A 113278-nucleotide genomic window follows, 5' to 3' on the forward strand; every position below is an offset into this window, starting at 1 on the left:
CGGAGTGACGACCGCCGCCTCGTGCTCGCGATCGAGGGAGGCAGCAGCCGCGGTACGTATTCGAGTGGCATGGTCCTCGCCCTCGACGAGCTGGGCGCGACGCCCGTGTTCGACGCCGTGTACGGCTCGTCGGCCGGCGCGCTGAACGCCGCGTGGCTGCTGTGCGGACGGTCCCAGACGGGCGTGCGCACGTGGTGGAACCCCGCCGTGATGCGCCGGATCATCAACCCGCTGCACACGCTGCGGGGCAGGGCCGTCATCGATCTGGACTACCTCGTGCACCAGGTGTACTCGGTCCTCGAGCCCATGGACTTCCCGGCGATCCTCGCCAACCCGGTGTCGTTCCACCCGCTGGCGACCGACGCGGACACCGGCGAATCCACCGACCTGCACCCGTTCATCTCGGAGGTCGCCGACATCAAGACGGCCCTGGCGGCCTCCTCGTGCATGCCCGTGCTCGCCGGTCCGCCCATCGCGATGGGCGGGCGTCGTTTTGTCGACGCGGGCGTCGCGGAGCCGCTGCCCTTTCGGACCGCCCTGGCCCAAGGCGCGACCGACGTCCTCGTGCTGCGCACCCGCCGCGCGGACGAACTGCCGGCCCCGCCCCCGCGCGTGCAGGACGTGGTCGTGCCCCGCTTCTTGCGCCGCCACGCCCCGGGCACGATCAACGCCTGGCGCGACCAGTACACCCACGACCTCGACGACGAACGCCTCCTGCGCGAGGACCCGCGCCTGGCGAGCGTCCGGCCGCCCGCGGGTTCCCCGGACGTGACCGCGCTGGAACGCGACCCCGTGGTGCTCCGCCGCGCGGTGGAACTGGGCCGCGCGGCGGTGCACTCGGCGTTGGAAACGCTGCGGGAAGTCTCCTAGATCGCGACCAGCTCCCCGACGACGTGCGCGGTGCGAGTCGGCTGCTGCGATTCATGTTCAGGTCCGGCGGCGCCCCGAATCCCGGCTGGCCGATCGGCTCGACCAGGGCTCAGCCCCGCCGCGACTTCCGCACCCGCTCGATGCGGGCATCGGCGGCTTCCGGCGTGGTCATCCCCTTCCGGGCCCGACGCTTGAGGCGGTGCACGAGGTCCTTCTCCTGCGGGCTCTTGCGGGCCACAGCGTCACACAGCCACGACGTGGTTCGCCCTCGACTGCACCACAAGTCGTTGCGCCCCAAGGGACACCGCGAGGTACAGGAGGATCGAAGCACTCCCCAGCCCCTTCACCGGGCTGTTGGCGTCGATCACGAAGTCGAGTCCGATGTGGATGGCGATGGCGACGATCCACAGCACGACGGTGAGCCAGGTGCCCTGCCGCCAGAGCTGGTCGTCGGCGCGCCACAGGCGGACGGTGTAGGCGCGCACGAGCCCGAAGAGCCCCGCGACGACCAGGCTGCCGACGAGCAGCAGCACGGCGGGCGTGCCGGGGGTGCCGCCCTTGAAGAAGGACGCCAGGGAGACCACGCCGAGCACGGCGAGGATGAGCAGGACGGTCGGTTTGCGATCTTCGCGCACGAGGCGTTTCTGCGTCTGTCGCCAACACAGCCAGGCCAGGACGACGAGCCCGATGAGGATGTTGACGGTGTTGCTCACAGTGGTCCCCTCCGCGGAAGAACTCAGGTGAGCACCAGCTTCGCGGTCCGGCCATCCCCACGCGTCAAACCCAGGGTTGATCCGGGGTCGGTTTCACCCGCCCGGGCAGCACGAACCGGTCAGAGCGACGGTTTCCGCGCCACCCCACCGATCACCCGCGACTCCGAGGGCGTCTTCGCGAACACGGTGTCGCGGTCCGGGTGCCACGCCGGCGCGTAGACCAGGCCGGGCTCGAGCAGCGGCCAGCCGCCGAAGAAGCGTTCGAACTCGGCCAGGGTGCGCAGCACGCCGGGGTTGGTGGTGGACTCGTAGTACTCCAGCAGGTCGGCCAGGGCCTGGCGTTCGTCGTCGTCCACGGGGTTCTCGTTGGTCATCTGCGAGAGCACCAGCAACGAACCCGGGGCGACGCGGTCGCGGTAGAAGGACAGGATGCCGTCGGGGTCCTGGTCGTCCTTGATGAAGTGCAGCACCGCGTTCACGATCAGCGCGACGGGTTCACGAACGTCGATCACGTCCGAGTCCATCACGCGCTCCCACAGCTCCTCGGGCTGCAGCAGGTCGGCGGCGACGGCCTCGTGGCGGTCCGGGTCCGCGGTCTTGTCGAGCAGGATCTGCGAGTGCGCGAGGGCGACGGGCTCGTTGTCGATGTAGAGCACGTTGACGTCGTGCTCGGGGCGCTCGTCGTCGGCGACCTCGTGCACGTTGCCCGCCGTGGGCAGGCCCGAGCCGATGTCCACGAACTGGCGGATGCCGGCGCGCACGCACTGCCGCACCGCGCGGCCCAGGAACTGCCGGCTCGTCAGGCAGTAGTCGCCCATGAGCGGCAGCCGCTCGCGCACTTTCTCCGCGAAGATGCGGTCGACGGCGTAGTTCGTGTGACCGCCGATGAAGTAGTCGTAGATCCGCGCCGCGGACGGCCGGTCGATGGTGCCTTCGACATCGCGCAGGGCTTCGTGATCTTCGATCATGGCCGTCCTCACCGCTCGGATTTCGCCCATGCTAGCCACGCCGGGCGCCGGGCGGATCAAGCCGTGGTGATGGCGTCCCGATAGGCGTTCACGGACTCCGTCAAGTGGTCCATCGAGTCGCGCAGGCGGGTGATGGTCTCGACGTCGAAGCCCAGGGAACGGCCGATGTGCGGCGGAATGCGCTCGGCCAGCTCCCTCAGGTGGTGGCCCTTCTCGGTGAGCGTGATGCGCACGGAGCGCTCGTCGTCGGCCTGGCGCTCGCGCGAGACGAGCCCGGCCTTCTCCAGCCGCTTCAACAGCGGCGACAACGTGCCCGAGTCGAGGTTCAGCGCGGTGCCCAGCTCCTTCACCTGCTGGGCGTCGCGCTCCCATAGCGCCAGCATCACGAGGTACTGCGGGTACGTGAGGTCGAGCGGCTCCAGCAGTGTCCGGTAGAGCGACGTGAGCGCCCGCGACGCCGAGTAGAGCCCGAAGCAGAGCTGCTCGTCGAGCAGGAGCGAGCCCGTCTCGCCGGGGTCCAAGGTGAACATGGGTACCTCCTTCGTCAGGGGTAACAGTCAATGATCCTCAGGTGTGCCCGGTGGGGCAACTCAAGTGCCACAGATCTCATTGTACTCGCTTAAGTTGCGCACAACTTGAATCGTAGGACCGTGTCCCCTGCGCTAAAACCGCAGCTGACAGCCCTGCGAGCGGCGCACTTGATCTTGTGACGGCGCTCACCTCATCACAACGGGAGCGGCTCGCCAAACGTTTCTTGTACAGGGGTTTTGGGGCAGCGGGTCGTCGGGACACGCGCCGGCGGAGGGGAGTCCCGTGCACCTGAGCAGCATCCGGCTGGACTCGCCGGTCGAAGTGATCGTGATCGGCGTGCTGGCCGTGCTCTCCGTGGTGGCGGTGCCGTGGTTCTGGGAACGCTGGCGCAAGCGCAAGCAGCTCGGCCGCAGCGCCACCGTGCTCACGGCCGTGGTGCTGGTGGTGGTGAGCGTCGCGCTCGTGGGCAACCTGATCGGTGGCTTCTTCCCCACGCTCGGCTCCCTGCTCGGCACCGGCGTGTACGCGGCCGAGAGCGTCGACGCCGACGCCGGCGAAAACGGTGTGGACCTCGAGAAGGTGCGCGAGCTCGGCGTGCGCCACGCGGGCGAGGGCAAGGGGACCATGCTGCACATGACGGTGCGGGGCCGGCGCACCGGGCTCACCCGCGACGTCGACGTCTACCTGCCGTCGCAGTACTTCCAGCAGTCCTACCACGTGCTGAAGTTCCCGGCGATCGAGTGGATTCCCAACTACCCGTCGGGGCCGGAGGTCGCCGCGAGCTACGGCTTGCCGGCCCAGCTCGACGCCGCGATCGCCAAGCACGTGCTGGCGCCCACCGTCGTCGTGATCCCTGATCCGACGGGTGTCCCGAAGGTCGGCCACGACACCGAATGCGTCGACGAGGTCGGCGGCACCCCCAACGACACCTACCTCTCCGCCGACGTCCGCGAGTGGGCCGTCCAGCGCCTCAACCTGAACCCGGACCGCGGTGCGTGGGCCATCGCCGGCTGGTCCTCGGGCGGCTACTGCGCCCTGAACCTCGTGACGCGTCACCCCCAGTGGTTCGCCACGGCCGCCAGCGTCAGCGGCTACGACCGCGCGCAGGTCGACGCCGAGACCGAGAACCTCTTCCACGGCCACCAGGACATCGACGACGCCAACAACGTCCGCGTGAACGTGCGACTCCACCCCTCGCCCGTCGACCTCCTCGCGATCTCCGGCGACAAGGAGAGCTACGAAAGCTTTGCCATCGGCCAGATCCGCGCCGCGGCGAAGGCCCCGGTCCGCTTCTCCTGGTGGACGATCCCGGACGCGGGGCACAACATGAACACGTTCAAGTCGCAGCTGCCCGACGTCCTGGCCTGGCTGGGCGCGCGCCTTCCCGGCCCGTGCGCGGCGGGCCGGGCGGTCGAGGTGAGTGGCGGGGTGCGGCCGTGGCCGTTGCCGAAGACGGGCGGGCGCGGTGCGCTGTCGGCGATGGAGGAGTGAGGTTCACTTGTCCAGCAGCGGTAGTAAGCGCTTCACCACTTTCGTGACCTGGTCCGAAGCGGTGTCGTAGTCGACGTCCTCGGGCTGTTCGGTCAGGACGGTCACGATGTAGCGGTCCTTGAACACCAGGCCGGACGTGTGGAGCATGCGGGTCGGGCGGCAGCAGGACCAGCCTTGTTTCACGGCGAAGTTGCCGGGGCCCAACGCATCGGGGATCCCGAAGTACTGGCGGAACCCGTCGGCGCCGAACTGGGTGGCCCCGCGCAGTCCGGTGAGGATGGTCGTGCGGGTCGGCTCCGGGGCTTTGTCCATCAGGTACTGGTAGATCTTCGTGATGTCGCCGGCCGTGATCTCCGTGTCGCCCCAGCGGCCGGCGCTCGCGGGCGGGCTGGTTCCCGTGAGCCCCATGGTGCGGATGGCGTCCGTGACGATCTCGGTTTCGCCGTTGGCGACCCACAGCGTGCTGGCGACGGTGTCGTCGCTGCGCGACAGCATTTCCTCGACGATTCCGGCCGGGCTGCCGTTCTTCAGCGCCGCCATGGCGATCAGCAGCTTCACCAGCGATGCCGAGGTGTACGTGCGGTTCGCGTTCAGCGAGAGCACGGTGGTGTTCTTGGTGCGGTCGTAGACGACGACGCTCACGTGCCCGCGCGGCACGAGGGTCTCCAGCACCGGCGCGTCCTGTCGATCGTCGGAATCGTTGGTGCTGTGCTTGCCCGAACCCGACCCGATCTTGCCGGACGACGTGGGCGACGGGCCGGCCGGCGACGACGTCGAGGCCGACGTCGACGAACTGCCGGCCGCGGCCACCGGGGCCGGGCCGAGAGCGGTCACGATGTGCCGCTCCGGCTTCGCCACCACGACCGCCAATGCGACGAGTGCCCCCAGGCACAGCCCCACGAGGAAGAGGATGTTCACTTTGCGCATGACCGGACTTGTCCGCTCACCCGTCCGGTGTTGCCGAAATCGGGGCTCTTTGTGGCATTGATCTCGAACAACACCGATTCCGGTGACGCTGCGGGGGGCTGCGGGCAAGCACCCGCGTTTCACTCCGGGTGAGGACGGGGTACTTCCTCCGCGTGAGTCAGCTCACCACGGGAAGGACTTCAGTCATGGTTCACGCGCACGGAGCCCGGATCCGGGTGGAAGGCCTGCAGCCCGCGCAGGTCCTGGCCGCCCTGGTGGGCGTCGCGTTCCTGGTGTTCGGCGTCGTCGGGTTCGCGAGGACCGGCGTCGGCGACTTCACCGGCCACCACGAGGCCGGCTTCTGGCGGTTCTCCGGCAATCCGATGAACAACCTGGTGCACGTGGTGACGGGTGTGCTCGGCCTGCTGCTCTCGTTCGGCTCCGGCCGGGCGCGCACGTTCGGCTGGCTGCTGTTCATCGGCTACGGCGTGCTGTTCGTGTGGGGCCTGATGATCACCGGGATGATCGCCGCCAACCCGTTCATCAACGCCGGCAACCCGCTCGACATCACGACCGCTGACAACTGGCTGCACCTCGGCATCGCCGTGCTGGGTCTGGTCATCGCGATGGCTCCGGCGCGCCGGCGCGTGCGACTGCCGGAGGAGGAGCCGGTTACGGCCGACCGGGCCGAGACCACCGTGATCGAACGCGTCGAGGACACCGATCGCCCCGAAGCCACGACGATTCAGGAGCAGCCCCGGAAGAAGCACGGCCCGGGGTTGGCGCACTGACTTTTCGAGTTCGCCGAAGGCCCGGTAACCCCCGCGGTTACCGGGCCTTCGGCGTGGGTGGGACCTGCCGCTCCTTCCGCCGCCCGCTGCCGGTTGTCCTGGCGCCGCGCTGTCGGGGCGTGGCGCCGGGTCTGAGGGGTCAGTAGCCGGACGCGTCGGCTGCCGCGCTGGTGGTGGGAGCGCTGGCTGTCGTTTTCGGCGCGGTCTTGGCGGCCGTCTTGCAGCCGTTCGGCTCGATCACGAACCATGTGCCCTTCACACCCATGCCGTTGGCCTCGCCGGGCGCGGTGTCCTTCGCGAAGCGGTACAGCGGCCAGCCGCCGAGCGTGACCTGCGTGGTGCCGTCGGCGCGTTTGACGTTGCCGAGCAGCTTGGTGTCGATGCCGTCGAGCTTGACGTCGCCGCTGGTGAGCACCGGGGGCCACTGCTTGGCGCAGTCACCGTCGCAAGTGGACTTCGAGGGCTTCTTGCTGTCCTTGGTGAACAGGTAGAGCGTGAAGCCGTCCTGGTCGACCACAGCCGGGCCGATGCCGTCGACCTCGCCGGCGCTGAGCGCCACACCGTCCGAAGTGGACTTGTTCGCTTTGCCGCCGGTCGGGGTGGCCGCGAACCAGGTGCCGTTCACGCCCTGGCCGGTGGCGTCGCCGGGCACGGAGTCCTTGGCGTAGGTGTAGAGCGGCCAGCCGTTCACGGTCACCTGCTCGGTGCCGTCGGCGCGGCTGACGGTGCCGACGAGGCTCTTGTCCACGCCGTCGAGCTGCACGTCGCCCTTCGACAGCAGCGGGGGCCACGCCTTGGCGCAGTCGCCTTCGCAGCTGGACTTCGGGGGTTTCGCGGTGTCCTTGTCGAAGCGGTAGAGGGTGTGGCCGTCGCCGTCGGTGAGGACTTTGCCCAGGTCGGCGACGTCGGTGGCGGCGAGCTTCATCGCGGTGTCGGTGGCCACGGCCTGTCCGCCCCCGGTCCCGCCGGCGGGCACCGGCGCGGGTGGTGCGGTCGTGCCCGAGCAGGCGCTCAGCAGCGTGAGCCCGGCGGCCGCCGAGACGAGGACGCCCGTGCGGAACGTGCGAAGCATCGAACTTCTCCTTGGGTACGTGGTCGCCACGCCAGGCGCGGCTGCCGGTACCCCCCGCGTTCCGCTTGGAACGCTTCCCACCTCCTACACGGAGGGTGGGGCGACGCGGTTCAGCAGAAGCCGGAACTACTTTCCGTCACCGTCGAGGGCGCGATCGACCAGCCGCGCGGCCGCGCCCGTGTACCGGGCGGGGTCGAGCAGGTCGTCGAGCTTCGCGGGGTCCAGCACGTGCTTGATCTCGGCGATCTCGCCGAGCACGGCACGCAACGGCCGGTTCTCCGCTACCGCCCGCTTCGACGCTTCGCCGAGCACGTCCTTCGCGTGCGCCTTGCCGAGCAACGGCGCCAACGCCGCCGAAAGCCGCTCCGACACGATCAGCCCGTGCGTGAGTCCGACGTCCTCGCGCATGCGTTCGGCGTCGACCCGCAGGCCGCGGGCCAGCTCGACGGCCGTGTGCGCCGCGCCGCCCGTGAGGCGCAGGCATTCGCGCAACAGCTGCCACTCGGCCTGCCAGACGCCGGCCGAGCGTTCGTCCTCGGCCAGCCCGGACTGCGTCACGCCCGCCGCCAGCACCGGCACCTGCAGCGCCGCCGACCGGATCAGCGCCGACAGCACGGGGTTGCGCTTGTGCGGCATCGCCGACGAGCCGCCGCCCGTGGGCTCGCTGACCTCGCCGATCTCGGTGCGCGTGAGCACCTGCACGTCGACCGCGAGCTTGCCCAGCGCCGTGGCTGCCTGCGCCAGCGCGGACACGAGATCGGCCACCGGCGTGCGGTTCGCGTGCCACGGCAAGGTGGTCGTGGTCAGGCCGGTCTCTTCCGCGAACGCTTCGGTGAGCCGCTCGGCGTAGTCCACGCTGCCGTCGCCGTACTCGACGTACGCGGCCAGCGTCCCCGCCGCACCGCCCAGCGACACGGGCAGCTCCAGCCTGCGTACTCGCTCGGCCGCGTCGAGCACGTACTGCCGCCACCCGGCCGCCTTCAGCCCGAACGTCGTCGGCACCGCGTGGGCCGTCAGCGTACGGCCGGGCATCACTGTGCCGCGGTGCTCGCGCGCGAGGTCCTTCAGCGCCTCGGCCGTCTCCTGCAGATCTTGTTCGAGGAGTTGGACGGCGTTCCGCGCGACGATCATCAACCCCGTGTCGATGATGTCCTGACTCGTCGACCCGCGGTGCACGTAGTCCGCGTACTCCGGCCCGACGGCCGCCGTGAGCTCCTTGACCAGCGCGACCACGGGGTTGGCCGTCGCGCGCGCCGCCTGTGCCAGCGCCGTCACGTCGATCCCGCGCGCCACCGCGGCGGCCGCGGTGGTGATCGCCGTCGCCGCTTCGGCCGGCACCGTGCCGAGCCGCGCCTGCGCCCTGGCCAACGCCGCCTCGGCCTCGGCCATGGCTCCCACCACGGCGCTGTCCCCGGTCACCCGCTCGACCGGCGTGCCCGCCCGCACGGGCGACAACAACCCGGAATCCGCATCGGCGCTCATGGCGCCCAGCATCGCACGCGGCGCTCCCGCTGACCGGCCCGTGTGCGAAGCCTCGCACCGGTGAATTACCCGCGCCACCGGCCCGGACCGGTCTGGCTGCGGCAGGATCGGCACCATGGTGGAGATCAGCTTCCTGACCGAATCCGACCGCGCCGAATGGGAAGCCCTGGCCCGCGGCAAAGACACCCACTTCCACGTCCACCGCACCGACGCCGACTACGACCGCACCTGGCGCCGCCTGCTGGACGACGAACGGATCCGCGGGGCTGTGGCCCGGCTGGACGGCGCGATGGTCGGCAACGCGCACTACCTGTTCCACGCCAGCATCTGGTACTCCGGCAAGTGCTACCTGGCCGACCTGTTCGTGGACCCGCTCGCGCGCCGCCAAGGCATCGCGACGGCGTTGCTCGAGTGGGTTGCCGCGGACGCCGCACGCAGCGGCTACCCCAGCCTGTACTGGAACACGCTGGAAGACGCCCCTGCCCGCGAGCTCTACGACCGGGTGGGCAAGCACAACGCGGGCCTCATCCACTACAGCTACCGCCGCGATGCGTCCTGACCTCAGTGGCCGACCACCCCATCCAGCGATTCCCGCAGGAGATCGGCGTGGCCGTTGTGACGCGCGTACTCCGCGATGAGGTGCACCAGCAACCACCGAAGCGTGAACGGCTCCCCAGTCACCAGCGACGTCCCCCGCTCCTCCAGCGACGCCGCCGCCACCACGATCTCACGCGAGCGGGCACACTCGGCTTCCCACAGCGCCATCGCGGCGCGCACGTCACCGTCGAGGGAGTCGAAGTCCTGGTCGGGGTCGTCGTCGGAGTAGTGGAGCAGAGGCACGTCGTCCCCGGCGAACTGTTGCTGGAACCACCACCGCTCGACGCCCGCGAGATGGCGCAGGATGCCGTGCAACGACAGCCCGGACGGGCGCACGGCCTTGGTCGACATGGCCTCCTGCCCCAGCCCGGCACATTTCAACGCAAACGTCGCCCGGTGCCAGTCGAGAAACGCGACCAACGTGTCACGCTCATCAGCAACCCGCGGGACAACCTCGCGCGCGCCTTCGGCCACCGGTGAGAAGTGCTGAGGAATCTCCATCCACCAACAGTCTCACCCACCACCGACAATTCCCCTCACGCGCCGCGAGGCGTCCCGCCGCGGGACCACCACGGCCCCGAACACGCGAGACCACCACCTGAACAACGCAACGGATCACTCCGTCCCAACGCGAGACACCACCCCGTCCCAGGGTGAGCGACCACCACCTCACCAACGCTACGGGCCGTACCAATGTAGGTCCGTATGAACCCAGGCCTTCTCCGGCACCCCGATCCGAAGCCTCCTTGCGGCCGCTCAGCGGCCGTCGACACGATCCAGCTTCGGGGTGCACGCCCAACGCAAGTCGCCCCGCGAGGCCAACAACACCGAAACAAACCGCAAGCCGCCCCGCGAGGCCAATACCACCGACCCACCCGAAGCCGCCCTGCGAGGACCAGAACGCAACACGATCACCCCCTGACTCCCTCCCTCAAAACCTTCCTCAAAACCTTCCCCGCCGCCGACCGAGGAATCACATCCACAAACTCCACCACCCTTACCTTCTTATACCCAGCCACCCTCCCCGCCACAAACTCCTTCACCCCACCCTCATTCAACTCCTCCCCCCGCCTGACGACAAAGGCCTTGGGCACCTCCCCAGCCTCAACATCCGGCACCCCGATAACCGCCGCATCAACAACCCCCGGATGCGTCAACAACACCGCCTCAATCTCCGCCGGCGCCACCTGAAACCCCTTGTACTTGATCAACTCCTTCAACCGATCGACAACCCGGAACACGCCAGCGGAATCAACCGTAACAACATCCCCAGTATGCAAATACCCAGAACCATCAACAGCCGCGGCAGTAGCAGCAGGGTTATTGAGATAACCCCGCATCACATTCGGCCCCCGCACCCACAACTCCCCCCGCGAAGCATCCTCCCCAGTCACCGGATCCACCACCCGAGCCTCGACACTCGGCATCAACACGCCGATCGACCCACGATCGACATCAGGCCGATCCACCGGAATCCCATGAGTGCACGGACTGGTCTCGGTAAGCCCATAACCCTGCAACACAACCACGCCGAGCCGCGCACCCACCTCCTCGGCCAACTCGGCATCAAGCGGCGCAGCAGCACTCATCACCACGTCTACACAACCAAGATCGTAATCCGCGACAAACGGCACCTTCGCCAACGCCAACGCGATCGGCGGCGCGATGAACAGATGATCCACCCGATACTCAACCACCACATCAAGAAACCCCTTGAGGTCGAACCGCGGCATCGTCACCACGGTCGCCCGGTTGAGCAGGCTCATGTTCATGATCCCGTTCATGCCGTAGATGTGGAACAACGGCAGCACGGCAATCGCTCGCTTGCCCGGCCGCAACTCGGTGAGCGGCTGCATCTGACTGAGATTCGCGACGACATTGCGGTGTGTGAGCAACACACCCTTCGGCAAACCGGTAGTCCCCGACGAATACGGCAGCACGGCGAGGTCATCGCCCGCCGGCTCCGGCGGCACCTCACCGGAACCGGCCAGCAACTCGTCAAGAGACGTCACACCATCAGCCGCGTCGATCACCACGATTTCTTCAACGCACACGCCCTCTTCAGCGACGGCGGCACGAGCCGTGGCAAGACCCTGCGCGGTGGTGAACAAGATCCGCGCCCCGGCGTCCCGCAACTGGTGAGCCAGCTCAGCCGGGGTGTTCAACGGGTTCGCGGGCGACACCGCGGCACCCGACCGCAGCACCCCGTGGAACACCACCGGGTACTCCGCGCAGTTCGGCGCGGCGAGCACCGCCACGTCACCCCGGCCGATGCCGCGCTCGGCCAGCGCGGCGGCCAGCCGTTCGACGGCTTTGGCGAGCGCGCCGTAGGTCAGGCGTCGCCCCGAACCCGCGTCGATCACGGCGGGCAGCGCGGCTTCCACGGCGGTGAGCGAGCCCAGCAGCACGCCGGGCAGGGAGCCGTCGGGGATCACGACATCGGGGTAGGTGCTGCGAATGGCCATCGCTCCTCCTGGGCGAGCCGCGGGTTCAGCGCACGGGCTTCGGCTCCTTGGGCAGGCCGAGCAGGAGGTCACCGACGATGCCGCGCTGGACCTGCGACGAGCCGGCGTAGATCGTGCCGGCGCGGGAGTTGAGGTAGACGCTGGTCCACGACGCGGTGGAGTTCGGCGCGCCGGGATCGTCGGTGTGATACCAGTTCGGCGACGGCCGGCCCGATGGCGTGAGCACGTCGAGGCCGAGCACGTCGAGCGCGAGCTCCGTGATGACGCGATGGTACTCGCTCCACAGCAGCTTGAAGGCCGCCGCGCGCGGCCCCGGCTCCTCGCCGGCGATCAGCTGCGCGGCCGTGCGCACGCCGTGGCAGCGCAGCTGTTCCACCTGCACGTGGCACCACGCGACGCGGCGGCGGATGTCCGGATCGGTGTCCAGACCGCGCTCGCGCACCAGCTCCACCAGCCGGTCGAGCTCGCCGCGGAAGCGGATCGGGGCGTGCAGCGCGGTTTCGCCGCGCTCGAATCCGAGCAACGTCATCGCGACGGCCCAGCCGTGGTCGACCTCGCCGACCACGAGCTCGCGATCGGTGGTGGCGTCGGTGAAAAAGACCTCGTTGAAGTCGGTGCCGCCGGTGATGTTGCGGATCGGCCGGATTTCCACCCCTGCCTGGTCGAGCGGCACCAGCAGCATGCTGGTCCCCTTGTGCGGCGCGGCTTCGCGGTTGGTGCGGGCGAGCACGAACATCCAGTTGGCCAGGTGCGCGCCCGAGGACCACAGCTTCTGGCCGTTGAGGCGCCACTGTTCGCCGTCGGGCTCGGCACGCAGGGCGAGCGACGCGAGGTCCGAACCGGCGCCGGGTTCTGAGAAGCCCTGGGCGAACACGTACTCTCCGCTCACGATGCGTGGCAGGAAGCGTTGGCACAGCTCGGGTTCAGCCCAGCGGAGCATGGTGTTGCCGAGCATGCCGATGCCGAACGCGTCGTTGTCCGAGCCGAACGGGATCCCGGCTGTGGACAGTTCTTCCACCAGCACCACGAGTTCGGCGGGGGTGAGTCCGGCGCCGCCGTACGCCACGGGCCACGCGGGCGCGACCCAGCCACGCTCGGCGAGGGCGGCGCGGGCGCGCGTGCGGAACTCGGCGTAGGCGTCGCCTTCGAGGCCGCCGATGCCGCGCCAGCCCGGGGGCACGAGGCCGGCGATGAACTCGCGAACCTGCTCGCGAAAGTTTTCCACGCGGCCTTCTCGCATCTTGACCTCAACAGTTGCGTAGATAGACCCGATAGTCAATGCTTCGATCCGGTGCTGAGGAGGAGCGATGACCGACGATCAGCATGAGCTCACCGACGCGGTCCGGCGCATGCTGGCCGACGCCGCGCGCACGGCGCCGCTGCCACCCGCGTGGGACGCGGTGGGCGCGGGCCTGGACCGCGGGCTCTGGCGGACGTTCGCCGGCGCCGGACTCCTCGGGCTGGGCGTGCCCGAGGAACGCGGTGGGTCCGGTGGTGGCGTGCGTGAGTTGTGTGCCGTGGCGGAAGAAGTCGGCGCCGCGCTGCCGCGGATTCCGTTCGCCGCGGCGGTTTCCGCGATCGGTGTGCTGAGTTCTGTGCACACTGTGGACAACCTTGTGGATGGTTCGGTCCTGGCGGTCGCGGCGTGGGAGACGTTCCCCGTTTTCCCCGGGCACCGTTCGCCGTTGCGGCTTGCCGGGTCCACTGTGGATGGTGTGTTGCGGGCCGTGCCCTTCGGTCTCGACGCCGACGTGCTCGTGGCCGCGGTCGAAGGCCGGTTCGTGCGCGTCGACCTGAGCGCCGCCGGTGTCCGGCGCGAGTCGGTGGGAGCGTTCGACGTGGTCGAGCCCGTGGCGATCGTCGAGCTTTCCGGGGTGCCGGTGGTCGAGCTGGGGGACGGCCTCGCGGCCCGCGTGCTGACCGTGCTCGCGGCGGAGCTGATCGGCACCGGCCGGCGCGCTCTCGACGGTGCGGTGGAGTACGCGAAGCAACGCCGTCAGTTCGGCCGCGCGATCGGCTCGTTCCAGGCGCTCAAACACCTGCTCGCCGACCGCTTCGTGCAGCTCGACGCCGCGCACCTCCTGGTCGACCACGCCGCCGCCACCCTCGACGACGCCGGCCCGGGCGGGCTGGCCGCGGCCCGCACCGCGGTGGCCGCCGCGACCTCCGCCGCCGACGCCGCCACCCGCGACGCCCTCCAGGCGCACGGCGGTATCGGTTTCACCTGGGAACACCCGTCGCACGTGTACCTCAAGCACGCCCGCGCCCGCCGCCAGCTGCTGGGCTCCGCGGCGCGCCAGCTGGATGCGGTGGCCGAGCACGTGTTCGGGTGAAAACCCGGGTGATCTCGTGATCCGGTTCGGGTAGTTTTCCGGTCCGGACCGAGGGGGAACATTTCATGCGGATCGTCGTGGTCGGTGCTGCGCTGCTGGTGGCGGTGTCGGCATTGTCGGCACTGTCGGCTTGCAGCTCCGAGGTGCCCGCGCCCGGACCCGAGGCGCTGGGTCCGGACGGTTTGCGCGGCCTCGCGCCCGGCGTCACCAAGGCGGCCGCGGGGGCAACGCTCGCGGCCGAGCCGATGTCGGGCTTCGACGGCTGTGAGTCGTACTCGTTCGCCGGCGCGCCGGCACCCGAGCCGGGTGCGCTCGAGGCCGAGCAGCAGGCCGTGGCGAAGGCCGACGACCTGAACCGCAAGGCCCAGGACGCCGACGCGCACGTGCTGGACCCGGGGATGCGCGGCACGGCGGCGGACTACGCGAAGTCGTCCGCCCAGTCGGCCGCGGCGGCCAAGCTGAGCGCCCAGGCCGCGATGGCCACCACCGCCGTCACCGAACTGCGTGAGGAGCGCGCGGCCGAACTCGCGGCGAGCGGCGGCGCCGTCTTCGCCGGGGGCAAGGTGCGGTCGGTCGTCGCTCCGCCGCAGGTCAAGACGCCGGAGGGCGTGGGCGCGGGGACGCCGCTCGTCGACCTGCACCGCCTGTACGACGCCAAGGGCCTCAAGCCGACGCCGGCGGGCCACTTCGCGGTGACGGTGCCGGGACACCCGACCTGGACGTACGACTTCACGGCCGAAGGCCCGAAGGTCACGTACGTCGCGCTGCTCGACGAGTCCGTGAAGTGCGGCTGACGGCCAGACCTGTCGGTACGCCAGGACACTCTGGGTGCTGGGCCGTCGACGCACCGGCGCCACGCGTGGTCTGATCGACTCCAGGAGTTCTTGCCGGAGGAGAGCGCGTGACCAAGTTCGAGTTTCCCGGGTCCCAGGGCACGCCGCTGGCGGCGCGGCTGGAGCTGCCGCAGGGCGGCGCGCCGAAGGCGTACGCGCTCTTCGCCCACTGTTTTACGTGCAACAAGGACGTGGTCTCGGCGACGCGGGTCGCGCGCGGTCTGACGTCGTTCGGCGTCGCTGTGCTGCGCTTCGACTTCACGGGTCTCGGCGGCTCGGAGGGCGAGTTCGCGAACACCGACTTCAGCTCGAACGTCGGCGACCTCGTCGCGGCCGCCAACCACCTGCGCGACCAGTACGAGGCACCGCAACTGCTGATCGGCCACTCGCTGGGCGGCGCGGCCGTGCTGGCGGCCCGCCACGCGGTGCCGGAGGTCCGCGCCGTGGCGACGATCGCCGCGCCCGCGGACCCCGAGCACGTGGCCCGGTTGCTGGGGGAGCAGCGCGCGGAGATCGAACAGCGCGGCGAGGCCGAGGTGCTGCTGGCGGGGCGGAAGTTCCGGATCCGCAAGCAGTTCCTGGACGACATCGCTGGTCAGCCCCAGGCCTCGCGGATCCGCGCGCTGAAGGCGGCGCTGCTGGTCATGCACTCGCCGGTGGACACCGAGGTGGGTGTGGAGAACGCCCGGCTCATCTTCGACACCGCCCGGCACCCGAAGTCGTTCGTGGCGCTGGATGGGGCGGATCACTTGCTCACGGACCGCGCGGATGCGGCTTGGGCGGCGGATATTTTGGCTACTTGGGCGAAGCGGTACCTGGTGTGAGGGGTGCTTTGCGGCGGTAGGGGCTCTGCGCCGGTCGGTTGAGGATTTCGCTGCTCGGGCGGTGCGTGGCGGGTTGCTCGGTCTTGTGCGTGCGGCGTGCTGGGGCGGCGTGCTGTGGCGGTGTGCTCTGGGTCGTGGGGTTGTTTCGCAGTCGTGAGGTCGAGAACGCCGGGTCGCTGCCGGATCGGTGTTTTCGGGGCGCCCGGTTGGTTTTCGGCAACGTCGAGTCGCTTCTGGTGTGCCTTTTTGGGGGCCTTGGGTGGTGCTTCGCACCTTCGGGACGCTCCTAAGGTGCCCTTTGGGGGCCCTGGGTGGTGTTTCGCCACTTCGGGTCGCTTCTGGTGGGCGTTTTTTTGGGGGCCTTGGGTGGGATTTCGCAGCTTCGAGTCGCTTCTGGGTGACGAGGTCTCCGAGCGGCGCTCCGCAACGTCAAATCGCTCTGAGTTGGTGAGTGCCGGGAGCGCCGGTCCGCTCCTTGACAATCACTCGTCCGGGTTGTGGACAAGTCGCCTTCGGCTGGCTCTCACCAGGGTTTTTGTCGGTGGGGGCCGATAGAATGGGTCCAGGGCCTGCCCCCTGGGAGGGCGGGGCTCTGCCCCGGGCCCGGTGAAGGTGACCCCAAAGGAGAAAGCCCCCACCACCCAGGCCAAGACAGGCCCGAGCAGCAGGGGCAAACCCACAGAACCTCAGCCCAGCACGTCACTCCACTTGTCCGCCAGCGAGCTCAAGAACGCCGGATCACTCGAAGCCACCTTCGGGAACGACCCCAGCCGCTCGAACGGACGGCACGCGTCCACGATCGCGCGGCTGTTGTACGCCGGTGAGCCGTCCACGTACAGCGGGTCCAGCTTGCTGCCCCACGTCTGCTTCATGATCTCGATGTCCTGAGACGGGTCGCTGCGCGTCGACATGGCCCAGATGACCTCGTCGGGGTCGGCGGGGTCCACGTCGTCGTCCACGACGACCACGTAGCGGTTCATGTAGGCCGCCGCGGGGCATTGGGCGGCGAGGTAGGCGACCTGGCGGGCGTGGCCCGGGTACTTCTGCTGCAGCGAGACCGCGATGAACAAGCGGCCGCCGCCGGATTCGTGGGCCCAGGCCTTCACCACGCCGGGCACGCCGGTGGCGGCGAGCTCGTCGTGGATCATCGCGGACTTCATCACGGTGCGCATGTACGAGTAGTCGTGCGGCGGCTTGCCGGGAGGCGCGCCGAGCAGGACCGGGTTGTCCCGGTAGTACATGCGCGTGATGTCGATGGCCAGGTTCGGCCGGCGCTTGCCCGAGTAGTAACCCGTCCACTCGCCGAACGGGCCCTCGTCGCGCTGGAGGTCCGGCCGCAGCCAGCCCTCGATCGCGATCTCGCTGCCCGCGGGGATCGGCAGGCCCGTGTCCGGACCGAGGACCACCGGCACGCGCGAACCCAGCACCGCGCCGGCGTACTCCAGCTCGGAAACCCCGCCCGGCACCTCCGTGCCGCCCAGCACGAGCAGCAGCGGGTCGTGCCCGAACGACACCGTGACCGGCGCCCGGCCCTCCTTCTCGAACCACGCGCGCACGTTCTGGTCGCCGTGCTTGCCCGGCACCATCGCGACGGTCACGCCGCGGCCGTCGTCCTGCACCTCCATCCGGTAGCAACCGCCGTTGTGGACGCCGGTCTCCGGGTTGGACGTGACGACGAAACAGCCGGTGCCGATGAAGCGCCCGCCGTCGTCGGCGTGCCAGCGCGGCACGGGGAAGTCGAGGAGGTTCACCGAAGCGCCCTCGACGGAGTTGGCCAGCAGCGGCGCGTCCGTGACCGGCAGCACCGGGAAGTCACGCGCCGTGGCGGCCCACACCCCGGGCTTGCCGCGCAGGGCGTCCACCACACCGACGTCGTCGAGGTCCTCGCCGAGCCGCAGCGTGCGGCCCAGCCGGCGCGGCGAACCCGTGCTGCCCGTGAGCACCCGCAGTCCGCTCGAATAACCCTTGATGTCGTCGAACAGCAACGCCGGCGGCGGGTCCATCCGGTAGCTCAGCTCGGCGATGCCGCCCAGCTCGAGGTCCCAGTCGGCGCCCTTGACGTCGCGCAGCTCGCCGTAACCGCTGATCGCGTCGATGTGCGAACGCAGGTTGAGCAGGGGTTCTTCGGTCACTTCGAACCACCGAAGAACGAAGCCAGCGCGGGCCACAGGTCCGGTCGCTCCAGCAGGCTCAGGTGCCGGGTCTTCTCCAGCACCTGCAACGACGCCCCGCTGATGCCGGCCGCCAGCTCCTCCGACATCGACGGCGGCGTGGCGTAGTCCTCCTCGCCGACGAGCACCCACGTCGGCGCCGTCACGTTGCCGAGCTGCGCCCGTGCGTCGAGCCCGCCCAGCGCGCGGCACGCCGCGGCGTGGGCCGCCGAGTCCGTCTTGAGGAAGATCTCGCAGACGCGCTCGACCTCGTCGGCGTGCTGCTCGAGGAACGGCGCGGCGAACCACCGGTCACGCTGGAAGTCCAGCTGCTTGTCGCGCGCCACCGTGGTCGCGCGTTCGGCCCGCTCGGCCCACACCGGCACCGCGTCGTCGCCGTAGTACGCGGTGCCGTCGGCCAGCACGAGCCGGTGCACGAGGTCCGGGCGCGTCGCCGCCAGGGTCAACGCCGTGCTCGCGCCCATCGACAGCCCAACGACGTCCGCGGGACCTTCACCCAGCGCCGAGATCACGGCCGCCGCGTCGGCCGCCATGTCCGCGACGCCGAAGTCGGTGCCGTCCCAAGTGGACTCACCGTGGCCACGCGCGTCGAGCGCCAGCACCTGCGCGCTGTCGGCGAAGAACCGCGCCACCGGGTCCCACACCGCACCGGAGAGCGCCAGCGGGTGCAGCAGCAGGAGCGGCCGTCCCGAGGTCCCCGTCCGGTGGACGTGCAGGGTGCCCTGCGAGGTTTCGACGTTCACGCGGTGGCCCTCTCGTTGCGGGCGGCCCGGCGCGAAGCCGCCGCCTTGATCGCGGCGTGGATCTCGGAGTAGGTGCCGCAGCGGCAGATGTTGCCCTCCAAGTGCTCCACGACCTCCTCGTCGGTCGGCTGCGGGTTCTCGCCCAGCAGTTCGTGCGCCATCATCACGAAGCCGGGGATGCAGTAACCGCACTGCATCGCGCGGTTCTCCACGAATTCCGCGACGACCTCGTCGTCCTTCGGCAGCCCGTCGGCGGTCGTGATCTCGGCGCCGTCGAAGCGCGCGGCGCGCGAAAGGCACGTCGACACGCTCTTGCCGCCCACGAGCGCCGTGCACGCACCGCACGCGCCGACGCCGCAGCCTTCGCGCACGCTCGTGGTGCCGAACTCGCGGCGCAGCACGTCGAGCAGCAGCTCGTCGTCGGCCACGCCCAGCTTGCGGCGCAGGCCGTTGACCTTCAGCTCGATCTCTTTCATGCCTGCTCCTCCAGCGCGGTCAGGATCCGTTCCGGCGTCAGGGGAAGCGTGGTGATGCGCACGCCGGTCGCGTCGCGCACGGCGTTGGCGATGGCCGGCGCGAGCGGGATGATGGTGGTCTCGCCGACGCCCTTGGCGCCGAACGGGCCCGTGCGGTGCGGGCTCTCGATGATGATCGGCGTGATCTTGTCCGGCATGTCCTTGATGGACGGCAGCTGGTAGTCCAGCAGCGTGCCGTTCACGATCTGCCCCTCGTCGAACACCATCTGGTCGAACAGCGCGTGCCCGATGCCCATGATCGCCGCGCCGGAGAGCTGCTGCTCCACCATCGCGGGGTTGATCGCCCGGCCCACGTCACCGGCCACGGCCAGGTGCTCGATGTGCACGCGCCCGGTTGCGGTGTCCACGGTGAGCTGCACCGCGGCCGCCCCGGCGAACCAGTGCTCGGTGACCTGCGGCGACTGGCCGGTCTCCTTGTCGTACGGCTGCCAAGACGTGGTGAAGTTGGCCTCGGCGGTCAGCGTCGTGCCGCGCGCGCCGAAGTGGCCGTGCAGCAGCTCCGAGATCGACACCGTCTCCTGCGTCTGCGCGCTGACGAGACCGTCGGACGTGAGCTTGATGTCCGTCTCCGCCACGCCGAAGCGCTCCGCGGCCAGCGCCACGAGCTTGTCGCGCATGTTCTCCGCGGCCAGGCGCACGGCGTTGCCGGTGTGGTAGGTCGAGCGGCTGCCGGCGGTGATCGTGTCGTAGGGCGTCACGTCGGTGTCGGCCTGGATCACGCGCACGCCACCTTCGTCGAGGCAGAGCACCTCGGCGGCGATCTGCGCCATGATCGTGTCGCTGCCCTGGCCCATGTCGATCGTGCTGATCAGCAGCGACGCCGAACCGTCCTGGTTGAGCTGCACCACGGCGTTGGAGATCGTCGGCGTCAGCACCGCCTTCACGCCGACCGCGATACCGCGGCCGCGCACGAGCCGGCCTTCCTGCTTCACGAACGGCGTGCCCCAGCCGATGGCCTCGGCCACGGCCTCCATGCTGCCCATGAAGTCGGCGCTGTGCATCGGCGTGCCGACGGGCGCGGTGTCGCCCTCGCGCAGCATGTTGCGGCGGCGGAACTCCACCGGGTCCTCACCGAGCTGACGAGCGAGCTCGTCGGCCAGCGACTCGTGCGCCCACGTCACCTGCGGCACCCCGAACCCGCGGAACGGGCCGGCCGAAGGCTTGTTCGTGTACACGCACCGCGACTTCACGGACACGTGCTCGACCTTGTACGGACCGGGCGCGACCATGCCGGACTTCGCCGTGATGCGCGGGCCGACGTCGGCGTAGGCGCCGGTGTCGTAGCGCACGTCCGAAGTGGAGGCGACGATCATGCCGTTCTCGTCGGCCGTCATGCTGCCCGCGACCGCGCAGCCGTGGCGCGTGGTCAGCAAGAACGCTTCTTCGCGAGTCGCCGTGATCTTCACCGGCAGCTTCAACGTCCACGCGAGCGCCGCGACCAGCGGTTCGAGCCGGTCGTACATCTTCGCGCCGAAGCTTCCACCCAGAGGCGCGGTACGCACGCGGACGCGGTTGAGCGGCAGGTCCAGCAGGTCGGCCAGCGACTGCCGCACGTACGACGGCGTCTGCGTGGTCGCCAGCAGTTCCAGCCGGTCGCCTTCGCACCACGCGGACGCGAACGGCAGCTCGATCGGCACGTGGTGGGTCGGCGGGCACCAGAAGTCGTACGACACCGTGGTGCCGGAGACGCTCGACGGGTCGCCGCGGCGCAGGTTGAACTCGTAGTTCACGTTCGTGTCGCGGATACCGCGCAGGTGCTTGAGGTCGCCGAACACGATCGAGGGCTTGAGCTCGTCGTGCACGTACGGCGCACCCTGCACGGCCTTGTCCACGTCGTGGATCGGCTCGAGCTCGTCGTAGGTGACCTCGATGAGCTCGGCCGCCTCGCGCGCTTGCTTGACGCTGTGCGCGACCACGGCGGCGATCGGCTCGCCGACGTAGCGCACCTTGCCGTGGGCCAGGCTCGGCTGGTCGGAGAACGCCGGGCCGGTCATCAGCCGGTCACCGAACTCCGCGTACAGGTCCTCGCCGGTCACCACGGCGACCACGCCCTCGGCCGCGAGCGCCTGGCTCGTGTCGATGGCGGTGATCTTCGCGTGCGGGCGGGTGCTGCGGTGCACGGCCACGTCGAGGCACGGCCGGATCGGCTGGTCGGCGGCGTAGCGGTACTCACCGCGGACCTTGGACCGCCCGTCGACACGGGACCAGCGCTCACCGACGGCGGCGCCGGCCGAAGAACGAGGTTCGACGGTCGTCATCGCTGCCCTCCTTCCAAGAGTTGCGAACGGCTTCTTCCACGGCCACGAGGCCGAGGCGCCGCTTGTAGTCGGAGCTCCCGCGCACGTCGGGAATGGGGTCGAGCAGCGGCGACGCGGCTTCCTTCGCCGCCTCGACGACGTCGTCGACCGAGGTGTCGGACGTGGTCTCGAACTGCAGGAACACCGGCACGTGACTGAGTGCGCCGAGGCCGAGGCGGACTTCGCGCTTGCCGCGCGAGCCGTCCACGACCAGCGCCGCGGTGGACGCCGCGGGCCAGTCGTTCGCCGCGAGGCTGGAAAGCTTCGCGAAGGCAGCGCCGGCCGATTCCGGCTGCTTCGGGATCTCGATCGCCGACACCAGTTCACCGTGCTCGAGCGCGGTCTGCTGGAAGTCGACGAAGAACTCGCGCGCGGGCACCTTGCGCGAGCCGCGGCGCGAGGTGAGCTCCACGGTCGCGTCGAGCACCATCAGTGCCGTCGGCGGGTCGAGCCGGTAGTCGCCGTGGGCGATGTTGCCGCCGACGCTCGCGGTGTTGCGCACGCGGGGGTTGGCCACCCGGCCGTAGACCTCGGCCGCGAGCGGTGCGACCCGGCGCACCACCGGGCTGGTCTCCATGCGCCGCAGCGTGACGAGCGGCCCGACCCGGAGGCCGTTCGCCGTCTCCTCGATCTGGTCGAGGCCCGTGACCCCGCCGATGTCGACCAGGTCCGTGGCGAACAGCACGCCCTGCTTGAGCAGGATCTGCACGGCCGTGCCGCCGCCGTAGACCATCGTGTCCTCACCGTCGTCGAGGAGCGCGCAGGTCTCCTCGAGCGTGGTGGCGTAGTGGTAGGTCGTCACTTTTTCCCACCGAACAGCTTGGCGAACAACCGGCGCCACCACGACTCGCGGGCGGGCGCGGCGTCGGAGGACCCGGCCGGAGAGGCGCCCGGCGCGGCCTTCTTCTTGGCCGGTGCCTCGCGCTTGGCGAGCACCGTCTTCAGGCCCGGGTTGTCGGGCCCGGGCGGGCCGGCGGCGCAGATCTCGGCGAACGCGGCCACGAACTCCCGCTCCACCTCCTGCGAGCGGCGGCGCACGATCGACTCGCCCATGCGGCCGATCTTGCCCCAGATCGCCACGTCGAGGCTGTACTCCACTTTGGACGACGAGTCGCCCTCGGGCTGCACGCCCAGGCGCGCGTCGATCTTGATGGAGCTGCCGAGCCGGTGGTCCTCGCCCTTCAGCAGGGCCTTGACCTCCTCGGGCTCGGTCAGTTCCGTGATCTCCGCGGAGAACCCGGCGCTGAACTTCACGTGCGCGATCTCGTTGACCAGCTTGCCGCGGTAGTGCGTCTCGTCCGTGCGGACGAGTTCGGCCGCGCCGGGGATCGAGACCCGCATCGTGTCGGGGTCGAGGAAATGGGCGAACACACGTTTGTGGTCCGCGGGGACGATAAAGGAGGATCCAAGCTTCATTTGACCACCATAGAGGACTTAGTGTCTGCTCTAGAGGACGTTAACACGGTTCTGGCGAGGCACAAAAGAGCTCGGCTACCGTGCGCTGGAGCAGAATGGCGAGGGGTGACGAAGTGAGCGACGTTCCTGCGGTGCTGAACGCGGTGCGGCTTCTGGAGCGGGTTGCCCGCGATTGGCCGGAACCGGTGTCGTCCGGCGTGCTGATCGACGAGCTGGGCCTCAATCGCAGCACCGCCTACAACATCCTCGGCACGCTGCAACGGGCCGGCTGGACGGCGACGCGCGGTGACCGCGGCGGCTGGACCCTCGGTCCTCGGTTGTTGTCGATGTCACGTGTTTCCGAGGACTGGATGACCGAGATCGTGCAGCAGGAGCTCGATGCGCTGAGCCAGCGCACGGGGTTCATCGTCTTCGCCGTGCAGCGCCACGGTCCGGCCGAGTACTCGGTGCTCGCGAAGGGCGACCGCGGCAAGGGTGTGCGGATCACGGTCGGCATCGGTGACACCTTTCCCTTCTCCGCGCCCGCGATCATGCGCGCGTTCTACGCCTGGGAGGACCCGGCGAACGTCGAGCGGCTCGCCGAGCGCTACGGACTGGAAGGGTTCACCCCCGAGACCGTGACCACCCGGGACCGGCTGCGTGACGAGCTGGAAGCCACGCGTAAGCGCGGGTACTCGGTGAGTGTCCGGGAGTTCGACCTCGGACAGTCGGGTGTGGCCGCGCCCGTGTTCGACGCGCAGGGTCGCGTGTCGATGGTGGTCTGCACGCTCGCGTTCTCCTCGGAGCTGAACGAGTCCACTGTGGATCAACACGGATCGTTTATCCGCGAATGCGGACTCAGGATCACCGAACGCACCGGAGGTGCGGAGAAAATCGGCGAATAGTTCCGCATTTGCGGAGCTATCGCGATCTTGCCGGTCGACGCGATTCTTGACCGTTGTCGACCGGCTCGCTTAATGTGCCGCATGCGGGACTCGATGTCCTGGATAGAGGACATCCTGTCCCGTACTCAAGTCCCGATCCGGCCCAAGGCGGCCCGGAAGGAGATGGCCGTGAGCGACACCGCCGTCAAACCCGCGAGCTGGACGCGGGCCCTCACCCGAACCCAGTGGCGGTCGCTCATCGCGGCCAACCTCGGCTGGCTGTTCGACGGGTTCGAGACGTACGCGCTGATCCTCACCGCGGCCGTCGTGCTCAAGCGGCTCGACCCGGGCGCCCCCGCGAGCCAGGTCGCCTTCCTGACCGGCGCCACCATCGCCGTGACCCTGCTGGGCTGGGGTTTCGGCGGCATCCTCGGTGGCGTCTTCGCCGACTACTTCGGCCGGCGGCGCGCGCTGCTCACGTCGATGGTCCTGTACGCGGCGTTCACGGGCCTCACCGCGGTGTCGTGGTCGTGGACGTCGTTCCTGGTCCTGCGCTTCATCACCGGGTTCGCGCTCGGTTCGGAGTGGGGCACGGGCACGTCGCTGGTCGCCGAGACCTGGCCGGCCAACGCGCGGGCCAAGGCCGCGGGCCTCATGCAGTGCGGTCTCGGGCTCGGCTTCTTCATCGCGTCGGCCTGCTGGCTGTTCATCGCGCCGCTGGGTGCGGACTCCTGGCGGTACATGTTCCTCATCGGTGTGCTGCCGGCCGTGTTCGCGCTGTGGCTGCGCAAGTCGGTGCCGGAGTCGGAGAACTGGAAGTCCGCGCACGCCCGCCGCAAGGAGCTGAAGGCCCGAAAGGACCAGCCGCTCACCGAGAAGGAACAGTCGTTCACGCGGCTCACGCTGCGCCAGATCATGGTCGACCCCAAGCTGCGCAAGCTGACCATCCTCGGGTCGCTCATGTCCCTGGTGACCACGCTCGGCTGGTGGGGCATCTCCACCTGGGTGCCGGCCTACGTCGCCTCGGTCGCGGCGCAGAACGGCGCTTCGGGACAGTCCTGGGCCAGCGCGGCCGGGATGATCTACAACGCGGGCGCCATCGCCGGGTACATCGGGTTCGGCTTCATCGCCGACCGCTTCGGCCGAAAACCCGCTGTGCTGTTGTTCTTCGGTGCGTCTCTGGTGCTCACCCCCGTGCTGTTCCTGTGGACGCACAGCCTCGGCCTGATCGTGGTCGTGCTGGTGATCAACGGCTTCTTCACCCTCGGCCAGTACACCTGGATGCCGGTGTGGCTGCCGGAGTTCTACCCGACGCACCTGCGCGCGACCGGCGCGGCGTTCGTCTTCAACGCGGCGCGGTTCATCGCCTTCCTCGGGCCGCTCACCGCCGGCGCGATCATCTCCCAGCTCGGCGGCTACGGCGTCGCCGCGACCGTCGTTGGGCTCATCTACATCCTCGGCCTCGTCGTCGCCCCGTTCTGCCCCGAAACCCGCGGTCAGCAGCTTCCCGACTGATCGCCTGATCCCACCCCGTGAAAGGCCCCCGAATGTCGACCGTTCGCATCAACGCGCCGACCGGCGGAGGTACGGGCTTGCGCCCGGCCACCGCACGCATCCTGATCTTCGCCTTCCTGGGCACCCTGTTCGACGGCGCCGAGCTGAACCTCGTCGGCTATCCGCTCGCGTACCTGTCGGAAAGCCTGCACGTGAGCACCATCCAGATCGTGCAGGTGGCGACCCTGCAGGGCTTCGCCTCGATCGCCGGCGGCATCCTCGTCGGCTGGCTCGGCGACCTCTACGGCCGCCGCTGGACCTACACCGGTTCGGTGGTCGTGTTCGGCCTCGCCGCGCTGCTGGGCGGCCTCGCGCCCAACTACCTGGTGTTCCTGCTGACGCGGCTGCTCGCCGGCATCGGCATGGGCGGGCTCTTCGGCCTGTCGTACTCGATGTTCGCCGAGGCCTGGAAGACGAGCAAGCGCGGCCTGATGGGCGGCTCGATCCAGTCGATGTACATCGTCGGGCAGATCGTGACCGAGGGCGTCATCTACTTCTGCATCGTCCAGTTCGGCACCGCGTCGGGCTGGCGCGCGGGCTACATCATCATCGGCGCGGTGACGCTGCTGATCGGTGTGCTGTCGGCGATCATGCTGCCTGAGTCGGACCAGTGGCGGACCTACCAGCGCGAGCTGCGCGAGGGCCGCGTGCCCGCGGACATGCGGCGCACCAAGGTGCCGATCGTCGACCTGTTCCGCAAGGGCTACGCCGGTGGCACCATCCTGTTCATGGGCATCGCGACCGCCCTGTTCCTCACCACGAACTCGATGATCTCGTACCTGTCGACGTTCCTGATCAAGGTGGAGAAGGTGCCGCTCGGCACGGCCAGCCTGATCGTGCTGCTGAACCTCATCGTCACGGCCGTCACCTACCCGATGGCCGGCGCGCTGTCCGACAAGATCAAGCGCAAGTGGGCCATGTTCGTCGCGGGCGCGTTCGGCGTCATCGGTTTCGCGTGGTTCCTCATCCTCGTGGTGGGCCACAACGCGAAGATCGGCTCCAACTTCTGGGGCGCGCCCACGTTCTGGGCGCTGATGCTGTGCGCCGCGGGTGCCAGTGGCTTCGGCGTGCTGGGCGTGTGGATGGCCGAGTTCTTCCCCACGCGCGTGCGGTCCACCGGCTCGAACCTCAGCTACTACGCCGGCCGCGGCCTGGGCGCGGGCCTGTTCCCGCTCATCGCCCTGTCCATCGCCGGCACGGTGCCGCTCGCGCTGGCGTTCGGCATCGTCGGCCCGGTCGCGGCGGCGGTGCTCTCGCTGGCCGCGCCGGACTCGACCGGACGGCGGATCGAAGCCGTCGAGTAGGTCCTCGGCCCTCTTGCTGTGCCCGGTCCGTCCACACTGGATGGACCGGGCACAGTGCTGTGCTGCCGGGAATCGACGCTGCTCACCGTTCACTTTCCTGTTCGGATCGGTTCGGCGGACAGCCACGCCTGCATCAGCCCCGCGTACCGCGGCGAGCGGGCCGTCAGGTCGGCGTGGCTGCCGAGCAGCGTCTCGTGGCCGTCGAGCACCAGGACGCGCCGCGCGCGGATCGCGCAGGAGAGCCGGTGCGCGATCACGATCAGGGTGCAACCGCGTTCGGCGAAGACCCGCTCGGCGTGGGCCTCGGCCGCGGGGTCCAAAGTGGACGTCGCCTCGTCGAGGATCACGATGCGCGCGCTGCTCGCGTAGACCCGCGCGAGCGCGATGAGCTGCGCTTCACCGCCGGAGAGGCCTTCGGCTCCGTGGCCGAGCTCGCCGTCGAGCCCGCCGAGCCGCGCGAGCAGCGGCCCGGCGCCGACGGCGTGGGCCGCGGCGGCGAGGTGCTCGTCCGACGCGGTGGGGGCGAACAGGCCGAGGTTGTCCCGCACCGTGCCCGCGAACAGGTAGGCCTGCTGGGAGATGAGTGCGATGAGGTCGTGGCGGTTGGCGGCGTCGGTGATCGGCACGCCGCCCAGCCGCACCTGCCCGGCCTGGGGCGTGAGCAGGCCCGTCAGCAAGCCGGCGAGGGTCGACTTGCCGATCCCGCTCGGCCCCACGACGGCCAGGTGGTCACCCGCTGCCAGGACCAGGTCCAGATTTTTGACGACGGGTTCGGGTGCCGCGCCCCAGCGGAAGGTGAGGCCGGTGGCCGTGAGCTCGCTGCCGCGCGCTTGCCGGGTGCCCGGCCGCGGCGGCGGCACCTCGGCGGTCTCGGCCAGCCGCCGCAACGCCACGATCAGCCGCAGCACCACCGTCGCGGCAGTGGCCGCCAGCCCCCGCACCGCCGGTTGCATCGTCGTCGCCAGGTACACCAGCGCGCCCAGCGCCGCACCCGCCGTGAGGTCTCCGTCGGCCACCAGGCCGGGCGCCACCGCCAGCGACGCGATCAACGGCACGAATGCACCCAGTGAGATCACCAGCGACCGCGCGGCCCCGGCGTTCGCCACCTTGACCGCGGCTTCGGCCTGCTGGTCCACGGCGTCGTACACGGCCAGCGCCGCGCCCGGCTCGCCGCCGCACGCCACCACGTCACGCATGCCGCCGAGCACCGCGCCGGTCGTCTCGGCGGTCCGCTCGTCCGCCAGCACGGCCGCGCGTTGCCTGCGCGCCAGCGCCGGCAGCAGGGCCGTGAACCCGGCGATCGAGACGACGACCGGCAGCGCCACCGGCACCACGAGCTGCCCCGCGACGGTGACCAGCCCCGCGATCGCCGCCGCCGTGGTCACGACCATCGCGCGGGCCTGCACCAGCAGCCCCGCCGTCGCGTCGCGCACGACCTCGACGTGCTGGGTGATCCTCGCGACGCCGCTCGCGTCCGGTGCGTTGCGGGGCGGGTTCGGGTCGTGCAGGACACCTCGCACGATCGCGGTGACCAGTGCGTCGCGCAGGGGTTCGACGACCTTGCCGAGCTGGTGCCAGACGAGCCGCGAGCCGAACGCGCCCGCGAGCGCAGCGAGCCCGAACAACCCGAGGAAGGCCAGGCCGGTTCGGGCGTCGCCGACCGCGAAGCCCTTGTCCACGGCCAGCTCGACGAGGCGGCCGGAGAAGAACGCGGGTGCGCCTTCGAGCGCGGAGCAGACGAGCAGGACGAGGCCGCCGCGCCACTGGCGGGCGAGGGTGGCGCCGTAGTCCACGGTCATCCGGCCTCCTCGGTGAACACCGCGCGGTACGCCGGATCGCGCCACAGCTCGTGGTGCGATCCGGCCGCACGCAGGCGCCCGGCGTCGAGCCAGAGGACGGTGTCGGCCCGGGCGGCGAGCGCGGCGCGGTGGGTGACGACCACGAGGGTCCGCGCGCGGACGTCGGCGAGGACGGCCTGTTCGGTGACGGTGTCGAGGCTCGCGGTGGCGTCGTCGAGCAGGAGCACGCGGGGGCTGTGCACGATGGCGCGCGCGAGGCCCACGCGGGCTGCTTCGCCGCCGGAGAGCGGTGTTTCGGCCAGTGGCGTGTGGTAGCCGTGGGGGAGGCGGGTGATGACGTCGTGGATCCGCGCGCTGCGGCAGGCGGCGCGGACGGCGGTGTGGCCGGCCCAGCTGCCGTAGCCCACGGCGTCGGCGACGGTGGCGGTTTCGGTTGCGGTCAGCAGGTGCGGCCGCGCGAAGGCGTACCCCACGACGGCGCGCAGCTCCTCGGGGCGCAGGGTGGTGAGGTCACGGCCGTCGAGGCGGGCGGCGCCGGCGTCGGGCGTGGTGAGGCCGCCGAGGAGATTGACCACAGTGGACTTGCCGGAGCCGGATTTTCCCACGATGGTGGTGAAACTTCCGGCCGGGATGGTGAGGGAGGTGGGGTGCAGCGCGCCGTGGACGGCGGCGTTGTCGAGGGTGAGCGTGCCGTTGCCGGGCAGGAGCCCGAGCTTGCCACGCTCGGGGGTGGGGGCGTCGAGGACCTCGGCGACGCGCTCGGCACACCCGCGGGCGCGCGAAACCGTGGTGAGCAAAGGAATTTGGGTCACCAGGCCCAGGCCGAGCGCGACGTAGCCGAGCGCCGCCAGCACGTCCCCGACCGTGAGGCGGTGCCCGAGCACCCCGAACCCCGCCGCGGCGAGCGCCGCCAGCTCCACGGCCGGCAGGAGCAGTGCGGCCCGCCACACCATCTTCGCCTGCGTCCGCCACATCCCGCGTCCGGCGAGGTTCAGTCGTGGCAACGGTTTCAGCACCCGCTCGGCTTCCTGGCCGGCGGTCCCTGACGCGGCGATCGTGGCCAGGCCGGAGGTTGCGTCGAGCAGACGCGCTGCCAGCTCTCCGGACACGCGTTGGTAGGTGAGGACGTCGTCGGCGGTGTTCTTGAGGTGCGACCGCGCCAGGAGCAGGGCGAGGGGAATGCTGCCGAGGAAGACGAGGGCGAGGCGCCAGTCGAGCGCCGCGAGCAGCACGATGGCGCCGACGGAGATCACCGCCGCGGACACGAGCTGCACGACCACGGGGACGATGGCCCCGGCCCCGACGGCGTCGGCGGCCATCCGGCTGACCGCGTCTCCTTCCGCGAAGGGGGACTTGGTTTTCTGGGCCAATAGGGCGTCGATCATTCTTCTTCGCAGCCACGCCCCGGCGCTGCTGGTGACCTTGACGACCACCACCCCACCCACCACGTCCGCGACGATCTCGGCCCCACCGACGATCACCAGCCACGCCACCTGCTTCGCCGCGGGGTTCCCGCTGACCACGGCATCGGTGGCGCTCGCCAGAGCGCCCGGCAGCGCCAGGCTCGCTCCCACGGCCACCAACCCGACCACGACGAGCACCGCGACTCGCCACGGGTCCCTGGCTGCGACTTCCCAGAGCAGACGGTCGCCTGGTGCCTTTCGCCGGTCCCTTGCGGCTGTTTGTGGTAAGTCGTGAGATGGTTCGGCACCTTGCCATTCAGTTCGGCGCCTCGCCTGTGCCGGTGTCCGTACCGTGCGCCCAGGTCGTGCGGCTGGCTGTGGCAAGTTGCCATTCCACAAGCCGCCTTGCCGCTCGGTCTGTCCTTTTGCCAACCGCGGTGGCACTGCGCGCGGCCGGCTTGCCGGCGGTGTGGCAACTTGCCATTCGGTGTGACGGGCCGGCGTGGTCGGAGTGGAGCTGTCGAGGTCGTCCGGAGGTGATCCGTATCCCGGCATGCCACTCCTCGCTCCACGTGCCGCCGAACGGCCCAACCACTTCCTACGCAACGAAAAATCCGCCGAACCGGCCCGTGACCAAGCCGTGGCGCCGGGGCAGAATGGTGGAGCGGGAGCGGCGCACTTGGCCTGCGCCGCTCCCGCTCCTGTCTGGTGACGTCCGGAAAGTCAGTGGCAGGTCAGCAGGCTGAGCGTGCTGTGCGCGCACGACGCCAGCAGGCTCAGGTTGCTCGGCGCCCCGTGGCCGTGACCGTGTCCGCCGCCGTGGCCGTCGAGGGCTTCGGGGGCTTCCAGGGCCTGCAGGTCGAGAACCAGTTCCATGGGGTGATCCCTTCTCGTTTTCTTTCCGCCGGCCATCAGTGGCCGGAGGTGTGGGGGGACGGCGTGGCGCCGAGGAACGGCAGCACCTCCGTGCCGTCCAGCAGGGCCGACAGCGCGAGCAGCACGCCCGCGCTGCCGGTGGTGACGTCGGTCGACAGGCGCAGCAGCTGGTTGCCCGGGAAGGCCAGGCCGCCGCGGTACGGGATGGCGTGCCAGGCCAGGCGCGCCAGGTGCAGGTCCACCGAAGAAGCCACGCGCGCGGAAGGCGAGGCGTCGAACGACAGCGCCGCCAGCAGGCCCGCGCGGCCGTGCAGCAAACCGGGCTGGATCACGAACTCGCCGCGGCACGCTTCGCGCAGGCCGGCGAGGTTCGAGCACGCCGGCGACGCGGGCGAGACGCGTGCCAGCTGCTCCAGCACCAGCAGGATCCCGGCGCTGCCGATCCCGGCGTAGGGCAGCGTGCGCCGCTCGCCGTCGCGGACCTGCAGGGAGCCGTCGTCGGCGGTGGCGCATTCCTCGAGGTCGCGGCGCAGGGCCTGGTCCGCGAAGGCCAGCCACGCGGGCTCACCGGTCCGCTCGTACAGGCGCACGAACAGCAACGCCGGCCCCGACCAGCCGCTGAGCAGGCCGGCCCGCGCGAACTTCCCGGGCGGCGCCGCCGTTTCCAAACTCTCCGCGAGGCGCACGGCGGTGGCCAGGGCCTGGCGGCCGTACTCGTTGTCGCCGCGGGTGGTCGCGAAGTGCAGCTGGGTCAGCGCGATCCCGGCGAGCCCGCCGTCGAACGCGTGGTCCGTCGTCTGCTCCACCAGCACCCGCGAATCCGCGAGCAACGCCGAAGCCGCGTCGTGGTGGCCGAAGTGTTCGAGCACGTACGCGATCCCGTGGCTGCCGTCGAACAACCCGGGCCGCGCGGGCGGCTCGCGGCGCACGGCGTCGAGCAGCCACTGCTCGTGCTCAGGGAATCGTCCGGCGCCGGCCACGTCCAGCGCCCACAGCACTCCGGCGGCGCCGAAGCCGAAACACGCGCCGCCCACGCGGAACTGCTCGATGTCGCCCGGGAACAGCCGGTCCCGCCGCGACGGCGTGGCCGAGGCGAGAACGCCCTCCACGATCTGCTTGCGCACCAGCGTCCAGTCGGGTCGCTCCTCGTCGAGCTCGGTGAGCTCCTGCGGGACCCCCGGCGTGCCCACCACGCGCACCAGCTCGTCCGCGAACCCCTCGGCCAGCCCGAACCGCCGCTGGGCGAACTCCGCCGCCCCGCGCAGCTTCGCCGGCGCCAGCTCCAGCAGCGTCGCCAACGGCAGGAACAGCCACAGCCGCAGCACCGCCAGCGCGTAGCGGTCGATGTCGAACCCGTGCCGGTCGGCCGGCGCGCGGAAACCGGGTGCGCCCAGCGCGGGCCGCGAACCCGAGGCGACGTCGAACGCCATCTCGAAGTCGATCAGCGACACCTCGTCGTCGTCGGTCACCAGCACGTTCAGCGCGTGCAGGTCACCGAACACCACCCCGCGTTCGTGCAGGTCACCGACGATCCGCTCCACTTGCGCGAGCACGCCCAGGGCCCGGTCGCGGTACGCGTGCAGGTCGGCTTCGGTGCTGTCGCGGCGCGTGAGCGGGTAGTTCAGCGCGAGCCAGTTGCCCAGCGACGTCCCGGGCATCCGCTGCATCGCCAGGTAGTGGTGCTCCCACACGGTGAAGCGCTCATACGCGTCCGGAACGCCCGGAACGTCCGCCAGCCGCTCCAGCACCTCGTGCTCACGCCGCAGCCGTTCGACGGCGTCCACCAGCTCGCGGTCGAGCCCGGCGTGCGGCCGAGCCTCCTTGAGCACGACTTGCCGGCTGTGCTCGTTGTGCTCGTTGTGCTCGGCCAGGTAGACACCGCCGCCGTTGGAGAAGTGCAGGGAGCTGGTCACGCGGTACGGGAACTGCGCCGGATCGCCGCCTTTGCGCGCCGCCAGGCTCGCGTCGAGGCATTCCGGCAGCTTCACCCAATCGGGTACCGAGAAAACGGGCTCACGCCGGTCGGGTACGGGTGTACCGTCGGGTTTGCGGATCGCGAGCACCCGAGTGCCGTCGTGTTCCACCCATTGTTCGGCGAACCCGCCATAACGCACGTACAACGGTCCTGATCCGTATCGCAGGTCGCTGAGGACATAAGCGCCGTGTTCACCGTCGAGCCGCTCGGAAAGATCTTGAAGAACCCGCGCGAGTTCACTCTCGTCGACGGGGTAAACGGTGATCAACTTGCCGCTTCCATCGCGAGGTGCGTATTTCGAATTGCGCGCCAGCAGGATGGTCCGCGACCGCAGGTACTTGAACGCCACGCGATGGTCCAGACAGTACTCGTGCACCGCCGCCAGCACGCGGTCCGCATTGTCCATTCCGGCCGAAACGTGGATCTTCCAGCCCTGTTCGGGCAGGTCAACGCCCTGTGGGTGCACCACGCGCCAGATGCCGCGCGTGCCCACCGTCCACATCGGTCCCGGTGCCGGCAGCCCGGTGGCGAAGTCGTCGGCGGCCGCGCCGGTTTCGCGTTGTTCGTCGAAGAACAGCGGATCCGCGAAGCAGAACGCTTCATACCGCATGTCCATGAAACCGCACCCTTCGCGCCCCGCCGTACTCCCTGACGAGGAATATTCCCGCACGCCGGAGCCGTGCAGGCCAATCCGCCAACCCGGGGGTTCGGCTGGGCTGATCAGGGTAGACAACGCGCGTCCGGCTGTCCGAATCCGGGAACCCTGCGTGATTTCCCGGATTGGTCGACCACTCGGTCGTGGTGTAACACTCGGTGCATCGTATTGTTGACGCAGGTCCGGGGAAGTGCGTCATAACTGTAGCCATGGAATTGGCAGAATGCCATCAACGCTCGGCGCCGGCCCATTTTTCGTCCGCTTCGAGCTGGGGGAGCGCTCAGTCCACCCGGAACCCGGCGTGGTGGCCCGGGCCACGTCGGCCGCCCTCGGCGAACCGGCCCGGAATCGCCAGCGGGTACGTTGTGGCCAGCGTGGCAGAAGGAGGAACGGGTGATTCTCGGTTTCGCGGTGACGGTGGCGGTGGCTGCACTGCTCGTCGCGCTGTGGAGCTTCCTGCAGGCCGCGCGCAAGCGGTTGCCGGACACCCCGCTGCTCGTCGCCCTCGGGGTGGTGGAGCTGTTGCTCGTGGCGCAGCTCGTGGTCGGTGTCGTGCTGCTCGTGAGCGGGGAGAAACCGGGCAGCCTCGCCACGTACCTGGCCTACCTGATCGGCTGCCTGGTCGTGCTGCCGGTCGGCGCGGCGTGGGCGCTGGCCGAGCGAAGCCGGTCGAGCACGGTCGTGCTCGGCATCGCCTGCCTGGCCATCCCGGTGATGGTGCTGCGACTGAACGAGGTGTGGAGTGGAGCAAGCGCGTAAGACGGCCACGGGCCCGGGCCGGGTGCTGGTCGCGGTGTACGCGATCTTCGCGCTGGCCGCCACCTCGCGAGCCGGCGTGCAGATCGGCACGAAGTTCCACGAAGCCCCGCTGGCCTACGTGCTCTCGGCGTTCGCCGCGGTCGTGTACCTGCTGGCCACCTTCGCCCTCGCCAAGGGCGGCGAACGCTGGTGGCGCGTCGCGCTCGTGGCGTGCAGCGTGGAGTTCCTCGGAGTGCTGACCGTCGGCACGCTCAGCGTCTTCGACCGCCAGGCCTTCCCCGACGCGACGGTCTGGTCGGTCTACGGCCAGGGATACGTCTTCATCCCGCTCGTGCTGCCTGTGGTCGGCCTGTACTGGCTGTGGCGCACCGCCCCGAAGCGCGTTTCGGCCTGACCGACCTCGGTCTCCACCGGGGCGAGCACCACCCGCGGGAAGGGTCCACGCCGTTCCATCGTTACCACTGGGAGAAGCACCAGTGGAATGAGGAGACCATGGCCCGACCCACCCAGAGAATCCCCGGCCCCGACCACCCGATCACCGTCGAGGTCAACCCGGCCCGTGTGCTCGTGAAGCTGGGCGACACGGTCATCGCCGACACCACCCGCGCGCAGGTCCTGCGTGAGTCCTCCTACCCGGCAGTGCAGTACATCCCGCGGGAGGACGTCGACTTGACCGCGCTCGCGCGCACCGAGCACCACACGTACTGCCCGTACAAGGGCGACGCGTCCTACTACTCCCTCACCCCGGCCGGCGCGGAAGGCGACAACGCCGTCTGGACCTACGAGGAGCCCTACGACGCCGTCTCCCCGATCAAGGACCACCTCGCGTTCTACCCGAACCGCGTCTCGATCGAGGAAATCGCCGCCTGAGCGGACAACTTGAACGGAAAAACCGGGCGCGCTCCGAGAACGGAGCGCGCCCGGTTTTTCACAGGATCACCGGGTCACGGTCAGCTGAGCCGAACCCGTCACACCGCCACTCGTCACGGAGATCGTCACCGTGCCCGCGCGCCGCGCCGTGATCTCGCCCGTCACCGCGTCCACCGAAGCGACCCGCGAGTCGCTCGAGGACCACACGTGCGAAGCCGGGTCCGCGATCGGCATGGTGGCCGCCGGGAGGTTGTCGCCGCCGACCTCGGCGCCGACAGCCGACGCGACGGCCGAAGCGCCAACTCGCAGCGACGCACCGGGCACCGAAACCGCGATCGACGACAGCACCGGTTCCACCGAGAACTGCACCTCACCGCGAGCGGTGTGCAGCAGCACGAAGTGGTAGATGCCGCCTTCGTCCGCGGGGGCGTACGCCGGCATGCCGAGGTCCGCGATCGTCAGCTGCGGAATCCCGCCATCAGCCGGCGAAACGGGGTTGCCCAACGGGTCGATGACCTGGTCGGCGAACCCGCGCGCGTGGCCGTACAGCATCACCACGTGCTTGTCCGGGTGCGTCTGCTGGTAGCGCTGCACCAGCCGCACGTACATGCGCGCTTCCCACCGGTCGCTGAACTGGCTGTTGGCCACCGGGTGCGGGTCGTACGCCGGCATGTGCGTGGTCACCAGCACGGTCGGCGACGAAGCATCCGTGAGCTGCTTGACCAGCCACGAGTACTGCGACTCGGCGGGCACCTGGAAGGCGTCCGACGACTGCAGGCTGCCGTGCGAGTTGTCGGTGACGATCACCTGCGCGTCACCGGCCTGGTACGCGTAGTGCGTGGCCCCGAAGACCTGGGCGAAGTTGCCGTTCTCCGGCGCCGAGCCCTGCGTGATCTCGTGGTTGCCCACCACGTCGTGGTACGGCAGGCCGAACGCCGCGATCTTCGACTGCGCGAACTGCAGGTCGGGCAGCGCGCCGTCGTCGGACATGTCACCCAGCGCCTGCACCGAGGACGGCCGGGCCTGCGGCGGCAAGGAAGGCAGACGACCCTTGATGGTGTCCATGACGTTCGACGACGCAGACCCCGGGTCGTTCGCCAGCAGGTGCGCGTCGTCGCCCAGCAGCATCGTGGAGCCCGACCGCGTGAAGTCCGCGGCGTTCTCCGAGAACTTCAGCCACGACGGGTTCTTCGGAATCGCCTGGTACGGCGGCGCGACCACCGGACGCGGCGAGTACAGCGCCTGCAGCCCGCTCACGTTCAGCGTGCCCGACGTCGTCTGGCTCGGGTTGATCGTGAGGAAGTCGACGAAGCTGATCCGCAGCGGGAAGTTCAGCCCGGGCGGCAGCGTCGCGATGGCCAGGCGCCAGTCCTTCCACGTCACCGTGGTCGGGTACAGCGTGGTGGTGGCGCCGTCGATGCCGATGTACGACTCGGCCAGCTGGATCCCGGTGCCGTCACCCTTCACCCACACGCCGATGCCGGTCGGGTTCTGGCCGCCGGCGTTGGCGCCCGCGGTGATCGTGGACTTCGGCGACAGCACGAGCTGCTTCACGCCGGAGCCCGCGGGCATGGTGTACGTGAGCTGCGTCGACGCCGAAGCCGTCGAGCCCGGCGGGACCACGCCCGGCGCGGCGACCATCGTGGCCGGCTGACCGGTGGTGTTGCGCAGGTTCCACGCCGACGGGTCGCTGAAGTCGTTGAGCTCCTGCGACACGCTGCCGATGGCCACGGTCGCGGTCGCCGTGGCGCCGCCGACCTTCGCCGTCACCTTCTCCAGGCCCGAGTTCACCGCGTCGGCCGTGAACCCGCCGGACTTGTCGACCGTGCCGAGCGACGCGTCGCTCACCGACCAGGAAGCCGCAGCCGCGGGGATCGAGACCGCGGTGCCCGACGAGGTGGAGCCGGACAGGGTGAACGCCTGCGTGCCACCGTTGTTCAGGTCCGGGTCGGTCGGCGAGATCTGCAGCGACCCGAGCCGGTCGACGACCCGCAGCGGCTGAACCGAGACGGCGATGCCCGCGTGGGCGATCAGCACACCGGTGCCGGCGCGGCCCGCGGTGAACTGGCCGTTCTTCCACGAACCGAGCGAAGACGGCACGACCTGCACGGAAGCCTTCTCGCGCGCGGGGTTGCCGAGCGAATCGAGGCCGAACGCGGGCACCGGCACGGTCGCGCCGGGCACGGTGTCCACGCCCTTTCCGCCGTTCACGACCATCGTGCGCGCGAAGCCGGGCGCCTGCTCGGTCGAGTAGATGAACAGGCCGTTGGCGACGGGCCGCTCGTGGCCGTCCGACGGGTTGTTCATCACCGAGACCGCCGGGTCGCCGGGCTTGCGGGCCACCTGCTCGGTGGAGCCGCCGCCGTCGAAGAGCACCGCGTTGTACGCGCCGTGGGCCACCATGTAGCCCGCGACCTGCGCCGGCGTCACACCCAGCGCCGCGCTCGCGCCGAGGCGGCCGTCGAGCGTGGCGATGATCGTGTGCTTGCCGTCCTTGCTCACGCCGACCACGGTCTCGGGGTTGACGCCGCCCGGCGGGTTGCCGGTCGGGTCGGTGTAGACCGCGCCGTCGCGCACCAGCATGGTCGAGCCGGACAGCAGCTGCCTGAGGCCACCGGTGTCGGCCGTGACCGTAACTGAGTCTCCACTGTGGACGGTGTTCGAGAGCCACGTGCCGCCCGCACCGCCGCCGAGCAGGCCCAACTGGCCCTTCGGCAGGTTCGGCACCGCGGTCACGCCGGTCTGCACGGAGTCGGCGACGAAGGTGCCGGCCGTCGTCTCGTGCCCGAGCACGAGCGTGCTCGCCGGGAGGGCCGTCGCGCCGCCGAGGTCGGGGGTGACCTCCGTGATGCCGCCGGCGGCGACATCGTTGACAACGTTGACCGAAGTCAGGGGAGTGCTGGCCGCGCCGTCTTTGATCGAGCCCGTGAACGTCTGCGGTCCGAGCACCATGGTGCCGTCCGCGCGCACGCCGAGCTGCGCGTTGAAGTTCGGGCGCGGGCTCTTGAGCAGCTTGCCGTTCGTGATCACGCCGCCGAGCGGCCGGCCGCTGGCGTTGATCTCGAAGAAGTCGCCGTTGACGCCGGCCACCGCGTGGGTGCGGGCGGCCATCGAGCCCACCGTCTCGTCGGCCGGGTTGGTGATCACGTCGCCGGCCTCGACCACGCCGAGGCGCACGTTGGGGTCGGCGAGGTTCACGTCGAGCACCTGGGTGCGCTGGCGGCCGCCGACGGTGTCGTAGGTTTCCGAGTACTGCGTCACGCCGCGCGTGACGGTTGTCGGCGGCGTCTTCGTCTGGTCGACGACGAGGCTCCAGTTCGCGGGGGTGACCGGCAGCCACGGCTTGGGGGCCGAGGCTGCCGCTGTTCCGGTGGCCCCGAAGGTGACCACGCTTCCCGCGAGCAGCGCGGCCGCCACCGCACTGCTTCTTCGACTGCGTTTCAAGAAAGCTCCTCGTTCCAGGGCACGGGATGTGCGCTCGTCACCCCAGCACCGCTTCGTGAAAACGAGATGTCCGGTTGTCGGCGACCAGGGGTGCGGCAGGGAACAGGCGGTGCCGATCCGGGCGAAACGCCGCGTGCGTTGTGCCACACCAGGTCGGATAGCGCGAGTAACAGCGCTACGTACCGGTGTTACCCAAGTCATATCGTTGATACGGGAAATATCTAGCGTCGGTACGCGTTGAGGGATAGCGTCGGTAACAACAGAGCGGAACACGGATACGGAGACTGACATGACTGAGACCACCACCCCCCGCGTCGCGATCGTCACCGGCGGTTCGGGCGGCATCGGCGCCGCGATTGCCAAGCGGCTGGCCGGCGACGGCATGAAGGTGCTCGTGCACTACTCCGGTGGCCGGGACCGCGCCGACGCCGTGGTCGCCGAGATCGAGGCCGCGGGTGGCGTGGCGAGCGCGGGCAAGGCGGACGTCGCCGACGAGCACGAGGTCGCGGCCCTGTTCGACCAGGCCGAGAAGCTCTACGGCGGCGTCGACGTGGTGGTGCACACCGCCGGGATCATGCCGCTGTCGCCGCTGGTCGACCTCAAGCTCGACGAGCTCGACGAGATCCACCGCGTGAACATCCGCGGCACGTTCGTCGTCGACCAGGAGGCCCTGCGCCGGATGCGCAAGGGGGGCGCCCTGATCAACACCTCGACGTCGGTGACGAAGCTGCAGCAGACCGGCTACAGCGCGTACGCCGCTTCGAAGGGTGCGGTCGAGGCCATGACCTTGATCCTGGCTCGCGAGATGCGCGGGCGTGACATCACCGTCAACACCGTGTCGCCCGGTCCGACGGAGACGCCGCTGTTCACCACCGGCAAGTCGCAGGAGCTGATGGACCGCATCGCGTCGCAGGTGCCTTCGGAGCGCCTCGGTCAGCCCGAGGACATCGCCGAGGTCGTCGCCTTCCTGGCCGGCCCGGGCCGCTGGGTCAACGGCCAGAACATCTTCGCCAACGGCGGAGCCATCTGAGCCTGCCGTTCCCCCGCACCTGCTCGTCCCAAGGAGAACCGCCATGTCCCAGACCATCGTCATCACCGGTGCTTCCAGCGGATTCGGCGCCCTGACCGCCCGCGCGCTGGCCGACCAGGGCCACACCGTCTACGCCGGCATGCGCGAGACGGCCGGCCGCAACGCCCCGCAGGTGCAGGCCGCGGCCGACTACTCCGCCGAACACGGCGTGGACCTGCGTGCCATCGAACTCGACGTGAACTCGCAGGCGTCCGTCGACGCGGCCATCGCGAAGATCGAGGCGGAGAGAGACTCGATCGACGTGCTGATCCACAACGCCGGCCACATGGTCACCGGCCCGGCCGAGGCGTTCACGCCGGAGCAGCTCGCGGAGCTCTACGACGTGAACGTGCTCAGCACCCAGCGCGTGAACCGCGCGGTGCTGCCGGGCATGCGCCGCCGTGGTGAGGGTCTGGTGGTGTGGGTGTCCAGCTCCAGCGTCAAGGGCGGCACCCCGCCCTACCTCGCGCCGTACTTCGCCGCGAAGGCCGGCATGGATGCCCTCGCCGTGAGCTACTCGACCGAGCTGAGCCGCTGGGGCGTCGAAACGTCCATTGTGGTCCCGGGCGCGTTCACCCAGGGCACCAACCACTTCGCCCACTCGGGCCACCCGGCCGACGACGCCGTGGTCGCCGAGTACGAGACGAAGTACGCCGGCCTGATGGAAGAGGTGTCGGGCAAGCTCGCCGCCCTCGAACCCGCCGACGCCGACGCGTCCTCGGTCTCGGCCGAGATCGCCCGCATCGTCGCCCTGCCCCGCGGCGAACGCCCCTACCGCGTGGTGATCGACCCGTCGAACGACGGTTCGGAGGAGGTCTCGGCGGTCGCCGACCGCATCCGCCGCGAGTTCTACGAGCGCATCGACCTGGCGGATCTGCTCACGATCCGGAAGTGAGCCGCTGAGGCGAAGGGAGGGAAGCCGTTGCCCGGCTTCCCTCCCTTCGGTGTATCCAGTACGGCCGAATGGTCTAGGGCACCCGGACGACGATCCCCGTCAATCCACTCAGGACGCTCGCCACACCCGCCCGCACGGCCGCCGCCGCGCGCGCCGGGGTGAAGGATGCCGGGTCGGCGTCGGTGGCCGTGGTCAGTCCGGCGCCGCGGAACGTGGCGCCGGCCCAGTTCGCAGCCGTGACGTTGACGGTCGGCTCGGCGATCTCGGCGCCCAGCACGAGGAACTGCCGGTCGAGGTGGTTGGCCGTGACCACCGTCACGGCGTCCACGAGCTTGCTGCCGGCCGTGATGATGAGGTCCGGGGCGAGGTTCATGGCGTCGACGATGCGGTCGGTGTAGTGCAGGGGGTCCTCGGCCGTCACGACCTTCAGGCTCACCTGCTCCTGCTCGGCCCAGTCCTTCACGCCGCTCACGAGCGTCTTCGTCTGCTCGTCGTCGCCGGCTGTGAGCAGCACCACGCGGTAGCCCGGCGCCGGGTGAACGCCGTCCCACGAACCCGGTCGCGGCGTGATGGTCGCCTCCGGAGTCGGTGGGGTACTGGTGAATCCCTGGCCGAGCACGCCGACCGCGGTGGGCGCGGGGTGTGGTTTCGACCAATCGTCGGTCGCGCCGCACCCGGCCAGCAGCAGGGCCGTGAGCGCGCCGACGGCCAGGCGTCGTGAACGCAAGGATCATCCCTTCGCGACAGCGGTGGTCAGGTTGCTTCCTTCCTACCCGATCACCCGCCCGTTTCCGTATCGCCGCTTTCTTCCGTCGTAATCCGGTCGCTGCATGTTCGCCCGCCCTCCGCCAGTTGTTCGCTTGGGCCCAGCAAAGTGCGGTCGAGCAACCGGAAAGAGGAAGATCATGCCCCGCCGCATCAGAGGTTTCGCCCGTCTGGCAACGGTTTTCGCGCTGGCCGCGCTGGCGGTTATTCTCGGTACCTCCACCGCCTCCGCCCACGGGTTCTCATCGGTCGTCTACGCCGATGTCACGTCGCCCGGGTCCGGCCAACTGCGGGCGGAGGTGGGGCTCGAGTACGACCTGCTGGTCGTCTCCGTCGCCGATGCCGAACACGACGACCCGCTGTTCAAGCAGGGCACTGCTGCGTTCGACGCAGAGGATTCCGCCGCACAGGCCAAAGCACTCGAAGACCATTCGGCCGCGGTGATCAAGTACGTGACGGACCGCTTCCACGTGAGCACGGAAAGTCCCTGCACGCCAACGAAAGACGGCGGCTTCCGCATGGCTCAGCGGGAAGGTGTGCCCTACGCGTTCCTCGACCTCGACTACCGCTGCGCGAGCGCCGACGCCCACGAGGTGCGCAGTGCGCTCTTCCCCGACTCCGAGGGTTACGTCCGCGACACCAAGACAGTCGTCACCTACGACCTCGACCTGACCTCGGGCAGCGCCGCCCTCGACGCGCACCAGCCGTCGTTCTCCACACAGCAGTCGTTCGGCGAGCGGTTCTGGGAGTTCTTCCGCCTCGGGGCCGAGCACCTGCTCACTGGTCTCGACCACATCCTGTTCCTGCTCGCGCTCATCGCCGGCTCCCGGCGCCTGCGGGAGATCGTGCTGGCCGCGACCACGTTCACGATCGCCCACTCCGTCACCTTCGTGCTGGCGGCGCTCGGCCTGGTCACGGTGCCCGCCAACATCATCGAACCCCTCATCGCGCTGTCGATCGCGGTGGTCGCGGCCTGGCCGCTCTGGCGGCTGTGGCGGCGCAAGGTCAACGGCGTGGACGACGACCTCCTCGGCGATGGCCACTTCAGCCTCGACCGTGCCGGGTGGACCCGGCTCGCCGTCGTCTTCTGCTTCGGCCTGTGCCACGGCCTCGGGTTCGCTTCGGCGCTGGGCATCGACACCGCGTGGTCCTGGACACTCCTGTGGTCGCTGCTGGTGTTCAACGTCGGCATCGAGACGGTGCAGCTGGCGATCATCGCGATCGTCTTCCCGATCCTCGTGCTGATCCGCCGCCGGGCCACCTTCGCTCCACAGTGGACGACCGGGGTGATCGCGGCGGCGGTTTCGGTGATGGGCCTCACATGGTTCGTGCAGCGTATCGCTGAGGGCTGACACGTAATTCCGGAGCGGGCCACCCGTGCTTCCGGTGAAGTTCACCTACCGAACACCAGGGGCGATAACGCTACCAATCGGTCTTCCCGACCCATTGACCCGAAAGGGAAAGCACATCCGATGAAACCTTCCAGATCCGGGCGGAACCTCGCCTTCGGTATCGCGACCGTGGGCGTGAGCCTCGCGCTGGCGTTCGGCAACGGCTCGGCCACCGCCGCCACGTGGACCCCGACTCCGCCGGCCAAGGCCGGCAGCATCGTGCTCGGTGTCGGTGCCCAGGAATCGCAGCGCGTGCTGTCCTGGTACACCGCGACCAACGCCGACCAGCGGGTCGAACTCGTGCCGACCAACTGGCTCAACCACGGCAACTTCCCGACCAACGCCAAGAAGTTCTCGGCGGTCGTTGGCAGCAACTCCGTCAACGGTGGCTTCAACGCGCACGTCACCCTCGACGGCTTGCAGCAGAACACGGCGTACTCGTACCGCATCGGCAACAGCGATGGCTGGTCGCCGACGTACTCCTTCAAGACGCAGTCGTTCAAGGGCGACTTCGACTTCCTGTTCTACGGTGACCCGCAGATCGGTTCGTCGGGCGACGTCGCGAAGGACGGTGCCGGCTGGGCCGACACCCTGAACGTGTCGCTGGCCGCCAACCCGAAGGCCGAGCTCCTCGTTTCGGGTGGCGACCAGGTCGAGACCGCCAACACCGAGGCGGACTGGGACGCGTTCCTCGGCTCGGACAAGCTGCGCCAGTACCCGTGGGCCGCCACCATCGGCAACCACGACGTGGGCGGCAAGTCCTACGAGCAGCACTTCTGGACGCCGAACACCGACCGTTCCACGCCGTTCTACAACGGCTCGCAGAACACCAACTCCGGTGGCGACTACTGGTACACCTACAAGGGTGTGCTGTTCATCGACCTGAACAGCAACGCCTACGCCAACGGTGCGGACGAGGCGCACATCGCCTACGTCACCGACGTGATCAAGAAGCACGGCAAGGACGCCAAGTACACGGTGCTCGTGTACCACCACGCGATCTACTCGCCGGCGAACCACGCGAACGACGGTGACAACCAGCTGCGCCGCAAGGACTTCCCGACGGCCTTCTCCAACCTGGGCGTCGACCTGGTCCTGCAGGGTCACGACCACAGCTACTCGCGCAGCTACGTGCTGAAGAACGGCCAGAAGGCCAACCCGGCCGAGCAGCCCGGCGCCACCTCGGTGACGCAGGGCCCGGGTGGGGTCGTCTACGTGACGGCCAACTCCGCGTCGGGGTCGAAGTACTACGACCTCTCCGACCCGGACGTCACGAAGGACCCGAACTACGGTCCTGACCCGCTGAACCCGACCAACCACTACGCCAACTCGGTCGAGAACCAGGAGCACGTGCGCACGTACGTGAAGGTCCAGGTGCGCGACGACAAGCTCGAGGTCTCGGAAGTTCGCAGTGGCACCTGTGCCGCTCCGAACGCCGCGGTCGAGCGCGGCAACGTCGACTGGTGCGGCCCGAACGACGGCAAGTCGCCGGCGGCCAAGGTCGGTTCGCTGGTCGACCAGGTCGTCATCCACACCAAGGGTGACGACGGCCACGGTCACAACGGTGGCGGCAGCAGCAACGGTGGCCACGGCAACGACGGCCACGGCCACGACGACGGCCACGGTGGCCCGTGCTGGCTGAGCGAGACGCTCGGCAAGCTCGGCTCCACGCTCACCTCGCTGAGCTGACCCGGCTGAATCACCAGGCAGGGGCGGGTGCTCACCGGCGCCCGTCCCTGCCGTCCACCCCGTTCCGCCCCGCCTCACCCCGAGGACCACCACATGCGCTCCACGCTCACCCGCGCGCTCGCCGCCGTGCTGCTCGTCGCCGGGTTCGCCGCCACCGCGGCGATGCCCGCCGCCGCCCAGGAAGACGCGCCCTGGGCCGTCAGCACCGCGGACAACGAGGTCGGTTCCGGCCGCGTGAACTACAGCTACACCGCCGAGGCGGGGGAGCAGGTGCACGACGGTCTCAAGGTCGTCAACAACGGCAACGCACCCCTGGACCTGGCCGTGTACACCGCGGACGCGTTCACCCGGCCCGACGGGCAGGTCGACCTCCTGTCGCGCGACAAGAAGTCGGTCGGCATCGGTGCCTGGGTGCGGCCCACGAGCGACCACGTGAAGCTGGGTCCCGGTGAGTCGGCCGATGTGACCTTCACCGTCGCCGTTCCCGCCGGTACGAAGGCCGGTGACTTCCTGGGCGGCATCGTCACCTCGGTGCAGCAGGGTACCGTGGAGCGCCGCGTCGGCGTGCGCATCCGCTTGCGCGTGGGCGGGGACATCACGCCCGGTCTGTCCGTCGAGGACGCGCACGTCGACTACTCGGGCACCCTGAACCCCTTCGGTTCGGCCGGTGCCACGCTGTCCTACACGATCCGCAACACGGGCAACGCCATCGTCGCCGCTCGCCAGAGTGCCACCGTTTCCGGGCCGTTCGGCTTGTGGCGCAAGCAGTCGGCGCCGATCACGGACTCGCCGCAGCTGCTGCCGGGCGACACCTGGCACGTGTCGGTGCCCGTGGCCGGTGTGGTTCCCACGGTGCGCACGTCCGCCGACATCTCGCTCACGCCGCTGCTCACGGACGCGGCCGGCTCGGTCGCGCCGCTGCCCGCGGTGGCGGGTTCGGCCGGTGGCTGGGCGGTGCCGTGGACGTTGCTGGTCCTCGTGGTGCTGCTGGTGTTGGTGATCGTCGTGCTCGTCCGGCGGGGGCGCCGCAGGCCGGCGGTGGAGCAGGAGAGCTCGGCCGAGGAGGAGCCCACCTCCGTCTCGGTCTGACTTCTCGGGAAAAAGCAACGGGTCGCGACGGCGGAACGTTGCTGGTCAACTCGCCCCCGACCGTCGAATCCGCTCCTCGGGCATCGGTAAAATCGCTGCAAGTTGCAGCGGCTTCACCAAGCCCGTCTGCCGGGTACGACAGGAGAACAGGCGGAGTGGCTGAGGAGACGACCATGTCCGAACAGCTCGACGAGCTCGCGGAGGCCATGCACGGCCTCACCAGCGCTCTCGAGGACGACCGGTTCGAGCCGGTCCTCTTCGAGGTGATCTGCGCCGAGGCGGTGCGCGCCGTGCCGGGTGCCGACATGGCGAGCGTGACCGTGATCCGTTCGGGCAAGGGCGAAACGGCCTCGACCACGGACCCGCGTGCCGAGCAGGTCGACGCCGCGCAGTACGCGGCGGGGGAGGGACCGTGCCTGCAGGCCGCCGAGACCGGTGAGATCGTACGGCTGTCGCTGCCCGTCGCGGACCGTCGCTGGCCCGAGTTCACCGACGCGGCCGCGCAGCTCGGCCTCGGCAGCTACCTCGCCGCCCCGCTGCGGGTCGACGATCAGCTTTCGGGCGCGATCAACCTGTTCGGCTTCGGCAGCCACGGCTTCGAGGAGCTGGACAGCCAGCTGCTCAAGGTCTACGTGACGCTGGTCGGCTTCGGCCTGCGCACGCACCACCGCTACCGCGACGCACGCGAGCGCGCCGAGCAGCTCGACCGCGCCATGCGCACGCGCGCGGTGATCGAGCAGGCCAAGGGCATGCTCATGGCCATCCACCGCATCGACGCCGACGAGGCCATGAACCGGCTCGTGGTCGAGTCGCAGACGACCAACGTCAAGCTCCGCGACATCGCGCTGCGCTTCGTGACCACGGTGTCGGACAAGGACTCCTGAGTCCGCCAGGACTGTCCAAAGTGGCCAGAAGCCGCAGCCGTTCCGCGCACTCGATGCCCGGCTCGGCGTGGTAGGTGACCAGTGTCTGCCCGGCGTCCCCGGGGATCGCAGCTTCTCGTAGCGCAGTTCGAGCGGGCCCACCTGCGGGTGGGCCATCGTGCTGGTTCCGGTGGACTTGTGCCGCACGTCCTGCGTAGGGGGCGACGCCGGGCACGCCGAACTCGGTGGGTCGCGCCGAGACCACCGGGGACTCGGAAACATCCTCGAAGTAGCGCCCGCCGATCGCCTCGACCAGCGGCGACGCGGCGAGGAACACGGAAGTCGCGGCGTTCTGCTCCACGGTCTGGCGCCACGCCGGCGGCGTGCGCAGGTCACCGGTGGCGCTGCAGGTTCGTGGCGATCGCGCCGGGGTGCAGGGCGTTGGCCGGGATGCCCTCGCCCGACCAGCGGCGGCCGACCTCGACGGCGAGCAGCACCTCGGCCGTTTTGGACTGGGCGTAGGCGGCGAGCGGGTCGTAGGGCCGGTCTTCGCACGCGAATCGGCCGTGATTTGCGTGCCGGCGTCGGGGCGGCGCACGGCGAGCCCCTGGACCCGGCCGGCGCCGAGCGGCTGTGGGAGCTGGTGGAGCCGCTGGCCGGGTAGCGTTCCACCCGTGGAACCCATCGCGATCCCCTGGGGCCGGCCGCGCGAGGAGCGAGCCGACGCCGCCCGCAACCGCGCGCACCTCATCGAGGTCGCGCGCGCGATGGTCGCCGAACTCGGCGTCGACAAGGTCACCATGGACGGCCTCGCCGAACGCGCCTGCCTCGGCAAGGGCACCGTCTTCCGCCGCTTCGGCACGCGTGCGGGCATCTTCCACGCCCTGCTCAACGAAGACGAAACCGTGTTCCAGCAACGAATTCTCGACGGCCCGCCCCCACTCGGCCCGGGGGCGCCGGCCGTCGAGCGCCTCGTCGCCTTCGGCCACGCGCGCATGGAGTTCCTCGTCCAACGCACCGCGCTCGCCCGCGCGGCCCTCGACCCGGCCCAGCCCACGCCGATCGGCCCGAGCCCTTCGCTGTTCCACGTGCAGATGCTGCTGCGCGAGGCCTGCCCGGACGTCGCGGCGGTCCGCGCGCTGGCGTTGCAGCTGACGGCCGCGTTGGAAGGGCCGATCCTGCTGTACCTGCGTGCGTCCTCCGCGCCCGCCACCCTGCCCCGCGACCTGATGGCGGCCTGGACGACGCTGGTCACGCGCGTCTGCGGGTGAGCTCGCCCGGGCCTGTCCGGTGCTTCTCGGGCCAGTGCTCCTCAGGCTGGTGCGAAGCGGGGAATAGTCCGTTTAATGGTCTCGGTTGAGGCTTGTTTGCCGCCCCGGAAGGACCGGACATGCCCCTGACCGGCGAATACGCGCCAAGCCCCTTCGACTTCAGCCGCGACCAGGCCGAACTCATCGAGTCCACCGGCGGCCAGGAGGGCGCGGCGCACCCGACCGGAGAACCCGTGGTCCTGCTGACGTCCGTGGGCGCCAAGACGGGGAAGCTGCGCAAGACGCCGCTCATGCGCGTGGAGCACAACGGTGAGTACGCCGTGGTCGCGTCTCTGGGCGGCGCGCCGAAGAACCCGGTCTGGTACTACAACGTCGTGGCCAACCCCCACGTCGAGCTCCAGGACGGCCCGGTCAAGAAGGACTACCGCGCCCGCGAAGTCCACGACGCCGCTGGCCCTGAGTACATGACCACGACAGCTGATATGAGGAGCCATGGGGACCAGCCCTGAGGTTGACGGATCCCTCACTCTCGAGCAGATCGAAAACCGTCGCTGGGGTGACCCGCCGGCCGATGCAACCCGGCTGGTCAAGACCGTCCACGAGCTGCGCCACAAGCCAGTCGGTGCGATGAACACCGAAGACCTGCGTCTCCTGCTGCTTCAGCAAGAGAGTCTCGACGTGCTGGTCCCCGTCGCACTGTCCCGCCTCGAGCAAAACCCGCTCGCCGAGGGTGACTTCTATCCCGGCGACCTGCTCACGGCGGTCCTGAAGATCCCTCAGGCGTACTGGCTGCTGCACCCTGACCAACGTCGTCACCTGTCAGACGTGATCGAAGCAGTCGACGTCCTGGGCAACCTCGATGACCGCGACGCACCACACGACACCATCCAGCAACAGATCGCCACGTTTCGCGGCTGAAGACAGAATCGACCTGGAGCAAGGCGCGACGGCCGGGCAAGCCCTTACACTCCAAGCAGTCTCCGATTGGGCTCCGTCGCTCAAGCTGTGCTCATCGGCCCGGGGCGCCGCAGCCGCTCGGGCACACCGTGGGGCACATAACGTCACATCAGATCAACGGCGGATTCGCAGCTGTACTCGTGATGCCGACGGTGTCGAAGCACCCGCACTGATGCGGGTCTACCTGCGAAAGGAGGCGATCTGTCCGGGTGAGTAACGATGCTGTGTCCTGCTGTCGACCAGTGCGAAGGATGATCGATTTCGTCACGGTGCAAGATCCGCGATCCCGGGTCGGTCTCATCGCGGGTCACGCCCTGACCCGCGGACTTCAGCCTTGATCATCCAAGCCGACGTTTGTGCAGGTCAACGGCATGAAAGTGGTGGGCCGCCAGGGGCTCGAACCCTGGACCCAGGGATTAAAAGTCCCTTGCTCTACCAACTGAGCTAGCGGCCCGCGCGGTCAGTTTAGCGGCAGGGTGGCGAGTGGTTGTGCCCGGCCGGGCGTTCGCGGCGCGGCCGAACCGGTGGTGGATCGGCCGCCGCGGCGTGGAACGCGGCAGGTGGCTCCGGGGTCCGCGGGTTACGACAGCTTCACCACCGAGCAAGCCGCCCCCGAGGGCGACGCTGCAGGCCGGCTCGGGCGAGAACGGTGAAAATCGCGGTGGAGCGCAATCGCACCTCAGCAGGGGGCTCGGCGGCTGTTGCCCGGACAGTCAAGGGATTCACCGGACTGGGCGCTTTCGAGCGACGGTGAGCGCATTTGTCGATTCGGAGGCCGATCACTCGTGACGGAATTCTGATCCGAACTCGCGAAGAAATGAGCCAAATTCGGCCTCCCTTCGGCGGGTATCGGTGTCGCGAACTCGATCTTCACTCCATCGGGCGCATGATCCGCAGGTCCACGACAACTTTGATCTTCGAGTGGCCGGCGTCGGACTTCGATCAAGTGTCACTGGGCTCGTTTTCGCTGTTCAGGGGATTCGCGAGATTGAACATCGAGAATTTCTCTTCATGTGAACGTCGGCTCCGTTGTCCGAGAAGGCACCGAATTCTGGCGGGTGCGGTCTCGTAGCGCGATGGGTAACTGACTAACCTCGAAGAGATAGGTTGAATGCGCTCAAGGGACAAGGCTCATGCACGCAAGATCGTCGTCTGGTGAGCCGGCGGTGACCGGGAGCGCGTGCGGGTTGCCGCGGCTCACGATCCTGGGGCCGTTGAGCCTGGAGTGCGACGGCGTCCGGCTCGACCTCGGCGCGCCGCAGCAGCAGGCGGTGCTCGTGGAGCTCGCGGTGGGCCGGGCGCGGTTCATGGCGACGAGCGAGCTGGTCACCGGCCTGTGGGGCGACCATGCGCCGGCGACCGGCGAAGCGGTGATCCGCACCTACATCTCCCGGCTGCGTCGCCTGCTGGCCGACAACGGGCTGGGCGACGCGATCGTCTTCCGGTCCGGCGGATACTCGCTCGACCCGGCCAAGTTCGTCGTCGACGCTGCGGAGTTCGAGTTGCTCATCGAGGCGGCGCGGCGTGAACGGGCCGCGGACGCGCCGGAAGCAGCCGCCGACCACGTGCGGGAGGCGCTGGCCCTGTGGCGGGGCACTGCGCCGGCCGGCGTGCCCGGCCACGCGGCCGAACGCGAGCGGATGCGGCTCGAGCGCCTCAGGCTCCTGGCCACGTAGACGCTGATGCAGCTGAGGGTGGAACTCGGCGACCACGCCGCGGTCGTCGCGCAGATGCCGCGGCTGATCGAGCAGAACCGGCTCGAGGAAGACCTGTACGAGGTCTACCTGCTGGCGTTGTACCGCAGCGGCCGGCGCGCGGAGGCGCTCGAGGCCTACCGCATGGTCTACGACCTGTTCGACGAGGAGCTCGGCGTGCGCCCCGGCCCGCGGCTGCGCGCGCTGCACGAGCGGATGCTGCACGACGAGATCGACGTCGAGCCGCCGCAGACGTCCCGGTCGCCCGAAGACGCGGAATTTCCCGCCGTACCAAGGCCTCGTACCCGCGCGGGTGAAACGCTCGACGGAGTGCTCGACCGCACCCGGGACCGGCTCTTCGTCGGCAGGAAGATGCACCGCGCCGCGTTCCAGGCCATGCTCGACGGGCACCGCGGCGGCCGGTTCGCCGTCCTCTTCGTCAACGCGTCCGCGGGCATGGGCAAGACCACCTTGCTGCGCGCCTTCGCCGGAATGGCCGAGACGGCCGGCCGGCCGGTGTGGTACCTCGACGCGGAGCACGCCGAGGTGTCGCGCGACGTGCTGGAGCGGCTCGGTTCCGAGCTGGCCGCTGCGGCCGGACCGGTGCTGCTGCTCGATCCTGTGACCTGGCGAAAGAGCTCGGACCGTGGCTGTGGGAGGAGTTCCTGCCGCGGCTCGTCAGCTCGGCGGTGATCGTGCTGACGAGCCGCGTCGGGCCGGACGCCGGTTGGCTCACCGATCCGGCCTGGGCTGGCGGCATCATGGTCCGTCCGCTCGGGGAGCTCACCGCCGCCGAGTCCGACGAACTGCTCGAACTGCGCGACGTCGACCCCGACTTCCGGAAGTCCATTGTGAACTTCGCCGGCGGGCACCCCTTCGTGCTTTCGCTCGCTGCCGAGGCGTGCGCGAGCATGATGATCGCCTCGGAGTTCACGCGCGAGAAGGCCGTGCGGTGGGTGATCAGCGCCGCCCTCGACCGCCTGGTCGGTCCGGTGCCGTCGCCGGTGCACCGTGCGGCGCTCGAGGTGTGCGCGCATGCCTGGACGACCACGTTGGCGCTGCTGCGCCGAGCCGTGCCGGGCGGTCCTGCGGAAGAGCTGTTCGAATGGCTTCGCCAGAGCTCGTACGTCACGTCGAGCGGCGGCGGCCTGCGGGTGTTCCGCGTCGTTCGCAAGCTTCTGGCGGCCGACCTGCGGTGGCGCAACCCCGAGGGTTACGTGGACCTGCACCGGCGCCTCCGCGACTACACGCTGGACAAGCAGCTGCGCAACGCCGCCGGGGGGACCCGGCGGTGCAGGCGATGCGGTCGTACGCGCACCTGGCCCGCCACGGTGGCGTGCTGCCGAACTACGTGTCGACTGCCGGAGACGAAAACCTCGAGCCCGGCCCGCCGCGGCCCGAGGAGCACGAGCTGCTGATCGCCACGGCCCGCGAGGTACACGGTGACCTCGTGGCCGAGTCCGTCCGGTTCTGGCTGAGCCGCTGGCCTCGGGACTTCTACCGCTGCGCCGGCAACCAGCGGATCCGCGGGTTCACGAGCTGGCTGCGCCTCGATCACCCGCACCAAGCGGAACTGGACGCGGACCCGCTCATCGCCGACGTCTGGCGTGACTTCCTCGGGCGGGCAGAGCTCCCCGAGGGCCGGCACATCACCGTCGCGCGCCACCTCGTGGCCAACCCGAGTCACTGGGCCGAGCCGTCGACCGTCACGGACATGTACCTGGCGGGAATGCTGGGGCACTGGTTGCACGACGCCGCCCTGGCGGCGTCGTACGCGGCCGTGTTGTACGGGGACTACTGGCGGCCGTTGATGGAGTACTTCGACCACCACCAGGTGCGTGACGTCAATCCCGCTTGCCCCTACTCGGTCTTCGGGCACGACTGGCTCGCCGACCCGCCACCGGCCTGGCGGGAGCGGGTGCTGCCCTCGGAGCTCTGGCGCCCCCGGGGAACCGCGCTCCTGACCCGGGATAACGCGGGCGAATCGGTGTGAGGCCCTTTTCCTTCCCGAAAAAATGGACTGGTGTCCAAAGGGCAGTGAACGCGCCCGTTTATTCCGCCGCGGATCCTGGCTGCAAATCGTATGCCCGCTGTGTGCGGGACGAAATCCTGTGTATATCTCGCGTCGAGTGAATTTCTATCGTTTCGGGTTAACGTCGAAGACACACCTGGGGGGTGTGCATTCGATTCGGACACCGATGTCCTGCCGATGCACGGTGCCGCCAGGTCGGGGCGCGCCAAGGTGTACTTTTTGCCGGATTCAGTCACCTGGAATCCGCGTGCAGGAACTCCCGAGAACTCTTGGTGCACTCAAGGACGTGATGACGTGGCGGAATTCTTACGGCCGGTCATCATCGCGCGCTGCGAGAGGGTGCCGATCAAGCCCAAATATGAGGAGCGGAAGGCTTCCTGACTTCGGTTTCCGCCTGAACGCCGCAATGGGGCAATCAGGACTTTCGGGATTCAGTTGTTCGTGTGCTGACTCGCACGAATCTACTCGGTCCGGTGCCCCTTTGTCCAGTTGTGGCGGATGGTTCCCGCTGCTTTCCTCGGTCAGGTAGGTGTGGATTCCATTCGGCGTTTTGGCATCGACCGCGGTCCCGATTACTCGAGGTACTTCACCACCTCCGTCAAGGGTGAGCCGGAACGCGACGCCGTCGAAACGCGGCCGTGGCAAAGGATCATCGGACTCGGTCGTACACCAGGGCCATCTCCCCGAGATCGCCGATCTCGTGGTGGGTGAGCCGCCACTTCGTGGCGGGCAGGCCGTCGTCGAAGAGGCGGGTGCCGGTTCCGGCGAGTTCGGGGGTGATCATGAGGTGGAGGCGGTCGACGAGGTCGGCTTGCAGGAGGGCTTTGATGATCGTCGGGCTGGTGTTGACGAGGATGTCGCCCTCGCCGGTGGCCTTGAGGTCGGTGACGACGTCGGCCGCGGGGGCGTTGGCGATTCTCGAGTGCGGCCACGGGGCTTCGGTGAGCGTGCTCGACAGCACGACCTTTTCCGTGTCCACCAGCCACTTCGCGTAGGCACGGTCGCGCGGGTCGGCGTCCTCGTTGTCGATCACGGTGGGCCAGAAACCGAGGAAGCCTTCGGCGCTGGAGCGGCCGAGCACGGCCGTGGTGGCGCCTTCGTGCAGGCGCGCGAGGTGGTTGCGGGCGACCTCGGTCGTGGCGTACGGGACGATCGCGGCGAGGTCGCCGGGGCCGCCCGCGCCGTGGTAGCGGCCGTCGAGGGTAATGTTGATGTTGGCGGAAACCGTGCGGGTCATTAGTGCGCTCCTTGTGTCCGGCCGGTCTTGATGGCGTTCGTGAGGTTGTCGAGGACTTGGCCCCAGCCGGTCTCGATGCCGGCGATCGCGGGCGCCGCCGCGACGGTGCTGTCGGTGACGCGCAGCCCCAGCCGCAGCCGGGTGCCTTCGGGGGTTTCGTTGAGCGCGAGGTCGAACTCGGTCGTGAACGAGGCGTCGCCGAGTACCGCGAGGTCGAACACGAGCCGCTCGTTCTCGGTGGCTTCCTGCACCTGGCCTTCGGACCGGTAGCTGCCCTCGGCGTCGCGGAACTCCAGCACCGCAGCACCGCACGGCACCGGATCGAGCACCGCCTCCACCACCGAGAACGACGGTGGCGCCCACCAGGCCGCCAGCTTCTCCGGCTCCACCCAGTACCGCCACACGACATCCGGCGGCGCGAGCACCACGCGTTCGAACGAGAACTCCCGCCCGTCCGCCCACCGCTCCCGGTCCGCCGCCGCGGTCTCGGCCTCGACGGCATCGTGGTACCGCCGCAGCACGTCCCGCTCGCCGGCGTGCGCCTCGACCTTGTCGAGGATCACCTCCAATCGCTCCACGAATCCCTTCAGGGGCACCGCGTCCACCGCATACACCCGCTTCTGCCCGAGCGGCGTCACGGACACCACCCCGACCTTCGCGAGCGCCTGCAGGTGCTTCGTCGTCTGCGGCTGGCGCAGCCCCGTGAGCTCCGCGAGCTCACCCACGGACCTCGGCCGCACCGCCAGCAACTCGACGATGCGCCACCGCGCCCCGTCTCCCAGCGCCGCTGCGATCTCGTTCACGAGGAGAAGTATTCCTTGCGAGGAATATTCTTGTCAAGGAATATAAGAATCCGCCGGTGAGCGCCCCGAACGGCGTCAGTACGCGCCGCCAAGCAACGTGAAGAGAAGTCGATCGGACAGGTCCGCTTGGCGTCGAAGTCATCAAGGCCGACAAGGAGGTCCAGCACTTCCAGACACCGCCGTCGCACCAGGCGGTCGGCGCGGCACTTGTCGGCGTCTGCCTGCCGTTCTTGCCGCCCGGCTTCCCACCTCGATCGTCACCTTGCCGTGCCGTCGGCGGAGACGGCTCGTACGCGCGCTACCAGCGGTGGGGAGCCATTCGGCCGGGCCGTCTCGAGTGCGCAGCCGCTTCCGACGTTGATCTCGGCCTGTTTCGCGCCGGCCAGCGTCGCAACTCACCCGTCAGAGAGCAATGACGCGGTGGTAAGACCTCAGCCCTGCGACCCCTTCACCTTCGCAGCCGCCTCCCGCCGTACCTCCGCCTGCGTGGCCCGCTCCCGCGCGAGCCACTCCGGCTCCGCCGCCTTGATTTCCTCGATCTGCTCCGTCGTCAGCGGCTCCGTGAGCCCCGCGCGCGACAAGCCACCGATGGAGATCCCCAGCTTCGAAGCCACCACCGGGCGCGGGTGCGGGCCGTTGCGGCGCAGCTCACGGAGCCATTCGGGGGGATCCGCCTGCAGCGCGTTGAGCTCGTCGCGCGAGACGGGGCCCTCCTGGAACGACGCGGGGGTCGCCTCGAGGTACACGCCGAGTTTCTTCGCGGCGGTGGCGGGCTTCATCGTCTGAGGGGTCTTGCGCGAGGTCATGGGCCTCAGGGTAACCACCGTGGGTAACCTGGCCTGCGTGACCGGCCCGGACGCACCGCCCTCGTTCACGCTCGGCTACGTCCCGGGCGTGACGCCCGGCAAGTGGGTCCGCATCTGGCAGGAGCGCTACGCCGCGACCCCGCTGATGCTGCAGCCCCTCGACCCGCGGGACGCGACGCCGAAGATCCACGACCGGACCGTCGACGCCGCGCTCGTCAGGCTGCCCATCGACCGCACCGGGTTGCACGCGATCCCGCTCTACACCGAGACCACGGTGGTCGTCGTGCCGAAGGACCACCTGCTGGCGGTCGTGGAGGAAGCCACAGCCGAAGAGCTCGCCGACGAGCTCGTGCTGCACCCCCACGACGACACGCTCGACTGGCCGCAGCCGCCCGGAAAGAGAACGGACCACCGGCCCGACACCACGGCCGACGCGATCGAGCTCGTCGCCGCCGGGGTGGGGCTGCTGGTCGTTCCGCAGTCGCTCGCCCGGCTGCACCACCGGCGCGACCTGACCTACCGGCCGCTCACCGACGTCCCCGAGTCACGGGTCGCGCTGTCGTGGCTGGAGGACGAGACCACCGACCTGATGGAGCAGTTCATCGGGATCGTCCGCGGCCGCACGGTCAACAGCACCCGGGGAAAAGCGCCGGAACCCAAGAAACCCAAGGCCAAAACCACCTCCAAACCGCCGAAAAGGCCCCAGCGCCAAGGCAAGCCCCGCCGCCGGTCCTGACGCGCATCGGCCGTTCGGCTGATCTTCGTCGCCGCAACCGCGGCCGGACGGCCATCGCGCCAGGCCGTTCAGGTGATCAACACGCAGCCCGTTCCCGCGAGGCTCGGATCCCGGATCGATCGGAACCGGGATCGCGAGGGGACAACGGACATGGACATCGGCACGTGGGGGCACGCGCAAGCGCAGCGGGTGCGCGCCACCGGGAAACGCACCCTCCTGTTCGCCACCGCGACAACGGTGATCGTTGCGGCCGTGCTCGCGGCCGTCGCCGGCTTCGGCCTGATCGACCTGCAGATCTACCGCTTCGGCGCCGACGCCGTCCTCCACGGCGACGACCTCTACGGCCCGCTTCCGCTGCCGACGTCGGGCACCCCGCTGCCGTTCATCTACCCGCCGTTCGCGGCCCTCCTCTTCACGGTCATGACGCTCCCGCCGCTGCCGGTGGCGGCCGTGCTCATGGACCTGATCTCGCTCGCCGCCCTGTGGCTCGCCCTGCACGCGGCGATCCGCCGGCTCTGGCGGCCCAGCCGCAGCACGGAGCTCATCGCCACGACCGCCCTCACGGTCGCCGCCCTCGCGCTCGAACCGGTGCGCGAGACCATCTCTTTCGGACAGATCAACCTCGTGCTCATGGCGCTGGTCGCCGTCGAGTGCCTCGACCCGAACCCGCGGTGGCCGCGCGGCATCGGCGTGGGCATCGCCGCCGCGATCAAGGTGACACCCGCCGGGTTCCTGCTGTTCTTCATGCTCACCAAGGATTTCCGCGCCGCCCGCAACGCAATGATCGCCGGCGCGGCGGCCACGGCCCTCGGTTTCCTCGTCGCCCCGGCGGATTCGGTGAAGTACTTCTTCGGCGGCGGCCTCACCGGCGCGGCGGGCCTCAGCGGCTCGCCGTACGCCACCAACCAGACGATCGAAGGCGCGCTGCACCGCCTCGACCTGCCGTCACTGCCCTACCACGTGCTGTGGCTGGGCCTGTCGGCCTTCGTCGTCTTCGCCGCCGTGGTCGTGATGCGCCGCGTCGACGCGCCGCTCGCCTTCGTGGTCAACGCGGCGGCCGTGCTCGTACTCTCGCCGATCTCGTGGTCGCACCACTGGGTCTGGATCGCCCCCGCGTTGCTCGTCCTCGCCACGCGCGCCCGCGCCACAGGCCAGGTCGCGGCGCTGGCCGGCGCCACGCTCGTGTTCGTCGTCGCGCCGCACTCGTTCGTGCCGTCCGGCGACTTCCGCGAGCTCGCGTGGGCACTCTGGCAGCACGTGCTCGGCGACTCCTACCTCCTGCTCGCCCTCGGCTTCCTCACCTCGCTCCTCGTCACGACACGCCCGGCTTCGGTCGTGCTCGAAGAATGGCAGCCGTTTTCCCCACTCAGCGAACAGCATTCATAATCGCGTTCGGTAAAACAGCGCAATTCCGTCCCCTCCGAGTGAGCACGGCGAACATTCGGTCACGCCGTCGCGCGCCCCGCAGGGCCGAGTTGGTGAACGCGCTGGTCTGTTCGGGCGAATTGACACCCGCGCCGCCCGGCCCGCCCGGGCCGCGCGAAAGGTCCCCTCACGCAGCTTGATCACACTCTGCGTCACATCGGGAAATGCGCAGAGTGGCGACGCGCGGGAAAACCCTCGTCAACCGACTGCCGCGAAGGCCTATTAGCACGCCGCCAGGGCACTGGTGCTCGCCGCCGCGATGTGATGGCGCTAATATCCGGGTCCCGTCATCCAGGCATGGGGGAGCGGCGCCATCGGTGAGAAGCGTTTTCCGTCGAAAGCCGCGTGCAGCATCAGAACACCAACCCGGCGCACGGCCTGCCACCAACCGGACGCGAGGACTTGAAGCCATGTCGGAACAACTGCCCCGCCACGCGCAGCAGCGCGGGCGCGCCGTCCCGGCCGCGGTCGCGGTCGCGGTCGGAGTGACCGCGGTCGTCGCCGGTGCGCTGTGGGCGTGGGTGACGTTGGAGGTGCCCGAGCAGAACCGGGTACTCGTCGCGGTCGTCGCGGCCGTCACCTGGGTCGCGCTCGTCGCCGCCGTCTACCTCGCCACGCGCGGGACCTCGGCGCTGGCCAAGGCCGAGGAACGCGCCCGCCGCGCCGACGAGCTGGTGCAGGCGGAGGACTACAACCACAAGGCGACCAAGGTCGAGCTCGCCCTCCTGGTCGACCAGGGCCTGCCCGAGGTGGTCAACCGGCTGCGCGACGGCACGAGCGCCGCCGACATCTACAACTCCACGCGGCTGCCGGAAGATCCTTTGCAGCAACGGATCATGCGGTTCGTGATCGACGAGGTCGCCTTCAGCGAGCGCCGCCGCGCCGCCGCCACCGCCGCGTGCGCCAACGCCGCCGGCCGCGTGCAGGCGCTGTCCACCAGCATCCTCGCCGACCTGCGCGAGATGGAGAACCACTGCCCCGAGGACATGCTCGGCGACGTCCTCAAGGTCGACCACAGCACCGCGCAGGCCGGCCGCCTCGCCGACTCGATCGCGGTGCTCACGGGCGCGCGCTCGGGCCGCCGCTGGGCCAAGCCGATCCGCATGGAGAGCATCCTGCGCGGCGCCATGGGCCGCATCGGCGCGTACACCCGCGTGCGCATCCACTCCACCAGCGGCAGTGCCATCGCCGGCTACGCGGCCGAGGACGTGATGCACGCGCTGGCCGAGCTGATGGACAACGCCACCAAGTTCTCCGCGCCCTCCGAAGAGGTCCACGTCTACGTGGAGGACCTCCACAACGGCGCCGTGATCACCATCGAGGACGGCGGCCTCGGCATGAAGCGCCAGGCGCTCCAGCGCGCCGAGATCGCCGTGGCGCAGAACGAAAAGCTCGACCTCACCGCGATCTCCGGCACCCGCCTCGGCCTCGCCGTCGTGGGCCAGCTCGCCCGCAAGCACCAGCTGCACGTGTTCTTCCGCCCGTCCTCGCGCGGCGGCACGGGTGTGGTCCTGCGCATCCCCAACCACCTGATCACGCAGCCGCGCACGGACCCGTTCTCCGATCCCGCACCGCGCAAGGAAGCGCTGGTCAGCGCCGTGCGCGCCGAGGAGCGCGAGTCCACCCGCGGCACGCTGGAGACCGTGCCGGCGGAGACGGGCGGCCTGCCTAAGCGCCCGCGCGGCCAGACGCTTGCCGCGTCCCGTCAGCTGGCCCCGAGCCCCGGCCCGCGGCCCACCAGCCGCGGTCACGGTGACAGCGGCGCCCGGTTCGGTGCGTTCCAGCAGAGCCGCACCCGCAGGGTCGCCAACAGCCCGGTCGAGTCCCAGGTGGACGCCGATGACAACGACTGAGCCCCTGCCGCACCGCAACCCCGAGATTGGAGCGAGGGGGCGCGCGTTTTCCGCCCCCGGATCCTCGATGACCCAGAACACGAACCTCGAATGGCTCCTGGAGAACCTCGTCAGCAACACGCCGGGAGCGCTCCACGCGCTGGTGCTGTCCAAAGACGGCCTCAAGCTCTGCCACACCGCCGGCCTGTCGGTGGACAAAGCCGACCAGCTGGCCGCGATCGCCGCCGGCGTGCAGGCGCTGTCCCACGGCGCGTCGGCCGAGTTCGGTGACGGCAGCGGCGGCGTGCGCAACTCGATGACCGAGTTCCACGGCGGCATCCTGTTCATCGTCGAGGCCGGCATCGGCGCGCACCTCGCGGTGATCGCCGCCGAAGACGCCGACGTCGGCCTCATCGGCCACAACATGGACGAGCTGGTCGAGCAGATCGGCTCGTTCCTCACCGCGGCACCGCGCTACGCGCCGGCCGGTCCGACGCCGTGATCCGCCGCGCCGTCGAGGAAGAGGACCCCGACCGCCTCTACACGCTCACCGGTGGCCGCAGCCGCACCGACGACCTCGAGCTCGACCTCGTCACGATCATCGTCGCCGAGTCGGCCCCGACGGCGGGGATGCAGTCCGAGCACGTGCGGATCCTGCGGATCACCGTGGCCCCCACGTCGGTCGTCGAGCTGTCCTCCGAGCTCTCGCTGCCGGTGAGCGTGGTGAAGATCCTGGTCACGGATCTGCTCGACAGCGGCAAGGTCTCGGCCCGTCACCCCTCTTCGGCGCTGCAGCGCGCGTCCATCCCCGACTCCGAATTCCTCAAGAAGGTGCTCGTTGGACTCCGCAATCTCTGAACGCACTCCTCGCGCCCCGCTGGCCGCCACGGCCGCCGACGGGCTGAAGATCGTGATCGTCGGGGGCTTCGGCGTCGGCAAGACCACGATGGTCCGGTCGGTCAGCGAGATCCGGCCGCTGAGCACCGAGGAGACGATGACGCAGGCCGGCGTCGGCATCGACCAAGGCCTGCAGGGGAAAACCACGACCACGGTCGCGTTCGACTTCGGCCGCATCAGCCTCGACGAGCGCATGGTGCTGTACTTGTTCGGCGCGCCCGGGCAGGAGCGGTTCTGGTTCCTGTGGGACCGGCTGTTCTCCGGCACGCTCGGCGCGGTGGTTCTCGTGGACACCCGCCGCCTGTCCGACTCGTGGTACGCCATCGACCGCCTCGAGCACCACGGCACGCCGTTCATCGTGGCGCGCAACAACTTCGAGCCGCCCGCGCACGATCTCGACCAGGTCCGCGACGCGCTCGACCTCTCACCCGAAGTGCCCTTGATCGACTGCGACGCCCGCCGCCGCGACTCGTCCAAGCAGGTGCTGATCTCACTCGTCGACCACCTCTACTCGTTGTCCACCGCCCGGGAGAACCAGCCGTGACCGACCACCGGCCTGAAACGTCCAAAGAGGACTTCGTCAAGCTCTACGGCGTTCAGTTCCAGGAAGATCCGGCCACCCTCTACGGCCGCATCCGCCTGGAGTACGGCGGCGTCGCCCCGGTGCTGCTCGACGGCGACGTGCCCGCGTGGCTGGTCTGCGGGTACCGCGAGCTGCACCAGGTCACGAGCGACTCCCAGCTGTTCGCTCGCGACACGCGGCGCTGGAACCAGTGGGAGAACGTGCCGGCCGACTGGCCGCTGCTGCCCTACGTGGCGCACAACCCGTCGGTGATGTTCACCGAGGCGATGGAACACCGGCGCCGTGCGGGCGCGATCGGCGACGCACTGTCCGCTGTGGACCAGTTCGACCTGCACGTCCACTGCGAGCAGATCGCCGACCGGCTCATCGACACGTTCGCTGGCACCGGCGAGGCCGACCTCATCACGCAGTTCGCGATGCAAATCCCCTTGCTGGCCATCGCGAAGATGTACGGCATGCCCGAGGCCGAGACCCCGGCCCTGGTCCGCGACGTCGCCATCTCCCTCGACGTCGGCCCCGACGCGATCCCGGCGTACGGCCGCGTGCAGGAGGCCATGGGCCGCCTGCTGGCGCTCAAGCACCGCCAGCCCGGCTTCGACATCCCCTCGCACATGGCGCAGAACCCCGCGGGCCTCACCGACGCCGAGATCGTGCAGGACCTCCTGGTGGTCACGGCCGCGGCCCAGCAGCCCACGGCCAACTGGATCGGCAACACCATCCGGCTGATGCTCACCGACGACCGCTTCGCGATGACGCTCTCGGGCGGCCGCGGCTCCGTCGGCGAGGCCCTCAACGAAGTCCTCTGGCACGACACGCCCACCCAGAACTTCATCGGCCGCTTCGCCACCCGCGACACCCAGCTCGGCGGCCGCCGCATCCGCACCGGTGACCTGCTGGTCCTCGGCCTCGCCGCCGCCAACGCCGACCCCCACGTGCGCCCCGATCTCGCCGGCGGCGCCGCCGGCAACCACGCGCACATGTCCTTCGGCCACGGCGAGCACGGCTGCCCGCATCCCGCGCCGGAGGTCGCGGAAGTCATCGCCCGCACCACCGTCGAGGTCCTGCTCGACCGCCTGCCCGACCTCACGCTGTCGGTGCCGGACGAGTCCCTGAGGTGGCAGCGGTCGATGTGGATGCGCGGCCTGGAGTCCCTGCCGGTCACGTTCACCCCGACGTACGTGGCCGGCCACGCGGCGACCTGGGGCTGACTTTCCTTACGGCACAAGCTTTTTTCACTCGTCGGGCGCGACGGTGGTGCCACGCAGGCGGGCCCGGATCCCGAAGGCGTCCGGAATGCCGTGCTCCTCGGCGAGGTCGAGCGCCTCGCGCCAGTACCGGGTCGCGCGCTCGTGGTCCCCGTGGTCGTCGTGGGTCCTGGCGAGCGAGGTGAGCGCCTCGACGGCCCAGCCCCAGTTGCGGGAAGCGCGGTGCCGGGCGATGTTGCCGAGCCGCGCCTCCGTCGCGGCCTCGAGGTCGCCCGCCTTCTCGTGGGCCAGCGCGATCGTCATCACGCACATGGCCAGCCCGTCGGGGTCTTGCTGCGCCTCGTAGTAGTCGTTCGCGCGCTGCGCGAGGGCCAGCGCCTCCTCGCGCTCTCCGAGCCCGGCGAGGCAGTACGCGAGCCCGGCCGTCGCGGACGCCTCTCCCTCGGGGTTGCCGACGGCGCGGTGCAGGTCCGCCGATTTCCGGAGGTGCTCGGTGGCGTCGTCGTACTTTTCCATCTCAGCCAGCGCGATGCCGTAGTTGTTGTGCACGTGGGCGCGGTCCACGTCGTCGGTGAGCAGCTCCATCGCGCGGTCGAGCTCACGGAGGCAGTCGTCCCACCGGGTGAGGGTGACGTACGCGCCGGCGAGGCTGCGGTGCAGCAGAGCGGCCAGGTCGTCGTTGCCCTCCGGGAGCACTTGCAGCGCCAGCCCGACGACGTCCAGCCAGTCGGCGACGCGCCCGGCGCGGTTGTAGGTCGTGGTCAACGACAGGACGAACGGCGCGATTTCGCTGTGGTACTCGGGCATCGCGGCGAGCCGGCGGGCGAGCGGGGTCAGGGTGGGCAGCTCCGTCTCGAGCCACAGCACCCCTTCGTCGTAGCCGCCGAGCTCGGGCACGGTCACGCCCGGTTCGGCCACGGGGACGTGGTCGGTCTCCGGCCGCAGCGGTTTGATCAGCAGGTTGGCTTCGTGGGCGGTGCACCGGTAGTGGCTGATCAGCCGCCGCAGTGCGGCCTCCCGCTCGGCCGGTGGGTCCGTGGCTTCGAGGAGATCCAGCGAGTACGAGCGGATCAGGTCGTGGGCGGAGTATCGGTCGAGCCGGTCCTCGGTGAGGTAGCGGATGCTCGCGAGCTCCTCCAGCAGGGCCCGGACTTCGGGGACCGGGACCCCGGCGAGACTGGCCGCGGCTTCCACGGCGATGTCGGTGCCTCGGTGCAGGGCCAGCAGCCGGAACAGCCGGGCCGCCGCGTCGCTGAGGTTGCGGTACGACCAGGAGAACACCGTGCGCACGTCGCCGACATCGTCGGCGACGAAGCCCGCCAGCGTGCCACGCGTCTCGCGCAGCGTTGCGGCGACGGCGGCCAGCGTGAGCTGCGGACGCGTGAGCACGCGGGCCGCCACGATCGCCAGCGCGAGCGGCAGGCGCCCGCACAGCTCCGCGATCTCGGCGCACGCCTCGGGCTCGGCGGCCGCCCGGTCCTCGCCGAGGCGCCAGGCGAGTGCGTCCCGGGCTTCTGCCGCAGACAGCGTGTCGAGCGTGAGCAGCTCCGCGTCGTCGGCGACCACCAGCGAGCCGAGGCGGTTGCGGCTGGTCACGACCACCGCGCACCCGGGCGTGCCGGGCAGCAGTGGGCGCACCTGCTCGGCGTCGCGCACGTTGTCCACCACCACGAGTACCCGGCGCCCCACCAGCAGGCTGCGGTAGAGCCCGGCGCGCGCGTCGAGCCCGGTGGGCATCGGCATCGAGCCCGGGCCGAGTGCCTCGATGAAATCGCGCAACGCCTCGGCCGGGTCCACGGCCACCCCGGCCGGCGAGAACCCCTGCATGTTCACGTACAGCTGACCGTCCGGGAACCGCGTGGCGACGAGGTGTCCCACGTGCACGGCCAGCGAGGTCTTGCCCACCCCGCCGAGCCCGTCGAGCACCACCAGCGGAGCCGTCTCCAGCAGTGTCGACAGCCTGGCCACCTCGGCTTCGCGCCCGGTGAACGCCGCCAGATCCGCGGGCAGCTGAGACGGCCGCACCGCTTGACCGGCCGGCACTGCTTGACCGGCCGGCACTGCGACGGGTACCGGCTCCGGCTCGGCGAGCAGCGCTTGGTGCGCCCTCGCCAATTCCGGGCCCGGCTCCACACCCAGTTCATCCACGAGCCGTGAGTGGATCTCGCGGTAGCGGTCGAGCGCGGTGGCTCGTCGCCCATCCGCCGCCAGCGCCGGCAACAACCGCGCGTGCACACCTTCGTCGAACGGATCCTGAGCCGCGGCGCGCTCCAGGTGCGGGAGCAACGGCAGCAACGACCGTCCGGTCGCCATCGCGAGATCGGCGGCCCGCAGCACCACCGTCGCCACTTCCCGGTCGATCCGCGTGAGCAGCGCCGCGACACCCTGGGCCGCTCCGCTCATCCCGGCTCCGGCGACGCCGTGCCACGGCCCCAGCGCCTCGACGTACCGGGTGAGCTCCTCACCCGGCTCGGCGGCGAGGCGCGCCTGCGCGACGCGGCACCGGAACTGGGTGAGGTCCGAAGAGGCCGGGTCGACCTGCAACGCGTACCCGCCCGGCCGGCGCACCAGCCACCGGCCTTGGCTTCGCGCAGGCAGATCGGGCTCCAGGAGCCTCCGCAACGCGCTCACGTAGCGCTGGATCACGTTGGCCGCACTGGCCGGTGGCTCGCCGTCCCACATGAGGTCGACCAGCTCGTCGAGCCCGGCGGGGTTGCCGTCGCGAGCCAGCAGAACCGTCAGCAACAGGCGCTGCGCCGGCGGGCCAACGGCGAGCTCCTGGCCTTCGCGCCAGACCCGAATCCCGCCGGACAGCTGAAACCGCACGGAACCGGGCACGCCCAACCGCCCCTTCGAACCTCAGGTCACGACGAACGCGAGCGTACCTGCGTTCGTTGCGGCTGAAAGGCGATCCTGACAACCCTCACACAAGTCAGTTGGCGGTGAACCGCACCGGCAACGCCGCCGGGCCGCGCGTGAACACCCCCGCTTCGTGGGTGTCGGCGCCGTCCGCGAGCCGCACGTCCGGCATCGCGTCGAGCAGCTGCGCCACGCCGACCTCGATCTCCGTCTTCGCCAGCAGCGCACCGACGCAGAAGTGCCGGCCCAGCGCGAACGACAGGTGGTTCGCTGCTGCGGAGAACGCCGTTTCCGTCGGCAGGTCGGTGCGGAAGATGTCGAACTCGTTGGGGTTCGCGAACCGTCGCGGGTCTCGGTTGGCCGCGCCGATCAGGCAGGTCACGGTGCTGCCCGCCGCCACGGTCTCGCCCGAGATCTCGATGTCCTCGGCGGGCTGGCGCATGATCATGTGCACCGGCGGCGTGTAGCGCAGCGTCTCCGCGAACGCCTTGGGGATCAGCCCGTGGTCGGCTTGCACGGCCGCCAGTTGCTCGGGGTGTTCGAGCAGGTTCTTGAACACGCTCGCGATCGCTTTGTCGGTGGTCTCCCCGCCGGCGGCGAGCAGCAGGCTGCAGAACGCTTTGATGTCCTCGTCGCTCATCCGCGTGCCGTCGACCTCGGCCGAGCAGAGCGTGGAAAGCAGGTCGTCACCGAGGTTTTCGCGCCGGGCGCGGATGATCGGGATCAGGTACTCGGCCAGCTCCTCGCGCGTGCGCACCCCGGCCGCGGCCACGTCCGCGTCCTGGCTGAGGTTGCCGAGGAAGGCGATGATCGCGGTGTACCAGCGCTGGAAGCGCTCGTGGTCGCTCTGGTCCAGACCAAGCATGTCCACGATCACGTTGATGGGGAAGTGGCGCGCGTAGTCCCGCACCAGATCGGCTTCGCCGCGCCCGCGGAAGGTGTCGATGAGCTGCTGGGAGTTGCGCTCGATCACCGGCCGGAACTTCTGCTCCAGCTCGTTGCCGCGGAACGCCGGCACCACCAGCGCCCGGCGGATGGAGTGCTCGCGGCCGCTCATCTGCAGGATCGTGCGACCGTGGGCGGGTTCCAGCTGCCAGCTGTAGTTGTCGGTGGTGAACACCGGTTCCCGGAACGCCCTGGCGACGTCGTCGTAGCGGGAGACGATGTAGCTGTTCATGCCTTCGTGCCAGACGATCGGCTCGTCCTCGAGCATGATGTCGTACGCGGAATACGGGTCGGCGGCGAATTCGGCGGAAAGGATGTCCGGCGCGTGTCGTGCCGTGGTCATGCTGCTCCCTCGCTTGGGCGGCGGAGCAGCCAGGTTATCGACGCAGGTTGCGTGTGCGCCGAAAGTTCAGACCTTCGGAGCAGCTCGATCCTCCAGGTGGATTACGCACCGAACGTCGTTCGGTATCGGGGAGTGAGCCTCGACCCCGTTCCGTCACTCTCGCGAGTTTTTCCGGTCAGTGAGATTACCGCACGGTGGAATTGTCGAAACGGCATTCCCGCCACCCGGCAACACCGGTCGAGACCACCGTCAGGAAGCTGCTCGCCTGACCGACTCCCATGCACCCAGCAGTTCGTCGACCCCCAGCACCGCGCCGAAGTACTTGTCGATGTTCATTAGCGCCGCGTCGTGCTCGGCCTGGGTGAATGCCGCGCAGCAGTCGCCGATGAAGGCGATGTGGTAGTCGAGCATGTAGCCGTGGCGTGCGGTCGATTCGACGCAGACGTTGGTGCTCACGCCGGCCATCACCAGCGTCTCCACGCGCAACGTGCGCAGCACCGAGTCCAGCCGCGTGTTCACGAAGCCGCTGTACCGGTGCTTCGCGACCACCGGCTCGCCCGGCAACGGCGTCACCTCGAAGAACTCCGCGCCCCACGTCCCAGCGCGGCAAACGACGCCCGACCGGCCGCCGGACCGTGCGGTCAGCGCCGCCGAGTCGGTGGCCTTCTCGTGCGCGGTCCGCACGAACACCACCGGCACGCCGTGCGCCCGCGCGCCGGTGAGCAACGTCTGCAGGCGGGGGATCATCGCCCCGGCCGCGCTGACGTCCTCACCGCGGTTCGCGCACGCGCCGTCCGGGTGGCAGTAGTCGTTCTGCACGTCCACCACCACGACAGCCGCCTTGGCGGGGTCCAGCTTGTCCACGTCGAACCGCACAGCGCACCTCCTCGAGGAGACGGCAACCTACCGCCTGAACCGAACCGCGACCAGGGGGCTTTCCACTGGCTGAAAGGCTCAGGCCAGCGCGGCCAACGCCTCCCGCAGCTTCCCCGTCACCTCGACGGGCCGCCGCGACCCGCGGTCCACGAACACGTGCGTGAACGTCCCCTCCGCCACGTGCACGTCCGACGAAACCGCGAACATCCCCACCTCGTACCGCACGCTGGAGCGCCCGAGGTGCGCCACCCGCAGCCCCGCCCGCAGCGAATCCGGGAACGACACCGAAGCGTGGTACTGGCAGCGCGACTCCACGCACAGCCCGATCACCGCGCCCGCTTCGATGTCCAGCCCGCCCGCGTCGATGAGGTAGGTGTTGATCACCGTGTCCATCACCGAGTAGTGCACCACGTTGTTCACGTGGCCGTAGACGTCGTTGTCCTTCCACCGCAAGGGAACTGTCTGCCAGAACGGGTAGCTCACCACAGCTGCACCGAAGACCGCAGGATCCCGGCAAGGTCCTCTGTGGACGAAGCACGCGGCGCCGTCGCCAGCAGTCGCTGCTGCTTCAGCGTGCCCTCGACCAGCGAGTCCACATCGGACTCGTCGTAGCCGACGGCGCCGATCCCCGCCGGAATCCCGATCTCCCGCATCAGGTTCACCAGCACCGCCGGCAGGTGATCCGCGAAGTCCCCCGCCCACTCGAAGTCCGGCGCCAGCAACCGCGCCACGCGCAGGTGCCGCTCCGGCGCCGCCGAGAAGGTGAAGCGGAACGCCTCCGGTGCCGTCAGCGAAACAGCCATCCCGTGCGGCACCATCGCCTCGTCGCCGGGGTAGCCGTCGGGGTGGAAGCCGCGCACCTGGCCCGCGATCGGATACGCGTTCGCGTGCGGGATGTGCACGCCGGCGTTGCCGAACCCGAGCCCCGCGAAAGTCGCCGCCAGGGCCATCGCCTCGCGCGCCGCCAGGTCCGAGCCGTCGCGCACGGCCGCCGGCAGCGCCCACGACAGCAGCGACAGCGATTTCTCCGCGAACATGTCCGCCAGCGGGTTCGCCCCGCAGTAGGGCACCCGTTGCTCGGGCTTCTTCCGGTCGAACTCCGTGTAGGGCTTCGCGGTGTAGCTCTCCGCCGCGTGGCACAGGATGTCCATCCCGCTCGCGGCCGTCACGCCCGCCGGCTGCGTCACCGTGAGCCGCGGGTCCACCACGGCGAGGGTGGGCCGCAGCCGCAGGTGGCTGATCCCGCTCTTCACCCGCAGTGACAGCACGTCGAGCACGCACACCGTGGTGCTCTCCGACCCGGTCCCGGTTGTCGTCGGCACGGCCACCAGCGGCTTGAGCGGGTTGGCCGGCGCGCGCCCGCCGCCCACCGGCGCGTTGACGTAGTCCATCAGCGACCCCTCGTTGGAGGTCAGCAGGTTCGCCGCCTTGGCCGTGTCGATGCTCGACCCGCCGCCCACGGCCACGAACGCGTCGTACGGACCCGAGCCGCGGGCGAAGTCCACCGCCTTCTGCAGGCTCACGTCCGTCGGCTCCACGTGCACGCCGTCGAACACCTCGGTCGCGATCCCGTAGGACTCGATCCCGGCAGCGATCCGCGCCGGCCAACCCGTCTCCGCAACGGTCGGGTCGGTGACCACGAGTACCCGGCGGGCGCCGTACTGCGTCAGGTCGTAACCGATCTCGTCACTGGCACCCGTGCCGTACTTCAAGGCGGGGGCGCCGTAGGTGAAAACGGTTTCATGCTCGGTGGACGTCAAGGCCGTGGTCCTCGCTTCCTGCCAGCGGGCGGACAAAGCGGACATTCGTTCCATTTTCGCAGTCATTCCCTGAAGATCACTTGACTGCGGTGAACCGTGCCGCCCTAAGCTCTCCTCATTAGATACCAAGTAGGAGCGACCGTCGCCCAGACGGCCGTGCGCATCCTGACCGAGGCCCAGGTCCGCCGGGTGTACGCGGTCGTCGGCGAAGCATTCCTCGAACTGCTCGACGCGTTGCAGCGCGAGCGCGAAGTGACACTCGTCTCCGCGCGCCACGATTCGGGCGCCGCGTTCATGGCCGAGGCCGAGGGCAAGCTCACCGAGCGTCCCGCCGTGCTGCTCGCGAGCCGCGGCCCGGGTGCGGCCAACCTGGCCATCGGCGTGCAGACGGCGTACCAGGACGAGACACCGATGGTCGTCCTGCTCGAGACACCGGCGCTCGACCGCACCATCACCGGTGAGCTGCCGACGTCGGACCTCACGGCGATGTTCGAGTCCATCGCGAAGTGGTGCGTCCGCGCCGAGGACCCCGACGCCGTGCCGGGCCTGCTCGCCGAAGCGCTCACACGCTGTCGCGAAGGACGCCCGGGACCGGTCGTGCTCGGCGTGCCCAGCGACGCGTGGGGAGTGCCCTACGACTCGGCCAAACCCGTGACCAAGGTGCGCCAGCCGATCATGGGCACGCTGGGCCGTTCGGCCGAGGCCGTCGCCGCGCTCGTCGACGAGGCTCGCTACCCGGTGGTCATCGTCGGCGGCCGGGCGCGGTCGGCGCGCGACGAGCTGATCGCCGTGGCCGACGAGCTCGCCCTGCCCGTCTACAACGCCTTCCGCCGCCAGGACGCCTTCCCCGAGACGCACGCGCGCTACGCCGGCCACCTCGGCCTCGGCATCCCCGCGCGCCAGCTCGACGCCCTCGAACGCGCCGACCTCGTGCTCGCCCTCGGCACCCAGCTCGACGAGGTGACCACCCAGGGCGGCCGCTACCCGACGGCGCAGCAGACGCTCGTGCTCGTCGGCACCGGCATCGACGAGCAGCGCCGCCGCGGCCTCACCTTCCGCGTCGACTCCGAGGTCGAGCCGTTCCTGGTGGAGCTGCGCTCGATCGCCAACCCGCGCACGCGCCGCGCTTCAGCCGCCAACGCCGCCGTGCACACCTTCATGACCCCGCCCGATACGAGCGGCAACACGCGGGTGCACCCCGTCGACGTGATCCGCGCCCTGCGCAAGCTCGCGCCCGAGGACACGATCGTGACCAGTGACGCGGGTAATTTTGCGCAGTTCATGCACCGGTACTGGTGCTTCACCGCGCCGCGCAGCCAGCTCGGCCCGAGCAACGCGGCGATGGGTTACGCCGTGCCCGCCGCCATCGCGGCCAAGCTCGCCGAACCGCGCCGCGCCGTCGTCGCGATGGTCGGCGACGCCGGCACCCTCATGACGGGCCAGGAGATCGAGACGGCGGTGCGGTACCGCGCGCCTGTGATGGTCGTCGTGTTTCAGAACGGCGTGCACGGGGCATTGGCGATGCACCAGGCCCGTACCCACGGGCGCCTTTCCGGTGTCACGATCCCGCTCACGGACTTCGCTTCGTGGGCGCGGGGGCTCGGCGCCGCGGGGTACACGGTGGACGATCGGGAGGAACTGGAGGCGATCGTCGCGAGTGCGCTGGTGCGCCAGCGTCCATGTGTGATCGATGTGAGGACGGACCCGGATGTCGTAACGCCGGACGTCCGCCTGAGCACCTTGCTGAGTGCCGTGCGCCCGCAATCGCCCGGGCAGTGACTTTCTCAGGGAGATAACAGGAAACGCCGGGAAAGTTCAGTGGCCGCACGGGGGTGGCTCCGGTAGCCTGGCGTTGTTCCCGGGGGTTCGCGGGAGAACCGGGATCCGGCAGTCACGGAAGTTGCCTCGAACACAGGGTTGCGTCGAACACGGGGGATCCGTCGGGGGTCCTGACCGGCTCGGTGAACCGACACGGTCCTGGCGACGTTTACGAATCTGGTCTGGTCCGGACGGGAACGGCCGTTTTCTGTCGGTGCCGGATGACATCATCACGGCATCGCCCGCCCGAGGCGGGTGGGAACGAGGGGAGTTTCGACATGGCCGACGAAAAGAACACGGTTTCGCGTGGTTCGGCCCGTGCTGCTTCTGCGCGCACCGCTGCGGCGCGTGCCGCCGGCGCGCGCACGGCCACGGAGCAGGTCCGCGAGACCTCGGGCGTCGTGCCGGTGCTGTTCAGCGCCGGCGCGGAGGCCCACGACGTGGCCGTTGTGGTCGGCGACCAGGACGCGGCCGGCTGGCGCTCGCCGTTCGGGGGCGGCCTGCGCGCGGCGAGTGGCGAATAGCTCACTCCGGTCCGGATCACACCGCCGGTCCGGGTGACGCCGGGTGAGTCGGGTTGTCCGCTCGCCACTGCCTGTGCTTTACTTTCGCTGGTCTCGATTTTTGTGAGTCACGCTCGCAGATATCAGCGGGCGTAGTGTCTCCTCGCCGAGGAAGCAAACCGCCCGGTTTTCGACCCGGGATGCTGATGTGGCTTCCTGTTTTGGTGTTATGTATGGAGATTTTTAATGACTCAGGGCACTGTGAAGTGGTTCAACTCCGAGAAGGGGTTCGGCTTCATCACCCCCGACAACGGCGGCGGCGACGTCTTCGTTCACTACAGCGAGATCCAGGGTAGCGGCTTCAAGAGCCTCGAAGAGAACGCTCGCGTGGAGTTCGAGATCGGCCAGGGCCAGAAGGGCCCGCAGGCCACGTCGGTCACCGTGATCTGACCTAGAACTTCGAGAAGGGGCCGCCACCCGCGCTACGGGTGGCGGCTCTTTTCGTGTGGGCGCTGTCGTGGGTGCGGGTGGACTGCCGTCCCACCACCTGGTTTCCCTTGCCGGACAACAGCTTCCGTGCCGCGTCATCACTCGGCTATCACCCGATCGTGTCCACCTCGGACCTCGTAGGCTCCCGGCCATGATCGAAAACGCCTACACCGTCACCGGAATGTCCTGCGGCCACTGTGCCCAATCGGTCACCGAGGAGCTCACCGAACTGCCCGGCGTCACCGGCGTCGAGGTCGACGTCGAAACCGGCCGCGTTGTCGTGCGCAGTGAGCAGGAGCTCGCGGAGGACGCCGTCCGCGCCGCCGTCGAAGAGGCGGGCTACACCTACGAAAGCACCGCTGCCCTCGTCTGACGGATCACCTCCGCGAGCCGCTCGAAGTAATCGCGGGTCGACTGTGGGTAACCACTGCGGTGACACCCTGGCCTGACGTGGTGGCACCCGGCAAACTTCGCCCTTCTAAGCATTGCGCCGTCCGGGTGAGCAATCGATCTGCAACCCTCCGCAACTCTTCCCCTCTTCGCCCTTACACGATCTGCTGAACCGGCACAAAGCAGGACAAGGGGAGAACTGTGGTGGGCCCAGGTGTGGCGGGCATCGTCGCCAACCCGGCGTCGGGTCGGGACATCCGGCGGCTGGTGGCGCAGGCGTCCGTGTTCCCGACGGCCGAGAAGGCCAACATGGTCCAGCGGGTGCTGGCCGCGTTCGCTGCCACGGGCGTCGAGAGAACGCTCGTTTCCACCGATCTCGGTGGCATCTCCGCGGCCGTGCACCGTCAGCTCGGGCGGGATCCGCTGCCGGGCGTCGAGTTCTGCGACAAGGACCCGCTCACAGGCACCGCGCAGGACACCGTGAACGCCGTGCGCCGCATGGTCGACGCCGGCGCCGGCGTGATCGTCTGCCTCGGCGGCGACGGCACGGCCCGGGTCGCCGCGACGGCGTGCGGCGAGGTGCCGGTGCTCGCGCTGTCCACCGGCACCAATAACGCCTTCCCGCAGATGCGCGAAGCCACCGTCGCGGGTCTCGCCGCGGGCCTCGTCGCGAGCGGGCAGGTCGACGCCGACCTGGTCACGCATCGCGTGAGCAAGCTCGAAGTCGTCACCAAGGCGCGGCGCGAGATCGCCCTGGTGGACGTCGCCGTGACGCTGAGCAAGCACGTCGGCGCGAAGGCATTGTGGGATCCTGCGGCGCTGACCGAGCTGTACTGCACCTTCGCCGAGCCCGACGGCATCGGCCTCTCCAGCATCGCGGGCCAGGTCTGCCCGAGCCCGCGCTCCAGCGCCGACGGCGTCGCCCTCAAGCTCGGGCCCGTCGGCGCGACCGCGCACGTGGTCCACGCGCCGATCGCCCCCGGCCTGGTCAAGGCCGTCGGCGTGCGCGGCTGGGGCGTGCTGCAGCAGGGCATGCGCGTGGACCTCGCCGCGGGTGGGGGCGTGATCGCCGTCGACGGTGAACGCGAGCTGGAACTGAAGCAGGGGGAGAGCGCGTATGTCGAGCTCCGGTCCGACGGGCCGTGGTGCATCGACGTCCGCGCGGTGATGGCCGAAGCGGCCAGGCGGGGGTTGCTGCGCAGCAGCAATAACAGCGCCGGGAGGAACAGCACCGCGAAAAACAGCGGCGGCAAGAACAGTGCCGGCAAGAAGAATGCGCCCACCAAGGGAGAGGAGCGTCGACGATGACGGAAACCCTGCTGGAGGCCTATCGCACCATGCGCACGATCCGCGCGTTCGAAGAGCGCGTGCACGAGGAGTTCGCCACCGGCGACATCCCCGGCTTCGTCCACCTCTACGCCGGTGAGGAGGCCTCGGCCACCGGCGTCTGCCGCCACCTCGACAACCGTGACACCATCGCCAGCACCCACCGCGGCCACGGTCACTGCATCGCCAAAGGCGTCGACGTCAAGGCGATGATGGCCGAGATCTACGGCCGCACCACGGGTTCGTGCCACGGCAAGGGCGGCTCGATGCACATCGCCGACCTGTCGAAGGGCATGCTCGGCGCCAACGGCATCGTCGGCGGCGGGCCACCCCTGATCTGCGGCACCGCGTTGGCCGCGAAGCAGCAGGGCACCGGCGGAGTCGGCGTCGCGTTCTTCGGCGACGGCGCCAGCAACCAGGGCACCACGCTCGAAGCCCTCAACCTCGCCTCGGTGTGGAACCTGCCCGCGCTGTTCGTTGCCGAGAACAACGGGTACGCCGAAGCCACCTCCAGCACCTGGTCCGTGGCCTCGGACAACATCGCCGACCGCGCCGCCGGGTTCGGCATGCCGGGCGTGATCGTCGACGGCTACGACTTCTTCGCCGTGACCGAAGCCGCCGGCGAGGCCATCGAACGCGCCCGCGCCGGTGGCGGCCCCACCCTCCTGGAAGTGAAGTTCACGCGCTACTTCGGCCACTTCGAAGGCGACCAGCAGAGCTACCGCGCCGACGAGGTCGCCCACGCCCGCGAAAACCTCGACTGCCTCAAGCGCTTCCGCACGCGTGTGGTCGAAAGCGGTGAGCTGACACCGGAAAGCCTCGACCGGATCGACGCCGAAGTCGCGAAACTCGTCGACGAAGCCGTCACCGAAGCGCAGGCCGCACCCAAACCCGCCCGAGCCGACTTGGAGACCGACGTCTACGTCTCGTACTGAAGGGAGCGCGAGTCATGGCACGCACGATCAGCTACCGCGAAGCGATCAACGAGGCCCTCGCGCAAGAGATGCAGCGCGACGAGTCCGTGATCGTGATGGGCGAGGACAACGCCGGCGGCGCGGGCAGCCCCGGCGAGGACGACGCATGGGGCGGCGTTCTCGGTGTCACCAAAGGCCTTTACGGCCGTTTCCCCGGCCGGGTCCTCGACACGCCGATCTCGGAGTCGGCTTTCATCGGGGCCGCCATCGGTGCCGCGACGGCGGGACAGCGGCCCGTGGCCGAGCTGATGTTCATCGACTTCATGGGCGTCTGCTTCGACCAGATCTTCAACCAGGCAGCCAAGTTCAGGTACATGTTCGGCGGCAACGCCCGCACGCCCGTGGTCATCCGCACGATGTACGGCGCCGGCCTGCGCGCCGCCGCCCAGCATTCCCAGTGCCTGTACCCGATTTTCACGCACATCCCGGGTTTGAAGGTCGTGGTGCCCGCCAGCCCGTACGAGGCCAAGGGCCTGCTCATCCAGTCCATTCGCGACGACGATCCCGTGATCTTCTGCGAGCACAAGGCTCTTTACGACATGTCCGGCGATGTCCCCGAAGACAGCTACACGATTCCCTTCGGTGAAGCCAATGTCGTACGCGATGGTGAAGACCTCACCATCGTCGCCTTCGGCCGCATGGTCGGCGTCGCCGAGGAAGCCGCGCGTGAGCTGGCCGCGAGCGGCATCGAGGCCGAGGTGCTCGACCCGCGCACGACCAGCCCGCTCGACACCGAGACGATCATCGAAAGCGTGGAGAACACCGGCCGGCTCGTGATCGTCGACGAGGCTTCCCCGCGCTGCAACCTCGCCACGGACGTCTCCGCGCTCGTGGCGAAAGAAGCGTTCGGTGCCCTGCGTGCGCCCATCGAGATGGTCACACCGCCGCACACCCCCGTGCCCTTCTCCGACGCCCTCGAAGACCTCTACATCCCGGGCCCCCAGCAGGTGGTCAACGCGGCGAAAGCCGTGGTCGGCTGGACGCGCTGATGACCGAGACGCACGCCGACATCCACCGGGTGACCATGCCCAAGTGGGGCTTGTCGATGAAGTCCGGCCGCATCACCGACTGGCTCGCAACCGAAGGCGACGAGGTCACAGCCGGCGACGACCTCGCCGACATCGACACCGACAAGATCACCGGCACGCTCGAGTCCCCGGGCTCGGGCGTGCTGCGCCGGGTGATCGCGGCGGAGGGGGAGGACGTGCCCGTCGGCGCCACGATCGCCCTGGTCGCGCCCGCCTCCGTGGGCGACGCCGACCTCGACGAGGCCGCCGAAACCGCCCGCCGCGAGCTGGCCGAGGGCATCGTCGCCGAGGTGGCGGGTCCGGTCACGGGCACCGCCGAGGTCGACGGCCGCACCCTCAGCTACGCCGGCCTCGGTGAGGGTCCCGAAGTCGTGGTCCTCGTCCACGGCTACGGCGGCGACAAGAACTCCTGGCTCTTCGTGCAGGAACCACTGGCCGACGGAAGGACCGTTTACGCCCTCGACCTGCCCGGTCACGGCGAGTCGACCAAGGACGTCGGCGACGGTTCCCTCACCACCCTCGCCAACGCCGTCCTCAGCTTCCTCGAAACACTCAACGTCACGAAGGCGCACCTCGTCGGCCACTCACTCGGCGGCGCGGTGGTCGTCGCGGCCGCCGCCGCGCAGCCCGCGAAGGTCGCGTCGCTCACGCTGGTGGCCCCGGCCGGCTTCGGCGACCGCATCAACGCCGCCTACCTGCAGGGCTTCGCGGCAGCCGGTTCACGAAGGGAGCTCAAACCCCACCTCGGTGCCCTCTTCGCCGACCCCGCGCTGGTCACCCGCCGATTCGCCGACGACCTCCTCAAGTACAAACGCCTCGACGGCGTCGACCGCGTGCTGGCCAAACTCCTCGGCACCCTCCTCGACGACAACGACCGCCCGGCCCTCGACGTCACCCCGCTCCTGGCCCAGTACCCCGGCCCGGTCGCCGTGGTCTGGGGCAGCGAGGACGCGGTGTTGCCGCCTGAAAACGCAGCTCAGCTGCCGGACACGCACTTCGTCGAGGGGGCCGGTCACCTCGTGCACCTGGAACGCCCGGCGGCGGTCGTCGAGGTCGTTACCGCGTTGATCGACTCTGTCGGCGAAGTCACCGACTCTTCCGATCACGGCCCGTCCACCGGCACACTGGCGCACGGCAGCCGGTGAGTGGTGGACTAGGAGCGGTGGGTGGGGCAGCAGCACCTCGAGGCAGCGTTGCCGGCCGGGGTCGACCCTCGGCAGCACGCGCGCGCACTCGCCCGGGTGCACGAAGCCGCCATCGCCGGTGAAGCTTTGCCCAGCGCGCCGCGCTCGGTGATCGGTGAATCGTGGTCACGGGTGCGGCGCCTCGGCATCGACCCGGACCGCGGCCCGTCGTCGCCGATCCTCGACGACGCCCAGCTCGAAGAACGCCGCCGCTGCAGCGGGCTGGACCCGCTGCTGCCCGTGCTGCGCGGCGGTTTGCTCAGCCTGGCGGAGCAGGCCGCGCACATCATGGTGGTCGTCGACGCCGCCGGCCACGTCCTCTGGCGCGACGGCAGCAGTGCTGTCCGCCGCCGCGCCGACCGGCTCGGGTTCGTCGAGGGCGTCGACTGGCAGGAGGAGTCCGTCGGCACCAACGCCATCGGCACGGCGTTGGTGGCCCGCCGCCCGGTGCAGGTTTATTCGGCCGAGCACTACGTGCGCGCCCAGCACGACTGGACCTGCGCCGCCGCCCCGCTGCACGACCCCCGCGACGGGCGACTGCTCGGCGTCGTCGACCTCTCCGGTCCCGCCTCGACGGTCCACGCCACCACCCTGGCCCTGGTCGACGCAGTCGGCCGCCTCGCCGAATCCCACCTGCGCACCACGCACCTCACCGATCTCGAACGCCTTCGTGGCCACGCACTTCCCTTGCTGGCCAAGGTTTCCGGCCGGGCTTTGGTGGTTGACGCCCACGGGTGGATCGCCGCCGCCACCGGCCTCGCGTCCACCGGACGCTTTCCGCTGCCGACCTCCGTGACCCCCGGGCCTTTGTGGCTGCCCGCCCACGGCCACAGCGTGGTCGAACCACTGCCTGGCGGCTGGCTGATTCGTCTGGACGACCGCGAAGCCGCCCCGCCTACCCGCGTTTCCCTCGACTTGCGGCTCCCCGGCGAGCCCGTGCTCACGGTCTACGGCGCTACGAGCGAATGGACCCACCGCGTCTCTCCCCGTCACGCACAGCTGCTGTATGCCCTCGCCGCCCACCGAAACGGCTGCAGCGCCTCACAGTTGGCGGCGGTGTTGTTCGGCGACGCGACGCGCACGGTCACCGTCCGAGCCGAGGTTTCGCGGCTGCGGCGGATCGTCGGGGGGATCGTCGTCGGACGGCCGTATCGCTTCGCCGACAACCTCGAAGTCATCGTGCACGGATCGGCCATCGCCGGTTAGGTTTTGGTGCGCGAAGCGTTGGCACGCGCGGGTTGCCCCGCGTACGCGCAACCACCATTGGTGTGAGAGATCTTTCTTGCCCGCGTGGCAAGCGGCAATGGTGTGCACCATGACCAAGCGAACGTCGGTGCGCCAGCGCCGGGTCTCCGCCGAGCTGCGGGCCCTGCGGGTGGCCGCGGGCATGACGTGCAAAGAGGTCTCCGACGGCCTCGGCTTCTCGGAGAGCAAGCTCAGCCGCATGGAGACCGGCGACCGTGGCCTCTACGTCGACGACGTGTCCGCGATCCTCGGCTTCTTGCATGCGCCATCGGACAAACGCCAGGAGCTGTTGAAGCTGCTGCGGGATGGCGAGGAGCGCAACTGGCACGAGATCCACGGCAAGTTGCCAGCGGACTGGAAACAGCTGATCCGCTTCGAAGACGACGCATCCGCGATCAGGAGCTACGAGCCGATGGTCCTTCCAGGACTTGCGCAGACTCCGGACTACGCAAGGGCGGTGATCCACGCTACGAACCCGACTCTCTCCGACGATGAGGTCGAGGGATTGGTTGCGGCTCGCCTCGGGCGCCAGGTGGTGCTCAGCAGGAGGGAGGCGCCGACTGTGCACATCCTGATCGAGGAAACAGCTATCCGCCGAACGATCGGCGACATTGCGATTATGCGTGGCCAACTGGAGAATCTGCTCACGGTTGGTAACCGCAGCAACGTGACCATTCAAGTGGTGCCGTTCTCTGCCGGTGGCCATCCGGGTCTAGAGGGACCGTTGGTGCTGCTGGAGTTCCTGACCGAGCCCCCGCTCGTCTACGCCGAGAACCGCACTGCCGGGAGTTTTGTCGAGGATGAGGCGCCGATCAAGCATGTTAAGGTTGCCTGGCGTGGGATTCTTGCCGTGGCATTGTCAATCGAAGACTCCGCGCGGCTGATTTCCACGGTGATTGGCGAGATGACTTCATCCTAGGAGCAGGCACGATGATCGCCCCGAACCCGATCCAGGCAACTTGGCGCAAGAGCTCCTACAGCACCTCACAAGCCAACTGTGTCGAGGTCGGTGCCTGGAACAAGAGCTCCCACAGCACAACTCAGTCCAACTGTGTCGAGGTTGGCGCGTGGGACAAGAGCTCCCACAGCACCTCTGAGGCCAACTGTGTCGAGGTGGGGGCGTGGAACAAGAGTTCCTACAGCACTACCGAGGCGAACTGCGTTGAGGTCACCGCCACCCCGTCGATCGAGATCGGCGTGCGGGACACGAAGGATCGTGGCGCGGGTCACCTCACCGTTTCGGCTGAAGCGTGGACCGCGTTTCTCGCCCGTGCCGCAGGCTGAACGAGATCACGTGCTGGTGACACCTTCCGGGTGAGGTTCGCCCGGCTCTCCGCGACCGGCTACCTTCTGCGGGTGGCGTACGGGGAGGAACGGGGATGACCAGCACGGTGACGCGGCCGGAAACGTCTGCGGGCACTGGCGGCACGGGTGCTTCCGCGCCCCCGCCTGAGGAACCGGGGGGCCGCAGCGGCATCGCGGGCCTGCTGGAGCTGCCGGCCCAGGCGGTGCGCGCGGTCGTGAGATCGGCGGCGACCACGCCGGGCCGGCTTTCGGTGATCGCGGTGGGACTGGTGTTGCTGTCGCTGGTGGCGGGACTCGTCGGCACGCTGTCGGTGCAGGACAAGGACGACACCATCTCCGGCCTGATCAGCTACCGCGAGCCGTTGGCGTCCGCGGCGCAGCAGGTGTTCCGTTCGCTGTCCGACGCGGACGCGACGGCGGCGACCACGTTCCTGTCGGTGGGCACCGAGCCGCCGGAGTTGCGCAAGAGGTACGAGCAGGACATCGCGGAGGCGGGTTCGGCGCTGGCGAAGGCGGCGTCGGACACCGCCGATGTGGGTGACGCCGCTCACCAGGTGGACATCCTGAACCAGAAGATCCCGGTGTACACGGGGATCGTCGAGACGGCGCGGGCGAACAACCGTCAGGGGTTCCCTTCGGGGGCTTCGTACCTGCGCGAGGCCTCGCAGCTGATGCGGAGCACGATCCTGCCCGCCGCGGAGGCGCTGTACAAAGCGGACACCCAGAAGCTGTCCGACGAGCAGGACGACAGCACCGGGTTCCCGTGGGCGGCCGTCGCGCTGTTGGTGGTGCTGGTGGCGGCGCTGGTCGTCACGCAGGTGTACCTGAGCCGCAAGACCAACCGCGTGGTGAACATCGGCCTGCTGGTGGCCACGGCGTGCATCATCCTGTCGATGCTGTGGGGCGCGGTGGCGCTCGTCGTGCAGGGCAGCCTGGTCGGCAGCGGCAAGACCGACGGCAGCTCGCAGGTCGACGTGCTCGCCCGCGCGCGCATCGCCGCCCTGCAGGCCCGCGCCGACGAGACGCTGACCCTGGTCGCCCGCGGCGACGGCGCCACCTACGAGCAGCAGTTCATCAAGCTCGCCGAGACCCTCGTCGGCGCCGATGGCCAGGGCGGCCTGCTGGGCCAGGCGCGCGACCTCGCCGCCGGCACGCCCGGCCAGCAGAAGATCGAGGCCGCCGAACAGGCCGCGCGCGAGTGGTCGCTGGCTCACCTGGAGGTGCGCAAGCTCGATGACAGCGGGCAGTACCAGCAGGCCGTCGACTTCGCCACGAGCGTGAGCCAGGGCTCCGCGGCCGCCGCCTTCGCCCGGCTCGACGCGAACCTGCAGGACGCCATCGAGTTCTGCCGCCAGGAGTTCCTCGACGACACCCAGGCCGGCAACAACGCCCTGACCGCCCTGGCGCCCGGCGTGGGCGTCCTGGCCCTGCTCGCTGCGGGCGGCGCGACCATCGGCGTCCGCGAACGCCTGCGGGAATACCGGTGATGGCCGCTTCGGCTTCCCGTTCGTTCCGGCTTGCGCTGGGCGGCGGACGTTCCGGCGCTCGGCGGGCCACGATGGTCGTCGGGCGCGCGCGGTGGAGATCGAGCTTGCCCGCCGGCACGTGGCGGAGATTGAGGGAGTACCGGTGATTCGGTCGCGTCACTTGTTCCGGGCGGCCGCACTGGCGGTGGTCGCGATCCTGGCCACCGCGTGCGGCACGGCTCCCCAGCCGGTGAAACTGGCCCCGGTGAGTGACGCGGCCTGGCCGATGCCCGCCGACGTCGGCGGCCCCGACGCCTCCGCCGGCGGCTCGGCCGACACCAGCTGCGACCCCACCGCGAGCCTCTCGCCGGCGGGCGCCTCGGCCGCGTCCACGTCCGTCGCGAAGATCAAGGCCCGCGGCAAGCTGATCGCGGGTGTCGACCAGACCACGTACCTGTTCGGTTTCCGCAACCCCAAGACGGGCAACCTCGAGGGCTTCGACATCGACATGGTCAACCAGATCGCCGCCGCGATCTTCGGCTCGGCCGAGGGCCACGTGCAGTTCCGGGCGATCGCGTCGTCGCAGCGTGAGCAGGTGCTGAAGGACCACCAGGTGGACGTGGTGGTGCGGACGTATTCGATCACTTGTGCGCGCTTGAAGGATGTTGCGTTCTCGTCGGTCTACTACGTCGCCGGCCAGAAGATCCTCGTCCCGAAGGCCTCGAACGCCGAGTCGCTGTCGGACCTGAAGGGCAAGCGCGTCTGCGCCACCAAGCAGTCCACCTCGCTCGCCAAGATCGCCACCGACCCGGCACACCCCACCGCCGTCTCGGTCGACAACTGGTCCGACTGCCTCATCATGCTCCAGCAACACCAGGTCGACGCCGTCTCCACCGACGACACCATCCTCGCCGGCATGGCCGCCCAGGACCCGACCGTGAAGGTCGCCGGTTCGCCCATGACCACGGAGAACTACGGCATCGGCATCCCGAAGGACGAGCCCGACCTGGTGCGGTACGTGAACTCGGTGCTGGAGACCACCCGCACCAACGGCAGCTGGCAGGCGAGCTACCAGAAGTGGGTCGGCGCCCGCCTGGGCCCGGCCTCACCGCCGACGCCGAAGTACCAGTAGTCCGATCGGGGTGATCAGGGGCTTCCCCAGGCGTCCGGCCCCCCGCGGCGGGTCACCCGACTAGGATCATCCAGGGAGTTTTGCCGCGGGGATCTCGGGAGGTTGTTGTGTCGGAGGAGCCGCGCCGTCCTCGGCACGCCGCGCCGGACGAGAGCGCGGGCGCCGAGACGCCCTCGTGGACACCGCCGCCGCCCGTTCGCTGGGACACACCCGAGCCGTCGGTGTCCGGGCGGCTCGATCCGGGCGCCCGGCCGGATCCCGAGTCACCCACGGTGATCAACACGCCCGTGTACCGGCCTGCGCAGGGGGTGCCTCAGGCGCAGTACCCGGGACCGTTCCAGGGTCAGCAGGGCCAGCAGGGTCAGCCCGGTCAGCCCTCCGCCGGGCAGCAAGGGCAGCCCCAGGGGGCTTCCGGCACACAGGGTCAGGGCGGTCCCGGATTCCCTGGTTCAGGCCAGCCGTCGCAGGGCGCTCCCGGTCCGCAAGGCCCAGGGCAGTCCCAGGGCCAGCAGGGCCAAAGTGGTCTTGGCCAGCCTGGCTCCGGCCAGCCGATGCCGAACCCCGGCTACCCGCAGTCGCCCTTCGGGCAGCAGCCTCCTTCGCAGAGCCAGGCTTACCCGCCGCACCCGCAGTCGCCGCAGTCCCCATCCCGGCCGTACCCACAGGGCCCCGGCTACCCGCCCGTGTCCCACACCGGCGCGCAACGCCACCCCGGCACCCAGGGCCAGCCCCACCCGGGTGGTCAGTACGCCCCCGGCCGCCCGAACCCCGAGCAGCCCAACCGCGTCGCGGAGCCCGGAGCGCACCCTGGCACCGGCCGCGCTGCCGAGCAACCGAACCGCGCCGCCGAGCCCGCTGCGAACACCGGCCCCAACCGCGTCGCTGAGCCTGGTTCGAACCCCGGCACCGGCCGCGCTGCCGCCCCAGCCGCGAACCCGGGCCGCCCGAGCGCCGAGCAGCCGAACCGCACAGGCGAGCCCGCCGCGAACACCGGTCCCAACCGCGTCGCTGAGCCGACCGCGAATCCGGACGCCGGCCGTTCAGACTCCGGCGCGGCCTCGGGCCGTCCGGGTACCGAGCAGCCGAACCGCGCGGCCGAGCCCGCCACGAACCCGGGCACCGGCTCGGCGATCCCCTGGAAGCAGCCCGGCCAGGCCGCTACCCCGGCGCAGGAAACACCGGGACCAAGCGAAGAAAACCCAACCCCCGAAGATGCCACCCGCCCCCCGGGTGACCTCGCGCCGGTGATCCTCCCGCAGTCGCAGCAGCCGGTCGCCCCCGTCGACCCCGCGGCGCCGATGCCCACCAGCGTGCTCGCGAACCCGAGTCCCGGCACGCAGAGCATCATGCCGCCGTCGCCGCGGGTCCAGCCGCAGGACGCGTTGCCGGATCCGGGCACGGACAGCGTCGTCGCCGCGAGCCGCAGTGAAGGCCACGGCACCGGCAGCCGCAGCGAAGGCGGTTCGCAGGGCAGCAGTGGCACGGGCTCGTTCCCCGGCACGTCGCGCCGGACCGGCAGCCGCACGTCCAGCCGGCGCTCGCGTCGGGGCCGCTTGGGCGCCGGGCTGATCGACGTGCCGCCGGTGCCGTACCGCGATCCCGCCACGGCCGTGCTCGCGAACCCCGTCGTCTCCGAGGAAAAGCGCTTCTGCGGCAACTGCGGCGCGAAGGTCGGTCGTGGCAAGGGCGAGCTGCCCGGCAACCCCGAAGGCAAGTGCGACAACTGCGGCACGCCGTTCTCGTTCCTCCCGAAGCTGCAGCCGCACGAGCTCGTCGGCGGCCAGTACGAGGTGCTCGGCGCCCTCGCGTACGGCGGCCTCGGCTGGATCTACCTGGCGCAGGACCACAACGTCTCCGACCGCTGGGTCGTGCTCAAGGGCTTGATCGACACGGGCGACGCGACCGCGATGGCCGCCGCCGCCAACGAGATGCGGTTCCTCGCCGAGGTCGAGCACCCGAACATCGTCAAGATCCACAACTTCGTGCAGCACCCGGACGCGCAGACCGGCACGTCCGTGGGCTACATCGTGATGGAGTACGTCGGCGGCCAGTCGCTGCGCCAGCTCGCCCTGCAGCACCACCGGGAGAGCAAGCGTCCCGAGCCGTTGCCGATCGGGCAGGTCATCGCGTACGGCCTCGAGATCCTCCCCGCGCTCGGCTACCTCCACAGCCAGGGCCTGCTCTACTGCGACCTCAAGCCCGACAACGTGATCCAGACCCACGAGCAGCTGAAGCTGATCGACCTGGGTGCCGTCCGGCGCGTGGACGATTACGAGAGCCCGCTCTTCTTCACCACCGGCTACAGCGCGCCCGAGCTGGCCACGCAGGGCGCGTCGATTTCGAGCGATCTGTACACCGTCGGGCGCACGCTGGCCGTGCTGAGCTTCGAGTTCCAGGGCTACACCACGAAGTTCAAGTCGACGCTGCCCGGCCCGGACGCGGTGCCGCTGTTCGCGCTGTTCGGCTCCTACTACCGCTTCCTGAAGCGCGCGACGCACGTCGACCCGGACCGGCGCTTCCTCGCCGCCGAGGACATGGCCGACCAGCTCACGGGTGTGCTGCGCGAGATCATGGCGCTCGGCACGGGCAAACCGCGCCCGGCCGCGTCGACGGTGTTCGGGCCGGAGAGCCGGACGTTCGGCGTGCACCTCGTCGTGCCCGAAGCCGGCACCTCCGTGCCGCTGCCCGAGCCCGCCGAGGTCGTCGCGGGCCTGCCGATTCCCCAGGTCGACACCGATGACCCCGCCGCCGGCGTCCTGGCCACCACCACCGCACTCGATCCTCGCGAAGCCATCGAAGCGCTCGCCGGCGCACCGCGCGAGTCCATCGAGGTACGCCTGCGCATCGTCCGCGCGCGCATCGAGCTGGGCGAGTTCGTGGAAGCCCAACGCCAGCTCCAGGCGGCCCAGTACCTGGCCATCCGCAACGGTTTCCCGCACGACTGGCGCATCGACTGGTACCGCGGCCTCATCGAACTGGCCGGCGGCCGCCCCCGCGTCGCGCACGTTGCTTTCGAAGCCGTGTACGACGACCTCCCCGGCGAAATCGCACCCAAGCTCGCCCTGGCCGTCAGCGCCGAGGGTGTCGGCGACTACTTCGGCGCGGCGCGCTACTACGAGCTCGTCTGGCGGACGGACCGGACCTACGTGAGCGCCGCCTTCGGCCTCGCCCGCGTGTACCTGGCCCAGGGTGCCCGCGCCGGCGCGGTTGAGGTCTTGGAAATGGTGCCCGCCACGTCGACCCACTACATCGACGCACAGGTGGCGGCGATCAAGATCAAGACGCACGCCGCTGAGCAGTCGCGTATTTCGGAGCAGGATCTCCTCGACGCTTCCCTGCGACTGGAACGTCTGAACCTCGACGCCGAGCGGCGGACCCGCTTGTCGGCTGAGGTTCTGGAAGCTGCTTATGACTGGCTGCGCACGCCTGCGGCTTCGTCTCCCGCCGAGACTTCGAAGGTCCTCGGGTATGCGCTCGAGGAACGGGACGTGAGGTTCGGGTTGGAGCGGTGTTACCGCACTCTGGCCCGGTTGGCGGGGTCGACGGAGGACCGGGTGGCGCTGGTGGACCGCGCGAACTCGATCCGGCCGCGGACTTTTACGTAGGCCCGGAACAAACAGGAGCAGCGCCGGCCGCTACTCCCGGCGCCGCTCCCGCTCACCCAACCCCAGAAGCAACCCCTCACAGGCTGCGGGCCGTGATGTCCCCGTACTCCGTTGTCGCCGTGATCGTCAGCGACGGTGCACCCGCCGAGACCAGTGAGTTACGCACCCGGCCGTAGGACGTCCCCGCGTCCAGCGAAGCCGACACCCCCGCAGCGGCCGCCACCGAAACGTCGCCGGCCGAAGTGCGCAGCGACAACGCGCCGCCGGCGGCCGAGGCGATGGAGATGTCGCCCTTGCCCGTGGTGATCGACGCCGCGCCGCCCAGGCGGCCCACCGAGATGTCGCCCGCGGAGGTGGTCACGGTGACCTCCGCGGCCTCGTCGAGTTTGATGGTGCCGGAGGAGCCGTCGAAGGTGACGTCGCCCAGGCGGCCCACGCCGCGGAGGTCGGCGGCTGCGGCGGTGGCCGAGACAGCCGAGCCGGCGGGCAGCTGCACCGTGACCTCGACCGAGCCCGATGCGCCGAGGATCTGGTTGCTGGCGGCCGGAGCCTCGACGCGCAGCACACCGTCGGTGAAGGCGACGGTGGCCTGCTCGGCGATCTTCACGTCACGGGACTTCGAGGCGTCGACCGGGCGGACCTCGACGGTGGTGTCGGCGCGGTCCGCGGCGATGAACTGCACCCGCCCGGCCGGCTCACCCAGCAAGAGCGCCAGCAGATCGCCCTCGGCCTCGCCGACAGCCTCGCGTACGCCGAGATCGCCCGGCGCCTCGACCGCCCGACCTCGACGATCACCCGCGAGGTCATGCGCAACGGCGGCCCCACCGCCTACCGCGCCGACCTCGCCCACCACGCCACCACGCTGCGCACCCGCCGCCGAACGACGAAAACCCCGAAACAACCCCAGCCCCAACAGCTACCCCACGGTCGCGACGCCGACGCCATCCGCGAATACGAAGAGACCTTCACCGTCCTCCTCATGCAATCCGGCCTCCCGCGCATGGCCGGCCGCGCCCTGACCTGCCTCTACATCAGCGACGACGGCAGCGTCACCGCCGCCGAGCTGGTGCGCCACCTGCAGGTCAGCCCCGCGTCCGTGTCGAAAGCCGTGTCCCTCCTGGAAGGCCTCGGCCTCATCTCGCGCGAACGCGACGAGCGCCGCCGCGAGCGTTACTTCGCCGACAACGAGGTCTGGTACCAGTCCGTGCTCGCCGGCGCGAAGGCCAACGCCCAGCTCGCCGAGACCGCGCGCCAGGGCGTCGAGATCCTGGGCCGCGACAGCCCGGCCGCCGCGCGGCTGGAGAACATCGCGCGGTTCGTCGACTTCGTCGCGGAGAGCATCACGCGCGCCGCCGAGCAGGCGCGCGCAATCCTGTTCGAGAAGGCCTGAACCGGCGCCCCGTCACGCTGCCGAGGCTCGGGCAGCGCCGCCGGTCCGGTGATGGCGCTGACGCGTTCGAGAAAATCCGGCGCCGGCAACGTATCCGGGTGGCACAGCATGTGCGAGACGTCCTCGAACGCCGCCGCCACCCCGCCGTCGACGAGCGTGGCCGACCGGCCCAGATCCGGCTCCCCGCGCACTGGTGCCCGTGTGCCGCCTCGCCGAACAGCGGGTGCAGCGAGGCGCACGCCGTGCGCACCTGTTCGACCGTGCTGCCCGGGCGGTCCTCCCCGTGCCCCCATCAGCAGCACCATCCAGCGCCGGTTCTCGATCGCGTTGACCGCCGCGACCGAAACCCGCCGCCGCTGCGAGAAAACCCGGGAACCAGCGGTCCAGCCACGACCCGCCCATCGACAGCAGCGTGTGCATCTGCGTCCCCTGGGGTACCCCACGGCCCGCTGCCCCGACCCCGGCGACCTCGTCGCGCTCCACGACGACGAGCCGGCGCGCGTGGTCGGACAGCACCCGCGCCGCCAGGAGCGCCGCGATGCTCCCGCCCACCACACAGGCGGTATCGGGCACGACGGGACCACTGGCCGGCGGACAGGCCTGTGCGAGCCGCTCGAAGATTCTCGATCGGCGATTCGGTCATCCGATCCCCGGCATCTCGACACGGCCGCCCCGTCCGGCCGCTGCGCTCATTCTGCCAGCGACGCCTTACCCGAAGGTGTTTCGATGCCCTCGGTCACCGCCTGCACACGGGCGACGAACGCCGGATCCGCGAGCACGCCCGGGTGCCGCAGCATGAACGCGACCTCGTTGAACTCCGTGGCGATGTGGCCGTCGACCAGGGCCGCCGCCGCGATCTGTTGTGAGGCCTCGCGCTGGACCACAACGTCCTCGGCACCTCACGGCCACTGGCCGCATCGAGCCGTGCCTGGCCGCCGGAGGCCGACACGGCCCACACCGCGTCCACGACAACCTCCAGCAGCCGGAAGAACTCCTCGGCCGGCGCGGCGGGGTCGGGCTCACCGCGCAGGTACGCGGACAGGCACGACGCGTGCAGCGCCGCCGAGCTGATGCCTTGGCCGTAGATCGGGTTGAACGACGCCACCGCGTCACCCACGCTCACCAGCCGAGCCGGGAACCGCCGGAGCCCGGTGAAGCGCCGCCGCCGACTTTCGGCCTGGTGGAACGTCTCGATGTCCCGCACCGCGCGCCCGCTCGTCGCCTCGTGGAACAGCGGGAACAGCGGCGCCACGACCGCGCGCATCTCGTCGACCGTCCGGGCGGGGCGGTCCTCGTCGAAGCCGATCACCGTGACGATCCACTGGTCGTCCTCGATCGCGTTGGTCACCGCGAGTGCCAGGCCACCCTCGGCGTGCCCCGGCGAGTGCATCGACACAGCACCCTTCTGTGGCAACTCATCAGCCGGCTTGGTGCGCTCGAACACCGCGCTCGCGTAGGTCAGGGGAGCGGCCAGCCGTTCGAGGGCGGGCTGGTCGAACCCCGCGCGACCGAGCCAGTCGGACACCCGGCTCGCCCGGCCCAGGGCGTCCACGACCAAGCCGGCGGACAGGACGTGCTCGGTCTCGTCGGCGGTGTAGCGGATGCCGGTCACGGCTTCGTCGCCGAACTCGAGGCCGGTCACCTGCCCGCGGACGACGGTGACGTTCGGCAGCGCGGTCACGCGGTTGCGGATCCGGGTCTCGATCAGCGGCCGACCGGCCAGGATCGACCGGATCTCGGCGTCGTTCGACGCCTGGCGGTGGCCGTCGTAGAGGATGGCGTACTCGTTCAGCTGCGCCAAGGTCGCGCCGGCTTCCACCATCTCCGCGCTGAAGCCAGGCAGCCACCGGTCGAGCCACGCCACGCCGCCCGGCACCAACGTGTGCAGTTGGGCGCCCTGGGGAACGGCGTGGCGGACCCCGGGCTCCGCGGGCAGTTCGTCGCGATCGACGATCACGACCCGCTCGGCGTGATCCGCCAGCACCCGCGCGGCCAGCAGACCGCCGATGCTTCCGCCGAGTACGCAGGCGGTTTCGACCACGACCCGTCTTTCGGCCGGCGGCTCGGCGTTGGTGAGCCGGTCGAAGACGTCGATCACTGATTCGGACATGAGAGTTCCCCCTTGTCGGGGATCGCTCGCATCCTGCCCACGACAAGTGCCGGGAAGGACGTGCAAGCGGGCCGACTTCAAGGGGACTTTCGTGCGGTGCCAAGCACTTTGATCATCAGGTCAGGGATTGATCTCCCACTCCTTGCGCGTCTGCTTCTCGCGCGCCGCGGCGAGCTTCTGCAACGCTTCGGCGTCGCCGTGGGTCGTGAAGTGCTCGAACCCGACCGCTACGAACAGGGCCCGCGCGCTCACGGCGATGGGTCCGTCCGGGGCGTCGAGGCGACCGTCGGCGGAGACGTAGATCTTGCGGCCCGCCGTGCCGTCGAGGCGCGTCTCGATGTGCAGCGTCGAGCCGACGGGCACCGGGCGGCGGAAGTCCGTCTCGAGCTTGCCGGTCACGGCGGGGCGGCGCAGCAGGTTGCCGACGGCGCTGCCGAGGGCCTCGTCGAACGCGCACGCGAGCAGCCCGCCGTGCGCGAGACCGGGCGCGCCCTGGTGGGCGGGTGTGACGGTGAACTTCGAGAGCACCGTGTGCCTCTCGCCGACGACCGAGCGCAGGCGCAGCCCCGCGTCGAGGTCGTCGCCGCAGCCGAAGCACTCGTCGAAGTGCACGCCCAGCTCGGTGCCCGGTTCGGGCGCTTTCGGGTGCACGGCGGGCGGCTCCACGGACACCGGCGGCCACGGTCCAGAAACACGACTCATGCCTGGACGTTAACCCGCGAGTAGCCGTTCGCGGTACGCGGCCTGACCTGCGGCGCCGGATTTCCTCAGCGCACAGTAGTCGGAAAATTCCGTACGGTAGAACTTTCGCGACTCACACTGCCGATCAATCCCGGCGGGACAACACTCGGGAAATGAGCTGTATCGGAGCTACTGGGTCGCGTACGAGGAGGTCGTCGCGGGGATGAGCGAGGCAACGGCGAAAACACCGGACGTGGACCAGAGAACCGTCAAACGGGCAGTCCTCGCGTCGGCGATGGGTAACGCCACCGAGTGGTACGACTACGGCGTCTTCACCTCGGGCGCCATCGCCACCAGCATCGGTACGGTCTTCTTCCCCGGCGAGGGCAACGCCGTGCTGAAGTCCCTCGCGCTGGTCGCGGTCGGCTTCATCGTGCGGCCGTTCGGTGGGGCGTTCTTCGGCCCGCTGGGCGACAAACTCGGGCGGCAGAAGGTCCTCGCGATCACCATTCTGCTGATGTCGGGCTGTACGTTCCTGGTCGGTGTGCTGCCGACGTACGCCGGCCCGTACAGCATGGGCATCGCGGCGCCGATCGCGATCTTGTTGCTGCGCTTGATCCAGGGCTTCTCCACAGGCGGCGAATACGGTGGCGCGGCAACGTTCATCGCCGAGTACGCGCCGACGAAACGCCGTGGTTTCTTCGGGTCCTTCCTGGAACTGGGCACGCTGAGCGGCTACGTGCTGGGCAACGTCGTGGTGCTCGCGGTCACGCTTTCCCTGCCGGCCGACCAGGTCGAGGCGTGGGCGTGGCGCATCCCATTCTTCGTGGCGCTGCCACTGGGCCTCATCGGTCTGTACCTGCGGTCCAGGCTCGAGGACACGCCGGAGTTCAAGCGGCTGGAGGCTTCGGGCGGCAAGCCGAAGAAGGCGCCGCTGAAGGAGACCTTCACCCGCAACTGGCGCATGATCCTGAACCTGATCGGCATCGTCCTGCTGCTCAACATCGCGGACTACATGCTGCTCACGACCATGCCGACGTACTTCACGGACACGTTGAAGATCAACGACAACACGTCCACGTTGATCATCATCGGCGTGGAAGTGGTGCAGGCGGCCATCATCCTGCCGCTGGGTGCGCTGTCCGACCGGATCGGGCGGAAACCGCTGCTGCTCACCGCCGCGATCGGGTTCCTGGTGCTGAGCTGGCCGAGCATCAAGCTGATGCAGTCGGGCAGCATCCTGTGGCTGATCGTCGGGTTCGGCATCGTCGCGTTCCTGCTGGTGCTGATGCTGGCCGTGATCGGCTCGACCTTCCCGGCGATGTTCCCGACGCGGGTGCGCTACGGCTCGTTCGCGATCGGCTACAACGTCTCGACGTCGCTGTTCGGCGGTACCTGCGGTGTCGTCGTGACGGCCCTGATCCAGGGCACGGGCAACAACGACTGGCCGGCGTACTACCTGATCATCGCGGCCGCGATCGCGCTGGTGCCGATCCTGAAGATCCCGGAGACCTCGCAGGTCCCGATCGAGCAGATCGACACCGCCGACACGGGCGGCAAGCTGGCGGGCGCCACCCGCTGAGTGTTGTTCGGACAAGCGGCCCGCCCCCTTCGTTGCTCGGGGGCGGGCCGCCTTATGTCTACTGTGGACCTATCGGGCTCAGCGAACCTCGACCGGACGAGGAGCAGCAAACCGCTTCCGCGCCCACGCCGCCAGCCCACCGGCGACCACAACAGCTACTACGGTCTCGATCATCAACGCGGCGAACACCATTTTTGCTTCCTCCTCGAATTCTCGGGCCGGCTCGCTGTCCTTCGCCGGCTGAGCAGTTGTCCCGGCGGCTCCTTCAACGGCCACCACAGGACACATCGCCACAAGACCGCCGGATATTTCGCCGAAAACCCACCTCGGCGGGGTGACGTCGGCCACCCTTGCCGGGTTCGGGTAACTGGCGGTTGACCTGGGGATTGTTCGCCTCACTGAGTGAGAGCGCGCCTCATCTCGTGCTCGCCACCGGCGGCGCGCCCCTTTGGCCGGAAGACACCGGCGGCGGCGGTATGCGCCCCGGCGCGCGGGGCACGGAGGAGATCGGCCGGCCCGGCGTCTGGGCCGGTGAGCGGGTCGGCGTGGCTTCGCTGCCCGCAGTGGTCTTCACCGCGGACGGCGGCACGACGGGTGGCTGCTGCTGCTTCGGAGGGGGCGGTGCGACGGTCGACAACCCCGGCGCGGCGGGCTGCACCGGCGTCCCCGGCCCGTGGCGCCCGGCCGTGAACCCCACGGCCAGCCCGGCGACGACCAGCACCGCCGCGGTGGCCACAGAACTGGCCGCCACCGCGAGCCGCTTGCGGCGTCGCCGGATGCGGGCGCCGTCGGTGATGACGTCGGCTGCGGAAAGGGAGAGGGGCGGGCCGTCCGGGAGAGTGGAGAACAGGGCGCGCAGGTCGGTGGCGGAGTCGAGGTCGCTCGGTCCCGTGTCGGCGCCGAAGCCGCTGGGTCGGGAGTCGGACCGGTCATCGCCGAAGCCAGCGCCGGACCTGCCTCCGCCAACGCCACCAGGCCCCGAACCACCAGGCCCCGAACCACCAAGTTCCGAGCCGGCATCACCCAACTCGTCACCAGAACGAGGGTCCATCAAAACCAGTCACCTCCCTCCGGAAACGGCCACAGCCGCGAAGTGCGGCCCCAGGCGGTTGCGCAGTGTGGCCAGGCCGCGGGCGGCCTGGCTCTTCACCGTGCCGGTGCTGCAGCCCAGCGCGGCGGCCGTCTCGTCGACGGACAGGTCTTCGAAGTAACGCAGCACCAGCACGGCGCGTTGGCGGGGCCCCAGCACCGCGAGGGCCTGGCGTACCAGCATGTCGTGTTCGGATTCGGCGTCGTGGGTGGGGACGTCGGGTGGGGCGTCGGTCAGGCGTTCGCGTTTCCAGCGGCTGCGGCGGTTCTCGGCGAGGAACGTGCGGAGCACGACTTTGCGCGCGTACGCGTCGAGGCTGTCGTGCCGGGACAGGCGCGGCCAGGCGAGGTACAGCTTGAGCAGCGCGGCCTGCGTGAGGTCCTCGGCGCGGTGCCAGTCGCCGCACAGGAGGTACGCGGTGACGCGCAGGCTGTGCGCGCGCTCGCCGAAGTACCGGGCGAACTCGCCGTCCCACGGCGAGCTCGGCCCGGGCTCCGGACGAGAGGGGGAGATCACCTGCGCGATCAGCCCCAGATGGCCGGCAGGTTCAGGTCACCGGTCGGGCCCGCGGGGATCGCCGTGGGCACGCGTACGGCGCCCGGCGCCTTCACCGGGGGAGCCACCCGCGTCGGGACGGCGGTGGGCGGCGTGCCCGGCCGCTCGGTCGGCGCCGACGAGGGGGCCTGGGCCGGCGGGGTCACCCGGGTCGGCTGCGAGGAGGGCGGCGCCGGCCGCGCGAACGCCACCGCCCCACCCGTCAACGCGCCACCGGCCAGCAGCAAAGCCCCGACACCCACCGCGAAACGAATACGCACAACAAGCTCCTCGAACTCACGAGCACCCCCGACGGCGGCGCCTCTTCCGCCCTGGTCATGCCGCCCGCGCCGCCCGGGGTTGCCTCGAGTTTTCCGAGCGCCGAAACGACGAACGGCCGGGAGAGTCCACCCCCGGCCGTTCGTCGAAGACCCAACCTCACACCGCGGACAACTTGCTCCACGAAGCCCAGTCGTAGGTCCAGTCGCTATAGTCGCCGTCCTTCGACGTCAGCGTCTGCGTGCTGCCCGTGATCTCCACCGGGTCGCCCGGCAGCACGCTGTCGTAGTACGTCTTCGCGTTCGCCGGCGACAGGTTGAGGCAGCCGTGCGAGATGTTCTTCTTGCCCTGCGCCCACACCGACGACGCGAGGCCGTGGATGAACTCGCCGTTGTTGGAGATGCGCACGGCCCACGGCACGTTCACGTCGGTGTAGTGGTAGCGCGGGTTGCTCATCGAGTACGTCGCGTGCTTCGACATCACCACGTGCACCCCGCTGTGGGTGACGCGGCCCGGGTCGGAGTCGAGGCCGTAGCTGACCGGGAAGTCCATCACCTGCCGGCCGTCGCGGATCACCTGCATGCGGTGCTGCGTCGTGTTGCCCTTGACGATCTGCGAGCGCCCGATCTTGAAGCTCGCGGAGACGTCCTGGCGGCCGTACGTGCCGTTGCCCATGGACACGCCGTAGATGTTCGCGTTGACCTTCACCTCGGTGCCCGGCGCGAAGTACTCCTTCGGGCGCCAGTGCACGGAGGTGTCGCCGTTGAGCCAGGCCCACGAGCCCTCGGTCTTCGGCGTGGTCTCCACCGACAGCGCCTTCTCCACCGACGCCTTGTCCTTCACCGCGCTCGGGAACGTGAGCGCGATCGGCATCGCGATGCCGTAGGTCTGCCCGTCGCCGACGTTCAGGCTGCCCGCCATCTGCCGGCGCGGCTTCACCGTGGTGAAGGCGCCGCTGATCTGCACGGGCTTGCCGTCGGTTCCGGTCGCCTGGCCGGACCAGGTGTAGGTCTTGCCGTAGCCGAGGTCCTCGGTGGTGCTCCAGCTCTTCTTGTCCGACGACGGCTGGCCCTGCACCTGCTTGCCGTCGGGGTTCGTGAGCGTGATGGAGTCGATCGTGCCGTCGGCGACGGCCACCTTCACCGGATCACCCGGCGCCACGTCCTTCGCTCCTGCGGCGGGCGCGAGCGTGAGGGCGGCCGGCTTGCCGACGGGCGCGGCCTGCGTCGGGCCCCCGCCGATGCCGGCCTGGCCGCTGGCGCTGACCGTGCCCGGATCGCTGCTGCACGCACCGAGCGTGAGCGCGGCGACGACCCCCAGAACCGCGATGCCCGCGCTGCGGCGGGTGAACTTTCGCCGGATGGTCACACCGATCCCCAATCTCCCCTGGACATCCCCAACCACCCAGACGTCCCGAAGAGCTCGAACGTTGATCGATCAGAGGGTGACCAATGTCACACTAACTCTGGCAATGCTCACGTAGGGGGTCCAGACGACTCCAGGAAGTGCACGGTGATGCCCGGCGCGGCCGTGCTCAGTCAGCGTAACCGGGGTCACCGACAGCGCTGCGTAGGCGGCGATACGACGTTCCGGTGACGTGCGGGTCTGTGAACCGATCTGCGAGATCACGGGCTTCAGATTTGGCCAGATCCCGGTAGGCTGCTGAGCAGGCCGTCGTTTTGCGTGTTCGTGGCTTCACACTCGCGGAACTTCTGACGCGAGCCGTGGGGCCCGACAGCTCTTCGCTCGACTCGTTGGAACCGCCCGGGACGGCCGGGGTGCCGCTTCGGTGGCATTCGAAGCGGATCTGTTACGAGGAGTACAGCGGTGGCGCAAGGCACTGTGAAGTGGTTCAACGCGGAGAAGGGCTTCGGCTTCATCGCTCAGGATGGCGGTGAGGGTGACGTGTTCGTCCACTACTCGGAGATCGATGGTCGCGGCTTCCGCACCCTCGAGGAGAACCAGCGAGTGGAGTTCGAGGTCGGCCAGGGCCAGAAGGGCCCGCAGGCCCAGAAGGTCCGCCCGATCTGAGACAGGCCCAACGCGTTTTCTCAGGCCTGAGTAAGGAAACCCCCGGCGAGTCGCTCGCCGGGGGTTTCCCTGTGCCTGGGGTGGCACGGTTTGTTGACACAGCGTGACTTGTGGTCACGGAAAAGCCCCCGACCAGGGTGGCCGGGGGCTTTTGTTCGCTGTGAGTCAGCGGGGGAGCAGCGGCTGCTCGAAGGCGCCCTGCGGGAAGCTGAATTCTTCGGTGAGCGCGTCGGAGTGCCGGCGCTCCTGGGCCGACGCCGCCTGGCCCTCCCACGAGAGTCGTTCGAGGATCCACTCCATCGCCAGCGCCTGCGGGGAGATGTCGCGCTCGTTGGCGAGATCCTTGAGCTGCTGGCTCGCGATGAGGTTCATGCGAAGCTGGTACACCTGCGCTTCGCCGAAGCGCTTGCCGGTCCCGGTGCTCTCCGGGTCCGAGTCCGGGGCGAGTGCCGCGAGGTAGCTCGTGAGCTCCGTGTCCTCGACGACTTCGTCGCCCGCCGGCTTGGCGGCGTTGCGGTGCCGTCCGGACGAGACGGCCTTGAGGTTCGTACGGCTGCCGAGGCGGCCGAGTGAGGGAAGAGGCACGCGAACACGATAACGGTTGGGTCTCGGCAAACAAACGACTGTGAGACACGACACACACAATTCAGTCGCTCATTGAGCCTATTCGATCACCTGATCAGCCCAGCGGTAAACGCCGTTCAATGACTGAGGGTCGACCTCGGGTTCGCGATACGTTTCCGCAGGTGGATGCGGGAACTGCAGAAATGGAGAGACCCCCGCGCCAGGGGGAGGAACGCGGGGGTCGGAGGGGATCTCCACAGGCGCTGACCGGGGGTGTGTCAGCACCATCGATTGTTGCACGAGTTCCGGGCTTGGGCGAGTGGAACCCGTGAGAAATCCACACTCCGCTTCACATTCACGATCTTGTGAATGTTTTCGGCGATTGCGCAGGGTTGTGCGGAGAGTGTTCCCAGGTTCACTCTCCGGGGGGCTGCCTGTGGCGCTTCGCTCTGGTTAGCCTCGCGGCCAGTTGTTCAGAACCGGATGGAGGGGCCATGAGCGGGTCTGTGGAAGTTCGACAGTTCCTCCTTCGGTACGAAGGTGCCGATGGAGGCAGCACGTCGCTGACCGGCGGCGGCGTCCCGACACAGCGCGGGGCCACCGACGCCCAACGTGTCTCCGACGACCAAGTGCGGCGCGCCCGCCTGGCCGTCGCGAACGGTGCGCTGGGGGTCGAGGACTGCGTCCAGCTGCTGGAGATGCTGGGCCTGGATCTCGACGAGGGTGGACAGGCACCTGTGCAGCGGTGAGGTCTGGCCTCTGCTGTGGCCTGGCTGCGGGATGGCTCGATGGCGCGCTGCTGTGTGAGTTGTTGACGGATTGGGTTTCGGGCCTGCCGGCTGTCGGGCCTGCGTGGTGACTGCCGGTCGTTGCTGACTGCCGGTCGTTGCTGACTGTGGCGATCTGTTGATGGCTGATGCCGTTGGGGTGGCTGTCGCTCCCTGCCGCGTCCGCACGGGCGATCTGTTGCTCGGGTTGAGCCGTCTTCTCCTGCCTCGGGCCGGTGTGTCCGCCTTGGTTGCACCGCTCGCCGGCGATCCCCGGGCGCCCCCGTCGGCGGCCGAGATCGGCTCGGGTCGGGTCAGCGGCCCGTACGATGGGTGTTGTCGCAGGTCATGACCTTGCTGGAGCGTTAGTCACCCCCCGGTGTGAGGCCGTGGCGGCGTGCCCTATGCTTGTAATCGCTCCCGGGGGAACCTGAGAGCGCGGTCGGTCGGTTCGCCGAAACCGGCTGGGCTCCCATCGTTCAGTGGCCTAGGACTCCGCCCTTTCAAGGCGGCAACGCGGGTTCGAATCCCGTTGGGAGTACGCAGTACAAGTTAGACGCAGTACCAGTAAGGCCCTGTGGCGCAGTTGGTTAGCGCGTCGCCCTGTCACGGCGAAGGTCGCGGGTTCGAGTCCCGTCAGGGTCGCAAGATCGTTCGGCTCCTAGCCGGCGTTCCCGGCCAGGTAGCTCAGTTGGTACGAGCGTCCGCCTGAAAAGCGGAAGGTCGCCGGTTCGACCCCGGCCCTGGCCACAAGCCCAGAAACCGCCTCGACTCACGTCGGGGCGGTTTCTCGTTTCCGGCGCCTGGTCGGTACTCACACCTCTTCGTGACCTGAACGGGCCACGAAGAGGGGATGGCGATTACAGCCGGCCTTCGATGGTCTTCATCACTGCGGTGTATTCGTCCCGCCTCGTGCCGTCGGGAGGGTTTATCAGGGAGAGCTCCGCGAGGCGGATCTCACCATGGCTCGGCTTGACGACCACGACGTCGGTGCCGCCGTCCTTGCCGTAGCAGTACATCGCGGCTTCGTAGAGAGACTGCACGTCATCTGTGCAGGTCTCGCTGAACAGCTGCAGCGTCTTCTGCGGGGAGAGCACCGACGGCACACCGCCGACCGACAGGGTTCCCATGTGGGTACCGGGAGGATCGGCGAGGTGGTACTCGCAGTTGTAGGCGGTGAACTGGTCTTGGTGTGTCCGGGGTTGTTCGCTGTTGGCGTCGACGTCTGTGTTGTCGAACGTCTTCGCGAACTCCGCAGGGGACAAGAACGGGCACGCCGCACTGAGGTGTGCCGGGGACGCCGCAGGCACGAACGGCGCCGGGGGAGGGGCGCTACTGCTGGTGGTGGTCGGCAGGCTGCTGGTGGAGGCCGGCGGCGCCGCAACCACGGCACCGCTGCCACCGGTCGAGCACCCTGCGGCAGCCGTCGCCACGAAGGCGGCGGCGATGAATCTTCGAGACAAACGCATGTCCCGAATCCTGCCGGATGTTCCTGGAATTCCCGCTGTCGGAGATCCACTCGTGATCACCGGCAGTGACGGTTTGGGGGACTTGTCCGCTGTGCGTGAGATCTGCGGGATCTCGGACCGGATTTGCGCGCGGGGACCGGCAGGATGAGGTGATGCCGGACCTGCTCTGGGGCGAAGTCAGAAGCTTCTTCGATCCCCACCTGATGGGCGCGCTTCCCGACGTCTCGGTCGCCGGTGGGTCGGCAGAGGATTGGCACGCTACAGGGCCAGGCCGGCGTGAACGTCTTGTGCGGCCTGCTTCGCGCGATCGGCCGGACGCTCGGGAAGTCGGTCCTGCTGACGCCGGAAGGCGACTCGGCGCACCCGGTCCTCGGGTACGACCCCGGCGTGGACCGAGTGGTTCACGCGGCCGACCCTGGGTCGCGAATCCGCTGAATTCACCGACTAAGCGAGCGAGTTCCCGAAGCCGCCGTCCCTGGTGTACAGGTGGGTGATCGCGTCGGTGGCCAGGCGCAGCCAGTCGTCGAGGAAGGTGCTGTTCGGTTCGGAGGGGCGTTCGAGCCAAGCTTTCGCGGCGTGGCGGAGGACGGTGTGCGCGTCGGGGATCGGCGTTTTTCCGGTCTCGTAGATGTCAGCCAGCTCGGCCCAGGTGGTGTAGACGGCTCCGCCGTGGGGCGACGACGCCAAGTCGTCGAGCAAGGTCGCCGGGATCTTGGCGGCGGCGGCGTACGCGGTCCACGGGTCCGCGGCGGCGATCACCGTTCGCGCGTGGGGGTCGATGTGGTGCGTGAACAGCGCCCACTCGCGGTCGTCAGGGCTCACTGACCTGACCACCTTCGCGTGCCGCCGAGGCGTTGGTAGCGCTGGCGCATTCCCTGGCGGCTCAAGCCCTGGGCGGCGCCCAGCGACTCGAAAGTCTCGCCGCGGTCCAGGCCCGCCTCGATGAGGCGGACCTCCGTCTCGTCGAGGCCGTGGCGGATTTGGGCATGAGGTTCAGGGCGGCGATGACGTCTTCGGCGGTCACGTCCGCCGCGGTGGGGAGGCCGCGGCCGTCGTCGAAGCAGGGGGCGTTGGTGGCGCCGACGCTCACGAGCAGCGGCAGCACGGGGAGTCCCGGGTGTTCACCTCGCTGGTCGGGCGGGAGGTATCGGTCCAGCTGCCGGAGGATCTCCTGCTCGCGTTCCAGGCTGAGCTTGCCTCGGGAAGGGGACATGCTTGACAACATACCGTTGTCGCACTGGATCACGGCAGAAAACTTCCGCCGCCCGTGTCCGGAACCCGAACCGAGCTCCGACCACCCGGTGAAACCACACACCGAAGGAGCTCACCATGAAGTACCTCCTCACCCTCCACATGACCCCCGCCCTCTGGAGCACCCTCCCCGAAGCCGCGAAGCAGGAGATCTACGCCGGGCACGGGGCGTTCATGGAGAAGAACGCCGCGGAGATCATCGAGACCAAAGCGCTGGCCGAGCCGGAAAACAGCACGATCGTCCGGGTCCGCGACGGCAAGGTGGCCCACGAAACCGGCCTGCTGCACGGTGCCGACACGTTCTTCTGCGGCTACTACCTCGTCGACGTGAAGGACGAAGACCGGGCGCGGGAGCTCGCCGCCCAGATTCCCGATGCCCAGTACACCGCGGTGGAGGTGCGCAAGGTGGTCCACGAGGCTTGACCTCCACCGCGGGCGAGGTTGCATCTGGGCCCTGCGCGCTGCGCGTACAAGAACACGCACATGACGTTGATCGTCACCGTCGAAGGCACGCAGCACCTCGTCGACGTGGGGTTCGGGGTCGGACATGCTCAACCCGATGGCGTTGGAGGACGGCGTGGTCGTGGACCAGGGCGGCTGGCCGCACCGGCTCCTCCGCCGGGACGGCTGGTGGGTTTTCCAGAAGCAGAACGGCGACACCTGGGAAGATCTCCACGAGTTCCTCACCCAGGTGCACAGCCGGCCCGTGGACTACGAGGTCTACCACCACTACATCTCCACGCACCCGAAGTCGGTGTTCTTCGGGCGGCTGATCCTCATGCGGCTGGAAGACGGCCGGCTGCGCACGTTGATCGGCCACGAGCTGACCGAGTCGCGGCCCGGCCGGCCGGACGAAACCCGGACGATCGCGCCCGAGGATCTCGGGAAAACGTTGCTGGATCTGGACATCGAGCTCACCGGCGAAGAGCTCGGCGAACTCCTGAAGCGCTATTGAGCGAACAGCTCCGCGGCAGGCAGCGGCCGGCCCAGGTGGTAGCCCTGGGCCTGGTCGCACCCGAGCTGGCGAAGCAGCGCGAGCTCGTCGGCCGTCTCGACGCCCTCGGCCACCACGGTCAGGCCCACCGCGTGTGCCATGGCGATGATGCTCGCCACGATGGCCGCCGCGGCACCGGATTCGGCGATGCCCGTGATGAAGGAGCGGTCGATCTTCAGGGTGTCCAACGTCAGGCGGCGCAGCTGCGCCAACGACGAATAGCCGGTGCCGAAGTCGTCGATTGCGAGCAGGACGCCGAGAGAACGCAGTGCTGCCAGCACTTCCCCGGCGGCGGCCGCGTCGCGCATCAGGGCGCTTTCGGTGACCTCCAGGCACAGCGCGGACGGCGGCAGGCCCGTGGTGGCGAGCGCGTCGCGCACAGCCGGCACGAGCTGGGGATCCTCGAGCTGCCGCACGGAGAGGTTGACCTTCAGCGACAGGTCCAGGCCTCGAGAATCGCGCAGTGAAGCCACTTCCCGGGTGGTGTCGCGCAGCACGAACTTGCCGATCTCGTTGATCAGCTCGCTTTCCTCGGCCAGCGGGATGAACTCGGCGGGTGAGATGGCGCCGTGGCCGGGGTGGGTCCAGCGCAGCAGCGCTTCGACACCCACCATCTCACCGGTGTGCAGGTCGACCACGGGCTGGTACGCGGGCCACAATTGTCCACTGTGGACGGCGTCGCGCAGGTCCTGCTCCATGCGCAGGCGCCGCTGCATGCGTTCGCGCTGGGACACGTCGAAGAGCTCGTAACGCCCGCGGCCGAGGGCTTTCGCTTGGTACATCGCGATGTCCGCGTCGCGCAGGAGGTCTTCGGCGCTGCGGTCGTCGCCCGTCTCGACGAGGACCACACCGATGCTCGCGTCGACGTGGAGCTGGCGGCCGTGCACGGAAATCGGCTCCGCCAGCACCGAACGCAGGTGTCCCGCGAGTGAGCGCACCTCGGCGTCTGCCGCCACCGCGGAGGTGACGACCACGAACTCGTCGCCCCCGAAGCGGCCCACGACGTCGGTCGCGGTGGTGGCGCGGCGCAGTCGCTCGCCGACGATCCGCAGCACCTGGTCACCGACCGAGTGCCCGAGGGAGTCGTTGATGATCTTGAACTTGTCGAGGTCGAGGAACAGCACCGCAGTCGGGTGCGCGCGGTCGCGGCGATCGAGCCGGTCGAGCACGAGCGTGCGGTTGGCCAGGCGCGTGAGCGGGTCGTGGGTGGCGTCGTGGGCCAGGCGGGCGCTGATGGCGCGGCGCTCGGTGATGTCGGTGAACGACGTGACCACGGAGACGCCGGCCGGATCGTCCTGGTCGAGCAGGCGCGACGTCAGCGACACCCACACATCCCGCCCGTCGGGGCGGCGCAGGCGCAGGACCAGACCGTTGTAGGTGACGCCGGTGCGGCGCGTGGAGACCGACGGCAGCTCGTCCTCGGGCAGCCGGTGCCCGGACTCGTCGAACAGCACGAGCGAGGAGCACGGGACACCGATCAGCTCGTCGGCCGGCACGCCCAGGATGCGGCTCGCGGCGGGGTTCACCGACACGATCAGGCCCTTCGGCCCCACGACCAGCACGCCTTCGTCGAGCGCCGCCACCACCGTGCGGTAGTGCTGCTCCGCTCGGCGGCGCGCGGTCTCATCAGCGCAGACGAGCACATAGCCGTCATTCATCTCAGCTGCGGAAACGCGGATCGAGAGGGGAGTGCCTTCGCGGTGGTAGTGCGTCTGCTGCGCCACGCCGCCCGCGAGCCGGATCGTCGCGGGATCCGGCTCCACGCCGAGTGTCTCGCACACCGGCCGGCCGACGGCCTCCTCCGCAGCCCAGCCGTACACGTTCGAAGCGGCCTGGTTCCAGCTGGTGACGACACCGTCGGCGCTCACCGCCACGATCGCGTCGCTGACCTGGGAAACCAGGGCGGCCTGCGCGGCAGTGGCCCGGCGCCCGGCCACATCGCGGATCACGACCTGACTCTTCGAACCCGTGCGCACGGACACCGTCTCGACGGCGAACGTGCTGCCGTCCACGCGTTTGACGACCGTTTCGACCGGTTGGCCTGAAGGCTCCGCTTCACGATCGCGTTCGGCCACCACGAAGTCGGTCACGGGCCGGCCGACGACCTCGGCCGCGGCCTGGGCACCGAACAGATCGAGCGCCGCCGGATTGGCGTAGGTGATCACGCCGGCTTCGTGCACGCAGGTGGCGTCGGCGCTCAGTTCCACGAGCCGCCGATAGCGTTCGGCCAGCTCCGCGAGCTGCGCCTGAGCTAGGGCGTCGGCCTCCATAGTGCGTCCGGTCCCCCTGAGTCGGCGTGTGGCTCGTCGATTACACCACCAAGGGATCAGTTGTGTATATGCGCCGGGGAACCTTCGTATATCACCTGCCGCTGGGCCCGGTCCCCGCGAATTCCCTGGGTGCGGGCCCCGGCAGACGCCGATTCCCGGAGCCGCGAAGGCGCGGGCCCCAGTAGAAGAAACCGAAGTGCGCCGCGCAGGCGTGGCCCAGAACCGTGACCACGGAGTCGAGGCTGCCGGGCGAATCGGACACCCAGACGACGGCGATGAACACCTCCACCACCACCAGCGCGGCGATCCGGGCTCGCCCGCGCAGCAGGAAAACGAGGGCACCCGCCGTGGTGAAGAAGCCGTAGCTCACGCCGATGTCGAGCCAGCGCCCCGCCGTGGTCGGCAGCACGCCGCCGCTGATCAGCAGCATCACGGGCACTTCCGTGGCGAGCGTGGCCAGCACGTGGCCGCTGAAGAACACGATCGCCGCGCGGCGGGGCCCGAAGCGGCGTTCGAGCGGGGCCAGGGCGATGGCGAAGATGATCGCGTACACGAGCCAGCCGCCGTCGGCGAGCCAGAGGGCGCTGCTGAGCAGGGAGACGAGCGGGCGGCGCCAGAGGTTGTGGGCGTCGGTGCTCGACAGCTGCAGCAGCTTCGCGGTGACCACGGGGTCGGCGAAGCGCAGCACGAGCGTGGTGCCGAGCAGGATGACGAGATAACCGAACGTGAACGGAGTGGTCCGCGGGCCCGGCAACGCCCGGGTGGCACTGCGGGCCACAGCGCGCCAGGTCAGCGTCACTCTCGTAGGGCCGCCGTCGCTGATGAGCCGATGCGTCCACCAGTCTCGGAGGGTGACCGGCTGTCGGGCGCGCAGCAGCATCACTCCAGGTTTCCCGGGCATCCTGGGAGTTTCGCTAAGGGCAGCTGTGAAACCGCTGTGATTCTCACCCGCTAGAGTGACGCACACTGCGTAGAACTTTCTGTCATTATTCACCCGTTCGGTGGCCCAGTGCGGTATGAATGGACCACTCCTGGTGAAAGGCCCGCTGGTGGACGAAGAAGTTTCGGTCGCCGATCTGCTCGTGCGCGAAGGTTGGGGCGAACGTCTGCCACCACCTTCGCGGTCACGCTGGCGCATGGTCGCCGTGATGGCCGCCGTGGTGGTCGGCTGTGGCGCCGCGGCGATCCTGGTGGGCTTCGGCACCACCGCGAACGACGAGGCCACTCGCCTCACCGAGATGAAGGTCATCGAGATGCCCGACCGCACCGACGGTGCGGGTGGCGTCTCGGAGTCGAACCCGCCGCCGGCCACGATCGCGGGCTCCGGCGAGGGGCAGGACTCCGGTTCGAGCAGCGACGACGAGACCACTGAGGTCAGCACCCCGAAGATCACCTCGATCATCGACCCGCTCAACCCGCGTGGCGGCGGTGAGCCGGGCACGTCGACCAGCAGTGGCTCGAACACCGCGACCAGCGGTTCCGAGACGTCGACCGCCCCGACCGGCACCCAGCCCGGCGGCGCGGGCAACGGCTCGCCCGACCAGCCGCCGGCCTCGCAGACGACGACGCCGAAGCCGCCGCAGTCCACGACCAAGCGGCCGTGTGTGCTGGGGATCCTCTGCATCTGACGCCCTGACGCCTGCGGCCCTCGAACTGGAACGACCCGGACCTCACCACGAGGTCCGGGTCGTTTCGTGTCGAGCTCAGATCAACGGCCCCACACCCGCTCGGCGGTGGCGACGATCAGCTCCAGCTTCCGCAGCTGGTCGTCCGCGGTGAGCTCGTTGCCCTCCTCCGTGGAGGAGAAGCCGCACTGCGGGGAGAGGCACAGCTGGTCGATGTCGACGTACCGCGACGCTTCTTCGATCCGCCGCACCAACGCGTCCGGGTCTTCCAGCTCGGGCCGCTTCGTCGTGACCAGGCCGAGCACCACGCGCTTGCCCGGCGGCACGAACCGCAGCGGCTCGAAGCCGCCGGAGCGTTCGTCGTCGTATTCGAGGAAGAAGCCGTCGACCTCCAGCGAGCCGAAGACCGCCTCGGCCACGAACTCGTAGCTGCCCGAGGCCGCCCAGGACGAGCGGAAGTTGCCGCGGCACAGGTGGGTCGTCACGGCCATGCCGGCGGGCCGGTCGGCGAGGGCGGCGTTGACCGTCTTGATGTTGCGCAGGTGCAGGGTGTCCGGGTCGCCGCCCATGCGGGCCACGAGTTCGCGCTGCGCCGGGTCGTTGAGGTACGCGAGGCTCGTGTCGTCGAGCTGCAGGTATTCGCACCCCAGCGAGCCCATCGCCGCCACCTGCGCTGCGTACGCTCCTGCGAGGTCGGCGAAGAACTCCTCCAGGTCCGGGTACACGGCCTCGCTCACCGCCGCCCGGCCGCCGCGGTAGTAGACCATGCTGGGCGAGGGGATCGTGAGCTTCGGCGTGATGCCGGCGTCCACGTGGGACTTCAGGAACGCGAAGTGCTCGGCGAAGATCGGTTCGTCGAGGCGCACGCGGCCGTCGACCTGCAAGCCGGGCGGGCTGAACTCGAGGTCGCCCGCGAGGTTGTGGAACTTCACGTGCAGGCGTTCGTCGCTCTGCGAAACGCCGCCGAGCGCGTAGATGAAGTCCATGTGCCACGAAGCGCGGCGGAACTCGCCGTCGGTGGCCGAGGACAGGCCGGCGACCTTCTGCATCTTGATCACGTCGCGGATCGCGTCGTCCTCGACGGCCCGCAGCTGGTCGGCGGTGATCTCACCGGCGGTGTGCCGGCGGCGGGCTTCGCGGAGAACCGGCGGCCGCAGCAGGCTCCCGACGTGGTCGGCACGGAATGGGGGACGCGGAGTCATGCCTGGCATCGTCACACACAAACCGGCAGTATGCGTCGGGAAGATCCGTGCGAAAGGGCCGCCCATGACCAAGCACCCGGTCGACCAAGGCCTGCCCGCCGGGCGGCTGCTGCTGCTCGGCCTGCAGCACATGGCGATCATGTACACCGGCTCGGTGGCCGTGCCGCTGATCGTCGGCAGTGCGCTGAAGCTCGACGCGGCCACGATCGCGTTGCTGGTCAACGCCGACCTCTTCGTGGCCGGTGTCGCCACACTGGTCCAGTCCATCGGCATCGGCAAGCTCCTCGGTGTGCGGCTGCCGGTGGTGGCGGGCGCGACGTTCACCGTGGTCAACCCGATGATCCTCATCGCTTCGCAGTACGGCCTCACCGCGGTCTACGGCTCGATGATCGCCTCCGGTGTCTTCGGGCTGCTGCTCGCGCGGCCGTTCGCGAAGATGATCCGGTTCTTCCCGCCGCTCGTGTCGGGCACGCTGCTGCTGGTCATCGGCGTCTCGCTGCTCGGCCCGGGCGCGGCGATGATCGCCGGCCACGACACCGAAGCACCCGACTACGGCACGCCCTCGCACCTCGCCATCGCCCTGGGCGTGGTGGCGTTGATCGTGATCCTCACGCGGGTGCTGCGCGGGTTCGTCGCCCAGATCGCGCCGCTGGTGGCACTCGCCGTCGGCCTCGTCGTGGCGATTCCCCTTGGCCTGACGGCATTCGGCGGTGTGGGCCAGGCCAGCTGGTTCGGGCTCGCGGCGCCGCTGCACTTCGGGGCGCCGACGTTCCCGATCGCCGCCGTGCTGTCGATGTGCGTGGTGATGCTGGTGACCTTCACCGAGTCCACTGCGGACATGATCGCCGTCGGCGAGATCACCGGCCGCCCAGCCACCGATGCGGACATCGCTCGCGGCCTCGCCACCGACGGCGTGTCGGCCATCCTCGGCGGCTTCATGAACTCCTTCCCCGACACGGCGTTCGCGCAGAACGTCGGCCTCGTGCAGATGACGCGGGTGCGCAGTCGCTGGGTCGTCGCCGTGACCGGCGGCCTGCTCGTGGTGATGGGTCTCGTGCCGAAGGTCGGCGCCGCCATCGCGGCCATTCCCGAACCGGTCGTGGGTGGTGTCGCCGTGGTGATGTTCGCGATGGTCGCCGCGGTGGGCGTGCAGAACCTCAAGAAGGTGGAGTTCTCGGGCAACCACAACACGTTCATCATCGCGGTTTCGCTCGGCGTCGGGCTGCTGCCGGCGTTCGCGACCGACCGCTTCGGCACGTCGATCTTCTTCCAGCACTTCCCCGCGTGGCTGCAGACGATCTGCGGGAGCCCGATCACGCTCGCCGCGATCCTCGCGTTCCTGCTGAACCTGCTGTTCAACCACCTCGGGCGGCGTCGCGATCCGGACGTCGTCGGGATGCTTGACTGACCCGATGCGGCACAACGCACAGCGGCCACCGTCGGTCGTGGAACGGGTGCTGGACGTGCTGGGCGCGTTCACATCCGAGCGACCCGTGCTGACCTTGTCCGAGCTCAGCCGGCGGGCCGGGTTGCCGCTGTCGACCACGCACCGGCTGGCGGCCGAGCTCGTGCGGCGCGGGGCGTTGCAGCGCGACGAGCAGGGCCGGTTCCGCGTGGGGCTGTGGTTGTGGGAGGTGGCTTCGCTGGCGCCGCACGGCGCGCAGCTGCGGGAGAGCGCGATGCCGTTCCTCGAGGACCTCTACGAGGCCACGCACCAGAACGTGCAGCTCGCCGTGCTCGACGGCACCGAAGTCGTCTACCTCGAACGCCTTTCCGGGCGCCGCGCGGTGAACGTGATCTCCCGTGTCGGCGGGCGGCTGCCGCTGCACGCGACCGGCGTGGGGCTCGTGCTGCTTGCCCACGCTCCCGCTGACGTGCAGGAACAGGTGCTCGGCCTGCCGCTCAAGCGGTTCACCGGCAAGACGATCCGATCGCCCGAGCAGCTGCGGCGCGTGCTCGCCGACGTGCGGCGCAACGGCTACGCGGTCAGCGACGGCCAGATCGAGCTACCCGCCCTGTCCGTCGCGGCGGCGGTGCACGGGCCGTCGGACACGGTCGTCGCGTCGATCTCGGTGGTCGTGCCGGCCGAAGGCACTGATCCGCTCACCCTCGTGCCCGCCGTGCGGGCGGCCGCGCGCGGGATTTCGCGGACGCTCGGGGCGCCGAGCACGCTGCGGCTTTCCGAGGACGCGCACCGAGAGACGCACTGAGCTCTGATACACTCGGCCTTCCACTGAGTGGAAGTAGTGCTGCGTTCCGTGGTGCCGGACGAGCACCCTCGTCGTCAACCACGACGACGCGAGGAGGCCCGGTGATCATTGCCGAGCACTGCCGGCTCGAAAACCTGGCTTCCGGCGGGGCCTGGCGTCGCTGCCGGTGCGGGTCGGGTGAGCGGGATGCCGGAGATCACCTACGTGCAGCCCGATGGGACCGCTCGCACCGTCGAGGCCCCTCTCGGTCACTCCCTGACGCGGGTGGCGATCGAGAACGGCGTCGACCGGATCATGGCCGAGTGCGGTGGTAACGCCATGTGTGCGACCTGTCACGTCCACGCCGACCCGGAGCGCCTCGACGATCTTGGGCCCTTGTGCTCAGATGAAGAGGAGATGTTGGACTGCACGGCCAGCCCGAGGGCGGCCACCAGCAGGCTGTCCTGCCCGCTTCCGGTGACCGAGGACCTCGACGGTCTGGTCCTGCGCTTGCCGGAGGAGCAGTAATGACCACAGGATCCTCGTCCGAGACCGTGCTCGTCGCCGGCGGTGGCCAGAGCGGTTTCCAGGCCGCGGCCTCGTTGCGCGACAAGGGTTTCACCGGGCGGGTGGTCCTGGTCGGCGACGAGCCGGGCGTGCCCTACCAGCGGCCGCCGCTGTCGAAGGCCTACCTCAAGGGCACGGCCGGTGACGAGCAGCTGCGGCTGCGGCCCGAGGACTACTTCGCGGAGAAGGGCATCGAGCTCGTGCCGGGGCGGGTGGCTTCAGTGGATCGGGCTGCTTCTCGGGTTGTGCTGTCCGATGGCACTTCGCTTGCGTACGACCACCTCGTGCTCGCGACCGGGGCGCGCAACCGCGTGCTGCCCGTGCCGGGGGCGGACCTCGACGGCGTGCTGACGCTGCGGACGCGCGAGGACGCGGATCGGCTCAGGACTTCGCTGGACGCCGCGTCGAACGTGGTGGTGATCGGCGGCGGGTTCATCGGGCTGGAGTTCGCCTCGCACGCGGGGCGGCCGGTGACGATCGTCGAGGCGCAGGACCGGCTGCTGGCGCGAGTGGCTTCGCCGGAGGTGTCCGCGTTTTTCCGTGAGGTGCACGAAAAGGCTGGGCACACCGTGCTGCTCGGCACCGGCGTGACGGCGCTGCACGGCACCGGGCACGTCTCGTCGGTCGAGCTGGCCGACGGCACGCGGCTGCCGGCCGACCTGGTCGTGGTCGCCGTGGGCGTGGTGCCGGAGACGACGCTCGCCGCGGAGGCCGGGCTGGCCGTGACCAACGGGGTGGTCGTGGACGAGCACCTGCGCACAGAGGACCCCAAGATCTTCGCGATCGGCGACTGCGCCAACTTCCCGTGTGTCCAAGCGGGTGCGGCGACGCGGCTGGAGTCGGTGCAGAACGCCGTGGACCAGGCGCGATGTGTGGCCGCGGCCATCGTCGGCGAGGGTGCGCCGTACGACAGCCTGCCGTGGTTCTGGACCGACCAGACCGGCGCGAAGCTGCAGATCGTGGGCATCCTGGCCGACGCCGACCAGACCGTGGTCACGGGTGATCGCGCCGAGGGACGGTTCTCGGTGCTGTCGTTCCGCGACGGCGTGCTGATCGCCGTCGAGTCGGTGAACCGCCCGCCCGACCACATCGCCGCGCGCCGGCTGTTCACGGCTGAGCCGAAGCCGACGTACGCGGATCTCGAAGCCAGTTCGTTCGATCTGAAAGCCCACGTCAAGTCGCGATCGGCGGCTTGACCCGTGTAGTTCGGAGGTCCCCCCGTTGCGCACCCAGGTTGCTGTGATCGGCGCCGGCCCGGCCGGTTTGCTCCTGTCGTACCTGCTCCACCTCGAAGGTGTGGAGGCGGTGGTGCTCGAGGCCCGCGACCGCGAGTACGTGCGGCAACGGGTGCGCGCGGGGGTGTGCGAACAGCCGACGGTCGAGCTCTTGACGGAGATCGGCCTCGGCGAGCGGCTGGCCCGGGAAGGCCTGCCCCACGAGGGTTTCTCGCTCCGCTTCGACGGGCAGGACCACCGGATCGCGCTGACCGAGCTCACCGGCAAGAGCATCACGGTGTACGGGCAGCAGGAGATCGTGAAGGATCTCGTGGACGCGCACGAGCGGCTGGAGTTGCCGCTGCACTTCGAGGTTTCGGACGTTTCTTTGTCCGATGTGGACACCGAACGGCCGGTGGTGCGGTACCGCGATTCGTCCGGGATCGAACAGGTCCTGGAATGTGACGCCATCGCGGGCTGCGACGGGTTCCACGGCGTTTCCCGTCCGTCCATTCCGGACGGTGCGCTGCAGTTCTTCGAGCGCGAGTACCCGTTTGCGTGGCTGGGGGTGCTGGCGCAGACGCCGCCTTCGCACGAGGAACTGATCTACACGCACCACTCGCGGGGATTTGCCCTGCACAGCATGCGCTCGCCGGAGATCACGCGTCTCTACCTGCAGGTCGACCCCGATGAGGACCTCGCGGCCTGGTCGGACGACCGCATCTGGTCGGAGCTGTCGGTGCGGTTGGCGGTCGAGGGTTCTTTCGAGCTGCGTGAAGGCCCCATCCTCGACAAGGGCATCACGCCCATGCGCAGCTTCGTCGCCGAACCCCTGCGGCACGGCAGGCTGTTCCTGGCCGGCGACGCCGCCCACATCGTCCCGCCCACGGGTGCGAAGGGCATGAACCTGGCCGTGGCGGACGTCCGGGTGCTGTCGCGCGCTCTGGTCGCCCTGTTCAAGGGCGACGCCTCCCTGGCCGACGCCTACTCCGACACGTGCCTGCGCCGCGTCTGGCGGGCCGAACACTTCTCGTGGTTCATGACGACGATGCTCCACGTGGACCCGGGGGCGGACGCTTTCGCGCAGCGGCTTCAGCTCTCGCAGCTGCGCTACACCGCTTCGTCACCGGCGGCGGCGAAGAGCGTGGCGGAGAACTACGTGGGTTTGCCGTTCGGTTCTTGACTCTGACACCGTGTGAGGCCCAACCGTAGGCGGTGTCATGTTCAGCATCGGAGAGTTCGCCAAGCTGGGCCGGGTGTCCGTGCGGATGTTGCGCCACTACGACGCCCTCGGCCTGCTGCGGCCCGCCAAAGTGGACCCGCACAGCGGGTACCGCTCGTACGCCGCCGGGCAGCTGGCGCGGCTCAACCGCATCCTGGCGCTGACCGACCTCGGGTTCGGTCTCAAGCAGGTGGCCGATTTGCTTGACGACGAGCCCGGCGCCGAGCAGTTGCGCGGGATGTTGCGGTTGCGCCACGCGGAGCTGGCCACGCAGGTCGCGGAGGCGGCGGGACGGTTGGCGCGGGTCGAGGCGAGACTCCGGTTGATCGAGTCGGAGGAAGACGTCATGGACGTTGTGGTCAAGCCCGTCAGCGGAGCGAAAGTGGTAGCGGTCAGCGGGATCGCGGAGTCGTTCGAGTACCACGAGATCGGGCCGGTCGTGGGTGGCCTGTGTGCGAGTCTCGCGGAGCGCATGGAGCGCGCCGGGCTGAAGTTCGCCGGGCCGGCGGTGGCGTGGTACGAGCCGGCGGCGGACGACCGGATCCAGGTGCGGGCCTGTGCGCCGTACGTGGGCAGCCCGTCCGGTGAAGGGCTCTGCGAAACCGATCTGCCGGCCATCGAGCAGGCCGCCACGCTCGTGCACCGCGGCACGATGGACACGATCGCCGGGTCGTACCAGGCGTTGGCGCGGTGGATCGACGACAACGGGTACCGGGCCGAGCCGGTGAAGGCGCGTGAGGTCTACCTGCACACCGAGGGCGACGAGAAGGAGTGGATCACCGAGCTGCAGATCCCGATTGCGTCAACCCGGGGTTGACGGCGATCGGATCGTCAACCTAGAGTTGACGGCATGACCAGTGCGGTGAAGCTCGACGACCTCATCAACGCCATCAAGGCCAACAACGACAAGGACGCCCTCGCGCAGCTGTCCGACGCCGTGTACCTGGGCGAGCACCTCGGCGAGCTGGCCGACCACCTGATCGGCCACTTCGTGGACCAGGCCCGGCGCAGCGGAGCGTCGTGGACCGACATCGGCACGAGCATGGGTGTGTCCAAGCAGGCGGCCCAGAAGCGGTTCGTGCCGAAGATCGATCCGGGCGGTGATCCCAGCGGGATGATCCAACGCCTGTACGGCCGTTACACCGACCGCGCGCGCCACGTGATCGTCGCGGCGCAGCAGGCCGCGATCGAGGCCGAGAGCCCGGGTATCGACACCACGCACCTGCTGCTCGGGCTGCTCACCGAGCCGGCCGCGCTGGCCGCGGGCGTCATGGTCTTCCAGGGCGCGAGCCTCGACGCCGTGAAGGCCGCGGCCGAGGCACGGCTGCCCGAGCCGGTGGACCCGGTGCCGAACCCCATGCCGTTCACGGCGGCCGGCAAGAAGACGCTCGAGCTCACGATGCGCGAGGGCCTGCGACTCGGCCACAACTACATCGGCACCGAGCACATCCTGCTGGCGATGCTGGAACAGGGCGAAGGCCCCGGCTACGAGGTGCTCACCGAGCTGGGCATCACGAAGGAAGCCGCGGAGGCGAAGATCCGCGAAGCACTCGCCGAAATCCTGGCCGCGCGCCGGCAGTGAGACCCGGGTGGCCGTCGAGCCGGCGGCCACCCGGGCTCTAGGCTGGCCGGATGAGCGACCCCTTCATGGAGGAGTTCCGCAAAGCCTTCTACGACGCTCAAGGCGACGGTCCGCCCGCCGTGCAGAGCTTCGAGATCGTGAACGACGACGAGGCCGTCGCGGCGGAAGCCGGCCGTCAGCTGGAACCGATCGTGCAGCAGCTCGCACTGCTCGGTCCGCAGGGCTGGGAATGGTTCTCCGCCGAGTTCGCGTTCACCGTCTCGGCCGAGATCGCGCTGCTGCGCTTCTTCGCCGGACAGCAGCACCAGGACGTCTACGTTCCCGAACCCATCGCCGCGATGGTGCGCAACCAGCGCCACCTCGCCGCGCGGATGTCGGCCGGGCCGTGGTGGCGGCTGATCCTGAGCGTGCTCAACAGCGGCCAGCTCAGCGTCACCTACGACTACGGCGACGAACCCTTCCCGCAGCACCAGCTGCTGCCGCCGCAGCACTACCTCGACGACCTGCGCACCTACCGCCGTCCGCAGGTCCCGGAGTGGCTCAGGAAGTACACCGGCCAATGAAAAAGGGGCCCCTGCTCACGAAAGCAGGGGCCCCTTCTCTGCCGAAAATCAGGCGCCGACCTCGTCGCGCGAGTCCGTGGCCCACAGCGTGTGGAAGGAACCCTCGCGGTCGACCCGCCGGTAGGTGTGCGCACCGAAGAAATCGCGCTGGCCCTGCACGAGCGCGGCCGGGAGCCGGTCGGCGCGCAGGCCGTCGTAGTACGCCAGCGCGGTGGAGAAGCCCGGCGTCGGGATGCCGAGCTGCACCGCCGTGGAGATCACCGAACGCCACGAGTCCTGCGCGTCCTCCACGGCCTTGCGGAACGCGCCCGCGGTGAGCAGCGTCGGCAGCGCGCTGTCCTCGGCGTACGCGGCCGTGATGTCGTTCAGGAACTTCGCACGGATGATGCAGCCCCCGCGCCAGATCGACGCGACGGCGCCCAGGTCGATGTCCCAGCCGTACTCCGTGGCGCCGGCCTGGATCTGGTTGAAACCCTGCGCGTACGCGACCACCTTCGACGCGTACAGCGCCTGCTCGACGTCGTCGGCGAAGGTCTCCAGCGCGGCGCCCTTCAGCGGCGTGCGCGCCGGCCCGCCCAGCCCGCGGGCGGCCGCGCGCAGCGGCTTCGAGCCCGACAGCGACCGCGCGAACACGGCCTCGGCGATGCCGCTGATCGGCACACCCAGGTCGAGCCCGATCTGCACGGTCCAGCGACCGGTGCCCTTCTGCTCGGCCGCGTCCTCGACGATGTCGACGAACGGCTTGCCCGAGCCGCCGTCCACGTGCTTGAGCACCTCGGCGGTGATCTCGATGAGGTACGACTCGAGCCGGCCGGTGTTCCACGTCGAGAACACGTCGGCGGCCTCCGCGGGGGAGTAACCGGCGGCGCCGCGCAGCAGGTCGAACGACTCGGCGATCAGCTGCATGTCGGCGTACTCGATGCCGTTGTGGACCATCTTCACGAAGTGGCCCGCGCCGTCCGCGCCGATGTGCGTGCAGCACGGCGCGCCGTCGACCTTGGCCGAGATGTCCTCGAACAGCGGGCCGAGCGACTCGTAGGACTCCTTCGAGCCGCCGGGCATGATGCTCGGGCC

At 69.6% G+C, this 113278-nt stretch carries 106 protein-coding genes, 4 tRNA genes and 2 pseudogenes (2 of these 112 only partly in view); 64 read left to right on the forward strand and 48 right to left on the reverse strand.

Annotated elements, in window-relative coordinates:
- Positions 1-870, forward strand: the 3' portion of a protein-coding gene (locus ACWEOE_RS08530; protein ID WP_452005851.1) for a patatin-like phospholipase family protein. Its footprint begins 69 nt before the window's first position; only the last 870 of its 939 coding nucleotides appear in the window; its start codon lies beyond the left edge, outside the window; its stop codon occupies positions 868-870.
- A 109-nt stretch (positions 871-979) separates the two neighbouring features.
- Here the strand turns inward: ACWEOE_RS08530 and ACWEOE_RS08535 are convergent, their stop codons facing one another.
- From ACWEOE_RS08535 to ACWEOE_RS08550, 4 genes are all read right to left on the reverse strand, one after another.
- Positions 980-1108, reverse strand: a complete 129-nt coding sequence (locus ACWEOE_RS08535) for a hypothetical protein (protein ID WP_452005854.1) — start codon at positions 1106-1108, stop codon at positions 980-982.
- A gap of 4 nt (positions 1109-1112) precedes the next feature.
- The gene (locus tag ACWEOE_RS08540; RefSeq protein WP_452005856.1) at positions 1113-1583 is read right to left on the reverse strand and encodes a hypothetical protein; all 471 of its coding nucleotides are present in this window, start codon (positions 1581-1583) and stop codon (positions 1113-1115) included.
- A gap of 119 nt (positions 1584-1702) precedes the next feature.
- On the reverse strand, positions 1703-2551 hold the full coding sequence (locus tag ACWEOE_RS08545; protein ID WP_452005858.1) for an SAM-dependent methyltransferase: 849 nt from the start codon (positions 2549-2551) through the stop codon (positions 1703-1705).
- A gap of 56 nt (positions 2552-2607) precedes the next feature.
- Complete coding sequence (locus ACWEOE_RS08550; protein ID WP_452005861.1) at positions 2608-3081, reverse strand: MarR family winged helix-turn-helix transcriptional regulator; 474 nt, start codon at positions 3079-3081, stop codon at positions 2608-2610.
- A 283-nt stretch (positions 3082-3364) separates the two neighbouring features.
- Here ACWEOE_RS08550 and ACWEOE_RS08555 point away from each other — a divergent pair, with 283 nt between their 5' ends.
- Entirely contained in the window at positions 3365-4573 is a 1209-nt protein-coding gene (locus ACWEOE_RS08555) for an alpha/beta hydrolase (protein WP_452005863.1), read from the forward strand.
- A gap of 3 nt (positions 4574-4576) precedes the next feature.
- Here the strand turns inward: ACWEOE_RS08555 and ACWEOE_RS08560 are convergent, their stop codons facing one another.
- On the reverse strand, positions 4577-5500 hold the full coding sequence (locus tag ACWEOE_RS08560) for a hypothetical protein (RefSeq protein ID WP_452005866.1): 924 nt from the start codon (positions 5498-5500) through the stop codon (positions 4577-4579).
- Between the two features lie 185 nt (positions 5501-5685).
- Between ACWEOE_RS08560 and ACWEOE_RS08565 the strand changes: the two genes are divergently transcribed.
- Complete coding sequence (locus tag ACWEOE_RS08565; RefSeq protein WP_452005868.1) at positions 5686-6270, forward strand: DUF4383 domain-containing protein; 585 nt, start codon at positions 5686-5688, stop codon at positions 6268-6270.
- A 139-nt stretch (positions 6271-6409) separates the two neighbouring features.
- Here the strand turns inward: ACWEOE_RS08565 and ACWEOE_RS08570 are convergent, their stop codons facing one another.
- Together ACWEOE_RS08570 and pcaB are read right to left on the reverse strand one after the other, a co-directional pair.
- Positions 6410-7342 (reverse strand): SCO0930 family lipoprotein, encoded by a 933-nt coding sequence (locus ACWEOE_RS08570; protein WP_452005871.1) that lies wholly within the window; start codon positions 7340-7342, stop codon positions 6410-6412.
- A gap of 126 nt (positions 7343-7468) precedes the next feature.
- Positions 7469-8824, reverse strand: coding sequence for a 3-carboxy-cis,cis-muconate cycloisomerase (gene pcaB, locus ACWEOE_RS08575; RefSeq protein ID WP_452005872.1), 1356 nt, complete (start codon positions 8822-8824; stop codon positions 7469-7471).
- Between the two features lie 115 nt (positions 8825-8939).
- On the opposite strand from pcaB, the gene ACWEOE_RS08580 reads away from it, so the two are divergent.
- Positions 8940-9383, forward strand: a complete 444-nt coding sequence (locus ACWEOE_RS08580) for an N-acetyltransferase family protein (RefSeq protein ID WP_452005875.1) — start codon at positions 8940-8942, stop codon at positions 9381-9383.
- A 2-nt stretch (positions 9384-9385) separates the two neighbouring features.
- Here the strand turns inward: ACWEOE_RS08580 and ACWEOE_RS08585 are convergent, their stop codons facing one another.
- The 3 genes from ACWEOE_RS08585 to ACWEOE_RS08595 all read right to left on the reverse strand — a co-directional run bounded on the left by ACWEOE_RS08585 (position 9386) and on the right by ACWEOE_RS08595 (position 13111).
- Positions 9386-9922, reverse strand: a complete 537-nt coding sequence (locus tag ACWEOE_RS08585; RefSeq protein WP_452005878.1) for a DinB family protein — start codon at positions 9920-9922, stop codon at positions 9386-9388.
- Between the two features lie 410 nt (positions 9923-10332).
- Positions 10333-11886 carry an AMP-binding protein gene (locus ACWEOE_RS08590; RefSeq protein ID WP_452005881.1) on the reverse strand — a complete coding sequence of 518 codons (1554 nt, stop codon included), beginning with the start codon at positions 11884-11886 and terminating at the stop codon, positions 10333-10335.
- A 25-nt stretch (positions 11887-11911) separates the two neighbouring features.
- A complete protein-coding gene (locus ACWEOE_RS08595; RefSeq protein ID WP_452005883.1) occupies positions 11912-13111 on the reverse strand; it encodes an acyl-CoA dehydrogenase family protein in 1200 nt (399 codons plus the stop codon).
- 82 nt (positions 13112-13193) lie between these two features.
- On the opposite strand from ACWEOE_RS08595, the gene ACWEOE_RS08600 reads away from it, so the two are divergent.
- The 3 genes from ACWEOE_RS08600 (at position 13194) to ACWEOE_RS08610 (ending at position 15876) form a co-directional block, all read left to right on the forward strand.
- Entirely contained in the window at positions 13194-14219 is a 1026-nt protein-coding gene (locus ACWEOE_RS08600) for an acyl-CoA dehydrogenase family protein (protein WP_452005885.1), read from the forward strand.
- A gap of 65 nt (positions 14220-14284) precedes the next feature.
- Positions 14285-15013 (forward strand): hypothetical protein, encoded by a 729-nt coding sequence (locus ACWEOE_RS08605; protein WP_452005887.1) that lies wholly within the window; start codon positions 14285-14287, stop codon positions 15011-15013.
- Positions 15014-15120: 107 nt separating this feature from the next.
- The gene (locus ACWEOE_RS08610; protein ID WP_452005890.1) at positions 15121-15876 is read left to right on the forward strand and encodes an alpha/beta hydrolase family protein; all 756 of its coding nucleotides are present in this window, start codon (positions 15121-15123) and stop codon (positions 15874-15876) included.
- Positions 15877-16562: 686 nt separating this feature from the next.
- Here ACWEOE_RS08610 and ACWEOE_RS08615 read toward each other — a convergent pair.
- Genes ACWEOE_RS08615 through ACWEOE_RS08640 form a run of 6 tightly spaced genes read right to left on the reverse strand, consistent with a single transcriptional unit; the run spans position 16563 to position 23039 of the window.
- The gene (locus ACWEOE_RS08615) at positions 16563-18008 is read right to left on the reverse strand and encodes a UbiD family decarboxylase (RefSeq protein WP_452005893.1); all 1446 of its coding nucleotides are present in this window, start codon (positions 18006-18008) and stop codon (positions 16563-16565) included.
- Positions 18005-18790 (reverse strand): alpha/beta fold hydrolase, encoded by a 786-nt coding sequence (locus ACWEOE_RS08620; protein WP_452005896.1) that lies wholly within the window; start codon positions 18788-18790, stop codon positions 18005-18007. The genes ACWEOE_RS08615 and ACWEOE_RS08620 overlap by 4 nt, the downstream gene beginning before the upstream one ends.
- Positions 18787-19266, reverse strand: coding sequence for a (2Fe-2S)-binding protein (locus ACWEOE_RS08625; RefSeq protein ID WP_452005897.1), 480 nt, complete (start codon positions 19264-19266; stop codon positions 18787-18789). The genes ACWEOE_RS08620 and ACWEOE_RS08625 overlap by 4 nt, the downstream gene beginning before the upstream one ends.
- The gene (locus ACWEOE_RS08630; protein WP_452005900.1) at positions 19263-21584 is read right to left on the reverse strand and encodes a xanthine dehydrogenase family protein molybdopterin-binding subunit; all 2322 of its coding nucleotides are present in this window, start codon (positions 21582-21584) and stop codon (positions 19263-19265) included. Before ACWEOE_RS08630 ends, ACWEOE_RS08625 begins: the two co-directional genes overlap by 4 nt.
- Positions 21538-22425 carry an FAD binding domain-containing protein gene (locus ACWEOE_RS08635; protein ID WP_452005902.1) on the reverse strand — a complete coding sequence of 296 codons (888 nt, stop codon included), beginning with the start codon at positions 22423-22425 and terminating at the stop codon, positions 21538-21540. Before ACWEOE_RS08635 ends, ACWEOE_RS08630 begins: the two co-directional genes overlap by 47 nt.
- On the reverse strand, positions 22422-23039 hold the full coding sequence (locus ACWEOE_RS08640; RefSeq protein ID WP_452005905.1) for a CoxG family protein: 618 nt from the start codon (positions 23037-23039) through the stop codon (positions 22422-22424). The genes ACWEOE_RS08635 and ACWEOE_RS08640 overlap by 4 nt, the downstream gene beginning before the upstream one ends.
- Positions 23040-23152: 113 nt before the next feature.
- On the opposite strand from ACWEOE_RS08640, the gene ACWEOE_RS08645 reads away from it, so the two are divergent.
- The 3 genes from ACWEOE_RS08645 (at position 23153) to ACWEOE_RS08655 (ending at position 26760) form a co-directional block, all read left to right on the forward strand.
- Positions 23153-23923 carry an IclR family transcriptional regulator gene (locus tag ACWEOE_RS08645; RefSeq protein ID WP_452005908.1) on the forward strand — a complete coding sequence of 257 codons (771 nt, stop codon included), beginning with the start codon at positions 23153-23155 and terminating at the stop codon, positions 23921-23923.
- Between the two features lie 168 nt (positions 23924-24091).
- On the forward strand, positions 24092-25417 hold the full coding sequence (locus ACWEOE_RS08650; RefSeq protein WP_452005910.1) for an MFS transporter: 1326 nt from the start codon (positions 24092-24094) through the stop codon (positions 25415-25417).
- 32 nt (positions 25418-25449) lie between these two features.
- A complete protein-coding gene (locus ACWEOE_RS08655) occupies positions 25450-26760 on the forward strand; it encodes an MFS transporter (protein ID WP_452005913.1) in 1311 nt (436 codons plus the stop codon).
- Positions 26761-26849: 89 nt separating this feature from the next.
- Here the strand turns inward: ACWEOE_RS08655 and ACWEOE_RS08660 are convergent, their stop codons facing one another.
- The 4 genes from ACWEOE_RS08660 to lanKC all read right to left on the reverse strand — a co-directional run bounded on the left by ACWEOE_RS08660 (position 26850) and on the right by lanKC (position 33429).
- Positions 26850-28559 carry an ATP-binding cassette domain-containing protein gene (locus tag ACWEOE_RS08660; RefSeq protein ID WP_452005915.1) on the reverse strand — a complete coding sequence of 570 codons (1710 nt, stop codon included), beginning with the start codon at positions 28557-28559 and terminating at the stop codon, positions 26850-26852.
- The gene (locus ACWEOE_RS08665) at positions 28556-30160 is read right to left on the reverse strand and encodes an ABC transporter ATP-binding protein (RefSeq protein ID WP_452005918.1); all 1605 of its coding nucleotides are present in this window, start codon (positions 30158-30160) and stop codon (positions 28556-28558) included. The genes ACWEOE_RS08660 and ACWEOE_RS08665 overlap by 4 nt, the downstream gene beginning before the upstream one ends.
- 525 nt (positions 30161-30685) lie before the next feature.
- Positions 30686-30838, reverse strand: coding sequence for a SapB/AmfS family lanthipeptide (locus ACWEOE_RS08670; protein ID WP_452005920.1), 153 nt, complete (start codon positions 30836-30838; stop codon positions 30686-30688).
- 35 nt (positions 30839-30873) lie between these two features.
- Positions 30874-33429, reverse strand: a complete 2556-nt coding sequence (lanKC, locus tag ACWEOE_RS08675; protein WP_452005923.1) for a class III lanthionine synthetase LanKC — start codon at positions 33427-33429, stop codon at positions 30874-30876.
- Positions 33430-33861: 432 nt separating this feature from the next.
- Between lanKC and ACWEOE_RS08680 the strand changes: the two genes are divergently transcribed.
- The 3 genes from ACWEOE_RS08680 (at position 33862) to ACWEOE_RS08690 (ending at position 35097) form a co-directional block, all read left to right on the forward strand.
- On the forward strand, positions 33862-34227 hold the full coding sequence (locus tag ACWEOE_RS08680; protein WP_452005926.1) for a hypothetical protein: 366 nt from the start codon (positions 33862-33864) through the stop codon (positions 34225-34227).
- A 22-nt stretch (positions 34228-34249) separates the two neighbouring features.
- Complete coding sequence (locus tag ACWEOE_RS08685) at positions 34250-34621, forward strand: hypothetical protein (RefSeq protein WP_452006475.1); 372 nt, start codon at positions 34250-34252, stop codon at positions 34619-34621.
- A 98-nt stretch (positions 34622-34719) separates the two neighbouring features.
- The gene (locus tag ACWEOE_RS08690) at positions 34720-35097 is read left to right on the forward strand and encodes a DUF427 domain-containing protein (protein ID WP_452005929.1); all 378 of its coding nucleotides are present in this window, start codon (positions 34720-34722) and stop codon (positions 35095-35097) included.
- 66 nt (positions 35098-35163) lie between these two features.
- Here ACWEOE_RS08690 and ACWEOE_RS08695 read toward each other — a convergent pair whose 3' ends face one another.
- Complete coding sequence (locus ACWEOE_RS08695; protein ID WP_452005932.1) at positions 35164-38541, reverse strand: phosphodiester glycosidase family protein; 3378 nt, start codon at positions 38539-38541, stop codon at positions 35164-35166.
- Positions 38542-38830: 289 nt separating this feature from the next.
- Here ACWEOE_RS08695 and ACWEOE_RS08700 point away from each other — a divergent pair, with 289 nt between their 5' ends.
- Together ACWEOE_RS08700 and ACWEOE_RS08705 are read left to right on the forward strand one after the other, a co-directional pair.
- Positions 38831-39571: an SDR family oxidoreductase gene (locus ACWEOE_RS08700; protein WP_452005935.1), complete on the forward strand. Its 741-nt coding sequence runs from the start codon at positions 38831-38833 to the stop codon at positions 39569-39571.
- A gap of 43 nt (positions 39572-39614) precedes the next feature.
- A complete protein-coding gene (locus ACWEOE_RS08705; RefSeq protein WP_452005937.1) occupies positions 39615-40505 on the forward strand; it encodes an SDR family oxidoreductase in 891 nt (296 codons plus the stop codon).
- A 73-nt stretch (positions 40506-40578) separates the two neighbouring features.
- Here the strand turns inward: ACWEOE_RS08705 and ACWEOE_RS08710 are convergent, their stop codons facing one another.
- Complete coding sequence (locus ACWEOE_RS08710; RefSeq protein WP_452005940.1) at positions 40579-41232, reverse strand: hypothetical protein; 654 nt, start codon at positions 41230-41232, stop codon at positions 40579-40581.
- Positions 41233-41410: 178 nt separating this feature from the next.
- Here ACWEOE_RS08710 and ACWEOE_RS08715 point away from each other — a divergent pair, with 178 nt between their 5' ends.
- The 4 genes from ACWEOE_RS08715 (at position 41411) to ACWEOE_RS08730 (ending at position 46323) form a co-directional block, all read left to right on the forward strand.
- Positions 41411-42622 (forward strand): HupE/UreJ family protein, encoded by a 1212-nt coding sequence (locus tag ACWEOE_RS08715; protein ID WP_452005943.1) that lies wholly within the window; start codon positions 41411-41413, stop codon positions 42620-42622.
- Between the two features lie 120 nt (positions 42623-42742).
- Positions 42743-44350: a fibronectin type III domain-containing protein gene (locus ACWEOE_RS08720; RefSeq protein WP_452005945.1), complete on the forward strand. Its 1608-nt coding sequence runs from the start codon at positions 42743-42745 to the stop codon at positions 44348-44350.
- A 93-nt stretch (positions 44351-44443) separates the two neighbouring features.
- Positions 44444-45439 (forward strand): WxL protein peptidoglycan domain-containing protein, encoded by a 996-nt coding sequence (locus tag ACWEOE_RS08725; protein ID WP_452005948.1) that lies wholly within the window; start codon positions 44444-44446, stop codon positions 45437-45439.
- Positions 45440-45612: 173 nt separating this feature from the next.
- A complete protein-coding gene (locus tag ACWEOE_RS08730; protein WP_452005951.1) occupies positions 45613-46323 on the forward strand; it encodes an ANTAR domain-containing protein in 711 nt (236 codons plus the stop codon).
- Between the two features lie 69 nt (positions 46324-46392).
- Here ACWEOE_RS08730 and ACWEOE_RS08735 read toward each other — a convergent pair.
- Positions 46393-46584: pseudogene (locus tag ACWEOE_RS08735) on the reverse strand (MmyB family transcriptional regulator); the annotation flags it as partial.
- Positions 46585-46976: 392 nt separating this feature from the next.
- Here ACWEOE_RS08735 and ACWEOE_RS08740 point away from each other — a divergent pair.
- The 3 genes from ACWEOE_RS08740 to ACWEOE_RS08750 all read left to right on the forward strand — a co-directional run bounded on the left by ACWEOE_RS08740 (position 46977) and on the right by ACWEOE_RS08750 (position 48491).
- Positions 46977-47573 carry a TetR/AcrR family transcriptional regulator gene (locus ACWEOE_RS08740; RefSeq protein WP_452005954.1) on the forward strand — a complete coding sequence of 199 codons (597 nt, stop codon included), beginning with the start codon at positions 46977-46979 and terminating at the stop codon, positions 47571-47573.
- Positions 47574-47692: 119 nt separating this feature from the next.
- Entirely contained in the window at positions 47693-48082 is a 390-nt protein-coding gene (locus ACWEOE_RS08745; protein ID WP_452005957.1) for a nitroreductase family deazaflavin-dependent oxidoreductase, read from the forward strand.
- Positions 48066-48491, forward strand: coding sequence for a contact-dependent growth inhibition system immunity protein (locus tag ACWEOE_RS08750; RefSeq protein WP_452005960.1), 426 nt, complete (start codon positions 48066-48068; stop codon positions 48489-48491). The genes ACWEOE_RS08745 and ACWEOE_RS08750 overlap by 17 nt, the downstream gene beginning before the upstream one ends.
- A gap of 417 nt (positions 48492-48908) precedes the next feature.
- On the opposite strand, the gene ACWEOE_RS08755 is transcribed toward ACWEOE_RS08750, so the two are convergent.
- Positions 48909-48984 (reverse strand) — tRNA-Lys (locus ACWEOE_RS08755).
- A gap of 853 nt (positions 48985-49837) precedes the next feature.
- Between ACWEOE_RS08755 and ACWEOE_RS08760 the strand changes: the two are divergent.
- The 3 genes and pseudogenes from ACWEOE_RS08760 to ACWEOE_RS08770 all read left to right on the forward strand — a co-directional run bounded on the left by ACWEOE_RS08760 (position 49838) and on the right by ACWEOE_RS08770 (position 52217).
- A pseudogene (locus ACWEOE_RS08760) lies at positions 49838-50917 on the forward strand (AfsR/SARP family transcriptional regulator).
- Positions 50914-51642, forward strand: a complete 729-nt coding sequence (locus ACWEOE_RS08765) for a hypothetical protein (RefSeq protein WP_452005963.1) — start codon at positions 50914-50916, stop codon at positions 51640-51642. Before ACWEOE_RS08760 ends, ACWEOE_RS08765 begins: the two are co-directional and overlap by 4 nt.
- The gene (locus tag ACWEOE_RS08770) at positions 51576-52217 is read left to right on the forward strand and encodes a hypothetical protein (RefSeq protein WP_452005966.1); all 642 of its coding nucleotides are present in this window, start codon (positions 51576-51578) and stop codon (positions 52215-52217) included. The genes ACWEOE_RS08765 and ACWEOE_RS08770 overlap by 67 nt, the downstream gene beginning before the upstream one ends.
- 688 nt (positions 52218-52905) lie before the next feature.
- Here ACWEOE_RS08770 and ACWEOE_RS08775 read toward each other — a convergent pair.
- The 3 genes from ACWEOE_RS08775 to ACWEOE_RS08785 form a co-directional block, all read right to left on the reverse strand.
- Positions 52906-53493: a dihydrofolate reductase family protein gene (locus ACWEOE_RS08775; RefSeq protein WP_452005969.1), complete on the reverse strand. Its 588-nt coding sequence runs from the start codon at positions 53491-53493 to the stop codon at positions 52906-52908.
- Positions 53493-54296: a metalloregulator ArsR/SmtB family transcription factor gene (locus ACWEOE_RS08780; protein WP_452005972.1), complete on the reverse strand. Its 804-nt coding sequence runs from the start codon at positions 54294-54296 to the stop codon at positions 53493-53495. The genes ACWEOE_RS08775 and ACWEOE_RS08780 overlap by 1 nt, the downstream gene beginning before the upstream one ends.
- Before the next feature lie 431 nt (positions 54297-54727).
- Positions 54728-55102 (reverse strand): DUF5997 family protein, encoded by a 375-nt coding sequence (locus ACWEOE_RS08785; RefSeq protein ID WP_452005975.1) that lies wholly within the window; start codon positions 55100-55102, stop codon positions 54728-54730.
- A gap of 37 nt (positions 55103-55139) precedes the next feature.
- Between ACWEOE_RS08785 and ACWEOE_RS08790 the strand changes: the two genes are divergently transcribed.
- The 7 genes from ACWEOE_RS08790 (at position 55140) to ACWEOE_RS08820 (ending at position 61783) form a co-directional block, all read left to right on the forward strand.
- The gene (locus tag ACWEOE_RS08790) at positions 55140-55838 is read left to right on the forward strand and encodes a LysR family substrate-binding domain-containing protein (RefSeq protein WP_452005978.1); all 699 of its coding nucleotides are present in this window, start codon (positions 55140-55142) and stop codon (positions 55836-55838) included.
- 150 nt (positions 55839-55988) lie between these two features.
- Positions 55989-57224 carry a glycosyltransferase 87 family protein gene (locus ACWEOE_RS08795; protein WP_452005979.1) on the forward strand — a complete coding sequence of 412 codons (1236 nt, stop codon included), beginning with the start codon at positions 55989-55991 and terminating at the stop codon, positions 57222-57224.
- Between the two features lie 449 nt (positions 57225-57673).
- Positions 57674-59116 carry a sensor histidine kinase gene (locus ACWEOE_RS08800; RefSeq protein ID WP_452005981.1) on the forward strand — a complete coding sequence of 481 codons (1443 nt, stop codon included), beginning with the start codon at positions 57674-57676 and terminating at the stop codon, positions 59114-59116.
- A 67-nt stretch (positions 59117-59183) separates the two neighbouring features.
- The gene (locus ACWEOE_RS08805) at positions 59184-59597 is read left to right on the forward strand and encodes a roadblock/LC7 domain-containing protein (protein ID WP_452005984.1); all 414 of its coding nucleotides are present in this window, start codon (positions 59184-59186) and stop codon (positions 59595-59597) included.
- Positions 59594-59953 carry a DUF742 domain-containing protein gene (locus ACWEOE_RS08810; RefSeq protein ID WP_452005986.1) on the forward strand — a complete coding sequence of 120 codons (360 nt, stop codon included), beginning with the start codon at positions 59594-59596 and terminating at the stop codon, positions 59951-59953. The genes ACWEOE_RS08805 and ACWEOE_RS08810 overlap by 4 nt, the downstream gene beginning before the upstream one ends.
- Before the next feature lie 52 nt (positions 59954-60005).
- On the forward strand, positions 60006-60536 hold the full coding sequence (locus tag ACWEOE_RS08815; protein WP_452006478.1) for a GTP-binding protein: 531 nt from the start codon (positions 60006-60008) through the stop codon (positions 60534-60536).
- Positions 60533-61783, forward strand: coding sequence for a cytochrome P450 (locus tag ACWEOE_RS08820; protein WP_452005989.1), 1251 nt, complete (start codon positions 60533-60535; stop codon positions 61781-61783). Before ACWEOE_RS08815 ends, ACWEOE_RS08820 begins: the two co-directional genes overlap by 4 nt.
- A gap of 24 nt (positions 61784-61807) precedes the next feature.
- Here the strand turns inward: ACWEOE_RS08820 and ACWEOE_RS08825 are convergent, their stop codons facing one another.
- The 5 genes from ACWEOE_RS08825 to ACWEOE_RS08845 form a co-directional block, all read right to left on the reverse strand.
- Positions 61808-64618, reverse strand: a complete 2811-nt coding sequence (locus ACWEOE_RS08825) for a BTAD domain-containing putative transcriptional regulator (RefSeq protein WP_452005992.1) — start codon at positions 64616-64618, stop codon at positions 61808-61810.
- A gap of 94 nt (positions 64619-64712) precedes the next feature.
- Positions 64713-65927, reverse strand: coding sequence for a cytochrome P450 (locus ACWEOE_RS08830; RefSeq protein WP_452005995.1), 1215 nt, complete (start codon positions 65925-65927; stop codon positions 64713-64715).
- A gap of 249 nt (positions 65928-66176) precedes the next feature.
- Positions 66177-66803, reverse strand: a complete 627-nt coding sequence (locus ACWEOE_RS08835) for a cysteine hydrolase family protein (RefSeq protein WP_452005998.1) — start codon at positions 66801-66803, stop codon at positions 66177-66179.
- Between the two features lie 78 nt (positions 66804-66881).
- Entirely contained in the window at positions 66882-67289 is a 408-nt protein-coding gene (locus tag ACWEOE_RS08840) for an acyl-CoA thioesterase (protein ID WP_452006001.1), read from the reverse strand.
- Entirely contained in the window at positions 67283-68563 is a 1281-nt protein-coding gene (locus ACWEOE_RS08845) for a hydroxyacid-oxoacid transhydrogenase (RefSeq protein WP_452006481.1), read from the reverse strand. Before ACWEOE_RS08845 ends, ACWEOE_RS08840 begins: the two co-directional genes overlap by 7 nt.
- A gap of 117 nt (positions 68564-68680) precedes the next feature.
- On the opposite strand from ACWEOE_RS08845, the gene ACWEOE_RS08850 reads away from it, so the two are divergent.
- The 14 genes from ACWEOE_RS08850 (at position 68681) to ACWEOE_RS08915 (ending at position 85028) form a co-directional block, all read left to right on the forward strand.
- Entirely contained in the window at positions 68681-70342 is a 1662-nt protein-coding gene (locus ACWEOE_RS08850; RefSeq protein ID WP_452006484.1) for a thiamine pyrophosphate-binding protein, read from the forward strand.
- A 317-nt stretch (positions 70343-70659) separates the two neighbouring features.
- Positions 70660-70905: a hypothetical protein gene (locus ACWEOE_RS08855; protein WP_452006004.1), complete on the forward strand. Its 246-nt coding sequence runs from the start codon at positions 70660-70662 to the stop codon at positions 70903-70905.
- 225 nt (positions 70906-71130) lie between these two features.
- A complete protein-coding gene (locus ACWEOE_RS08860; RefSeq protein ID WP_086855961.1) occupies positions 71131-71334 on the forward strand; it encodes a cold-shock protein in 204 nt (67 codons plus the stop codon).
- Positions 71335-71524: 190 nt separating this feature from the next.
- Entirely contained in the window at positions 71525-71746 is a 222-nt protein-coding gene (locus ACWEOE_RS08865; RefSeq protein ID WP_452006007.1) for a heavy-metal-associated domain-containing protein, read from the forward strand.
- A gap of 221 nt (positions 71747-71967) precedes the next feature.
- The gene (locus ACWEOE_RS08870; protein ID WP_452006010.1) at positions 71968-73071 is read left to right on the forward strand and encodes an ATP-NAD kinase family protein; all 1104 of its coding nucleotides are present in this window, start codon (positions 71968-71970) and stop codon (positions 73069-73071) included.
- A complete protein-coding gene (locus tag ACWEOE_RS08875; protein WP_452006012.1) occupies positions 73068-74024 on the forward strand; it encodes a thiamine pyrophosphate-dependent dehydrogenase E1 component subunit alpha in 957 nt (318 codons plus the stop codon). The genes ACWEOE_RS08870 and ACWEOE_RS08875 overlap by 4 nt, the downstream gene beginning before the upstream one ends.
- Positions 74025-74038: 14 nt before the next feature.
- Complete coding sequence (locus ACWEOE_RS08880) at positions 74039-75052, forward strand: alpha-ketoacid dehydrogenase subunit beta (protein WP_452006015.1); 1014 nt, start codon at positions 74039-74041, stop codon at positions 75050-75052.
- Positions 75052-76236 carry an acetoin dehydrogenase dihydrolipoyllysine-residue acetyltransferase subunit gene (locus ACWEOE_RS08885; RefSeq protein WP_452006018.1) on the forward strand — a complete coding sequence of 395 codons (1185 nt, stop codon included), beginning with the start codon at positions 75052-75054 and terminating at the stop codon, positions 76234-76236. The genes ACWEOE_RS08880 and ACWEOE_RS08885 overlap by 1 nt, the downstream gene beginning before the upstream one ends.
- 21 nt (positions 76237-76257) lie before the next feature.
- Complete coding sequence (locus tag ACWEOE_RS08890; RefSeq protein WP_452006020.1) at positions 76258-77481, forward strand: GAF domain-containing protein; 1224 nt, start codon at positions 76258-76260, stop codon at positions 77479-77481.
- A 109-nt stretch (positions 77482-77590) separates the two neighbouring features.
- The gene (locus tag ACWEOE_RS08895; protein ID WP_452006023.1) at positions 77591-78439 is read left to right on the forward strand and encodes a helix-turn-helix domain-containing protein; all 849 of its coding nucleotides are present in this window, start codon (positions 77591-77593) and stop codon (positions 78437-78439) included.
- A gap of 11 nt (positions 78440-78450) precedes the next feature.
- On the forward strand, positions 78451-78804 hold the full coding sequence (locus ACWEOE_RS08900) for a DUF397 domain-containing protein (protein WP_452006025.1): 354 nt from the start codon (positions 78451-78453) through the stop codon (positions 78802-78804).
- Positions 78805-78899: 95 nt separating this feature from the next.
- Positions 78900-80312 (forward strand): hypothetical protein, encoded by a 1413-nt coding sequence (locus ACWEOE_RS08905; RefSeq protein WP_452006028.1) that lies wholly within the window; start codon positions 78900-78902, stop codon positions 80310-80312.
- Positions 80313-80454: 142 nt separating this feature from the next.
- The gene (locus tag ACWEOE_RS08910) at positions 80455-81423 is read left to right on the forward strand and encodes a glutamate ABC transporter substrate-binding protein (protein ID WP_452006029.1); all 969 of its coding nucleotides are present in this window, start codon (positions 80455-80457) and stop codon (positions 81421-81423) included.
- Between the two features lie 1298 nt (positions 81424-82721).
- Positions 82722-85028 carry a tetratricopeptide repeat protein gene (locus ACWEOE_RS08915; protein WP_452006486.1) on the forward strand — a complete coding sequence of 769 codons (2307 nt, stop codon included), beginning with the start codon at positions 82722-82724 and terminating at the stop codon, positions 85026-85028.
- 76 nt (positions 85029-85104) lie between these two features.
- On the opposite strand, the gene ACWEOE_RS08920 is transcribed toward ACWEOE_RS08915, so the two are convergent.
- Positions 85105-85743: a DUF4097 family beta strand repeat-containing protein gene (locus tag ACWEOE_RS08920; RefSeq protein WP_452006489.1), complete on the reverse strand. Its 639-nt coding sequence runs from the start codon at positions 85741-85743 to the stop codon at positions 85105-85107.
- Positions 85744-85746: 3 nt separating this feature from the next.
- Between ACWEOE_RS08920 and ACWEOE_RS08925 the strand changes: the two genes are divergently transcribed.
- A complete protein-coding gene (locus ACWEOE_RS08925; protein WP_452006492.1) occupies positions 85747-86418 on the forward strand; it encodes a MarR family transcriptional regulator in 672 nt (223 codons plus the stop codon).
- Between the two features lie 736 nt (positions 86419-87154).
- Here ACWEOE_RS08925 and ACWEOE_RS08930 read toward each other — a convergent pair.
- Both ACWEOE_RS08930 and ACWEOE_RS08935 read right to left on the reverse strand, forming a co-directional pair.
- A complete protein-coding gene (locus ACWEOE_RS08930; protein WP_452006032.1) occupies positions 87155-88528 on the reverse strand; it encodes an FAD-dependent oxidoreductase in 1374 nt (457 codons plus the stop codon).
- 120 nt (positions 88529-88648) lie between these two features.
- Positions 88649-89230 carry a PaaI family thioesterase gene (locus ACWEOE_RS08935; RefSeq protein WP_452006034.1) on the reverse strand — a complete coding sequence of 194 codons (582 nt, stop codon included), beginning with the start codon at positions 89228-89230 and terminating at the stop codon, positions 88649-88651.
- A 202-nt stretch (positions 89231-89432) separates the two neighbouring features.
- On the opposite strand from ACWEOE_RS08935, the gene ACWEOE_RS08940 reads away from it, so the two are divergent.
- A complete protein-coding gene (locus tag ACWEOE_RS08940) occupies positions 89433-90791 on the forward strand; it encodes an MFS transporter (protein WP_452006036.1) in 1359 nt (452 codons plus the stop codon).
- Positions 90792-90869: 78 nt separating this feature from the next.
- Here the strand turns inward: ACWEOE_RS08940 and ACWEOE_RS08945 are convergent, their stop codons facing one another.
- The 5 genes from ACWEOE_RS08945 to ACWEOE_RS08965 all read right to left on the reverse strand — a co-directional run bounded on the left by ACWEOE_RS08945 (position 90870) and on the right by ACWEOE_RS08965 (position 94062).
- Positions 90870-91139, reverse strand: a complete 270-nt coding sequence (locus tag ACWEOE_RS08945) for a hypothetical protein (protein ID WP_452006039.1) — start codon at positions 91137-91139, stop codon at positions 90870-90872.
- A gap of 67 nt (positions 91140-91206) precedes the next feature.
- Positions 91207-91842 (reverse strand): hypothetical protein, encoded by a 636-nt coding sequence (locus tag ACWEOE_RS08950; protein WP_452006042.1) that lies wholly within the window; start codon positions 91840-91842, stop codon positions 91207-91209.
- A 9-nt stretch (positions 91843-91851) separates the two neighbouring features.
- Positions 91852-92397 carry a SigE family RNA polymerase sigma factor gene (locus tag ACWEOE_RS08955; RefSeq protein ID WP_452006044.1) on the reverse strand — a complete coding sequence of 182 codons (546 nt, stop codon included), beginning with the start codon at positions 92395-92397 and terminating at the stop codon, positions 91852-91854.
- Between the two features lie 8 nt (positions 92398-92405).
- The gene (locus ACWEOE_RS08960; RefSeq protein ID WP_452006047.1) at positions 92406-92696 is read right to left on the reverse strand and encodes a hypothetical protein; all 291 of its coding nucleotides are present in this window, start codon (positions 92694-92696) and stop codon (positions 92406-92408) included.
- A 157-nt stretch (positions 92697-92853) separates the two neighbouring features.
- Positions 92854-94062 carry a L,D-transpeptidase gene (locus ACWEOE_RS08965; RefSeq protein ID WP_452006050.1) on the reverse strand — a complete coding sequence of 403 codons (1209 nt, stop codon included), beginning with the start codon at positions 94060-94062 and terminating at the stop codon, positions 92854-92856.
- A 459-nt stretch (positions 94063-94521) separates the two neighbouring features.
- Here ACWEOE_RS08965 and ACWEOE_RS08970 point away from each other — a divergent pair, with 459 nt between their 5' ends.
- A complete protein-coding gene (locus ACWEOE_RS08970; RefSeq protein WP_020669570.1) occupies positions 94522-94725 on the forward strand; it encodes a cold-shock protein in 204 nt (67 codons plus the stop codon).
- 165 nt (positions 94726-94890) lie between these two features.
- Here ACWEOE_RS08970 and ACWEOE_RS08975 read toward each other — a convergent pair whose 3' ends face one another.
- Complete coding sequence (locus ACWEOE_RS08975) at positions 94891-95310, reverse strand: hypothetical protein (protein WP_452006053.1); 420 nt, start codon at positions 95308-95310, stop codon at positions 94891-94893.
- 473 nt (positions 95311-95783) lie between these two features.
- Between ACWEOE_RS08975 and ACWEOE_RS08980 the strand changes: the two genes are divergently transcribed.
- The 4 genes from ACWEOE_RS08980 to ACWEOE_RS08995 all read left to right on the forward strand — a co-directional run bounded on the left by ACWEOE_RS08980 (position 95784) and on the right by ACWEOE_RS08995 (position 96806).
- Positions 95784-96038, forward strand: a complete 255-nt coding sequence (locus tag ACWEOE_RS08980; RefSeq protein WP_452006056.1) for a hypothetical protein — start codon at positions 95784-95786, stop codon at positions 96036-96038.
- 486 nt (positions 96039-96524) lie between these two features.
- A tRNA-Glu gene (locus ACWEOE_RS08985) sits at positions 96525-96597 on the forward strand.
- Between the two features lie 30 nt (positions 96598-96627).
- Positions 96628-96701: transfer RNA gene (locus ACWEOE_RS08990), tRNA-Asp, on the forward strand.
- A 31-nt stretch (positions 96702-96732) separates the two neighbouring features.
- Positions 96733-96806, forward strand: a tRNA-Phe gene (locus ACWEOE_RS08995).
- 110 nt (positions 96807-96916) lie between these two features.
- Here ACWEOE_RS08995 and ACWEOE_RS09000 read toward each other — a convergent pair.
- The 3 genes from ACWEOE_RS09000 to ACWEOE_RS09010 all read right to left on the reverse strand — a co-directional run bounded on the left by ACWEOE_RS09000 (position 96917) and on the right by ACWEOE_RS09010 (position 98738).
- Positions 96917-97525, reverse strand: a complete 609-nt coding sequence (locus tag ACWEOE_RS09000) for a hypothetical protein (protein WP_452006058.1) — start codon at positions 97523-97525, stop codon at positions 96917-96919.
- Positions 97526-97969: 444 nt separating this feature from the next.
- Positions 97970-98347 (reverse strand): hypothetical protein, encoded by a 378-nt coding sequence (locus tag ACWEOE_RS09005; RefSeq protein WP_452006060.1) that lies wholly within the window; start codon positions 98345-98347, stop codon positions 97970-97972.
- Between the two features lie 61 nt (positions 98348-98408).
- Entirely contained in the window at positions 98409-98738 is a 330-nt protein-coding gene (locus tag ACWEOE_RS09010) for a hypothetical protein (RefSeq protein ID WP_452006062.1), read from the reverse strand.
- Positions 98739-98854: 116 nt separating this feature from the next.
- Between ACWEOE_RS09010 and ACWEOE_RS09015 the strand changes: the two genes are divergently transcribed.
- Positions 98855-99199 carry a YciI family protein gene (locus tag ACWEOE_RS09015; RefSeq protein ID WP_452006064.1) on the forward strand — a complete coding sequence of 115 codons (345 nt, stop codon included), beginning with the start codon at positions 98855-98857 and terminating at the stop codon, positions 99197-99199.
- A 136-nt stretch (positions 99200-99335) separates the two neighbouring features.
- Entirely contained in the window at positions 99336-99731 is a 396-nt protein-coding gene (locus tag ACWEOE_RS09020; protein WP_452006067.1) for an arylamine N-acetyltransferase, read from the forward strand.
- Here the strand turns inward: ACWEOE_RS09020 and ACWEOE_RS09025 are convergent.
- Complete coding sequence (locus ACWEOE_RS09025) at positions 99725-102040, reverse strand: sensor domain-containing protein (RefSeq protein ID WP_452006068.1); 2316 nt, start codon at positions 102038-102040, stop codon at positions 99725-99727. The two genes, ACWEOE_RS09020 and ACWEOE_RS09025, sit on opposite strands and share 7 nt — an antisense overlap.
- 91 nt (positions 102041-102131) lie before the next feature.
- On the reverse strand, positions 102132-102839 hold the full coding sequence (locus ACWEOE_RS09030) for a rhomboid-like protein (RefSeq protein ID WP_452006070.1): 708 nt from the start codon (positions 102837-102839) through the stop codon (positions 102132-102134).
- A 250-nt stretch (positions 102840-103089) separates the two neighbouring features.
- Between ACWEOE_RS09030 and ACWEOE_RS09035 the strand changes: the two genes are divergently transcribed.
- Complete coding sequence (locus tag ACWEOE_RS09035) at positions 103090-103668, forward strand: hypothetical protein (RefSeq protein ID WP_452006072.1); 579 nt, start codon at positions 103090-103092, stop codon at positions 103666-103668.
- A gap of 80 nt (positions 103669-103748) precedes the next feature.
- Here the strand turns inward: ACWEOE_RS09035 and ACWEOE_RS09040 are convergent, their stop codons facing one another.
- A complete protein-coding gene (locus ACWEOE_RS09040) occupies positions 103749-104867 on the reverse strand; it encodes a 5-methyltetrahydropteroyltriglutamate--homocysteine S-methyltransferase (RefSeq protein ID WP_452006073.1) in 1119 nt (372 codons plus the stop codon).
- A 64-nt stretch (positions 104868-104931) separates the two neighbouring features.
- Between ACWEOE_RS09040 and ACWEOE_RS09045 the strand changes: the two genes are divergently transcribed.
- The 8 genes from ACWEOE_RS09045 to ACWEOE_RS09080 all read left to right on the forward strand — a co-directional run bounded on the left by ACWEOE_RS09045 (position 104932) and on the right by ACWEOE_RS09080 (position 112204).
- Positions 104932-106275, forward strand: coding sequence for a nucleobase:cation symporter-2 family protein (locus ACWEOE_RS09045; protein ID WP_452006076.1), 1344 nt, complete (start codon positions 104932-104934; stop codon positions 106273-106275).
- Between the two features lie 4 nt (positions 106276-106279).
- Positions 106280-107077 carry an IclR family transcriptional regulator gene (locus ACWEOE_RS09050; RefSeq protein WP_452006078.1) on the forward strand — a complete coding sequence of 266 codons (798 nt, stop codon included), beginning with the start codon at positions 106280-106282 and terminating at the stop codon, positions 107075-107077.
- A gap of 186 nt (positions 107078-107263) precedes the next feature.
- Positions 107264-107584, forward strand: coding sequence for a 2Fe-2S iron-sulfur cluster-binding protein (locus ACWEOE_RS09055; protein ID WP_452006080.1), 321 nt, complete (start codon positions 107264-107266; stop codon positions 107582-107584).
- Positions 107584-108819 carry an NAD(P)/FAD-dependent oxidoreductase gene (locus tag ACWEOE_RS09060; protein WP_452006083.1) on the forward strand — a complete coding sequence of 412 codons (1236 nt, stop codon included), beginning with the start codon at positions 107584-107586 and terminating at the stop codon, positions 108817-108819. The genes ACWEOE_RS09055 and ACWEOE_RS09060 overlap by 1 nt, the downstream gene beginning before the upstream one ends.
- A gap of 25 nt (positions 108820-108844) precedes the next feature.
- The gene (locus ACWEOE_RS09065; RefSeq protein WP_452006086.1) at positions 108845-110020 is read left to right on the forward strand and encodes a 4-hydroxybenzoate 3-monooxygenase; all 1176 of its coding nucleotides are present in this window, start codon (positions 108845-108847) and stop codon (positions 110018-110020) included.
- Between the two features lie 37 nt (positions 110021-110057).
- Complete coding sequence (locus ACWEOE_RS09070) at positions 110058-110876, forward strand: MerR family transcriptional regulator (protein ID WP_452006089.1); 819 nt, start codon at positions 110058-110060, stop codon at positions 110874-110876.
- Between the two features lie 33 nt (positions 110877-110909).
- Positions 110910-111641 (forward strand): Clp protease N-terminal domain-containing protein, encoded by a 732-nt coding sequence (locus ACWEOE_RS09075; protein ID WP_452006092.1) that lies wholly within the window; start codon positions 110910-110912, stop codon positions 111639-111641.
- 50 nt (positions 111642-111691) lie between these two features.
- Positions 111692-112204, forward strand: a complete 513-nt coding sequence (locus tag ACWEOE_RS09080) for a hypothetical protein (protein WP_452006094.1) — start codon at positions 111692-111694, stop codon at positions 112202-112204.
- A 48-nt stretch (positions 112205-112252) separates the two neighbouring features.
- On the opposite strand, the gene gndA is transcribed toward ACWEOE_RS09080, so the two are convergent.
- Positions 112253-113278: the 3' portion of an NADP-dependent phosphogluconate dehydrogenase gene (gene gndA / locus ACWEOE_RS09085; RefSeq protein WP_452006096.1), read on the reverse strand. Its footprint extends 414 nt past the window's final position; 1026 of the gene's 1440 nt are visible here — the last part of the coding sequence; its start codon lies beyond the right edge, outside the window — the gene reads right to left on this strand; it ends in the stop codon at positions 112253-112255.

It is taken from the genome of Amycolatopsis sp. NPDC004368, from assembly GCF_053602515.1.

Bases quoted from the DNA above. Each gene is read 5' to 3' on its own strand.
- ACWEOE_RS08875 (WP_452006012.1), top strand. From the start codon at position 73,068: ATGACGGAAACCCTGCTGGAGGCCTATCGCACCATGCGCACGATCCGC.
- ACWEOE_RS08600 (WP_452005885.1), top strand. From the start codon at position 13,194: ATGACCGACGATCAGCATGAGCTCACCGACGCGGTCCGGCGCATGCTG.
- ACWEOE_RS08730 (WP_452005951.1), top strand. From the start codon at position 45,613: ATGTCCGAACAGCTCGACGAGCTCGCGGAGGCCATGCACGGCCTCACC.
- ACWEOE_RS09015 (WP_452006064.1), top strand. From the start codon at position 98,855: ATGAAGTACCTCCTCACCCTCCACATGACCCCCGCCCTCTGGAGCACC.
- ACWEOE_RS08660 (WP_452005915.1), bottom strand. From the start codon at position 28,559: ATGACCGTGGACTACGGCGCCACCCTCGCCCGCCAGTGGCGCGGCGGC.
- ACWEOE_RS09050 (WP_452006078.1), top strand. From the start codon at position 106,280: ATGCGGCACAACGCACAGCGGCCACCGTCGGTCGTGGAACGGGTGCTG.
- ACWEOE_RS08905 (WP_452006028.1), top strand. From the start codon at position 78,900: ATGACCAGCACGGTGACGCGGCCGGAAACGTCTGCGGGCACTGGCGGC.
- ACWEOE_RS08640 (WP_452005905.1), bottom strand. From the start codon at position 23,039: ATGAAGCTTGGATCCTCCTTTATCGTCCCCGCGGACCACAAACGTGTG.
- ACWEOE_RS08935 (WP_452006034.1), bottom strand. From the start codon at position 89,230: ATGAGTCGTGTTTCTGGACCGTGGCCGCCGGTGTCCGTGGAGCCGCCC.
- ACWEOE_RS08625 (WP_452005897.1), bottom strand. From the start codon at position 19,266: ATGAAAGAGATCGAGCTGAAGGTCAACGGCCTGCGCCGCAAGCTGGGC.
- ACWEOE_RS08570 (WP_452005871.1), bottom strand. From the start codon at position 7,342: ATGCTTCGCACGTTCCGCACGGGCGTCCTCGTCTCGGCGGCCGCCGGG.
- ACWEOE_RS08980 (WP_452006056.1), top strand. From the start codon at position 95,784: ATGAGCGGGTCTGTGGAAGTTCGACAGTTCCTCCTTCGGTACGAAGGT.
- ACWEOE_RS08565 (WP_452005868.1), top strand. From the start codon at position 5,686: ATGGTTCACGCGCACGGAGCCCGGATCCGGGTGGAAGGCCTGCAGCCC.
- ACWEOE_RS08940 (WP_452006036.1), top strand. From the start codon at position 89,433: ATGAGCGAGGCAACGGCGAAAACACCGGACGTGGACCAGAGAACCGTC.
- ACWEOE_RS08900 (WP_452006025.1), top strand. From the start codon at position 78,451: ATGATCGCCCCGAACCCGATCCAGGCAACTTGGCGCAAGAGCTCCTAC.
- ACWEOE_RS08795 (WP_452005979.1), top strand. From the start codon at position 55,989: ATGGACATCGGCACGTGGGGGCACGCGCAAGCGCAGCGGGTGCGCGCC.
- ACWEOE_RS08915 (WP_452006486.1), top strand. From the start codon at position 82,722: ATGCCCACCAGCGTGCTCGCGAACCCGAGTCCCGGCACGCAGAGCATC.
- ACWEOE_RS08865 (WP_452006007.1), top strand. From the start codon at position 71,525: ATGATCGAAAACGCCTACACCGTCACCGGAATGTCCTGCGGCCACTGT.
- ACWEOE_RS08860 (WP_086855961.1), top strand. From the start codon at position 71,131: ATGACTCAGGGCACTGTGAAGTGGTTCAACTCCGAGAAGGGGTTCGGC.
- ACWEOE_RS08705 (WP_452005937.1), top strand. From the start codon at position 39,615: ATGTCCCAGACCATCGTCATCACCGGTGCTTCCAGCGGATTCGGCGCC.
- ACWEOE_RS09045 (WP_452006076.1), top strand. From the start codon at position 104,932: ATGACCAAGCACCCGGTCGACCAAGGCCTGCCCGCCGGGCGGCTGCTG.
- ACWEOE_RS08950 (WP_452006042.1), bottom strand. From the start codon at position 91,842: ATGGACCCTCGTTCTGGTGACGAGTTGGGTGATGCCGGCTCGGAACTT.
- ACWEOE_RS09075 (WP_452006092.1), top strand. From the start codon at position 110,910: ATGACCAGTGCGGTGAAGCTCGACGACCTCATCAACGCCATCAAGGCC.
- ACWEOE_RS08785 (WP_452005975.1), bottom strand. From the start codon at position 55,102: ATGACCTCGCGCAAGACCCCTCAGACGATGAAGCCCGCCACCGCCGCG.
- ACWEOE_RS08800 (WP_452005981.1), top strand. From the start codon at position 57,674: ATGTCGGAACAACTGCCCCGCCACGCGCAGCAGCGCGGGCGCGCCGTC.
- pcaB (WP_452005872.1), bottom strand. From the start codon at position 8,824: ATGAGCGCCGATGCGGATTCCGGGTTGTTGTCGCCCGTGCGGGCGGGC.
- ACWEOE_RS08560 (WP_452005866.1), bottom strand. From the start codon at position 5,500: ATGCGCAAAGTGAACATCCTCTTCCTCGTGGGGCTGTGCCTGGGGGCA.
- ACWEOE_RS08750 (WP_452005960.1), top strand. From the start codon at position 48,066: ATGGGGACCAGCCCTGAGGTTGACGGATCCCTCACTCTCGAGCAGATC.
- ACWEOE_RS08590 (WP_452005881.1), bottom strand. From the start codon at position 11,886: ATGGCCATTCGCAGCACCTACCCCGATGTCGTGATCCCCGACGGCTCC.
- ACWEOE_RS08655 (WP_452005913.1), top strand. From the start codon at position 25,450: ATGTCGACCGTTCGCATCAACGCGCCGACCGGCGGAGGTACGGGCTTG.
- ACWEOE_RS09010 (WP_452006062.1), bottom strand. From the start codon at position 98,738: ATGTCCCCTTCCCGAGGCAAGCTCAGCCTGGAACGCGAGCAGGAGATC.
- ACWEOE_RS09055 (WP_452006080.1), top strand. From the start codon at position 107,264: ATGCCGGAGATCACCTACGTGCAGCCCGATGGGACCGCTCGCACCGTC.
- ACWEOE_RS08585 (WP_452005878.1), bottom strand. From the start codon at position 9,922: ATGGAGATTCCTCAGCACTTCTCACCGGTGGCCGAAGGCGCGCGCGAG.
- ACWEOE_RS08745 (WP_452005957.1), top strand. From the start codon at position 47,693: ATGCCCCTGACCGGCGAATACGCGCCAAGCCCCTTCGACTTCAGCCGC.
- ACWEOE_RS08880 (WP_452006015.1), top strand. From the start codon at position 74,039: ATGGCACGCACGATCAGCTACCGCGAAGCGATCAACGAGGCCCTCGCG.
- ACWEOE_RS08830 (WP_452005995.1), bottom strand. From the start codon at position 65,927: ATGACCACGGCACGACACGCGCCGGACATCCTTTCCGCCGAATTCGCC.
- ACWEOE_RS08690 (WP_452005929.1), top strand. From the start codon at position 34,720: ATGGCCCGACCCACCCAGAGAATCCCCGGCCCCGACCACCCGATCACC.
- ACWEOE_RS08775 (WP_452005969.1), bottom strand. From the start codon at position 53,493: ATGACCCGCACGGTTTCCGCCAACATCAACATTACCCTCGACGGCCGC.
- ACWEOE_RS08605 (WP_452005887.1), top strand. From the start codon at position 14,285: ATGCGGATCGTCGTGGTCGGTGCTGCGCTGCTGGTGGCGGTGTCGGCA.
- ACWEOE_RS09025 (WP_452006068.1), bottom strand. From the start codon at position 102,040: ATGGAGGCCGACGCCCTAGCTCAGGCGCAGCTCGCGGAGCTGGCCGAA.
- ACWEOE_RS08885 (WP_452006018.1), top strand. From the start codon at position 75,052: ATGACCGAGACGCACGCCGACATCCACCGGGTGACCATGCCCAAGTGG.
- lanKC (WP_452005923.1), bottom strand. From the start codon at position 33,429: ATGGACATGCGGTATGAAGCGTTCTGCTTCGCGGATCCGCTGTTCTTC.
- ACWEOE_RS08550 (WP_452005861.1), bottom strand. From the start codon at position 3,081: ATGTTCACCTTGGACCCCGGCGAGACGGGCTCGCTCCTGCTCGACGAG.
- ACWEOE_RS08580 (WP_452005875.1), top strand. From the start codon at position 8,940: ATGGTGGAGATCAGCTTCCTGACCGAATCCGACCGCGCCGAATGGGAA.
- ACWEOE_RS08715 (WP_452005943.1), top strand. From the start codon at position 41,411: ATGCCCCGCCGCATCAGAGGTTTCGCCCGTCTGGCAACGGTTTTCGCG.
- ACWEOE_RS08700 (WP_452005935.1), top strand. From the start codon at position 38,831: ATGACTGAGACCACCACCCCCCGCGTCGCGATCGTCACCGGCGGTTCG.
- ACWEOE_RS09080 (WP_452006094.1), top strand. From the start codon at position 111,692: ATGAGCGACCCCTTCATGGAGGAGTTCCGCAAAGCCTTCTACGACGCT.
- ACWEOE_RS09000 (WP_452006058.1), bottom strand. From the start codon at position 97,525: ATGCGTTTGTCTCGAAGATTCATCGCCGCCGCCTTCGTGGCGACGGCT.
- ACWEOE_RS08855 (WP_452006004.1), top strand. From the start codon at position 70,660: ATGGCCGACGAAAAGAACACGGTTTCGCGTGGTTCGGCCCGTGCTGCT.
- ACWEOE_RS08725 (WP_452005948.1), top strand. From the start codon at position 44,444: ATGCGCTCCACGCTCACCCGCGCGCTCGCCGCCGTGCTGCTCGTCGCC.
- ACWEOE_RS09060 (WP_452006083.1), top strand. From the start codon at position 107,584: ATGACCACAGGATCCTCGTCCGAGACCGTGCTCGTCGCCGGCGGTGGC.
- ACWEOE_RS08895 (WP_452006023.1), top strand. From the start codon at position 77,591: ATGACCAAGCGAACGTCGGTGCGCCAGCGCCGGGTCTCCGCCGAGCTG.
- ACWEOE_RS08930 (WP_452006032.1), bottom strand. From the start codon at position 88,528: ATGTCCGAATCAGTGATCGACGTCTTCGACCGGCTCACCAACGCCGAG.
- ACWEOE_RS08670 (WP_452005920.1), bottom strand. From the start codon at position 30,838: ATGGAACTGGTTCTCGACCTGCAGGCCCTGGAAGCCCCCGAAGCCCTC.
- ACWEOE_RS08720 (WP_452005945.1), top strand. From the start codon at position 42,743: ATGAAACCTTCCAGATCCGGGCGGAACCTCGCCTTCGGTATCGCGACC.
- ACWEOE_RS09040 (WP_452006073.1), bottom strand. From the start codon at position 104,867: ATGACTCCGCGTCCCCCATTCCGTGCCGACCACGTCGGGAGCCTGCTG.
- ACWEOE_RS08805 (WP_452005984.1), top strand. From the start codon at position 59,184: ATGACCCAGAACACGAACCTCGAATGGCTCCTGGAGAACCTCGTCAGC.
- ACWEOE_RS08630 (WP_452005900.1), bottom strand. From the start codon at position 21,584: ATGACGACCGTCGAACCTCGTTCTTCGGCCGGCGCCGCCGTCGGTGAG.
- ACWEOE_RS09070 (WP_452006089.1), top strand. From the start codon at position 110,058: ATGTTCAGCATCGGAGAGTTCGCCAAGCTGGGCCGGGTGTCCGTGCGG.
- ACWEOE_RS09020 (WP_452006067.1), top strand. From the start codon at position 99,336: ATGGCGTTGGAGGACGGCGTGGTCGTGGACCAGGGCGGCTGGCCGCAC.
- ACWEOE_RS08545 (WP_452005858.1), bottom strand. From the start codon at position 2,551: ATGATCGAAGATCACGAAGCCCTGCGCGATGTCGAAGGCACCATCGAC.